The sequence below is a fragment of the uncultured Amphritea sp. genome (assembly GCF_937127095.1).
Lineage (GTDB): Bacteria > Pseudomonadota > Gammaproteobacteria > Pseudomonadales > Balneatricaceae > Amphritea.
In genome coordinates, this window is the sequence record NZ_CAKZLP010000054.1 from 288,356 (window position 1) to 382,146 (window position 93,791).

Below are 93,791 nucleotides of genomic sequence, written 5' to 3' on the forward strand. Positions count from 1 at the left end.
GTGCCTGAGGTATCAATATCAGCATTGAAATATTCAAAATGGATATTGTGCTTGTCATAACCGATGCCTTCAGCAGTCGCAATCACCCAGTCCATAAAACCTGAAGGACCACAGACATAGATATGAGTATCCGCTGCTGCCGGGGCGAACACCCCCTGAGGATCAAAACGCTGATCGTCGCCGGCATCATCAAAGTGCAGCTTAACGCAATCACCGAACTCAGCGGCAAGTTCATCGAGAAAACCGGCACTGCTGCGGGTACGACAACAGTAATGCAGTTCAAACGCTTTACCGGCCGCACGCAGTGTATAGGCCATGGTCAGCATCGGTGTGATACCAATACCGCCCCCCACCAGAATGGTGCGTTCTGCAGACAGATCCAGAGGAAAGTGGTTCCGCGGTGCGCTGATCTGTATCTCAGCACCGGCATAAAAGTTTTTATGGATAGCAACAGAACCGCCCCGTGACGCGGGGTCATTCAAAATCCCCAGTCGATAGACAGTATTGTTACCCGGGTCATTACTGAGGGAATACTGACGCACAATGTCGGGCGTTACATGCACATCAATGTGTGACCCGGCATCAAAGGCAGGCAGGTTGCTCCCATCTTTTGCCAGCAGTTCAAACACCGCCACAGCATCCGCCTGGTCTTCACGCTTACTAATAACAACATCAATCAGCTGTTCGCTCATAATCTCACCCTTAAAAAAATCATACTGTCGGGCCTGCACTCCAGGCCCGACTCAATGCCCAGGTCTTAATGCCCAGCTCTTAATGCCCCGGTTTTAACGCCTTAGCGCATGAAAATCCCGCCGTTTACATCCCAGGCGGCCCCAGTGACAAAAGACGCTTCAGGACTTGCCAGCTTAGTCACCATATCCGCAACAAACTCTGCATTACCAAGGGCTTTAACCGGAATCATCTCGTTTATTATCTGCTCCAGACGCTCGGGTGGAACCAGCGCACGTACTGATGGCAGATCGATTGGACCCGGTGCCACTGAGTTAACAGTGACGCCTGATTCAGCCAGCTGACGGGCAAAGATTTTCGTCATTGTCAGGATGGCACCTTTGCTGGAGGCATAATGAGCCCCGGAAGCCGTACCGCCATTTTGTCCCGCCAATGAGGCCAGATTAACGATCCGTCCATAACCATTGGAAGCAAAATACTGGCCAAATACCTGACAGCCGAAGAAGGTCCCGCGCATATTCACGCTGACGACCTTGTCAAACTCCTCCGCTGTAATCTCCATCACCGGTGTAGTGGGTGTCATCGCCGCATTGTTCACCAGTGCATCGACCTTGCCGAAACGGACAACCGCGGCATCAAGCGCATCAGAAAAGTCGCTTTTATGCAGCACATCCAGTTTCAACGCCATCACACGTTCCTGAGTTGCATCGATCTCAAGGGCCGTTGCGCTTGCCCCACTCTCGTTGGCATCGGTAATCACCACAGCAAAACCTGCGTCAAACAGACTTTTCGCTATCGCTTTACCCAGTCCCTGAGCGGCACCGGTGACCAGAGCGACCTGATTTTTATGAGTTTCCTGAGTCATCTGAGCCCCCTTAAAGGATGTAACCAATGCTGCTCAGATAGGAATCTGAATTCTGTAACCGGATCACTTTTTCTTCGATCAGAAAATCGTTATCTGTCTTCGCCAGCTTATAAGTGACATCGGCGGGATAGCTTTTCAGATTGCCATGACGGCATTCACTCAGATACATGGCGCAGCGAACAGTGACATACGAGTCGCTATCTTCAAGAATACGGAAACGGGATAAACCCCGAACGGTTTTATCAGTTGTCTGGGTTGATACCGCTTCACCACTCAGCAGGCGATTCACCCGCAAACGCCGCATCTCCGCTTTATCGTAAGCATAATTAAGTGTATTGGCGAAGTCGGTCTCCTTGGGATCGACGGGCACCACGTAGACACCGGATTCACTCCATAGCTCTAACCACTCGCTATACTCCTGAAAATCAAGCATATCGGCTTCGATACTAATAAAGGCAGTTACCTGATTCAGCAAACTTAAATCTGTCATTTTTATATCTCCTCTTAATCGGGCAAATCAGGCAGTCATCATCTTTTTCCACTGCTGGTAAGCAGCGCGCATTCCGGTCTCTGAGCACACCGCACCGGAGACATTACCATCCGGACTGGTGGTCAGATGGTTCTGGCCCCGATTAAGCAGAATCCACTCACCACTACCTGCCTGAGAACCTTTCTGTACCCGCTCCCAAGCTTCCGCATCATCCGGCGTTCCAAAGCCCATCGGTCCCTGGAAATGTTCATGCAACCGCAGACGCATCTGATTAAATGCCGCAGGTGCACCATCGCCCCCAAGTGCCACATGGTGAATCTCAGTCTCATTTACAGAAACCGGCGCCAGTACGCGGAAAAACGCCATTGAGCAGGCAACGTTCGGGAACAGGTTGAGGTTGAAACCGGAGCCGCCAACAGCACGCACCATACGCCGAACCTCCAGATCAGAGTGGCCCTCAGCGGTCAGTTCATCTGCCAACGGCTGAAAACGTTCTGGAATCGGCGCTTCAAGATCATGTTCTAAATCAACCAGCTCCGGAATCATCACCATGACACTGTGACCATTACCCAGATCCTCTACATGACCCTCACCATCGAGGAAGTCAAAAATATCCGCGGTCTGCTCATCAACAGAGGAGACAAAAGATTTATGCACAATCGGGAAGTGATAAGCATCAGTGGTGTTTTCCAGCTGAATTTTCCAGTTACCCGGAAAACGGAAACGATGATCACCGAGTACTTTAAGAGGGAAACCGCCTGACTGTTTAACAAACAGATCGATCCACTTTTTCGCCCCACCGAGGAACTCTTCCAATGGCTGGATATCCTCTTTGAAGGTCGCGAAAATCAGTCCCTGATAGGTTTCAAAGCGCAGACTGATCAGCGGCAGTTCTGATTTATTAAATACGCCTTCATACTCTTCCGGCTTGGGTATTGCCCGCAGTTCACCATCAAGAGAGTATCCCCAACCATGGTAAGGACACATGAAGCTTTTAGTTTTGCCTTTTTTACCTTCACAAACAGTCGCTGCACGGTGACGACAGCGATTCAGCAATACATGAATATTTCGCTTGCGGTCGCGACTGACAATCACTGAATGACGTCCTATCATCGCGGTTTTGTATGAACCCACCTCAGGCACTTCGCTCTCGTGGCCTACCCAAACCCAGGTGTTGTTAAAAATCTTATCCAGCTCTTCTTCAAAGATCTCTGGATTAGAATACAAAGAGGTGTGCACTTTGTCCGGCTTGACCATACTCTCGTAATCAGCCGCTATATTTTTTACATCGATCATATTGCTCATGGGATTCCCCAACTGTTGTTCTTTTATTAACTGCATTATTCAGTGTGTGGGCCGGTTACTCAGGCACTGGCAGATCAGCAGGCTGATCCCAGGGAGTCTTTACCGGCCGGTTAAATAAACTTTCGGTTTGAAAATGACTGATACGCCACTCATCCTGCTCACAGCGAAAGCTGACTGTCAGGCGCGCACTGCTCAGCTGAGACCGGCCACTGCTAAAAGTCGAGGTTTGCAGTAAAACCCAGCTTCCAGAAGCCTCCTCCCCGTGCACATCAATCAACTCACTGGTGAGGAAATGCACATTGGTATCAAAATGCGCAGGCGGCAGCGTATATTTGGTAAACATCGCCCGAATAGCATCAGCGCCCTGATGACTGCCAAAGGTTTTGCCATAGCGGCTGCCACGCCCCTCCCAGATTGCATCGTTGGTGAAGAGCTGCATCAGCTCATTCAGCTCGAAGCCAGCATCAAGCAGATCACAAAGGTACATATAGCGATTCATACAACGACGGATCGCGTGTTCATCCTCAAATCGTTTCAGGCGCTTTGACAACGATGCAACGGTTTCCCGGGTAGCCATCAGTTAATCTCCCGAAACCGGATCAGGACGGCACTACAAGTTCACGGCCGATACGAGCCTCGACCTTGCAGTATTTCCACAGTTTGTAAGTGCCGTCACCCACCGGTGTTGAACGGAAAAAATTACAGGCTTCAATAATAGTTTCGAGGTCAGGCACATCCGCCATGATATACGCGGTCCACGGAGCACTGGTCGATGGACCCACCTGAATCCGGTCATCATCCATGATGCCCAACACGTTGACCCCGGGCAGTTCTGCAATCCCCTTCATCATTGCACTGAATGCCTGCCAGACATCACCCATTTCATTCTGCGGTGCATCCATAAAGTTCTGATTAACGCCGATACAGAAAAGAACCCGGTGCATTGTATTTTCGCTCATATCGCTCTCTCTCTCTTTTGTATGTTCTGGTAATAAAAAGTCTTAGGTTCGGATCACAGATAGCCGGGCAAAGGTTTATGATCAAATAACATCGCCCCTGCATTTTTGTAGGTAATAGCCCCCATAAAGGCATGCTGTGTACACATCATGGAATCACGCGTAATGCGCGACAGAGGATGATCGTTATAGGCTCCGGTCATGCCCGACACCTGATAAGCGATACGGATCGCTTCAGCACATTCATGGGTCAAATTAGTTGATGCTAACCGGATCATGCTAATTTGATCCGGGGAAGGAGCCCCGCCATCCAGAATCGCCTGCCAGGCATCAGCGGTTGCTTCATAGAAGAAGGCACGGGAAGAACGTAACTTGGCTTCCGCTTTTGCTATCTCAATCTGAACATACTCACGCTCACCCAGGTTTGGCGCACCGGTTACAGATTTACGCCCGGCAGCCATACCGACAACCACATCAATGGCTTCACGCGCCAACCCTAATGTCGTCACCGACAACACCTGAGCGGCGAATGCTAATGAAGGATATCGGAAGAATGGATCGTCCAGATTCGATTTCCCACCCCGGGTAAAAGTCCACTCTTCCGGTACAACTACATTATCAACAACCAGATCATGAGAGCCGGTTCCGACCATGCCAACCACATTCCAGGACGGTTCAATGGTCAGTTTCTCTTTGGGCATCACGGCCATACGGGGTAGCGACTCACCATCATCAGGTGCAATACCCACACCACACACAGATGCTCCCATGCAGCCACTACCAAACTGCCAGCGACCCTTCACCAGAAAACCACCTTCGACCCGCTTTGCCGGTTGTGGAGGGAAAATACCACCGGCAAAGACGACGTCCGCAGTTTCAGCCCAGACCTTTTCAATGGTTTCCAGCGGCAAGCAGGCCAGATAAGCCGGATTCATACCAAAGCTGGCAACCCATCCAGCAGAACCATCGGCTGCGGAAATTGCTTCAACCATCTGCAGAAATTCAGCAGGTGACTTTTCATCTCCACCGAAACGCTTAGGCACTAAAGCCCGGTACACACCGATTGATTTGAAGCGTTCAATAATATCCTGAGATATATATTTCTGATCTTCGAACTCCTGGCGACGGCTGCGGATATCGGCCAACAGAGAATCAAATTCCGCAGCGCCCCCCCAGGTCTCTTTATTGATGACGTTGGAAGTCATTGTTCAATACTCCACGCTATTTTTTTTTGAGTAGGGATGTACTCACTCAGAAACCGAGCAAGTTCACATAAAACTTCGTCTTCGCCCTTCCGCCCTACCAATTGAAGTCCGACAGGACGATGGTTCTGAGTCTCAAGAGGCAGGGAGAGAGCCGGATGGCCAGACAGATTAAAAGGACGTACCAGAGCAGAGATGCTCAGATCGATTTTGCCCGCGAGAGCATCTGTCAGGCTCATCGGAAACGAGGGAAGTGTTGGTAAGACGAGCGCACTGACCTGCTGCAGCGCCTCATCTACCTGATGGGTAAACTGTTTACGGACAATTTCAGCGTCTCTCAACTGATCGTCAGTGGTATTCGCCGCGTTGACTAAGCGCTGTGCAACATCCTCACCGACTTTACCGGTTTCAAGCAGATGACCGCAGGCTCGCCAGGTTTCCGCATTAATCACCACCATTCCGGCAGTAAACGCATCTGCGAAAAAGGGTAAGGTGATCCGCTCTATCTCAATACCTGAGCGTTCTAAAAGACGGGTAACGGTTTCAGATATAAGAGAGTCTGCCTGGACATCAACCAGTCCCAGACGGATATTTTTCAGCGCATCGGGCATGGTAAAAGTGGAATCAATGGCCTGCATTCCCGTGATCAGCATATCAGCGGAAGCAGCAAAAACACCCACAGAGTCAAGGGTTGTCTCAGCGGGGAGAACACCCCGGCGACTGACACGGCCAAAGGTTGGCTTCAGGCCGTAAACACCACAGCAGGCTGCGGGAACCCTAATTGAACCACCAGTGTCCGTCCCAATAGCGAAATCAGCCTGACCCGCAGCAACTGCGACAGCCGATCCACTGGAAGAACCACCGGGAATCAGATCCGGATAGTAAAAGTTAACCGGTGTTCCAGCCCAGTGATTTACCCCAGTCATGCCATAGGCCAGTTCATGCAGATTGGTTTTACCCACTAACTGACAACCGGCATTTAAAACAGCGTTAACAACGTCCGCATTCTCTTGCGCTGGCAGAGCACCTTCAAGCGCCTGACATCCGGCGATAGTCGGTAAGCCCTGCACATCAACAGTATCTTTCACTGCCACAAGGTAACCATCGCCACCCTGGGAAATACGCTGAGAGAAAATAGACATATCCAAGTTACTCACATAATTCTTGTTTCAAATCACAATCGATGACCCTGGCGAGTCACGATTATTGATACAGATCAAGAATTATACAATTCACTTGAAGTGTCAACTAATTTTAGTTGAAATTTCACCTATATTTTTATCAAAGAAAACCTTTTATAAAATAAAATAAATATATTAACCCATATAAATCATAAACTTATGATTAAAGCGAACAATAGCCGCTTATAAAAAAATATTCTATGACGGCAAAAAAATATGATGAATTAATTCTAGAAGATGCCGCTATAAACTATTCAGCAGCCAGATTGATGAAATATCGTCGGAGTAACTCGGTAGATTTTTTGATCTGAGGCTCAGTAAAGCCCTGAAAAGCTTTGGCAAAAACCTTTTTCTCTGTGGTTTTTAACACAGATTTAACCTGGGTGTATCCCTCCTCAGTGAGAGAAACAACCGCAACACGACCATCCGTTTCGGAAGCATTGACTTCAACCAGGCCCGCATCCCGCATCCGATAAACAATTTTTGTGATGGTTGGCAGCTTACCTATCGCGTGCTCAGCAATATCAGAAATGCTTAATGGGCCATAGACCCTTAGCATCATAGCAACACGCCAGCGAGCTATATCCATTCCCAAAGGCTTCAGTGTTTTCTCCATCTCCTTAGCATAGATAGCGTTAACACGGGCAACCCAGTAAAAAGGAAACTCATTAATATCAAAAAACTGGCTGGATGGGCTGTATTTTTCCAGTTTTGATGAGTGAAATACCATAGCAATCTCCATACATCTTACTTATTGGCTGCGAGCATTCCATGCCCTTGCAATAATTTGGCGCAACCATAACAAATAAACCACAGGCAGACGAGTATAGTAAACTCAATAGAACGATTAATTGAAATGTAAACCTTCAGATGTCACTGTGAAAGCCAGATAATTGACCGGATATCTCATATTCAGGCAATAAAAAACCCGGCCAGAGGCCGGGTAAAAGGGCATACAAAATGAACAATCAGCGCTGATCGAAATCCACTACCACGTTATCGGAGATCGGATGTGCCTGGCAACTGAGGATATAACCGGATTCAATCTCATGTTTCTCAAGACCATGAGAGATATCCATGTCGACCTCCCCTTCCACCAGCTTACATTTACAGGTAGAACAGACGCCGGCCTTGCAGGAGTATGGAAGATCCAGTCCATTGTGCATTCCGGCATCAAGGATATTCTCGCCCACCGCAGCCAGATCAAACGTCACTGCCCGGCCATCGGCGCGGACGGTCACTTTGGACATCTTTTCTTCACCAAACTGTTCTTTACGTTTGGCGGCTTTTTCCAGCATCTCTTTGGAGTCGGCTGAGGAGTTAGCAAACAGCTCGTAATGGATCTGTTCATCGGTCAGACCTTCCAGACGGAAGCCCCGCGAGATCTCAGACATCATCGACTCAGGACCACAGATAAAGGCATCATCAACCGTTTTAATGTTGATGAGTCCGGCTTTCTGCAACGCATAACCTTTGGCATTATCGATCCGGCCATTCAGCAGGTCAGCGCCCTGATCCTCATAGTCCATAATATTGATCCACTGAAAGCGGTTCATATAGCGGTTCTTAATGAAGTTCAGCTCATCTTTGAACATGACCGAGTTACTGCGGCGGTTACCGTAGATCAGTGTGACTTTTGAGCCGGGCTCAGTATCCAGCGCAGATTTAATAACGGAGATCATCGGCGTAATGCCCGATCCCACAGCAATACACATATAGTCTTTGCTGTTTTCAGGGTTCAGTTCGGTATAGAAACTACCCTGCGGCGGCATCACTTCGAGTGACATTCCCGGCTTGAAGGTATCGTTGGCAAAATTCGAGAACTTACCGTTCTTAACCCGTTTAATACCCACTCGCATATGGCCATCATTGACGCCGGAGCAGATCGAATAGGAACGTCGAACCTCTTCGCCGTCAATCGTCGCACGCAGAGTCAGAAACTGCCCCTGTATGAATTTGAACTTATCGGTCAGTTCAGCCGGTACTGCAAAGCTTACGCAGATCGCGGTGTCCGTTTCCGGCTGTACATCGGCGATTTTCAGCGTGTAGAAATTGGTGTCTGACATGCTTCACCTATTTTTTATATGTTTTTATAAGTTGTTCATCAGAGCTGATTCGGGATCAGATCTTTTTGAAATAATCGAACGGCTCACCGCAATCATCACACTGAAACAGCGCTTTACAGGCGGTCGAACCAAACTCACTGATTCTGCGGGTATTGCGTGAACTACAATGGGGACAGGCCGCATGAGCCTCCGGGGTCAGGCCGTCTTCATCCAGCCCGGCATCCTCCGGCGGCGCAATGCCATAGTCCCGCAGTTTTTTGCGCCCCTCAGCGGACATCCACTCGGAGCTCCAGGCAGGCGAGAGTGACAGCTTGACTCTCGCATCCTGGTAACCATTGTCATTCAGCAGCTGAATCACATCGGTGGTGATATTGTCCATCGCCGGACAGCCCGAGTAGGTTGGCGTTATGGTGACTGTCACCTGCTCGCCGCTATACTGCACGTCACGCAAAATCCCCAGATCCCAGATACTCAAAGCGGGAATCTCCGGATCTTTAATCACATCAAGCAGGTCCCAGAGCGCTTTAACATCAGCAACATTACGCTGTTGCAGACGCTGGTACTGCTCTTCTGGCATCAGTGAGATCTCGTTCATAGCCCGTTACCACTTACAACCAGGGTGAGAGCGATGCACAATCTGCATCTCCGTCAACATATGACCAAGGTTCTCGGTGTGATAACCGGTACGACCGCCGCGAACAGCCCAGCTTTCCTCAGGAACTTCCAGGGTTGCTTGCATCAGAATATCGGTTACCATCTGTAGCCAGCGATCACGCAGCCCGGCAACATCAACACCGATACCGGCATCCGCCAGCAACTGTTCGGTCTCATCCATATCGAACATTTCATGGGTATAGCCCCACAGCTGATCTACTGCTTTCTGGGCACGCTGATGGCTCTCTTCGGTGCCATCACCCAGACGCAGTACCCAGTCGCGGCTACGGCGCAGGTGGTATTTCGTCTCTTTGATCGCCTTAGCGGCAATCGCAGACAGAGTTTCATCTTTGGATTGCAGCAGTTCTGGCAGCATCAACGTGTAATAGACATCGGCGAACAGCTGACGCACCTGCGAATAGGCAAAGTCACCTTTAGGCAGCTCCATCAACAGCAGGTTACGATATTCACGGTCGTTGCGCATGTAGGCAAAATCGTCTTCGTCACGGCCATCATCCGCCAGCTCAGCCGCGTAGGTATAAAACATCCGCGCCCGACCGATGTAATCCAGAGAGACGTTACCGTAAGCGATATCCTCTTCCAGAAATGGCCCATAACTGACCCATTCGGAGATCCGGTGGCCCAGTACTACGGAATCATCACCCAGCCGGGTCGTGTATTCCAGAGTTGCTTGTTTAATCTGATCACTCATACTCGATTCTCCCCGATCACATGTTGTTAACTGGGTCAGGCAGAACGTAATAGGTCGCATGACGGTATGGTTTGTCATCACTCGGATCGTAGAAGCAATCCGCATCATCTTCCTGAGACGCGCAGATATCGCTGGATTTAACCACCCAGATGCTCACGCCTTCGCTACGACGGGTGTAACAATCGCGGGCATATTCCAGCGCCTGCTCATGATCTTCGGCATGCAGGCTGCCAACATGTTTATGGTCAAGGCCACGCTTGGAACGTACAAACACTTCAAACAGTTCCAGTTTTTCAGTAATGGTTGTCATCTCATCTACCCCTTATGCCGCATGCTGTGCTTTTTTCGCACGTTTCTTTTCGTTATAGGCTGTAATTGCGTCCCGAACCCATTCACCCTCATCGTGAGCGGCGATATGGTGTTCTACACGCTGGCGGTTGCAGTGACCGTTGCCATTGATAACACTCCAGAACTCATCCCAGTTCAGATCGCTGCTATCGTAGTGGCCACGCTCTTCATTCCACTTTATATTCTTGTCAGGATGTTCAAGACCCAGTACTTCGATCTGCTGAACGGTCTGATCAACAAACTTCTGCCGCAGGTCATCATTGGTTTCACGCTTGATCTTCCACTCCATCGACTTTTGCGAGTGAGCAGATTCTGAATCGTGGGGACCAAACATCATCAGTGCGGGCCAGTAAAAACGATCCAGGGCATCCTGAGCCATCGCTTTTTGCCCTTCTGAGCCTTTAGCCAGTGCCAGCATCGCTTCATAACCCTGACGCTGATGGAACGACTCCTCTTTACAGATACGAATCATGCCGCGGGAATAGGGGCCATAGGAGGTACGTTGCAGAGACACCTGGTTAACAATCGCCGCACCATCCACCAGCCAGCCAATCGCGCCAACATCTGCCCAGGTAAGCGTCGGATAGTTGAAGATAGAGGAGTACTTAGCCGCTCCGCTCTGCAACTGCTCAATCATCTCTGAACGGGAGATTCCCAGCGTTTCGCAGGCGCTGTATAGATACAGGCCGTGACCCGCTTCATCCTGAATTTTGGATAGCAGAATGGCCTTACGACGCAGAGAGGGCGCTCGGGTTAACCAGTTACCCTCAGGCTGCATCCCAATCACTTCGGAATGAGCATGCTGAGAGATCTGCCGAATCAGGTTTTTACGGTACGCATCTGGCATCCAGTCTTTCGGCTCAATTTTCTCTTCCGCCGAAATCTTGCGCATGAAGTTTTGTTCTTGAGGTGTTGTCATTATTCTCGTCTCCACTTCGTTTAAGAGCACTCAACAAAGCTCTTTCGCGATGGCTTTTACGTTGGCGATCCCGGCAACAGGCCGCCCGCTTTATTGGATTTTCGGGCGGTTATCAAATACCCGCTTCGCCTTTCCTTCAGAACGGGGAATAGTCCCCGGCGGCAGAATTTCAATCTGGGTAGAAATTCCCACTACCGCCTTAATATGATGCGCCAGCTCTTTAGCAGTCTGATCCTGACGGGCACTGGCCGCTTCGCTATTGAGTTCTACCTTCACCAGCACGGTGTCGAGGTTACCCTGCTTATCCACCACGATCTCATAGTGCGGCGCCAACGCAGCGATCTTCAGAATCTGCTCTTCGATCTGGGTCGGGAAGACGTTCACCCCGCGGATAATCATCATGTCATCAGAGCGGCCAGTGATCTTATCGATACGCCGCATCGGACGGGCAGTGCCCGGCAGCAATCGGGTCAGATCGCGGGTACGGTAACGGATAATCGGTAAGGCTTCTTTAGTCAGCGAGGTAAATACCAGCTCACCATACTGGCCATCGGGCAGCACTTCACCGGTATTCGGGTCGATAATTTCAGGATAGAAATGGTCTTCCCAGATCGTCGGGCCATCTTTGGTTTCGATACACTCCATCGCCACACCCGGCCCCATTACTTCGGACAAGCCGTAGATGTCGACAGCATCAATCCCCAGACGGTTTTCGATGTTTTTACGCATTTCATCGGTCCAGGGCTCAGCACCAAAGATGCCACAGCGCAGTGCCATCTTGTGAGGATCTAACCCCTGACGCTCTATCTCATCGATAATATTGAGCATGTAAGACGGTGTAACCATGATAATGTCAGGATCGAAGTCGTTCATCAGCTGAACCTGCTTCTCCGTCTGGCCGCCGGACATCGGAATCACCGTACAACCGAGACGCTCAGCGCCGTAGTGGGCACCCATACCGCCGGTAAATAAACCGTAACCGTAAGAGATATGCACCTTATCGCCTGCATGGCCGCCAGCGGCACGGATAGAACGCGCCACCACATCCGCCCAGACATTGATATCATTCTGGGTGTAACCCACGACGGTTGGCTTACCCGTGGTACCAGAAGACGCATGCACCCGCACCACGTCGGTCATCGGCACCGCAAAGGAGTTAAACGGATAGGCATCTCGCAGATACGCTTTGGTGGTAAACGGAAAACGCTGCAGATCATCCAGCTGCTTCAACTCGAAGGGATGAACATCATGCTGGTCGCATAGTTTTTTATACGCCGGAACATTATTGTAGGCGTGTGCAATACTCCACTGCATACGCACTAGCTGCAGAGCTCGCAGCTCATCAATGCTGGCGGTTTCAATGGGATCAAGCGCCCGACGGGGATGCTTATCATATTTCATAACTTTGCTCGTCCTGTCTTTTTATATTGCAGTACTCAGAACATTTAAAAATCAACCCGCCAGGCATTCGGTCCTGCGCAGGGCTGATCAACGTGTCACACAGAATTACACGCGTTCAATGATCATCGCGATACCCTGCCCTACACCTATACACATAGTACAGAGCGCATAGCGACCACCAGTGCGATGTAACTGATACATCGCAGTCATCACCAAACGGGCACCACTGGCACCCAGAGGATGCCCCAACGATATAGCGCCACCATTCGGATTGACATGGGCTGCATCATCGGCCAGTCCCAGATCACGCATGACCGCCAGCCCCTGAGACGCAAACGCCTCATTAAGTTCGATAACATCCATCTGATCCAGCGTCAGTCCAGTATTAGCCAGCACTTTTTTGGTTGCTGGCGATGGGCCAAAGCCCATAATACGCGGCGCCAGACCCGCCGTTGCCATACCGACAATCCGGGCTTTCGGCGTCAAGCCATATTTATCCGCCGCCGATTTAGACGCGATCAGCAGCGCACAGGCACCATCATTCACTCCGGATGCGTTACCGGCGGTGACTGAACCACCTTCACGAAACGGTGCTTTCAGTTTAGACAGATCTGCCAAAGTTGTTGACGCCCGGGGATGTTCATCGGTATCAACCACCAATGGTTCACCTTTACGCTGTGGAATCACCACCGGTACGATCTCTTGCTCAAACAGGCCACTGGCCATTGCTGCGGCGGTTTTCTGCTGACTGCGCAAAGCAAACAGATCCTGATCTTCGCGGGAAATATTAAACTCTTCGGCGACGTTTTCAGCCGTTTCCGGCATGCTATCCACGCCATACTCAGCCTTCATCTTTTTATTGATAAAGCGCCAGCCAATGGTGGTGTCATAGAGGCCGTTGGGGGTGCGACTGAACGCTGACTCCGCTTTACCCATAACAAAGGGCGCACGGGACATCGATTCACAGCCACCGGCGATCATCAGCTCAGTTTCACCGGCTTTAATAGCGCGTGCCGCCACACCGATGGCGTCCATACCGGAACCACACAAACGGTTGATCGTCGTGCCAGGGACTTCCGTCGGCATCCCCGCCAGCAATGCTGACATACGCGCGACGTTGCGGTTATCTTCACCGGCCTGGTTGGCATTGCCGTAGATAATGTCATCTACCTGAGTCCAGTCCACCTGTGGATTGCGATCCATCAGCGCCTTAATAGGCACCGCACCCAGATCGTCAGCCCGCACAGCAGAAAGTCCGCCACCATAACGACCAAAAGGCGTACGGATAGCGTCGCAGATATAGGCATCTGTCATGTTATGTCCTCATTTTTATTTTCTGGATTCGCTAACCTTTGCAGCCTGCAGATTGAAAAGTCCTGCAACAGTAAAGCCAGCTATTCCCGTCTCGATTTAATATTACACAATTATAAACAGTTGACAACTTTTATGTATCACTTTTATCCGATCTACCATCCAAATACCCTGATTACTATCACCATTGTAAGTTTAATAGCGTTTATTAATGAAACCTAATTACTACAAGATAAGCCTTAATTTGTATCAATGATATTCAGAGTATAGATCGCTGACGTCATAAATAGCAGCACTTACTACGATTGCGAAATCGACACTGATAAACCGCACGCAGGCAAAAAGATCTGAAAACAGCGCTAACCGTACTAAACTGTTAACCAGGCGATGTAGGGGGTAAGTCTATGAACATAATCACCAGCCAACAGTTGTTAGAACATTATCCATTAAGCTCATTTACCAATGCATCGGTATTTGGCGCATTACCTGAATCTGCGATCCACTGGTTGCTGAAAAATGGGGTTATCCGCGAGTTCAAAGCGGGTGAGGAACTGTTCAGCCAGGGCCAGCCGGGCAACAGTTTTCATGTCATTCTGGCGGGTTCAGTCGATTACTATAAATATCATGAGGGTCGCTATGCTTATATCCGCCAGTACAAAGCCGGAGAACAGATCGGTTTTGTCAGTATGATTGCACTGCATGACCGGGTGGGACTAGCCCCGGCGTGTGAAGCAGGCACCTCACTGGAGATAAACTCAGAGGTGTATCACGACTTTCACTTGCGTCACCCGCTTGAGTTCGGCATTCTGATGATGAACCTTGCCCGGGAGATGGCCCGGACACTGAGAAACACTAACAATATTCTGGTGAAAAAATCGCTGATAAGTGAAACAGATCACTGATGTCGCGTGCCACCATAGATGGCATGATCATGGCCACTCAGATAGGCCCAAAAGCGATCACCATAAGAAAAGTGCCACCACTCCTGCAGATAGTTAACAAAGCCTGCCCGGCTCATTACATCCCCCAGCAGTACACGGTTTGCCATAGCGGCAGCACTAATAGATGAAGCCTGCGTCAGGCAGAGATCCGGAGCAGTTTCCGTCCAGCGGTAGATATCCATGCCAAAATCGAGCATCGTGCCACTCTCGTCAACCAGAAACAGATCCACCGCAGCCCCGGTATTATGAGGAGGAATATTAAGAGTGCCGTCCGGATAGGCGACTGCGGAGACCATCCGCGTTGTTTCATCGAATAGCTCGGCTTTGGAGATCTCAGGCAGTCGCTTACGCACCCGTTTCATCTCATTAACGAATAATATTTTCTGCACATTGAGACTGCGATATCCTTCATACAGGCGCAGATAAATACCAACAGGCAGTAGAGACTGGGCATGCAACAGACGGGTATAGATGCCCGCACGGACAAAGGTGTAGTCATCCCCGGTTTCAGGGCATTCCGGTGGTGGTCCATATTGCAGGCCACCCAGCAGGCGTATATTGACAAGTGGTTCACCGCACTCCTGAACAGGCACTGCTAGCACTTGAGAAGAGGATGGTGCCAGTTGATGCATCAGGCTCTCCGGTCAGATCACTCAATCACAGAGACTCATTGTAAAAACGCTAACGGCTGAGACTCACTCAACAAAGTATATCGGATCAAACGGAGAAATGTGCAGCCTGAAAGGCTGCACATGAAGAAAGTAGCAGGGGCTGTTTAACCGACAGCAATCGGCGTTATGTTGACGGCATGAATGCCGACATCCTTCGGTGATGCTTCAAACCTTACAGACTGACCTGTTTTCAGACTTTTATAACCTTCGGTAATAATGGCTGAATAGTGCACAAACAGATCCTCTTCGAAGTCAGGAGAGACTATAAAACCAAACCCCTTCGCATTGTTAAACCACTTAACTGTTCCCGTATGCATTCAGCGCTCCTTATTTAATCAGTAACTGCTTGTCGTCAGTGCTCTTCAACGTGAGCTCTGCAATGTCCATATTGATCTGACTACTCTGCGACTATTTTCAGAAATATGAGCAAACGGGTATATAAGAAAAACTCCTATAATTGGCTAACAATGCATATAAAGGCGTCGCAGATCAAAAAAAAGCAGGCGAGTGCCTGCTTTAGTTGAGTATGCATCCGGTTAAGCCCGGTCCATATCTCCAAAGATGTCGCGTTTCAAACGTTGCCGTTCAAGACGGTCTTCGATATCTCTGCGACGACTGTGTGACTTACGACCCAGCTCTTCAGGCAGATCGTCATCTGCCTCGTCCCCAAAATCGTCAGAGTCAAAATCTACTGCTCGGATCGGGCGCGCGCGACGCTTGCTGCCTTTATAACTATCGAATTCTTCATCCCAGTCATCCTGGTCATCTGAATAGTTATTGACACGATTCCTGTTACTCATAATGCTTCTCTTTAATACCTCAAGGGCTTTTATGTGTTACGCACATCTATTGCGTTTCACCTGACCGAACGCCTGAAACCCGACAAGCAGATACAGGGCGTCTGACCATAAAAATATTTGATCAGTTCTTTAACATACTGTTTAAAGTACAATTGGATTATTATCACAGTTTCAAAGCCTGTAAAATGATCCTTTTTTATTATTTCGATAAAAATTACTAATCGAACTTGCTAGTCGAACTTACTAGTCGAACTTGCTAGTCTGACTTACAAACCGAGCATTTGTTTTACATTATGGAAATCGGACTACTACGCACTTTTATTGAAGTCACCCGCACCCGTCATTTTGGTAAGGCGGCTCAGAACCTCTACCTGACGCAGTCCGCAGTGAGCTTTCGGATCAGGCATCTGGAAGAGCTGGTTGGCGTACCGCTGTTTACCCGTCAGCGTAATAACATCCTGCTGACTATGGCCGGTGAACGGCTGATACCGCATGCAGAAAACATCATTAAAAACTGGCAAATGGCACTGCAGGACGTCGCTATTTCGGTAGAACAGGATCTGCAACTGGTATTAGGCGGGATAACAAACCTGTGGGGCACCTTTCTGCAATCCACGCTGCCTAAGCTGGCTGAAAGCTTCCCTAATATGGCGATCCGAACAGAGATTAATAATCATCTGGAACTGACCCGGTCACTGCTCTCAGGCACACTGGACCTTGCAATCTTACTGGACCCGCCGAGCCTCAAAGAATTGAATCAGCAACAGATTGGCCAGATAGAGCTGGTACTGGTCAGCAGCCATCCCAACCTGACATCAGATCAGGTTCAGGAGCATGATTTTATCTTTGTTGACTGGGGAATGGCGTTCAATCTGAGAATAAACAAACTCTTCAAAAAACCACTCACACCCATTCTGCATACCGAACAGAGTCAGATCGCCCTGGAGTTTGTACTCAGCCATGGCGGCTCAGCGTTCCTGCCACTGGTGTTAGCCGGTCCCTATCTGGAATCAGAGAAGCTCCACCGAGTTAGCAATATCAAACCGGTAAAACGTTCAGTGTACGCGGTATATGTAAAAGAATCAGAGCGTTATCCACAGCTACAACCCATTATCGAAAAGTTGTGTCAATATGAGCTCAAGCCGGAGATGACACTCTGACAAGGAGTGCCAAGTCAGGCCGACACAATGTTTCGAGAGATATCAGCAGTCATCGGGCAGCGGCTTAGCTATCCACCAGGATAGATAACGCCTCTTTAATTTCGGGCTGCATTACCTGAGCATTATCCTGCAATTCGGTCACGGTAACGGCAAACTGGGTGCGGATAACATCGTTTTGATCGACAAGCCAAGCAAGTGCTGCCTGACTACATTGTTGAGGGGTCCAGGTGTGTTTCAGTGGAACCCCAGACCCTTGAAGAAAAGCAAAAAAATCATTCTGATCCTTCAAAACAGAAATCATATGCGCCTGCTCCTACAACACTTTCAGTTGCTTTATTATTATACTGCCCCCTCTGGAAGAAACGATCTGAGGGACAAAAACCAGCGTATAGCTGGCCCTTAGTTATACCTTAGTTGTATACCATCATTCCTCATTGATCAACATTTTAAATACAAAAATCTGACGATAGCGTCAGATAATCCGTATCATGCACCAACAGTGATCACATAGCGGCTATCTGACCACTGAAAAAGCCACCTCCTGCCATACGCCCTGCTCATCAACCAGCCGTAACCGATGCGGACCTTCAGCTAATGAGACTGCCAGTTCATGGAATGTTCGGGTGCTGCCCAGATAGTGCTTATCCAGATGCCAGTACAGTCGGGATGAATCCTTTTTGGCGCTGGCACGCAGAACCACTTCACCCTGCTGACCATTCAAATATTTCGGCAAACTGATCACCTGACCCGGCCCCGGGTAGGTAACTTCAAAATTGCCATTTAGCGCTCGCCGATCCGGTGAACAGGCAGAATCAAAATCCGGTACCGGCGTATAGCCCGGATGAGAGATACGATAATAGGCTGCCTGAGAAGGGGGTAACTGAAAAAAGGTTTTACTGATAACACTGCCGCTTTCATCGCAACCCCGGCTAGTACGCAACCCTGAGGCTTTATCCACAGCCACCTGAAAATGATGCGGACTTACCTTTTCAAACTGCGTCCCCACCGGCATCGACACGGTTTCTCTGGGGCAATCAAATTTAGGCAGAAAGCCATTCTCCTGACACACCTGTATCGACTTCAAAGCCGCATCCGGTGTCTCCGGCCAGCCTGATGCGGAAATAATATTGAGCGTATCAAACAGCACCGGCGCCGCAGCACTCGTGCCGGTCAACAGCGGACGCCCCTCACCATTGGCGTTGCCGGTCCACACACCCACGGTCACATCCCGGTTGGTGCCGATAGCCCAACCATCCCGTAAGCCGTAACTGGTTCCGGTTTTCCAGGCCACCTTCGCTGAACCGGAAAACAGCCGATGCATTTTGTGCAGACCCGGCCGGGTCACGTCTGACAGTGCATCCAGCGTCAGCCAGGCAGCGCCCTGGCTGATCGGCGAGCTCTTCTCCGACTCCAGCAAGTGACTCGCGCCGTAACTCAAAGGCTGTTGAACAACAGGAGCCGCACTCTGTGCCTGACGGCTTAGATTGGCATACGCCGCGGTCAGATCGACCAGACTCACCTCGGCGCCTCCCAGAATCAGCGAGAGTCCATAGGCTTCTGGCGTGCGGAACAGGTGACTGAAGCCAAACCGCTTTAATTGATCATAAAAAGCCTGATAGCTGTACTGATCCAGCATCCGCACCGAGGGGATATTCAACGAAGCGGTCAGTGCCATGCGAGCCGAAACAGCGCCCCGGTAAGACTCATCATAGTTAGTCGGCTGATAGCTGCCATAGGCGGTGGGAATATCGGGAATCAGCATCACCGGAGTGATATCGCCACTATCCAGCATCGAAGCGTATAGAAAGGGTTTCAGGGTGCTGCCCGACGAGCGCGGCTGACTGGCAATATCCACGTAGGGCGCAAATTCTGGCCGGTTGCTAAAGGGAATATTGCCGAAATAGGCTTTCACCTGCAACGTAGCATTATCCACCACAATCAGCGCCAGATTGTTAATCCCAAGTGCCCCGAGTCGCTGACTGTGCTGTTGCAGTATAAACTCAATTTTTTGGCTCAGGTGACGATCGATTCCAGTATGAAACACCGCCTGATCGGGCGACTCCTGACTCAGTCGGTCAAGCAGACGTTGCGACTGTGCGGGCCAGGGTTTTGGCTTATCAGGGATTGGCTCGAGAAGCGACAGGCGATAGTCCTGCTCACTCAGCACGCCGTTCTGCCATAACTTATGCAGCAGAAAATCACGCTTATGGCGCAGTTGTTCCCGGCTACGGGAGAGGTGCATCGCCGACGGGCTGTTGGGCAGCACCGCTAACAATGCAGATTCCGCCCAGCTCAATTCGCTTAAGCGGCGACCAAAATAGCGCCAGGCGGCCGCCTCAATGCCCACCGTATTACCGCCCATCGGCGCATTCGCGGCATACAAAGCGAGAATTTCAGGCTTCGACAGCTGAGTTTCCAAACGCAGGGCCAGATGCAACTCCTGTAACTTCTGCCACCAGGTTCGGGCGCGGTTACCCTCGATCATACGTGCCAGCTGCATCGTGATTGTGCTGCCACCACTGACAACGTGCCCGGCCTTCAGATTAAGATAAAACGCCCGCAGAATCGCCAGAGGATCGACCCCCGGGTGCGACATGAAGCGTTTATCTTCATACTGGATCAGCGAGGTGGTATAGGCTTCAGGCAGCGACGATACCGGCTGGAACCGCCACTGCTGATCCCCGGCTATCCGGGCACTCAGCAGTTGACCCTGCTGATCCAGCAACAACCGGGAAAGCGGCTTATTGAACAGCGGCTCAGGCAGCGGCCAGAACAGGGATATCCCGGTTACAATGGCCAGCACAGCAACGATTATGACCCTGCGTTTATTTATCAGCCTCAGCACCGGACATAACCTCAACACTCTGACCTTTTACCTGCGCTTTCAGATTATCGTTGTACATCGCATAAGCAGACGCCGCCGGAAGATAGAAATGACCGACAAACGAAGCATTCATCGGTATTGATAGCGTCTTCGCTTCGCCCGCTTTAAGCCCCATATAGGCACTCACACGATCATCGCGGATATCCACATAATCAAACTGACAAGCCGCCTCAGAACAAGCCTCACGCTCGTTATCGATCTGCCAGCCACTGGCGGCTCTGAAGTTCAGCGCGATATTACTGATCTCATGCTTAGTCGTGTTACTCAGCCGAATCTGAGCTGTGAGATTAGCGCCCTGCGCTAAACGATCAATAGCAACCGTTTCGCCTTCGCTGTTTTCATAACTCACCTCAAGGGCCAGTCCCTGAGCATATTCAAGCTCAGAACCCGGCTCGGTTACACCGCTCTGTGTCAGGGTAACCCAGACCGGCGGCGACCCTGCGTTGCTGATGTTAACCGTCCGGCCGTTGTCTGGCCCGCTCAGCAGCGCAATCTCACTCACCTGCTGGCTAACCCTGAGGCTTTGCTTAGCACCATCCTGTTCGATGACCGCGTCAGAACGCTTAGAAGAGCTGTTAGTATGCTGAGCCTGTTGATAACGGGCCAGCGCCACCAGCGCATAGGCGGTGGACTGGGTGCTGTACCAGCGGTCCTCTGCCAGCTGCCCGGCAATCTCTTCCGCCAGTTCGGTGGCGCTCACCGGATCGGCGAGTTTGGCATAGAGCATCAGAAACAGGGATTTATCCCGCAGCACCGAGCCAAAGCTGGCAGAATTAGTATCATACTGATCAACCGCGGTCAGCCCACCGGAGATCAGTGACCGGGCAACATCATCCTGACCGGCATACAGATAAGCCAGCGACAGCAATGCCACACTGGCGCTGTCATCCACCTGCAACGCTTTCAGCCGGTACATCGCCGACCAGTTAGGCTTGCCATACAGGCTCAGGGTAAACAGCCGATAAGCCTGGGCTTTAATCTTTTCCCCATCCGTAGTGTCGACGGCAAAGCTAGACTGCAGATACTGATACGACAGCCATTGTTGCATCAGACTTTCAGGCACCTCATAACCGGCCTGCCGCGCCAGCAACAGAAAGTGACCAGCGTAATTGGTGCCCCAGGCGTTGCTCTGCCCCTGACCGGGCCAGTATGCGAAACCACCATCCAGCGTCTGGAATGACTGCAGCCGGTTGATCCCCGCTGAGATATTCTGCTGAATCTGTGATTGCTTTTCCTTGTCCATCTGACTCAGTTGATCCAGATAGAGTTGCGGAAATACTGCAGAGGTGGTCTGCTCAATACAGCCGTGGGGATAACGCACCAGGTAATCCATACGCGATTTCAGGCTGACGGGTTTAAACAGGCTCAGCGCGACTGAGGCACTGTTGCTCCCGGCAATACCGAACGGTTGCAGCGTAAGATCCAGTGAAGACTCACCGTCGACAAGATAGGACGTGGTGCGGGTGGTCCGGTCATTCGGCGCATTGATATCCAGATGAACCGTCTGACTACTCTGAGCATTTGCAGATGCCAGTTCGAAAGTAAACGCCGCTTTACCGGTGACATGACCGGTTTGGATTGCAAAGCGGGCAATGGCAGAAGAATACGGTGGCAGCGTCAGTTGCTGTGTCTGTTCCGCCACCTGCACCCGGGTCTCATCCGCCTGCATACTGATCTGCACCGTGGAGGGCTCTGCCGTGTTATTAAACAGCTCAACCGGCACACTGGCCTGCTCGTTAGTTCGCATCACTCTCGGCAGGGTTGGAAAAACCGAGATATCATCCCGCACCACCACTTCGTGTTCCGTTTTACCGTAAGCGGCTGCCTGTTCGGCAACCACCATCACCCGCACCGCGCCCAGGTACATCGGCAGGGTGACATGGTGACTACGCTGCTCACCGGCGGCTAACTCGAAACTGCCGATAAACTGCACCAATGGCGGGAAACGGCGGTTTTTCTTACTTTTGTCATCATCGGTCTGAGCATCACTACCCCCAACCGGCAACAAACCATGCAGCTCACCGCTGTAAGCACCCGCGACATCTTTATAAAGATCCCAGGTTTTCACCTGCAGCGCCTGACGCTGATAAAAGTAATCAAACGGATCCGGTGCTTTGTAGTTGGTCAGCCCCAGCAAGCCTTCATCCACCAGCGCCAGGGTATAGGTCATTGGACGACCATCAGATTCAGATACCTGAATATCAAAACTGGCACGGGAGCTGACCTGATCAACCGTTGAAATCAGCGGATGAAGATGTTTCTGCGGATCTTCAACCTGTAGGGGAATAATACCCATCAGGCGCATCGGCCGGTCATTTTCACGGCTGGCGTGGGGCTGCAGATAGGTCACGCTGACATAGATGTTCGGTGCCATCTCAGTGGTAATCGCAATCTCAATCTGTTGCTGCAGCATCTTTTTCTGCGCACCCCGTGCCACCCAGAACTGTTTCAACACCCGGGTAGCGGACTCTACAGTAACGAGCGCCCGGCCATCTTTCAGCTCTGGCAGCGTCACGGTTGCGGTTTCGCCCACCTGATATTTTTTCTTATCACTAAACAGCGTCAGACGGTCAACATTATCGCCTTGTGATTCCTGCTGTCGCCCTGCCCAGCCAGGCCAGTCAATGTAGACCACTTTGCCAGTACAGTGAGTATCTTTACCGGCGATACAGGCGCGCACCAGATAACGCCCCCATTCAGGATAATTGACCCGCAACGGCCACTCCGCCATGCCATTTTCATCGGTAACCGCCTCACCGCTGGCAACAATTTTGCTGTGCTGTGCATCGGTATAGCGCGCCAGAGACTCATTGCTCTTCTCGTACCACCATTTCCACTCAAGCTTATAGACACTGATCTCAAGATCAGTATTACTTACCGGCTGACCGGCTTTATCCAGCACCACCAGACGGGTTTTATGATCCTCATCGGTGAGCAACATCCCCCGGGCGGCATCACCTTTCGGCAGTTGCAAACCGAGATAGCGGTCATAATAATCAAACGGTCGGGAGAAACTATTGCTGCTAAACTGACCACTTTCTTCAAACACCCGGTTGGTAAAGAGCGCTTTAAGCATGCCCGGCGGCGGAGTTTTACTGTCAATCAGCAGATCAAACTTGGTATCGCCCTGTTCATCAAGCGGCCCTTCAAACAGCGTTATTTTGCTGCCACGGTAATCCCGGGCCGGATCATCAAAGGTATAGTCAGGGAACTTACCGGCAAACTGGGTTTTCACCGGCACCAGGGAGACCGCTACATCGGCCTTTAAACCACTGGCAGGTGCGCCGTGCAGCCATTGCGAGTGCAAACCGACTGTTTGTTCAACCGCGTTTTGCAAACGGGCATCTTCGGCCAGGTCTAACTCGACCTTGAGCCGGTTCGGCACCACCGTTTCAATCCGCAACGGATGGTGAAAATCCTGCCCGCCAACCCGCACCACCGCTTCCCAGTTACCGGTCGGCGCATTCAGAGGGGTGGACAAGGTAAAGGTATACAGATTTCCCACTGGGTGACTGCTGTAGATCGATTCAATCAGCTGGCCGGAAGGATTAAACAGCTCGGCAACAACCGGGTGCTCAGCGGGCAGCTCATTCAGCTTATCCTGCAGAATAAAGGTCAGATAGATATTATCACCGGGCCGCCAGATATCCCGTTCACCATAGATAAAACCGTCGATATTACTTTGCAGATGGGTGCCGCCAATATCAAACTGACTGGTGGTGAGTGCGCTAACCTCATTCAGCTTAAGATAACCGATCTGATCGCCCGCCGCAGCCTGAAGATAAAACGCTTTACCGCTGAGTTTTACATCAGCAAATCCCCGCTTGTCGGTGTTAGCCCGACCCACTGACTGTCCCTGAAAGTTAAATATTTCAACCTCAGTATTAGCGATGGGTTCAGAGGTTTTCAGGTTAGTGATAATGACATGCGCAATATCCGCATCGGGTGCCTGTTTTACCACGATGCCGATATTAGAACGCAACAGATTTTTCGCCGCGCGGGTATCGGCAGTGTATTTATAATAACGATCACTACAGGCGCTCAGGTTATTAGAACCGCCGGCAGACTGGTTGTAATAGTTCCACGAACTATCGCCATCCATATGCTGCAGCTGATCAGCATTAGCAGGTAGTTTTCGCTCCGGCAACGCCACTGCATTCTCAACATCACTGCAGGGCAGCAGCGAATCTCCCCGGTCAAGTGACAGCGTAAGGCGGATCAGGCTGCCGGTTTTTTTATTCATTAACTCGGTGATATCCAGACGATAGTCCTGCCAGCTTCGCAGACCGCCATCATCCAGAGGGATCGACTTTTGCCAGATAAAGCGCCCGACTTTCTCCAGTGACTGGCTATCCTGCAGGCGGTTTTCCTGCAGGAACTGACCGACATTATCAGCAAACACCTCAAACGCAGTGACGGTGACCGATTTGGCACTAACCGCCTGAAACGGCAGTTCAATACGCGCGCCATCGGGAAGAATCATGCCCTGGCCGGTAAAACGGACAGCAGGCTTCATCGGCGCAATACTAAAGGATTTATGCTGACTGGCTGCAAGGCCCACACCACAACTATCCTGCAGCTCTTTATGCACCGTCAGCTGCACACTTTCAGCATTGGAGTTGTTCAGTCCAAGCCGTAGTTTATTTGCATCAACCTGATAGCGGGTAAAACGGTACTGACTGGAAACCAGATGTTTCAGCGCCTGATCTTTATTGAGGTTGCGGTTGAACACCAGTTCAAGCACCCCACCGGCATCGTCAACAATGCCACCAGAGATTAACTGAAGAGGGCTGTTATCATCGCCCGTAGAGCTGGGCACTATGAATACCTGTTGTCTCCGGGCCCCGCTGTCAGAAGCACGACTGCTCCAGCTGACCGTCAGCTCCTGGCCGCAGCTGTCTGGGCGGGCGATATTACTAATCACAAGCTCGGGTAAAGCCGGTTTACCAGACTCCCCCGCTGCACTTTCCGGCATTAATACCGCGACCACAGCGGCACTATCCGAAACGCTGATCAGTTGCTCAATCTCAGTACTCTTGAGCCCCGCTGCGCCACTAATCTGGGCATGAATCGAAACGGTATTGGCGGTGTCATCCCGGACAACGGGATGCCCCTGATTAAGGTCTGTCCATTGTAAACTTAATGGATTATCGACAGCCTCTGACACTGGAGCTGTCGATGTAGTATTCTCGATGCTGGCGGCACTTGCAGCGTTATTCTCGTCTTTTTCAGCTGTTGAATCAGCAGCCACAGCGTCCATAGCGGCAGCAGCATCTGCCACAGAGCTTCCGTTATCTGAGCTTCCGTTATCTGAGCTTTCTTCAACTGAGATTTCCTCATCTGAGTTTCCCTTATCAGAATTGGCCGCCTCAGCAGAGCTGTTCTCAGACACTGCTTTCTCTGCTGCAGCGGTCTCAGGCGACGTTATAGCATCAGAAGCCGTTGTCGCAGGAGTTGAATCATCACTACAGCCGGATAGATTCAGCAATAACAGTAGAACAACAAAAGTCCGAAGCAGTAAACCAGAAAGCGCTGAAGCCCTTAACATATATAAATCCCTTTATAGAATGGACGTCGAAAGAGTGAATTGTGCGGTAGAAAGACAATTATACCAATGCTTTATGTCAGGGTTATATAACATCAGGTTCTGTCTCCATTAAAGCGGGAGTGTATCTGCAATCGACAGAGTTCGCACGCTTACTAACATTAACCATGCGATCCTTAATCATCCCTGAAGAGGAACGTTAGAAGCGGGACCTGCCGCAGAGGATCTATAGTCAGCCTGATCATTCAATATCAATGGCCAGATGAAACTTACGGAACTCGACTCGGTTGCGGCCGTTCGTTTTTGCGCTATACAGGGCCTGATCAACACACTCTAACAGGTATTTACTGCTGATATCAGGCGTAGGGACTCCTCCCGTCACACCAAAACTGGCGGTAAACTTTACAACATCAGACTCATGTACGAACTCGATATTTTCGATCGCCTGGCGAATGTTTTCAGATATCTTCAGGGCACTTTCAGGGTCAGTGCTGGGTAAAACGGCAATGAATTCTTCTCCGCCAAAGCGCGCTACAGTATCTTCAGACCTCGATACCAGCTCACTTACAGATTTTGCTGCATACTTCAGGCATTCGTCACCGACCAGATGACCATAGGTATCGTTGAGTTTTTTGAAATAGTCTAAATCGAACATAATTAAAGAGAGGAAGCGCTTATGGCGTATAGCCCCACTAAGCGCAATCTCCAGGGCTTCGTCAAAGTGACGCCGGTTTGCCAGCCCCGTCAGTCCATCAGTATTACTGAGCGTCGCCAACGCTTTATTTGCAGCTTCCAGCTCTGCCATAGTTAACTGGAGCTCAACTGTACGCTCTTCAACCAGGCTGGCCAACTCCGTATTGGCTCGATGCTCTGCGGTCATTGCTTTGAGGTTAGCAACCGCTTCACGCTCCTGAGCACTCAACATCTCTTCGGAATAATGCAGCGCCATCTCCTGGGCTGTGATGCGCTCTCTTCGTTCCCGGTTAATACGCTCTGCTAACGCTATAGATAGCATTAAAACCTCAAATACAAAACTTATACTCTGAAAGTCTAAAACCTGTGACACGTTTGAAATCACACCGGTCAGACTCAGCATCAAGACGAAGGTTGAAACCAGCAGTGGAAACCATGCGACAGTCATATACTTAGCTGAGAGATTGCCGCGATACCATAAATAGAGTGACATAGAGAGGCCCATGACCGGACTCAACAAACCTGCCAAATCGTATACCTGCTGCCCAATCGAGAGTCCCGGCAGCAGAATCACAATGATGAGCCCCAGCCAGGTGACAATGGCAAGATTACTGAACCATAAGCAGATCCCACCATATTTCTTAATATCCAAAAAGACTCTGATGAATACAACGGCAGCAAGAAAAGATACGGAGGGGAAAATCTTAAAGGCATCACTGTTTATCCAGGAATGCCCAAACCAGATATACGCTGGGCCAATACCTGTCATGACCAGCGTATAGAGGATTATGGATGCAACGTAGAGGCAGTAAACAGCGTAGATAATATCTCTGACAAACACGTAGAGGAACAGGTTATAGACTAACAACCCCAGAATAATGCCATAGAAAAGTCCGATTTTGATATTTCGCTCAAACTTATAATCGTCATACTCTTCAGCGGTGAGCAGACTAGCTGGCAACAAAAATTTATGCTCAGACTGCACCCGTAGATAAACATCAACACCGGCGTTTTCCGGCAGTTGCAGAGGAAAGAAAAACGGCACTCTATCGATACCCGACCGGGTATCCCAGTTAACGATGCTGTCAGACTGTATCCATTCGCCACTGTCTGAATTGCGCAGATGAAGCTCAATATGGTTAATCAATGCCCAATCAACCCTGAGCACCCACTCCTGCAGACCGCTCTCAGGTTGTAGATGAAACCTGACCCAGACAAACTTATCGGTTTCACCCAGGTAAAGCGGCCCCTTGCTTACAGCAGTCCACTGATCAGATCGATTATCTGCCAGTTGAGAAGGTCGCTGTGGTGTAACATCTTCGATCAGATATTCGAGGTTCTCTATCGTGCCTGATTGTAGTGTGACATTTGGCAGCTCATCAGAAACGGCTGGCGCAGAGATCGTCCGCCCCTCAACCAGAGCAGACAAGCTGAACACCAGGACAACAAAAGTAAATAATTGTACAAAGCGCCATGGCGTTTTTCTTATCATCGAGCTTGTCTCATCACTCAATATTTATTCTCAGCTAGCTTTGCCCATTTAATATGAACTTGAATTCAATCAACACCTTAAGATAAATACTTTTTAGTAACACAATGCAACTTATAAGTACTCACGATAAGTATTGAATCACGCTTACAAGAGGGAGGAATAAGGCGGTTCTCAATAGCGCAGTGGTAGTTACTGCCGTGCTTCTCCCCGGCAGTGGTGACCACCGGAGAGAGGTAGCTTAATGAAGTGTAGATCAAAGATTAGAAAAGAGACGGCCGCTGAATCGTTGAGGTTATTTCTTACGACTCTTAGCCGCAGGTTTCGCCGCTCCGGCTTTATTGCGGATAATCTTCGTCTGACCGACTTTATTGGTACGTGGACGATGAATCTTTTTACCCAGCTGTTTACGCAGGTTATCGCGGCTGCCAACCTCGTAGCCCGGCATAAAGATACGCTGAATACGAGCGCCGACCAGACGTTCGATGTCATCCAGAGCCCGTTCCTCTTCCCGGCTGACGAATGAGATCGCCTTGCCTTTGGCACCGGCACGACCGGTTCGGCCGATACGGTGAACATAGTCTTCAGCCAGATAGGGCAGGTTGTAGTTCACCACCAGCTCCAACCCCTGAATATCCAGGCCCCGGGCCGCCACCTCTGTCGCCACCAATACCTGAATCTTGCCTGCTTTAAAATCAGCAATAGCGCGACGGCGTGATCCCTGAGATTTATCTCCATGGCAGATCGCCGCAGAGATACCATCAATTTTCAGATCGACCATCAGGGAGTCAGCCTGGGCTTTGGTGCTGGTAAATACCAACACCTGAAACCACTGATGTTTGTTGATCAGCTCGGCAAACAGATCCGCTTTGCGCTTCTCCTCCACCGGATAGACCACATGCTCGACCGTATCCGCGGTGGAGTTCAGTTTTGCCACCCGTACTGTTTCGTAAGGGGTCATCAGTTTCTTCGCCACTTCGTTAACCGTCGGCGATATCGTTGCTGAAAACATCAGCGTCTGACGTTTTTTAGACGCCTGCTGCAGCAGTGTGCTGACATCGGCAATAAAGCCCATATCCAGCATCCGGTCCGCTTCGTCCAGCACCACAAACTCAGCTTTTGCCAGGCTGACGTTGCACTGCACGACATGCTCGAGTAAACGCCCCGGGGTCGAGATCAGAATATCAACACCGGCTTTCAGCTTTTTCTGCTGACCATCCATGTTCACGCCGCCATATAGCGCGAGAACCTTTAATGGCAGAAACTGAGCATAACGTTTGATGGTTTCAGCCAGTTGTTCTGCCAGTTCACGGGTAGGCGTCAGGATCAAAGCCCGCGGGCAACCGGACGCAGTCGGCTGCGGCCGATCATGCATCTGTTGCAGGATAGGCAGTGCGAATGCAGCGGTTTTACCGGTGCCGGTCTGCGCATTCGCCAATACATTTTTACCCCGGCGGGCGGGCACAATCGCCTGCTCCTGCACCGGAGTCATCTGGCTATAGCCACAGGCATCCAGGGCCTGCTGAATCTCAGGTGCCAGATCTAATGCTGAAAACTTCATGATAAATCCTCTGTGCCTTGCTCTTGCTAAGCCAATTTAACGGGCGCATATGATAAAGGAATTTCAACCATTAAGTGAAACTCATTACAGATCATTTGCATTATGACGCTGTCAGATCTTCACCGTCTCCATAATTGCCTGCAAACCGGGCTTATTGGCAAAGATCTCGGCCTCGGTTAAACCCACCATCTCATAAGGCAGCACCAGCCACTGATCGGTGGTATGGGTATAGAAGTCAGGGACCCTTTGAGTCTGGTTGTTGGCCGGTTTAAACCAGGGCACCGCGACCTTCACATCCAGCGGCATATTACGCTTGGCCCGCTGGGACAGTTGAGTCAGAACCGCATCGATACTCTTGCCGGAACCAAATACATCATCAACGATCAGTAGTTTGTCATCTCGATTCAGGTTTTCCAGCAGATAGCGCAAACCATGGGCTTTGATACTCCCCTCTCCGTCAATCATCGACTGATAACCGGGCAGTCCGCGATAGGATGTGCGGATAGAGATATGGTCGGTTTTCACCCCAAGGTATTGCAGGCACTCCTGCACATAGATACCAACGGTGCTGCCGCCGCGCCAGATGCCGACGATAAAGTCGGGGCGATAACCGCTTTCAAAGATCTGTGCACCTAAGCGGAACGAGTCACAGATTAGTGATTCTTCAGAAATATAATGTTTTTCCATCATGCTCACCTTCCCACAGGGGAATCGTCACTATCATTGGCGGATCAGTCCGCGTCAGGAATCAGATGACCGATAATATTAAACAGCTCCGGACGGTGTCGTTTTATCTCGTCGACGGTCAGACCTTCAAGCGAATGTGGATACTTCAGCCAGGCCTCTGTTTCATGCAGATAATATTCAGGGTCTACCCCGGTTTTATTCCGTGTCGGCTTAAAGTAAGGCACTGCGATACGAATATCTTTAGGCGTGTTGAGGCGGCACTTCAGTTCAAGCTCTTCGATCACCGCCTGAATCGTCAGCCCGGTATCATAGACATCATCGACAATCAGCAGACTGTCGGTCGCCTGAATGTTCTTGATCAGATAATCCATCCCATGAATCCGTACCGATTTAGACCGGCCATCGATGCCATCACTGTAAGATGAGGTGCGGATCGCAATATGGTCGCTCTGGATGTCGTAATAAGCGAGAAATTCCTGCACCGCGACGCCAATGGGGGTGCCTCCCCGCCAGATAGCGATAATATAGGTGGGCCGGAAACCATCATTAATAATTTTTGCCCCTAGGCGGAAAGAGTCTTCCAGCAATGTCTGGGCATCGAGATATGTTTTTTCCATCGTTTCATGCTCTGTCGATAACGCCTGCCATCATAACAACCGGGCGACCATTTCTGTATCTGAATTTGAACATAGCGGTCGATTTCAGGGACACTATTCAGCGACAGCCCCTGGATTATCACAACACATTACCCAATGAACGCCTGGTAACAGACTTCGGAGGAAGGCAGGACAGCGCCCAGACACTCAGCACAAAGGGTGCGGTTAGCGGCAAAACCTCAAATAGTTGCAGCAACCGGGTCAGTAATACCGCCAGCAGCACGCCGCAGACAATGGTCAGCGGTCGAACATTACCGCGACAGTGCAATGCGAGGATCACCAACACGGCATTATAACTGTACATTCCCGACGCTATCTGCAGCATAGGAAAATCCAGCAGCATCGATATCACCAGACTCAGAATCACGGCAAACACCACGGCCAGCGCAGCCACTCTGGAGGCGATCAGCAAACCGGCCAGCAACAGCGCTCCACTGACACTACTGTTAAGAAATAGCACCTGTCCGATAGCCAATAAAGCAGACCAGAACAAATGTGTCTCAATACCTGACCCACCTGCGGTAGCCGCAACCTCAGCGATGCCGGAATCAGACAGATGCAGTGGACTGAAAAGCAGCCAAAACAACCAGGCCGACAGAATAAAGGGCGAGGTATAGGTGGGATACTTCAGTCTGTTTAAACAGTGCCCGATGATCGTTGCAATCAGCGTAGCGATTACCGTCACCATTAGCATCGTCAGCATGCACACCGTCGACCCGCTGACCGGCCATAAACAGCTCACAGCCAAACCAACCAGAGCACCATTAAAACCATACAGTCCCTGCCCCAACTGATCATACCGACCATTCGACCGACCGGGCAGCATCAGGGTACAAAACTGACTGACACCGCACCCAAGGATGGCCGCGACCGCCATCATCGGCGAGTAGATAACCACCGCAAGGATAAATAGCCCACCGGTCAGACGGTTATTCTGCAGCATAATCTGGCTGAAACTGGTTAACACACCACGCAGGAACGGGCCACGCCACAGCAGGCCCGGCCAGAACAAAGCATCATTGAAAAGCATAGGCAGACTCTTAAAAAAAGTACGCGGCTAAAGCGTTGAACATAAAAGCTCAGAAAAAACGATGAACGAAAAATGAGAGGGGCGCTATACCATCGGTAACGATCTGCCGGATACCGAAGGGGGGAGGCAGCAGCAGATCATTATGCAGAAAGATGGTTAAGCGCCAGGAATACACTCAATATTGAGCGATACCTTAAAACCGGTCAGAAATGCCATTTCAGCAGCAGTGCCGGGTTACGCTCGTCGACACCATCGATACCAAACTTATTGGTCCAGTAGGCGTACTCCACACCCACATATACCGGTGCTTTGGTGCCGATCAGTTTGCCAGCGTTCCATTTCAGCTGAGAGGTAAAGTTCATCTCTGAGGCTTTGTCCGACTCAGACGTGGTCCAGTCGATAAACCCGTCATAGAGAAACTCAGCGTCACTCAAGGCAAATGGCAGCCCCCAGGTGAGTGTCAACTGAGTATCATTGGATGACTTATCATTATTGGCGCGGTACAGGTTGGCGTTAAAGTACTGAAACCCTGGCACATCCAGGCTGACACCGACACCGGCAAGAAAGTTATCAAACCCCTCCCCGCTCTCCCAGGTTCCCGCCAACAGTACATCTTTCACCGGGCCAAAAGAGAGCTCACTACCGGTCAGACTGGACAGGCTCAAGCGGGGGGACAGCTCCATATAGTTTTCACTGCTACCGTTAGCCGATTGCAGCCGGTCGAGGAAGAAGAAGTTATCTCCCCAGCTGTGACCACTGGCGTGCTCAACTGTCACCACCTGACGGTCAGGATCACCCACCTCATAATCACTACCATTCAGATAACTCAGACTAAACGAGCTCCAAAGCATCTCGGCAGAGGCCATAGGAGAGATAGTTGAGATAATGGCACCAGCAAGTAGACAGGCAGAAGTTTGTACTGTTTTCATCTTAGGTTTCCTTATTGTTATATTTTTCAGTTTTTCAGACGTGCTTTTTTAAAGCGTTTCTTTTCAGATGCTTTTTTTAAACGTGGTTTTTTAAACATACGTGTCCCTGCCGGCCATTTTTGGCCAGCATGAAGGGTAACGTTACACAGGGTAGTAAAGGGTTATGTCCGCTACAGATGATGCAGCGGACAGGGGCAGACCGGGTCGCTGATCAGCTGGCAGCCAGCTTTCTCGCCAGTGCTTTCTGTCGCTGGATCAATTGCGCGATATCGTAATCGACAATGGCCCCATCAATAACGCGCCACCGACCGGCAACCATGACTCTGTCGGCCTGATGAGCACCGCAGAGCACCAGCGCAGCCAGTGGGTCTCCGGCTCCGGCAAAGCGCAGCTCATCCAGTTTGAACAGCGCGATATCCGCCTGTTGTCCCACTTTAAGTGATCCCAGGTCATCCCGACCCAGACAGCGGGCAGAACCCTCGGTTGCCCACGAGAGCACCTTCTGGTGAGTAATTTCAGCGGCATCATATTTAAGCCGACCGAGCAGGAATGCCTGACGCACCTCCTGAATCATATTGGAGCCATCATTAGACGCGGAACCATCCACCCCCAGACCGACCGGACTGCCCGCACGTTCAAGATCCAGTGTCGGACACAAGCCCGACGCCAGCAGCATATTGGACGATGGGCAGTGGCAGATACCGGTGCCCGCAGCGCCCAGACGACGTATCTCATCATCATTAAAGTGAATGCCGTGAGCCAGCCAGACCCGATCACTCAGCCAGCCGACTTTTTCCAGATAATCCAGCGGCCGCAGACCAAACATTTTGATACAAAACGCGGTTTCATCATGGGTTTCCGCCAGATGGGTATGCAGACGCACATCATACTTCTGCGCCAGTTCAGCACTGGCCCGCATCAGGCTTTCACTCACCGAAAACGGCGAACAGGGTGCCAGGGCAACCCGGCTCATCGCGCCCGCTTCGGGCTGATGGTATCTGCTGATCAGACGCTCGCTGTCATCCAGAATGGTATCTTCATCCTGCACGGTAGACTGAGGCGGCAGACCGCCATCGTCCTCCCCGAGACTCATTGAGCCACGGGTCAGATGCACCCTGACACCCAGTTTTTCAGCCTGCGCCATCTGAATATCGATGGCGTTTTCCAGCCCCTGAGGAAACAGGTAGTGATGATCACTGGCGGTGGTACACCCGGACAGCAGTAGCTCAGCCAACGCCACCTGCGTGGACACCTCGATCATCTCCTCACCCAGCTTAGCCCACACGGGATAGAGACTTTTCAGCCAGCTGAACAGGGATTTATTCAGCGCCTGTGGAAACGCCCGGGTGAGGGTCTGATAAAAGTGATGATGGCTGTTGATCAGTCCCGGCAGCAGCACATGTTCACGGGCATCAAACACCTCATCAACTGGCTGACCCGGGGCTGCACCACTGGCCAGCACTTCAACAATCGTCTGACCCTCTATCACCACGCCACCGGCACACGCACTATCCAGTGTTGCCAGAGGGTTTTTAATCCAGATACGCCGGGAACTATTCAACGTCTTCACTCCGTTAGCCAACTCATTCATTAATACGACGGGCAGTCACTACCCATTTACATTTGCACAGAGAGAGGGGTTTTGTCCCTGCGGTGTCTTAGTGTCAACAACGCTCTCTTCAGTGCACTCTGGGGCACTTTCATCAATCCTCTCTGCATCCGTGTCTTTAGCCTCTTCCCCATCCATATTCATCGGCAGGATAAAGTTAAGAATAATGGCAGAAAGCGCACCTATGGTCAGTGGCGAACCGATAATATTTTTCAGGGTGCCCGGCATTGCAGACAGCACCTCGGGTACTGATGCCACACCCAGCCCCAGACCGATAGAGATCGCGGTAATCAGCATGTTACGGCGATTCAGTCCCGCCTGAGCAATAATTTTAACCCCCGCCATCGCCACAGTACCAAACATAATCAGGGTCGCACCACCGAGTACCGGTTTTGGCATCTGTTGCAAGACACCACCCACTACCGGAAACAATCCCAACAATACCAGAATTCCGGCGATATACAGGGCCACATGACGGCTGGCAACACCGGTCAGCTGAATCACTCCGTTATTCTGACTGAAGGTGGTCATCGGCAGACTATTCAGGGTTGATGCGATCGCCGAGTTACAGCCATCCGCCAGCACACCCGCTTTAATCCGCTTAACATACACAGGCCCTGAAACCGGCTGGTTTGAAACCATACTGTTAGCGGTCAGGTCACCGGTGGTTTCCAGCGCAGTAATCAGATAGATAATGGCGATAGGCAGAAATGCGGCAAAATCAAAACTAAAACCATATTTAAACGGCACCGGAATGGCAATCAGAGACAGATCACTCAAGCCACTAAAATCCACTTTTCCCATCGACCAGGCAGCAATAAAACCAAACGTCAGCCCGATGATCACGGCACTCAGGCGCAGCATCTGAATCTGAAAGCGGTTAAATACGACTATCGTAATCAGTACGATACCCGCCAGCGCCAGATTGACCGGCGCGCCCATATCCGGGGCACCAAAACCACCGGCAATATCGGTCATTGAGACTTTAATCAGAGACAGACCGATCAGGGTGATAATCGTACCGGTAACGACCGGGGTAATAATCCGTTTCAACTTATCAATAAAACGACTGAGGAATATTTCCACGAAGGCGCCGAAAAAACAGACACCAAAGATCGTTGACAGGATCTCTTCCGGGCCGCCGCCCTTACCTTTAACAATAAAGCCCGCCGCCAGAATCGAACTGAGGAAGGCAAAACTGGTGCCCTGCACACAGAGCAGACCCGAGCCTACCGGGCCGATTCGCCGCGCCTGAATAAAGGTGCCGATACCGGAGACAATCAACGCCATACTCACCAGATATGGGATCTCACTGCCCAGCCCCAGCACACCACCGACAATCAGAGTCGGGGTAATAATACCGATAAAACTTGCCAGTACATGCTGTAAAGCCGCAAAGGTTGAAACCGTCACCCCCGGCTTGTCATCAAGCCCGAAGACCAGCTGAATGGTTGAATTCTGTTTTGCCATAGTGACACACCCTACTTATTTTTATTGGTTGTCCGGCCTTGCTAAATGGCCAGTTTCTCACAAGCAGTCAGTCAGACTCATTGACTAACGAGTCCTAAAAGTAATCCAGACGGCATAAATTGTCCACAAATAACACCATATCTTGTATCCACATTATGAAATACAGATTAGATCCAGTCCCCCATCCAGCGGTATTACAAACGCCATAGAGCCTCACTTACCGCCACTATTAACTGATAACCCGGAACAGTTACTGTGGGAATCTTAAGGCGACAACGTTTCTTAACAATGGCGATACGGCCACCACTGACAGAGACTTTTATAAAGAAACACAAAACAAAATATGTATACAATAAATACCAAATAAAGGTATACAAAACAAAAAGAGCCTCACATCCAGATAATCGCTTCAACAAGAGTGGATAAAACAGAATATTTTCTGGCAAAAAAATAGTTTTACAGATAAAAATAGTAACTAAAAGGGTCGTTTTTCCAAGGATACGCCCGATCATAAGTTGACTTGAAGGTCAGGTTTTAATTTAATGGTTAAAAATCGAACTAAACTCCAGTACACAATTACATAAAAAAGGAGGTCCACCTTGATCAGGTTCTTACTCAATAAGGAACTGCGGGTCGAGCAACAGCTTGACCCCAACATGACGGTTCTTAACTACCTGCGCTCCAATCTAGGCAAGACGGGCACCAAAGAGGGTTGTGCATCCGGTGACTGCGGCGCATGCACCGTGGTACTGGGTGAACTGGATGGCGATCGTATCCGTTACCGCAGTATCAACTCCTGCCTGACCTTTGTTGCCGCCCTGAACGGCAAACAACTGATAACGGTAGAAGACCTTAAACAGGGAGACGCCCTGCACCCGGCTCAACAGGCAATGGTGGATTGCCATGGCAGCCAGTGTGGTTTCTGTACGCCGGGTATCGTGATGTCGATGTTCGCGCTGGGGAAGAATGTTACCCACCCGGATAAGGAAGAGATCAATGAAGCGCTGGCGGGTAACCTTTGCCGCTGCACTGGTTATCGGCCGATCATTGAAGCTGCCGAAAAGATGTATGACGATGTCACCCCGGACAGCTTCACAGCAGAACAGGATGTGACGATTACCAGACTGCGTGAAATACAACCACAGCAGCAGGCCGAACTCAGTGATGGCACCAGACGTTCCTTTAACCCAACCTCGGTTGCAGAGCTATCCAGTCTGTTAGAACAATACCCCGCTGCCCGCCTGCTGGCCGGTGGCACCGATCTGGCGCTGGAAGTCACGCAGTTTCACCGGGCCATAGAGACACTGATCTATATCGGTGATATCCCTGAGCTGAAACAGATCAGCGTGACTGACCAGCAGATCGAACTAGGCGCCAGCGCTTCACTGAGCAGCTGCTACCACACCCTGAATAACGACTACCCCGATTTTGGTGCCCTGCTGCACCGTTTTGCCTCACTGCAGATCCGCAATCAGGGAACTCTGGGTGGCAATATCGGCAACGCCTCCCCAATCGGCGATTCGCCCCCCGTGCTGATCGCACTGGATGCACAACTGGTGCTGCGCAAAGGCAATCAGAGCCGCACCATCGATTTGCAGGACTACTTTATCGACTACAAAGTCACTGATCAGCAACCGGGCGAGTTTATCGAGAAGGTGATTGTGCCCCGGTCGGCCAACAGCGGTGAGTTCCGCAGCTATAAGATTTCCAAACGGATCGACGACGATATCTCCGCCGTGCTCGGTTGTTTTAATCTGAAAATCAGCGACGGCGTGGTCGAGTCAGCCCGCATCGCCTTTGGCGGTATGGCAGCGATTCCCAAACGCGCCAGCCTCTGTGAACAGGCACTCGTGGGCGCCCCCTGGACGATGGCAACCATTGAGCTGGCCAAAGCAGCACTGCAACAGGATTTCAACCCGATCTCAGATTTCCGCGCCTCAAAGGAATATCGCCTGCTGGTCGCAAGCAACATGCTGACCCGCTATTTCATTGAGATTGAAACCCCAGACGTCGAAACACGGGTAACTGCATATGTCTAATCATAAGAAAAAAGCCAGCTATGAAGCGATGCTGGAACTGGTCAAACAGGATTTGAAAACCGGTGTTGGCCGCAGTGTTAAGCACGAGAGTGCCGCTAAACAGGTCAGTGGTGAAGCGATCTACATCGATGACCGGCTGGAGTTTCCTAACCAGTTGCACGTCTATGCACGGATGGCTGACAAAGCCCATGCCCGGATCACCCGTATCGACACCAGCCCCTGTTACGACTTTCCCGGCGTTGCCATTGCGATCACCGCTGAGGATATCCCAGGTATTAAGGATATCGGTGCATTGAAGCCCGGCGATCCGCTGCTGGTTGAAGACCTGGTTGAATATTTCGGTCAGCCGGTGCTGGCCGTCGCAGCTAATGATCATGAAACCGCCCGTATGGCGGCGATGGCAGCCATCGTGGAATATGAAGAGCTGGAACCGGTGCTCTCGGTCGAACAGGCCTTTAACAGCAACCATTTTGTCAGTGATCCGCACACCCACAAACGGGGTGACTCAGTGGCGGCGCTGGCAGCGGCAAAGCACAGAATTTCCGGCAGTGTGCATATCGGTGGTCAGGAACATTTCTATCTGGAAACTCAGATCGCGTCCGTAATGCCCACCGAAGATGGCGGCATGATTGTTTATTCATCCACCCAGAACCCCACCGAAGTGCAAAAACTGGTGGCCGAAGTACTGGATATCCCGTTTAACAAAGTGCAACTGGATATGCGCCGTATGGGCGGTGGTTTTGGCGGTAAAGAGACACAGGCCGCAGGCCCGGCCTGTATCGCAGCGGTGGTTGCCAAACTGACCGGGCGTCCGGCCAAAATGCGCCTGCCACGGATGGAAGATATGATGATGACCGGCAAACGGCATCCATTCTTCAATCAGTACGAGGTCGGCTATGACGAGAACGGCAGAATAACCGGCTGTGAGATGAAGCTGGCGGGCAACTGCGGCAACTCCCCTGACCTGTCAGACTCCATCGTTGACCGGGCGATGTTCCACAGTGATAACGGTTACTACCTGGGTGATGCCACCATCACCGGCTATCGCTGTAAAACCAACACCGCCTCGAATACCGCCTATCGTGGATTTGGCGGTCCTCAGGGGCTGATCATGCCAGAGATCATTCTCGATGAGATCGCCCGTAATCTGGGCAAAGATCCACTGGAGGTGCGTAAACACAACCTCTATGGCGAAGCGGGACGCGACACCACCCACTACTTCCAGAAAGTAGAAGATAACGTGCTGCCGGAGATGCTCGAAGATCTTGAACAGAGTAGTGATTATCAGCAGCGTCGCAACGAGATCAAAGCCTACAACGCCAGCAGCCCTATCCTGAAAAAAGGTCTGGCACTGACCCCGGTCAAATTTGGTATATCCTTCACCGCCACCTTCCTTAACCAGGCGGGTGCTCTGATCCATATCTACACCGACGGTAGTATCCACCTCAATCACGGTGGCACCGAGATGGGCCAGGGTCTGAATACCAAGGTGGCGCAGATTGTAGCGGAAGAGTTTCAGGTGGATTTTGATACCATCCAGATCACCTCAACCAACACAGAAAAAGTACCCAACACCTCACCAACAGCGGCCTCCTCCGGCGCAGATCTGAACGGTAAGGCGGCCCAGAACGCTGCCCGCACCATCAAACAGCGGCTGGTTGAGTTTGCCGTCAGTCACTTTAAAGTGACCGAAGAGGATGTTGAGTTCCGTAACAACCATGTGCTGATCCGCGATCAGCTGATGCCCTTTGCTGACTTCATTCAGCTGGCCTATTTCAATCAGGTGTCGCTCTCCAGCACCGGATTCTACCGCACACCGAAGATCTTCTATGATCGGGAAAAAGCCAGCGGCCGCCCCTTCTACTACTTTGCCTATGGTGCTGCCTGCAGCGAGGTGGTGATCGATACTCTGACCGGCGAATATAAGATCCTGCGGGTCGACATTCTCCACGATGTCGGTGCCTCACTGAATCCGGCTATCGATATCGGTCAGGTAGAGGGCGCATTCGTGCAGGGCGCCGGCTGGCTAACCACAGAAGAGCTGGTGTGGAATGATAAGGGACGACTGATGACCTCCGGCCCGGCCGGTTACAAAATCCCTGCCGTCACCGACATGCCAATTGACTTCCGCGTCCGTCTGGTGGAAAACCGCAAAAACAGAGAGGACACCGTGTTCCACTCCAAAGCGGTGGGTGAGCCACCGTTCATGCTGGGGATCTCGGTGTTCTGCGCCATCAAAGACGCTATCGCCAGCATCGGCGACTATCGTAGCAGTCCGGCGCTGGATGCTCCGGCAACACCGGAGCGGGTACTCTGGGCGGTTCGTGAACAGCAGATCGCCGGGGCAAAATGACCCTTTCGCTAACGCACATTGCAGGAGCATTGTTATGAACACTGCATGGATCAGAGCGCTAAGCCGGATTGAAGCCGATGCCACCCCGGCGGTTATCATCACCGTGGTGGAGGAGCGCGGTTCTACACCGCGCAACGCCGGCGCCAAGATGGTGGTCAGCCAGGAACAACAGTTTGACACCATCGGCGGTGGTCATCTCGAGTATAAAGCGATCAAAATAGCCCGGCAGTTGCTTGCAGAGCAGCAGACTCAGCCACGGCTGGAACGTTTCTCTCTCGGTGCCAGCCTGGGGCAGTGTTGCGGCGGTGCCACAACGCTGCTGTTTGAACCGATGCACACCGACACCGTCAGAATCACCCTGTTCGGTGCCGGTCATGTTGGCCGGGCGCTGATCCCGATACTCGCCAGCCTGCCCTGCAAGATTCGCTGGATCGATAGCCGCGAAGATGAGTTCCCCGAACTCATCCCGGAAGGGGTGGAAAAGGTGGTCAACGAGTTCCCGGTGGATGAGGTGGATAAACAGCCTGCGGGCAGTTACTTTATCGTCATGACCCACAACCACCAGCTGGATCAGGAACTCAGCGAAGCGATACTGAAGCGCAACGACTTCAAATACTTCGGTCTGATCGGCTCACTCACCAAACGCAACAAGTTTATCCACCGGCTGCAAGCGAAAGGCTTCAGCAGCGAACAGATCGAACGGATGACCTGTCCGATGGGCATTGCAGCAGTAAAGGGCAAACTGCCTGCCGAGATCGCCGTATCGGTCGCAGGGGAAGTGATCGCGCACTATAACGCTGACGTTAATGCCGAACGCAAGACCACATCGACCAGCGCCACAGCAACCTCTGTGGTTGATCGTCTGGCGATCTGATCCGGTGGTTAGCGGCCGCTAAATGATAAATAAAGTACAACTGAGAACCCGCATGACAAAGAACACTGTAACCGCTTACCGTGCAGCCATTCTGGACAGCCTCGGCGATCCCGCAGAGATCGGTATAAACAACAGCATCCGCTATTTTGAAGATGGCCTGATGCTGGTTGAAAACGGTCAGATAAGCGCACTGGGCGAAGCATCAGAGCTGCTGGAACAACTGCCACAGGGTTGTGAAGTGAAACACTACCCGGATTCACTGATCGCGCCGGGTTTTATCGATACCCATATCCACTACCCGCAAACCGGTATGATCGCCTCCTATGGCGAGCAGCTGCTGGACTGGCTGGAAAACTACACCTTTCCGGCTGAACAACAGTTTGCCGATCGCCAGCATGCCGACGAGGTTGCGGACATATTCCTCACCGAACTGCTGCGCAACGGCACCACCACCGCACTGGTGTTCGGCACCGTTCATCCCGAATCGGTAGATGCCTTCTTCAGCCAGGCAGAACAGCGCAATCTGCGGATGATTGCCGGTAAGGTGATGATGGATCGCAACGCCCCCGAAGCCCTGACCGACACGCCCCGCAGCAGCTATGACGAGAGTAAGGCCCTGATCGAACGCTGGCATGGTAAAGGCCGCTTGCACTATGCAGTCACGCCACGCTTTGCCCCGACCAGTTCACCGGAACAGCTGGATCTGGCCGGTCAGTTACTCAAAGAGTACGACGGCCTCTACATGCACACCCACCTGTCAGAAAACAAGAATGAGATCGCCTGGGTTAAAGAGTTGTTCCCGCAGCAAACGGGTTACCTCGATGTTTATGATTACCATCAGCTACTGGGTGAACGTTCGGTGTTTGCCCACGGCGTGCACCTCTGTGATGAAGAGTGCGCCCGTCTGAGTGAAACCGGTTCTGCGATAGCGTTCTGCCCCACCTCTAACCTGTTCCTCGGCAGCGGCCTGTTTAACCTGCCCCAGGCAGAGCAATACAAGGTCAAAGTGGGACTGGGCACCGATGTCGGCGCGGGCACCAGTTTCTCGATGCTGCAAACCCTCAATGAAGCCTACAAGGTGATGCAGTTACAGGGTGTCAAACTTCACCCCTATAAATCGTTCTACCTCGCGACACTGGGGGGCGCACGGGCACTGCATCTGGATCATCAGATCGGCAATCTGGAACCGGGCTCTGAAGCTGACTTTGTGGTGCTGGATTACCACGCCACACCGCTGTTGAGTTATCGTATGGCACAGACCAAATCGATTGAAGAACGGCTGTTTGTGATGCTGACCCTGGGGGATGACCGGATGGTGAAACACACCTTCGCCATGGGCCAGCAGGTGTATAGCCGCAGGTAAATCCTGCTGTAAATAATGGTAGGTCAGCTTTTAACTCTGTGCTCTCTGTGTTCTCTGTGGTTAAGTCATCTTTCATTTATTACCACAGAGGGCACAGAGATTTAGATATAAACCATTATCTCGAATTCCGAACATTCGAAAAGATCGCCTTCAGGTCATCGGTGGCAATCTCATCATCCAGACTCAGTTTCTCTTCGATATGGTCAAGGTGATGCATCATCAGACTTACCGCTTTGGTTTTATCTTTTGCCGCAATCGCATCAATCAGTTCAAAATGTTCATCATAGGAACAGTGCGATTTAGCGCCACTCTCATACTGCGCAATAATCAGCGAGCAAAGCGATACCAAACTGCGTTGAAAGCTCAGCAGCGGCGGATTTTTAGCGATCTCCGCCAGCAACAGATGGAATTCACCGGAAAGACGAATACCCGCACCCCGGTCACCGCGATCAAAGCAGGCCTGCTCGTCACGCACCATCTGCCTCAGCTGCTCTACCTGCTTCTTCTGTGCATTCTCACACACCAGCTCAGTCACCGCCTTTTCGACCACCCTGCGGGCGAACACGATCTGGCGTGCCTCTTCGATGGTCGGGCAAGCCACCACTGCGCCACGGTTTGGCCTTAGAACCACAACCTGCTCATACCCCAGACGTGACAATGCACGCCGGATAATGGTACGGCTGACACCAAAGATCTCACCCAATGATTCCTCATTCAGCTTGGTTCCCGGAGAGAGGCGCTGCTCGAGTATCGCGTCAAAAATATGTGCGTATACGATATCATCCTGGGTCTTTTTACCGTCCCGCTTGGTATCACCTTTTTTAATCTCAGATATCTGACTCATAAAGCCTCATTAACTCCGGGTCACCGGCCAAAAACTGATGGTAAAACTACCATAACTTTTTGATTAAAAACATAATTCAATAATACACAAAAGCTCGAATTTTGTACACATAACCAATCTCAGCAAGAACTGTCAAACCACGCCTGACAACGACCGGATTAAACCTGAATGATCCTGCAAAACCGGCAGCTCAGACACTCAGAGAAAACAGCCCTGATCAACACGATTCAGGTTGTGCAAAGTGCCAGATAGATCATGCTATTTCATATACTAAAACCCGCAAAATCAAAAAACCTGACTTTTGGGTTGACTTTTTTGTATACAATTATAGTATAAATAACACACAATATTTGTTCAGGACGCGTTATATTTCCAGGGAATGAAACACAACAACCCGGCAGCCAGGCAACCGAACGGCAGCCTCAAGAAAAATAAAATGGGTAACACCCGAATCAGGAGTTAGAGTTGTGGAAAACATACAACTAGATAAAGCCACGATGGATTCCCCATCGGCCCCCGACAATCAAACCTTTCTAGACCGCTTTTTCAAACTCAGCAAACATAAAACAACTGTCAGGACAGAGATGATCGCAGGTCTAACCACCTTTGTGACCATGTCCTATATTATGTTTCTTAACCCGATCATCATGTCAAAAACAGGTATGCCATTTGATGGTCTGTTTCTCGCCACCTGTATCGGTGCCGCCATCGCCACTATCTTTATGGGTCTCTATGCTAACTGGCCCATCGGTCTGGCACCGGGTATGGGCCTGAACGCCTTCTTTACCTTCACCGTAGTATTGGAGATGAACTACAGCTGGCAGATTGCTCTGGGGGCAGTCTTTCTCTCCGGCATACTGTTTGTGCTGATGAGTGTCACCCGTTTACGTGAATGGATGCTTGAGAGCATTCCGCTAAGCCTGCGTCTGGCGATGACCGCCGGAGTGGGACTGTTCCTCGGTTTTATTGGTCTGCGCTTTACCGGCCTGATCGTCCCCAATCCTGATAACGTAGTTGCTCTGGCAGATCTGACGCACTTCGGCTTTGGTCCATTCGGCCCGGAAGCCCCCGCACTGGGACTGCTGAGCTTCCTGCTGATTAGCTTCCTCAGCTATCGCCGGGTGTTTGGTGCGGTCATCATCGGTATCGCCATCACCACCGCTATCGCCTTCCTGATGACGGCTCTGCTGCCCCATGAGTTTTTCACGGTGACATCTGACAGGGCACCGGCCTCAGGCTTTATGGCTTGGCCTGAAAATGGCCTGATCGCTGTGCCAAACTTTGGCGATCTGGCACCGGTGTTTATGCAACTAGATATTATGGGCGCTCTCGATGTCGCGTTGATACCGGTCATTATCACCTTCCTGTTCGTTAATATTTTCGATACGGCAGGCACCCTGATGGGTGTTGCCCAGCGGGCTCATCTGCAGGATGAAAACGGCAAAATTGAAGGTCTGGATAAGTCGCTAAAAGCTGATTCGATCTCCTCTGTTATCGGTACCGCGTTTGGCTGTCCTCCGGTCACCTCCTATGTGGAGTCCGCAGCGGGGGTTGCTGCCGGTGGCCGTACCGGTCTGACCGCCGTAGTGATCGGCATCATGTTCCTGCTGGGTGTGTTCCTGCTGCCACTGGCGCAGATGTTGCCCGGCTTTGCGGTAGATGGTGCGCTGATCTACGTAGCGATGCTGATGATGGGCTCTCTGGCCGCTATCGACTGGGATGATCTGACGGAGTTTGCACCGGCGTTGATGACCACCATTATGATGCCGCTGACCTTCTCGATTGCTAACGGTATCGCCATCGGTTTTGTCACCTACACCTTTTTGAAGGTAACTACCGGCAAGGGGTCCAGCATCTCTAATGGCGTATGGGCACTGACGGCAATCTTCGTTGCAAAATTTATCTTCCTGCCATAATGTTGTCGCATATTCAATCAGCCCTCCCTTCGGGAGGGCGTTTTTGTTTTCGCAATAGCACTTATAGATAGCGCTTATAAAAAGAGCTTATAAAAAGCATTTGAGAAAGAGATGACCTTAGAAACCTGGCTACTGTTCTGTTCTGCCGCCCTGCTGGTAATTCTGATCCCCGGCCCCCTGTCGCTGTTAATGATCGCCAACAGCCTGAATTTTGGCATCCGTCGCAGCTATCCCGCATTTCTCGGGGGCGTCAGCGCATCGCTGATTCTGCTGATCACCTCAGCAACCGGTCTGGGAGCGCTGCTGCTGGCCTCTGAACAACTATTTACGCTGCTCCGCTATCTCGGTGCCGCCTACCTGATCTGGCTGGGTTACCGCGCCTGGCGGGATGCAGACCAGAGCCACAAAAGCAGTCAAACCGCCGTCAACAACGGCCGTGGCATGATGTTCCGCAGGGCATTTACCCTGGGCATCAGCAACCCCAAAGACATTCTCTTCTTTGTCGCCTTTCTGCCGCAGTTTATGACCCCGGAAAGCCCGCTGCTGACACAACTGCTGATTATGTCCGTTAGCTGGTGTGTGCTCGATCTGATCAGCAAACTGGGCTATGGTCTGGCTGCCAAAGGGCTGGCACCTATACTGAAAAAACAGCAAAATATCCGCCGTTTCAATCGCTTTTGTGGCGGACTGTTTGTCGGCGCCGGCAGCTTGGTGTTTTTTCGCTAGAGGTTTCGCTAAAAACCATTTTTACCACAGAGAGATATGCATTCCCACGCAGGAGCGTGGGAACGAGATAAACACAGGCCCTCTGTGGTTAGCTCATATAACTACGGTTATCTCTATTTAACCTTGTGAATGAGCGTTTTAGGATAAACCAGGTCGGAACCGGACAACCCGGAATATCCCACTCAACTACAATGGCTGCTCTTTTGTAATCACAATCGTTGGAGCTGACATGTCCGATTTCATCACAGTAATGCGCGAAACCTGCCCCACGCCCGTCGTTGACGCGACCAAGTGGACACGCATCGGCGGTGAACCGCACACCGTAAATCTTAACGCCTACCTTTCTGCCGATGGCAGCAAAATCATGGGGACCTGGATCTGCACACCAGGAAAATTTGAGGTGAATTACGACAAGTGGGAGTTCTGTCACTTTCTGGAAGGGTACTGCATTATCACCCCCGAAGGAGAAGAGCCCAAGCACCTGAAAGGCGGCGACGTATTCGTTATCGAACCGGGAATGAAAGGCACCTGGGAAGTCGTTGAAACCGTGCGCAAATACTTCGTCTTCGCCTGATTTTTTTAAAGCCAGGGTCGTAGGTTGGGCTGAGTGCAACGAAGCCCAACAACTATCGTGAACAGCTTTCTTCAACTGCTCTTCTCAACAACTTTCCTTAATACCTGCCCGTCAAACCACCAACGACCGATCTCACTGCTGCTCAACCCAAATCAGATCATCAGAATTAAAGCCCCGCGCCTCAGACATGTTGATAAACCGCGCCTTCACCTCCGGCGTTACATTCGGAGTACGTGACAGCAGCCAAAGATAAGCGGTATCAGGCCCGGAAACAAAAGAGTACTGATAGTTATCGCGGTCCAGATCAAACACCACATATGAACCGTAAAAAGGCCCAAAGAAGGACACCTTCAAATAGCCTTCATCGCTGTTATTAACAAAGTAGGCTTTACCCTCAGCTTCCTGCCATTTCTCTTTCTCCGCAGAATAGCCACGATTAAGCACCGCTACGCCACCATCATCGCGCAAGCTGTATTCAGCAGACACCTGCGTCAGCCCTTTTTCGAAGGAATGATCCAGTCGTGCAACTTCATACCACTTGCCTAAATAGCGATCCAACTCAAACTGGCTAACCGGTTCAACTGACTGTGGCATACCTAAACAGCCATGCAGCAATAACGCAGTGATGATAATCAAAACTGTTTTCATAATAGAGGTCTCAGAAGAGATAGACAGGCCTTATGCAACAGGCTCATGTTGGGGTTTATACGCTGAGGTTGTAGTTCAGATCATTCGCTGTCGTTCAGCTAAGGGCTGTCATTATACAAAAGATTGTCGTTCTTCAAATGACGCCTCTGACAACCCTGAGTTTACGGTGACAGATAACCATAGATAACCACAGAGAACTCAGATCCGCTCTTTCAGCAGCTCGTGAATAAAGCGCAATTTCTCTTTCACCCGGGGCATCAACACAAAGGGATAAAGGTCAGGCTGCCCCATACTGCGATTCAGGCAGTTGGCTGAAAAAATCACCGCCAGTGCTTTGGATAGAAACGCATCAAAATCAACCTGCCCATAGGGGTCGATGTCAGCGGTCATTGCTAAGCCCTGATTTTTCTCCGCATAATCGGGGTTAACCGATACTCTCAACGCGGTCGCAGTTTCCATAATATCAGTGAGATGCAGATAGTGAGACCAGGTTTCAGCCCAGTCCTCCCACGGATGAGATGAAGCATACTCAGTGACATAATGCTGACTCCAATCGGGCACAGGGCCGTTGTCATAATGACGCTGCAGCGCCTGGGAATAATCTTGCCGTTCATCGCCAAACTCAGCCCGGTAACGTTCCAGCCAGACGGGGTTATCCCGAATCAGCAGATCCCAGTAATAGTGCCCCACCTCATGACGCAGATGCCCCAACAGGGTTCGATAATGCTCATGCATATCAACCCGGGCCTGCTCACGCTGAACGGAATTAGCCTCATTCATGGTAATGGTGATTTTGCCCCCGTCATGACCGGTCATGGTGTGCGCATCTTTGGGCACAACCTGTGTGGTATTAATAAAGTCAAACGAGATGCCCGAATCCTGGGGGGCCTGCTTACGATCAACCGGTAGCTGATGTTTCAATAAGCTATACACCAGACGATGCTTGGCAAACTGTAGAGAACGCCAGCCATCCAGGTTTTCAATGGTGCCAATATTGGGAATATAACGATTCAGTTCACAGGAGATACACAGCCTGCTGGCAGAATCACTATCAACCAGCCAGTTACAGGCCTGCTGTTGCTTATTTTTGCAGTATTTCCAGGTGAAACCCTGGGGTTTGTTAATCTCAATTAAGTTGCCATTATGCTCAGTGACAGTGATAAAGCGTAATGACTTCGGCTCAAAGGCAACTTCATTTTTGCAGCGTTCACATCTGACGTTCTCAAACAGTATGACGTGCTCACAGTGTCCGCATTGAAAAATCTGCATGGCTTCGCCTTATAATATCGCTACAACACAGGCCGGGTTGCCACCCGGTTCAGGTTGATGGTGTCGCTGTTGTATAGGGGTCACTGCTGATACTTGCTAAACCCGGCTGAGAACCGATAGCAGTGATACCTTAGATGAGATCCGATCAAAAGAATATCAAAACTCATTTTATAACGTTCCAGGCAACTGTGGTTAATCTTTAACGCTCAGGCTGATCACAGCAAGCAGAACAGCTCGAAAGTAAAGTAACGTAAAGAGCATTGAATCTTCGCCCACTAAAACGCTATAAAACAGTGGTTATCCCATCAATGGAGAAAACCATGAACAAATATATTGTTTCTTTTCTTGCCGCCAGTGCGCTGGCATTCTCGGGTACTGCCGCGATGGCTCAGGACAGTGACCGCTGTGAAAGCCAGACAGAAGAGCACCGCACACCAACAGAATCGATAACCGAAATATCAGCTATTGCGGACAGCGACCTCTCCTCTTATACAGGCTCAAAGGGTAATCAGGTCGAAGAATAATTCAGCTTACCCGTTAACGGGCAAGCGTTTACCGGCTGACTGAGAAAGGGCTATCCCCTTCATTCAAATGCGACAGACAGGTCTGAGCCGTTCAGCGGCCCATCAGATGCGGCTGAGCAACTCGGTTTTCTTGGCATTGAACTCATCGTCAGTCAACGCGCCAGCATCGCGCAGCTGAGCTAACTTCCCGAGCAACTCCAGAGTACTGTTAATATCCGAATGCCCTGCAGTGTTATGCACAGCCGGGGTAGACGGTTGAACGTTCACGGGTGGTGCGTGTTGTGGTGCAGGCGCTGGCGCCGGTGCACTGGAGCTATTCTGGGTATTATCAGAGACAAGCGCGGCAAAGTTATTTTGCGGCGCTGGGGCTAAGCCCGGCCCTTTCACCAATGGCAGAGAGTTAACTGCTATGGTGCCAAACTGACTGCTGAACGTCAGCGAGTTATTACCACCCTGTTGCTGACTGACACCGCCGATATTATTGTTGAGGGTGTCATACACCGATACCTGACCATTAACCTCAACCGCCAGGCGATTCGGGAAAACCGCATAACGGGTATTATTTTGTGCGCCGCTGCTAAAGGGCTGACCCAGTTCAACAGGCCACCATTGATTGCTGCCCGGAGTACCCGCAGGAACAACCGGAAACACCTGATTGTTCGCAAGAAAATCAGACAACTCGAAACATAAATTATTCACAGTCGCCTTCAGGCCGTGGTTAAACATATCACCAACCATGGTCATACCGCCGCGCATCCACTGACCAGACCCGCCCAGTTCAGGGCAATTAAACTGCGCCATAGAACCCCGTCCATTGTTAACAGCAACCAGCATGTGCACAACAGCGCCATAGCTCAGGCCGTAACGGGAAGCGATATTGTTTACGAAGGTTTCACCGACGTCAGTTAGGCTTTGCATTAGATAAATATCCTATCAACTAAAATATATTAAGTGGCGGTCGCGCGAAAACAGCGCAGGGTAAAAACCCGTTCGCATACGCGATATTCTGAGGCTAGCAAGACAATGTGAATAGGGTATTAATGCAGAAGAGGCTTCGGGAGCCTTGTCATTCTTACGTCACTATTGTTGTTACTTCTGTTGTTACTTCTGTTGTTACTACTGTTGTTACTACACTACTGCTACTTCAATTCGAAGCGCTAATTTGAGGAGCTGATTTGAGGAGTTATCAGTGAATAACCCTATCGTTTAAAAAGCTTTAAATAGCTATGTCTTAGTCATGATCAGTAGAATCAGAGGGCAGCATACCACATCCGCGACCGAACATAGCCTTTTAATCGCACTGTCCGTGACTTTAATGATAAGCGAACGTCGTCAAAGTTGAGACGAAAAGTCGGCAAAACGTTACGAAATAAGCAGTTATGTTGCAAAAGCCGGTAAGAAGACTGTTTTACCACAGGGTCCTCTTACCCGACCGTTCTACTGCCGTGCTCATCAGGGCACAGCTAACACGGCACAGTTGCACAGATCATCACTTTCAAAAGCAGTCATATCGCCCGCGACCAACCCGGGAACGGGAAACACACGCACGGTTAATGGTTTATTCAGGCGATAAGCCATCGTCCCGGTATCTCTCATCAATGCGGCAATCTTATCCGTTGGAGTATTACCCGGGATAGGCACGGTATCCAGCCCAATGCCGCACACCGCACTGTAGGTTAACAACGCACGGATATCAAAATTGTCCTCGATGCTGCCCTGCGCCAGGCCGGTATCTTCAGTCAAAGCCAGCATCAGGCCGGAAAAACCGACGAGATCAACACCTTCTATGGATTTGAACACCCGGGTTAATAACGCTGACGCCTCAACAGTACCCGCTGCACCGAAATATTCCACACCCATCTGCTCATAAACATCAACCATGCTCGCACAGCTTTTAGACGGTGCGGCGGAGCTGTCAAAGCCAGCAAACGCAAACGGCATGTCGAAATCTGCATGGGTAATGATATTTTGAATACTGCTGATATGGTGCTGTAGTGCACCGTGCATAACCTGATAATACCCTTTAAACCGGTCATTATGGTTTTCAGCGGTCGCTGTCTGGTTATAGGTCTGCAGCACATCAACCAACAGATCAGGCGTTTCAAGTCCGATGACAAACCGGTCACCTGACTCATTACGATGATAACTCGCGGGAAAATAGGGAATCAGCGGAGCGCAGTTAAAATTAACGGTGAAATTGAAATTACCTTCGCCTCGCGGGGTAATACAGCTGATCCGTTCAACCGCCTTTACGGCATGTTGGATCAACTCATTATCCAGAAAGCCATGCTCATCCAGGCCGACATTGACACACACATTGCACAGGTCGCCAAACTCCTGAATTAACTCGGGTAAAAGCCCAATCTCATGTTCGGTTTTAGCCTCCCCTATCGCAAACCGAATACGCATTCCGGACAGGTCTGATGTGTTCAACAGTTCACTCAAAAACGCCAGATCAGCTCTGGCACTCTCAAGGCTGGCGGTATTCAGATATTCACCGAAAGGATTGGTCACAATTCGAATAGACTGAACAGCATAGCCATTATCGATAAACTCTTTTGATAAACGCAGACAAAACCGGGAAGCTTTATCGATCTCTTGTTTCCAGCGGCTTTTGTCACTCGCCAAAGACAAAAAAGTGGTTATCGTTCTAACTTTACAAAGATCTTTATTTTGATAGCTCAACGGTATACCTCAACTAAATAGTCCTGTCTGAGGCATTCATTTTATCATGGAAGTCGCAGCAAAAGATGGCACGTAAATTTTCCTGATACAACCGTTTATCCGCTGCCCTGGTTTACCAAAAGGCTGCGTTATAACAGGAACAGAAAGTACCAGGAGTGCGGCATAAGAATTAAAAAAGTTTCGCTTTTGGTCTCGCCAAATCGCTCACGCTGAACGGTTTATCACGCCGCTGAATGGCGAAAAAGATAATCAGCCACTATATTCATTGGTTGTAACCATTTTTCTTTGGGAAACATTCAGATACCGCGTAGTCAAACACAAGCCAATCGCTGCACATGATCCTTTGAGGTCAATCATGGATAGAGTTGAAAAAGTTTATACACTCACTAAGCGCTTAATTGTCATGACAGCAATTGCCGTGTTGGCGTTTAGTGCGGTGTTTGGTATCAGCTTCTATTTCAGTGAACGATTTATGATGACCTGGGCTGGTTTTCTCTGTGGCATCATCGGTGGATTTGTCAGTATTCAACAGCGCATCAGGAAAGTGTCGGATGAAGAGCTGACACTGCTGACAAAATCCTGGTTTCAAATATTATTAGTGCCTATCTTCGGTGGCGTGTTCGCCTTAGTGCTTTACTGTATCTTCCTATCCGGAATCATCTCCGGACAACTCTTTCCGGAATTTTTCATCCCCAAGCCCGCAAAAGAGGGCCCTGATACCTCATTCATGATCGCCCTGTTTACACAAACCTATCCCAGCACCGGAGAAGACTTTGCCAAGTTCCTTTTCTGGTCTTTCGTTGCCGGTTTTTCTGAAAGATTTGTGCCGCAAATTATCAGTAATGTCACCAAAAGCGTGTCTGATAAGAGTGATAGCTGACCCGGCGATAAATGGCTGCGAGATTAAATTGCTTAGGTCATAAATAGAATCAAAGACAAACCCTATTTATTCATCTTCACACACACATACACCGAATTGGTCGATTCGCCGCCCTGAAAAGGGTTATAAAAAGAGACCACATGGGATTCCACTTGTGCAAAGGCAGTCTTCAGCAGCGCTTCAAACTGCGCTTCCGGGAGGTTTTGCGACCACATGGCAAACACACCACCGGGCTTAAGCTGTTGCGCCATCCGTGCCAGATTTTCAGTGGTATAAAAGCTGGCATTGGCGGAATTAAGATACTCCGTAGGCGAATGGTCGATATCCAGCAGGATGGCATCAAACTGTTTACCAGCACTGTCCGGGTCAAACCCCTGCTCTGGGTCTGTCGCCAGGTCAAAGAAGCTACCCAGCACATAGCGATTGCGTGCGTCCGCATTGAGTATCTTGCCCAGCGGCACCTGCTCCTTGCGATGCCAGCCGATCACAGTCTCAATCGCATCAACCACCAACAGCTCTGAAATACGTTCATCCTTCAGTGCCGCCACAGCGGTATAACCCAATCCCAGTCCACCCACCACAACACTGAGGTTGTCGCCCTTCACTGCCGCTAAACCCAATGTCGATAGCGCCTCTTCAGCCTCAACAAACATACTCGACATCAGAAACTCTTCACCCAGCTTCACCTCATAGATATCCCGGTCCCCAAACGCAGGCATCCGCCGTTTGCGTAATGAAATCTGCCCTAAGGGTGAACTCTGACTATCAATCTCTTCAAATAATAGGGTCATGGCGGATCGGTCCTGATGCCTGATGTGGAATAAGTGAAAGGGGGAACATCATACTTGCTTAGTGCAAGCTTGGAAAATCATCAGGTTTATCACCAAAGTAGTTTTGCCACAGTCTGGTGGCCACGCATGACCGTAGGTTGGGATGAGGTACGAATCCCAACAAAATAGAAAGCCCCCCCCCAAAAAAAACAGCTACTCTTTTTTCAGCAATCGGTACACCCAGGCTGACCGGCCATCCTGCAGCGTTACCTCTACCCTCTCGTAGCGTATACCCAGCCGTTCATAGCGATCCAGGGCTCTGAACTCATCGGCACTCACTATAATCACCTGCCCATTGATGACTGCACCGGCATCCGGCCGTATATCAAGCTTATCCTTACGAAAACCAGGCAGCTCAGCCAATTCAAAATCGCCGCCACGCCCTATCACCAGCCAGCGAACCCAGGGCTTTGTTAAGGTGCCATAGACAAATACCGGATAAGTGACACCCTCCTCTATCACAGGCAGATTATCAGGCGGGTTATACAGAAAGGGGCTGGCAAACGTCAGCCACAGATAGCTAACCGCCACAACGATGAACGTGGATAGGGTCGCGAGGGTAAAGCGAATCTGTTTTCTCATGGAGTCCCTCTGATTGAACCTACTTTTTACAAAATCGAGCGCTTTTACCAAAGAGAACCCCAAGGGTACAGAGGCAAGAAAACCGGAACGGATTCATTTTTATAAGCACAATAAATCTGTCCCGTTTTCTCCTTATATTTAACGGCGTCTGTCCGGTATTTAGATCAAACCGTCCTTGCGGAACATCGTCTTGATACCGCGCACCGCCTGGCGGATACGGTCCTGATTTTCGATCAGGGCAAAGCGCACGAAACCATCACCGTAATCCCCAAACCCCACGCCTGGAGAGACGCATACTTTAGCGTCAGAGAGCAGTTTCTTGGCGAACTCCAGCGATCCCATCGCCTGATAAGGTTCGGGGATTTTAGCCCAGATATACATCGATGCTTTGGGGATATCTACCATCCAGCCCGCCTCATGCAGCCCTTTTGCCAGCGCATTACGCCGCTGCCGATACTGCTCAGCGATATCGAGTACGCACTGCTGATCCCCTTCCAGCGCCGCAATCGCCGCAACCTGCAGCGGTGTAAAAGTGCCGTAATCGTGATAGCTTTTGATTCTCGCCAGCGCATGCACCAGCTCTTTGTTGCCCACCATAAAGCCGATACGCCAGCCCGCCATATTGTAACTCTTGGACAGGGTAAAGAACTCCACCGCGACATCCTTGGCACCCGGCACCTGCATAATCGAGGGGGCTTTCCAGCCATCATAGACAATATCGGCATACGCCAGATCATGCACCACGATGATATTGTGCTCTTTGGCCAGCGCTACCACACGTTCAAAGAAATCCAGTTCGACACACTGCGCGGTGGGATTGGACGGAAAACCGAGAATAATCATCTTCGGCTTCGGAATCGACTCCCGGATAGCCCGTTCCAGCTCAACAAAAAAGTCGACGCCGGGAATCAGCGGAACCGAGCGCACCTGGGCACCGGCAATCACCGCACCGTAGATATGAATCGGGTAACTCGGATTGGGCACCAGTACGGTATCACCATGATCCACCGTCGCCAGCATCAGATGCGCCAGCCCCTCCTTAGAACCAATGGTAACAATCGCCTCCTCTTCCGGGTCGATATCGACCTGATAGCGATCCTGATACCAGCGAGAGATCGCCCGCCGAAGGCGCGGAATGCCGCGAGAGGTGGAGTAACCATGGGTATCATCACGCTGCGCCACAGTACAGAGCTTCTCGACAATATGCGGTGGCGTCGGCCCATCGGGATTGCCCATACTGAAATCGATAATATCCTCGCCACGACGGCGCGCCGCCATCTTCAGCTCAGCGGTGATATTAAAAACGTACGGGGGCAAGCGATCGATACGGGAAAAATGACGTACGGGGGGTGTGCCAGAATTATCGGCCATAGTAACCTCTATTAACGTAAGCGCCCGGAACCGTCCGAGCGACGCCGCCCCTGTGCTCAGGGCCGTAGGGAGATAATAGCGACATATGAGCGGGCTGGCTAGACGGGGGGATTAAATATTTAGTCGCTAGAACGTCGCTTCGCGACTGGCTAGAAAAAGCGTCAGCGTAGCTCGAGGTTTGAACGCCGATACCCGGCTTGCTCGTTGCTCGGAAAGCCTTCTTAACAGCAAGAGTGATGAAACAGATTTCTGTGATAATAAGGTTGGTGAAATCGCTTACTCTCTGGACCTTTTGATTTCATTCATCACAGAAGACTCCAAGGGAACAGCCAAAGCAGTTTCGTGTTTTATAACCCATATAGCTTTATCATCAGGGGACTACGGTCACTCTGGTGCAGAACAGAAATCTGTCTCCTCAGTTTGTAACTATCTCGAATATGACAAACAATCGTGATTGAATTGTTTGTAATGTGCTTTTAAGCTGACACTACTAACGCTAAGGGGTTTCATTAACCTATGACCAGATATGAGATCGATTCGTCTGAAACCCGATACCAGAATGGCTCAAACAGCACCGTATTGGCAAATTCGCTCGGCATCACAAATCCTTCAGAGATGAATGATATTGAAGCAATACTTTTAACCAAGCTCTATGAAAAAATTTTCACCGCTAACACTCCTGAACCTGACAGCTGTTCTTTTGAAGACATTTCAACCTGGCATAGACAATGGCTTGGTAACGTCTATGAGTGGGCAGGAAAAATAAGGAATGTCGATATGGGAAAAGCCGGATTTCAGTTTACTTCAGATTCGCAGATGCATAAACAAACTTGAAACAGATTATTTATCCCAATTCCAACACCTGCCATACATGGATAAAGAAGAGCTGATCGGCTACCTGGCACGCTGCCATATCGAATTTATCTTAATACACCCTTTTCGCGAGGGGAACGGACGCATAAGTCGATTACTTATGGATAGCATGTGCAACAAAGCGGGAATTGGTTTGTTAGATTATAGCCTTTGGGATGAACATAAAGAATTTTATGTAAAATCTATCCAGGCAGGTGTGTCACACGAATACCAGCATATGGAACTGTTAGTGAGGAATATTTTAGACGGCTAGCGACAGTGAGCGATACTTGCTCTTATTGGCTTGCAACTTTTGCTCTATCAAATCCACAGACTCCCTTGTTTCGATAGCGGTAGAGCTAGCCACAGCCCTGTATATCATTTTTTGGGTTACTTTTTTCTTTTCATGTTTCATGGCTGGCTTCCGCGATATCAGCAAACTAATGTCTTGTCATGCTACATCAGCACTGGCCGCTATTCAATCTTACAAATAGCCCATCATTAGGTGTAGTGCCTTTTGACAAGGCACAGCGGGTACTGAGCGTCCCTATTCACAAAATCGTCAGGTTCTGTTTTTTACACCGGGTCTGAATCATATTTTTAGAGAAAGTATATCTGTCTCCATTTTCCTGCGGCAAAGCCGCTGAACTGTCAGGGCTGGCGTATCGCTTTCAATGTAATAGTGCACGCCACCGCCGAGTGCTTTTATCTGGGTAAACGAGCGGTCTCAATCAATCTAAAAATACCCCTTCGACAATGGCGATAAGGCATACGAGAATTTGCCAGGCAGTTATTCAGGACGGCGAGCATAGTGTCTTAAATTTGTGGGGATACCACAGACTCTAACCCCATTAATAACAGAAAGGGGGGAGCGAAAATCAACAACTCTTGGACTCCTTGATCGGAGCGGTATCCATAGCGCCATTTGCAGCTCTCCAGTACTGCATTGATGTGACGCTGCCGCGATCCTGTTTTTTGACTCAGAAGATACATTGTTGCTATCAATGACCAAGTAGCATAATCATACGACTGATTACATGGACGCTGGTTTACTGGCAATGTCCTTAATGTCTGAAGTTTTTCTGACTAGTTTGTATTCGTGCTTTGCCGCATACATATTCTTATCAGCCTGTTCGATTAACTCATCAGCTGAGATATTTTCGCCTGCAGTAACCTGAGCATAGCCGAGACTAATAGAAAGATTTTCATCATGTTTTCTAAGCTGATTAGCGATGCGCACGCCAAAGGTATTTTTCGCCTGAGCTTCAGAGCAGTTGGGGAAAATGATACCGAACTCGTCACCGCCGTAACGAAAAGCATGATCTTCTAATCGCGTAAGATTCTTAATTGCGTCGGCTACAGCGATCAGGATTTGATCTCCTTGTTGATGACCAAGTGTGTCATTGATTAGCTTGAAGTCATTTATATCGATAAATACATGTGTCAGAGGTTCGGAAGATCGCTTTGAGCGACTCAACTCATTCGTAAGTATTTCAGTCAGCGAACGCACATTCAGCAGGCCTGTCAGAGGGTCTTTTACTGCCATTTTATTTAAGTGATTGACAATGACTTCACGTCCTGACTCGTATACATGGGCTGCAGCCCATATTGCTGTCGAACATAGTCCAATATTAATCAATGCAATCCAATGAACCTCTGGTACTGGTTGCCAGTTGCGCCACGCAAGAATACTTAACCCCAACAGTAGAAAGACTGTTGTTATCCACATACCTGTTTTACGGCCCAACAGAAGATAAGAGATTACCGGGAAGATATAAATCCAGGAAAACAGGCCGGAACGAAAACTGGAAACCCAAATGCCAAACAGCACTAAACTAAACAAGGTGCACAGGTAGATGAGCGACCATCTATGCAGGTTAGGCGTATTTTTAACAATTAGTAATAAACCGCACCAGAAAACTGTCACCGTTACCTGAATCAATGCATAGAGCTTAAGGTCGACTGTCCAGTTAAAATAAGCAAAAAAAGCTGCGGAGGGTACAGAAATGCTGAGCAGGACACTCAATACTGATCGACGGTATTGATTTACATCTGACAAGAGCATCATATGTTCCTTAAGGACCTCTTACGGCAAAGCATTATTTCTGCCTTGTAATGTATCTATAGCCTTTAAAGAATCATTTTCTGTTATCTGATCTTTACCAGCCGTAATTGTTTTGCAAAATACCACAGAGGGAAAACACGCCAGCCTGTAACGGGAAAATAAGCATAACGGCTGAATTAAACAAAATATACTGTATATTTGGGTAAGATACTCATTTTAAGGGACTATCCCTGCCTCTTCACTCGCAAGTTGCGAAGCAACGTCTAGCCAGGCGCGTAGCGCCGATTTAGCAAGCGACGAAGTCGCGTTCTGACTACCCCAATATGTAAAAAACGCGCCCTGAGGCGCGTTCGTTTTTACATATTAGGGTAGTTCGGCCCACCGCCGCCCTCCGGCGCCACCCAGGTAATATTCTGGGCTGGATCTTTGATATCACAGGTTTTACAGTGCACGCAGTTCTGGCTGTTGATCTGGAAGACTTTCTCTCCCGCATCGTTTTCCAGGACTTCGTATACGCCTGCTGGACAGTAGCGCTGCGCCGGTTCGTTGAACGTCGGCAAGTTCTGTAGCAGCGGGATGCTGCTGTCTTTCAGTTTCAGGTGACAGGGCTGGTTTTCCTCATGGTTGGTGTTGGAGATGAACACCGAGGAGGGTTTGTCAAAACTCAGCACACCATCCGGTTTTGGATAACTGATGGCAGCACATTCTGACGCTGGTTTCAGTTGTGCATAATCGGGATGGTTGTCATGCAGGGTAAACGGCAGGCTGAAGATGTTCTGATCAATAAAGTTCAGTGCGCCACCGATCATGGTGCCGTATTTGTGCAGCGCCGGACCGAAGTTGCGGCTGCTGTACAGCTCGTCATAAACCCAGGAATTTTTGAAGTTTTCGCCGTAAACGGTCAGATCATTACCGCCTTCATCACCAGCAGTCAGTGCGGCAAAGATCGTTTCGGCGGCCACCATACCGGACTTCATCGCGGTGTGTGTGCCTTTGATCTTGGCGAAGTTCAGCGTACCGGCATCGCACCCTAACAGCAGTGCGCCGGGCATGGTCATCTTCGGCAGGGCGTTAAAGCCACCTTTGGTGATCGCACGGGCACCGTAGGAAACCCGTTTGCCGCCTTGCAGATATTGGGAGATCAGCGGGTGATGTTTCATCCGCTGGAATTCGTCAAATGGGCTCAGATGCGGATTATCGTAGTTAAGATCGGTAATCAAACCGACGACAACCTGATTATCTTCGGCGTGATAGAGGAAGAAACCACCGCTGGCACCGGCTTCACTCAGCGGCCAGCCTGCACCGTGCAGCACCAGACCGGGCTGATGCTGATCGGCGGGCACGTCCCACAACTCTTTAATACCGATGCCGTAGTGCTGGGCATCGGCCTCTTTATCCAGTTCAAATTTAGCGATCAGCTCTTTGCCCAGATGGCCGCGGCAACCTTCGGTAAAGATGGTGTATTTCGCCAGCAGGTCCATACCCGGCATATAGCTGTCTTTCTGCTCGCCCTTCTCATCCAGACCCATATCACCGGTGCCGATACCGGCAACCCGGCCATCCTCACCGTAGATAATGTGCGAGGCGGGGAACCCAGGAAAAACCTCAACACCCAGCTGCTCGGCCTGTTCGCCTAACCAGCGGCACAGGTTGCCCACACTGGCGATATAGTTGCCATGGTTGTGCATGGTTTTGGGCACAAAGCCGTTGGGGATTTTGGTGGCTTTCTCGCCGTTTTTCAGCAGGTAGATCTGATCTTCGGTGACTTCGGTTTTCAGTGGCGCGCCCTGTTCTTTCCACTCAGGGAACAGCTCATCCAGGGCGCGGGGTTCAACCACCGCACCGGAGAGAATATGTCCGCCCACTTCGGCACCTTTTTCAACCACGCAGACCATCAGTTCGTGACCTGCGTCATTCGCCTGTTGCATCAAACGACATGCAGTGGACAGTCCGGCCGGGCCAGCACCGACAATCACTACATCGAATTCCATCGACTCTCTTTGCATTGTTTTTATCCTCGTCGTTTTGCGCTACTAAAACAGTTCTTCATCCAGCGCCATAATGCTTTCGCTGCCGGCGATTACTGATGCCAGGCAGGATTGTGTGCGCGGTAGCATATGTTCACAGAAGAACCGTGCAGTTGCCAGCTTAGAGTGTAAAAACTCAGTGTCGCTGTCACCTGCATCCAGTTTTGCCTGCGCCTGCACGGCGCTCTTCGCCATCAGCCAGCCACCACAGAGGAAGCCAAACAGCATCATAAAGTTAACGCTGGCACTACCCGGGGCACTCTTATCCGCTGCACTATCCAGCAACCACTGACGCGCTGCAATACCATTATCGAGTGATGTGCGGCACTGTTGTGCCGCCAGTGTAAACTGACCACCCAGCGATTCAAAGCGGCTGATATCAGCAGCCATCTCATCCAACAGAGACTGCAGGAATTCACCGTTATTCACCAGTGTTTTCCGGCCCACCAGATCCAGCGCCTGAATACCGGTGGTGCCCTCATAGATGGTCAGAATGCGGGCATCACGGTAGAACTGCGCTGCGCCAGTCTCTTCGATAAAGCCCATGCCGCCGTGGATCTGCACCCCCAGATAAGTCAGTTCCTGAGCGAATTCAGTCACCCAGCCTTTCACTATCGGCGTCAACAGATCAATGCGGTCCTGATTACCACGATCGGCTTCAGCGGCAGCCACTAAACAAAGTGCCCGCATCGCTTCCGTTCCGGATTTCATTGTCATCAGCATGCGACGCACATCGGGAAAACGGACAATCGGGAAACGACTACCATCTTTGTTAGTACCCTGCAGACGGTCTTTAGCGTACTGCAGTGCATGCTGGTAAGCCGCTTCAGATACTGCCAGACCTTGCAGGCCAACGCCCTGACGCGCATGGTTCATCATGGTAAACATGTAAGCCAGACCTTTGTTCGGCTCACCCACCAGATAACCCACTGCGCCACCGTTATCGCCAAAACTCATGACGCAGGTCGGGCTGCCGTGGATACCCAGCTTGTGCTCCAGAGACACCGCCGCAACATCGTTACGTTCAGCCGGATTGCCATTTTCATCCAGCAGGAATTTAGGCACGATAAACAGCGAGATACCCTTCACACCTGCCGGGGCATCCGGCAGACGGGCCAGCACCAGATGGACGATGTTATCCGTCATCTGATGGTCGCCCCAGGTGATAAAGATCTTCTGACCGGTAATCAGGTAGTGATCGCCATTCGGCACCGCTTTGGTTTTCACCGCGGCCAGATCGGTACCGGCATCGGATTCGGTCAGGTTCATGGTTCCGGTCCACTCACCGCTGACCATCTTCTCCAGATAGTTCTTTTTTAACTCATCGGTACCGTGATGACTGATCGACTCAATCGCACCCTGACTCAGCAGAGGACACAGCGCAAACGACAGGTTTGCGGTTTGCCACACTTCGTTAACAGCAGTTCCCAGAACATTGGGCAGATTCTGACCACCGAACTCTTCAGCGGCGGTCAGTGTGGCCCAGCCACCTTCCATATATTCCTGATAGGCTGCCGCAAAACCTGCAGTCTCCTGCACACCATTTTCACCCAGAACTGGATGGTTAAGATCACCTGTACGGTTTAAGGGTGCCAGTACACCTGAGCCCAGCTTGCCCGCTTCGGTGAGAATCACCGAGGCCAGTTCACTGTTGATATCCTCTAAACCGGCATCAGCACATAGCTGATCAAACTGAACCAGTTCATTCAGGACAAATTCTGCATCTTTGAGGGGGTGCTTATAATCGCTCATGATCACTACCTATATACGTTTCGTTTAGATCTGGCCGGACAGTTCCGGAACGGCATCAAACAGATCGGCTACCAGACCGTAATCAGCGACGGAAAAGATCGGTGCTTCTTCATCTTTGTTGATAGCGACAATCACTTTCGAATCTTTCATACCCGCCAGATGCTGAATCGCACCGGAGATGCCAACAGCAATATAGAGATCCGGCGCAACCACCTTACCGGTCTGACCCACCTGCATATCATTGGGCACGAAGCCCGCATCAACCGCTGCACGGGATGCGCCGACTGCCGCGCCGAGTTTATCCGCCAGGCTGTAGAGCATTTCGAAATTGTCGCCGTTACCCATACCCCGACCACCGGACACAATGATCGATGCTGCGGTCAGTTCAGGGCGGTCAGACTTCGCCAGTTCCTCTTTAACAAACCGGGAGTTACCGCTGTTGCACACTTCAGTAATCGTTTCGATCGTGGCGCTGCCACCTTCGGCTGCAACCGCATCAAATGCAGTACCACGGATGGTCAGCAGTTTGACCGCATCTTCAGTTTTCACGGTAGCGATGGCGTTACCGGCATAAATTGGACGCTGGAAGGTATCGGCTGACTCAACGCCGATAACATCAGAGAGCTGGTTAACATCCAGCAGCGCGGCAACCCGTGGCAGATAGTTCTTACCGTTGGTGGTGGACGGCGCCAGAATGTGGCTGTGACCACTAACCAGAGCAACGATCAGTTTGGCGATATTCTCAGCCAGCTGATGTTCATACGCGGCATTATCGGCCAGCAGCACTTTAGTTACAGAGGGGATCGCCGCAGCAGCATCCGCCACCGCCTGACAGTTATAACCCGCCACCAGCAGTTCAATATCGCCGCCGATCTGTTCCGCCGCAGCCAGAGTGTTCAGTGTTGCAGGCTTCAGTGCCTGGTTATCGTGTTCCGCTATTACCAGAATTGTCATCTGCCTGCTCCTCAAACTACTTTCGCTTCGTTTTTCAACTTATCCACCAGCTCACTGACAGATGCTACCTTGATACCCGCCTGACGTTCTGCAGGCGGATTAACCGCAACCAGTGTCACTTTGTTGCTCAGTTCAACACCCAGATCGGCCGGGGTTTTCACATCCAGCGGCTTGCGCTTGGCTTTCATGATGTTTGGCAGTGAAGCGTAACGGGGTTCATTCAGACGCAGGTCAGTGGTGATCACCGCGGGCAGATCCAGTTCCAGAGTCTGCAAACCACCATCCACTTCACGGGTAACCTGAACCTTGCCCCCTTCAACCTTCACCTCTGAGGCAAAGGTGGCCTGCGGATAATCCAGCAGCGCCGCCAGCATCTGGCCGGTCTGGTTATTGTCTGAATCGATAGACTGTTTGCCCATAATGACCAGCTGTGGCTGTTCAGCCTGTACGACGGCTTTCAGCAGCTTAGCGGCAGACAGAGCATCGGGGGCAGATTCGGTTTCAATCTGAATGCCCCGGTCGGCACCCAGCGCGAGTGCTGTACGGATCTGTTCCTGGCAGACTTTATCACCAATAGACACAGCGATCACTTCGCTGGCAACTCCTGCCTCTTTCAAACGAACCGCTTCTTCTACCGCGATTTCGCAGAACGGGTTCATCGCCATTTTAACGTTGGCCAGATCAACATCGCTGTTATCTGACTTAACACGCACTTTGACGTTGTAGTCGATTACACGTTTTACCGGGACAAGTATTTTCATAGCACTCACTTTGTGTATTGAGGTTTTTTATTGCGATCTAGTTTGCCTTTACGGGCCTGTAACAACAATAACGAAAAAAGCCTTATAATTGATATTTTCGGACACATAACCCCATTCAATTTCGGACAAGTCTGTTAATATCGGATAAACGAAACCATTATAGGACAGCCATGACAATGGCGCTGGAATATTCAGATGAGCTATAGCCACCACTCTGTTTCGATCCATTTTGCCAATGCCATGCTCAGAGGCGCTCGCCTTAAAGGCCTTAATGAGCAACAGCTGATGCAGGAGTCGGGTCTTAACCGCGAACTGTTAAGCAACCAGGAGGTTCGTATCACGCCGATGCAGCTGAGCCGACTGGTGCAGTCAATTCAGCGGCACGGCGACGATGATTATCTCTGTCTTGGCAGCCAGCCTTCCCGCTACGGCGTATTTGCACTGATGGCCAAACTGGTGATCCACAGTACCAGCCTCAGAGAGGTATATAAGCATGCCGTTCACTTTTATAATCTGGTTGTCCCCGCCTCTCAACTAAATTTCCGTGAGGAGGGAGACAGTGCAATATTTACGCTGACGCTCACCGAACCCGATAAAGACCCGGAGTTCGCGCTGCTGGATTTCCTGCTATTACTCTGGCATCGCTTCCCCAGCTGGATGATCGGCCAGCGAATCCCCCTTAAATATGTCACGTTTTGTCACGCTAAACCGGCTCACTTTGAGGAGTATCGGTTGATGTTTCCCTGCCCCGCCCTGTTTGACCAAACCGAAAACAGCTTCGCCTTCGATCGCTCGATTCTGACATCTCCGGTCGTGCAAACGCAGCAGAATCTCAGTAGCTATCTGAGCCGCGCACCGCTGGACTGGTTTAAACGCCAATCCTACTATCCGGTATACACCCGCAAAGTAATGGACTATCTGGAGCAATCCGAATCGATGGCTGACACCAGTATGGAGGAGATTGCCAGACAGATTCATACCACCACCCGCACCCTGCGACGTAAACTGGATGAAGAGGGCACCAGTTTCCAGGAACTGAAAGACAGCGTGCGCCGGGATGAAGCAATCCACCTGCTCAGCCAGCCTAACTTGCCAATCTCGCGCATCGCACGCCTGCTGGGATTCGCTGAATCTGCTGCGTTCACCCGGGCCTTCAAACACTGGACGGGCACCTCACCCAGTACTTATCGCAAATCAAAGAGCTAACAAACAAAATGACAGACGAGCCGCCCACCTTGTCCGATTTAATCAAAAGACTGGCTGCTCGCGCTATGGCAAAAATCCACTAATGCCAGCAAAATAAGGGTCCCTGAGTTACTTGATTACTCATTGGCTCGTGCCCTTAGAGCCAAAACTTTTAGCCGGTCCTGCTCAGCAGAGACCGGTTTTTTTATTCCCTCTGTTGACATCTGTATCACGCGCATCGGTGCAAGAAAAAAAAGCGGCCCCTTTCAGGGCCACAAAACATCCAATGAATTCTGCATAGCAGGGCATCACATCAGATGGTGCAAAATCATTAAAGCAACCAACACTGGCGAACATCTGACGCGCAACAGGCAATCCCTTCAGGCGATCAGCAGAGAGGCTTTGCGCGATATAGAATCGCTACATTCCTCTAAACAAAAGGGATTGAGACTGCCGGACTGTAATAATGAAATCCTCACGGTGTGCATACCATTACCAATTTCACGAATCACCAGCGTCCGGTAATGCTGACCATTACCCGGCTGCGACTGCGATAACCTGAACTCCAGCAGCTCTGCCAACAGATTACCCAACTGACACTGACTGTCTTTTTCATCACGTCCAATGAAAATAAGATCAGGCGACTCAAGCTGGACAATCTCGATAAACAGCTCCGCCAGCTCCATCGCTCCCGGACTTCTATCACAGGCACGAAACAGGGTGTAATCAACACCCTGCCGAATCAGACTTGCCGATTGTGCCTTACTTAATGGCTGTCCGATTGAGACAACTATTACTTTGCTGGCCCGATCATTCTGTTTTAGCAGCAGTGCTTCACGGATACTCTCTAAAGCCTGCTCTCCTGGTTGACGGAAGAGATCATCGGTATCAGGTGTCAGTATTACGGCAATCTTCATTATTATTTTTCCGTCTGACGTTCGGGTATGGAGCAGAGAGTCCCCTCTGCTCCATTTCAGGCTGGCTGAAATAAATTCTTATGTAAGTGCTTACTTCAGATCCTTGGCCTGCTGTCGCAGAATAAACTTCTGGATCTTGCCGGTTGAGGTCTTCGGCAGATCACCCACAACCACACGTTTTGGTGTTTTGAAGTGCGCCATATTGGCCCGACAGAAATCGATAATCTCCTGCTCGGTAACCGTTTCACCCTCAGTGGTGGTGATAAAGGCACAGGGTGTTTCACCCCACTTCTCATCGGGCCGGGCAACCACCGCTGCATCCTGGATTTTCGGATGGCGATAAAGCACATCTTCCACCTCGATACTGGAGATATTTTCACCACCGGAGATAATCACATCTTTGGACCGGTCTTTAATTTCGATATAACCATCGGCATGCCACACCGCCAGATCACCGGAGTGGAACCAGCCACCGCTGAAGGCATCATCCGTCGTGGATGGGTTTTTCAGGTAACCTTTCATCACCAGGTTACCCTGCATGAAGATCTCACCGATAGTCTGACCATCTTGCGGTACCGGCTCCAGAGTATCTGGATGCGCGACCATCAGGCCGTCCAGCATCGGCGCACGCACCCCCTGACGGGATTTCAGACGGGATTTTTTCTCCTCATCAAACTCATCCCACTCTTCATGCCAGGCGCACACAACAGAAGGACCATAGGTTTCGGTCAAGCCATACACATGGGTCACTCTGAAATCCAGTGCTTCCATCCCCTGAATAACTGAAGCGGGTGGCGCTGCGCCTGCGGTCATAACTTTAACCTGATGCTCAATCCCCTCTTTCATTGCAGCCGGAGCGGAGTTGAGCATATTCAGTACGATAGGCGCACCACAGAAATGATTCACTTTCTGCTCTTTTATCTGTTCAAAGATCATGTCGGCCCGCACATGACGCAGACTCACACTGGTACCCGCTGCTGCTGCAATAGACCAGGGGAAACACCAGCCGTTGCAATGGAACATGGGCAACGTCCACAGATAAACCGGATGCTGGCCCATATCCCAGGAAACAATGTTACTTACCGCATTCAGATAAGCGCCGCGATGGTGATATACCACCCCTTTTGGATCACCGGTGGTGCCGGATGTATAGTTCAGGGTAATCGCATCCCACTCATCAGCAGGCCTTACGCCAGGGAATGCAGCATCGCCTTCAGACAGAAACGCATCGTAGGTCAGATCACCGATCAGCTCGCCTTCGGCATAGGTCGGATCATCGATATCAATAACCAGGATCTTTTTGCCGATCATCTTCAGCGCTTTACGCACGACGGCAGAAAACTCACGTTCAGTAATCAGCACTTTGGATTCTGCATGCTGCAGTACAAAAGCGATCGCTTCAGAATCAAGACGGGTGTTGATAGAGTTTAAGACGGCGCCGCTCATCGGTACGCCAAAGTGAGCCTCAAAATGCTCTGGCAGATTGGGCGCAATGATGGATACCGTATCACCACTACCTATGCCCCGCTGTACCAGCGCACTGGCCAGCTGACAGCAACGCTGATAGGTTTCAGCCCAGGTTCTGCGTAGCGAACCATGCACAGTAGCAATACGGTTTGGATAGACCTTAGCACTGCGCTCAAGAAAACTCAGCGGCGTCAGTGCCATAAAGTTCGCCTGGTTCTGATCGAGAGACTGGTTATAGACGTTGTGATGTTCAGACATTGTAATTTCCTGTACTTATTGTCGGCCGCCCGCTGAGCAGCAGAATCCTGTGTAGACCTGAAATAGTGTTTAAATGAACCACCCTGAACCCTATCGTTCAGGTTGTGAGTGCTGGCAACCCTGTTTCAAGCCGATACCCTTGATATACACCCGGGATGTGGCGCAGAAATTAAGAAGCATTAACCAGCAGCAAAGGACAGTCGCCGATTGATATCGGCCAACTTCAGCATTGAAATGACTAAGTGGATATTGAGAAGGCATCTTTACTCTCTCCCGGCCATTGTCGTTGGCCAGCGTTTTTATTGTTATAGGTCACAGTATTGAGTCTGTGTTTAGTGGACAGTAAAGCTCATAATCATTGCCGCAATTTGTCTGAAATATAACCAAATGTAACAACCCCTATGGCGGGCTGACATTTGTTATAGAATCGGACGACAATAAAAAATGTACACCACAAGACGACCGCACTATGCTGTTCAGATCAAAACTGATGCAACGCTTCTTTCTTACCCTGCTGCTTATCATCTCGATGATATTTGTCACGGTGTACTTTTACTCAGTCCCGGTGATCAAGAAAAAGGTCTTCGAGATTGAACGAAACTCCAGTGCTATCGCCCTCAACAGCGTATTCTCCCTCGCCAATAAGATGTACGCCGATACGGAGAAATATCGCAGTCAGGCTCTGGAATCCCATAAAAAACGTTTGCGCACCGTGGTGGACCTGGCCGACTCCTTCTTCGTAACCGCTGTCGCTGAAGCGCGCCGCAACGGTTTCAGCGAAAACCAGGCACGGCAGGCGGCATTCGATCAGCTGAAAGGTTTTAAATACGGCGATAATGACTATATCTGGATCGCTGATCATAACGGCATTCTGCTATCCCACCCCGACCCGCGCTATCAGGGCAAAGATACCGCGACGTTTCGCATGAACGATGGCGACTCAGAGGTTCGCGCTATCATCGACCTGGCATTAAACCAGGGCGAGGGGTTCTATCAGTATAAATGGAATCGACTCGACTCTGAGAGGCCGCTGGATAAGGTCTCATTTGTTAAAAACTTCCCGCAAAGAGGGTTTGTCATCGGCTCGGGGGTTTACCTGGATGACCTGGATGCCGATGTTGAGCGAATTCGTAGTGAAGCCCTGACAGAGCTGCGCGAGGGTATTAATGAGATCAAGATCGCCTCGACCGGCTATCTGTTTGTGTTTGATGCCAGAACTAACATGCTGATCCACCCCAATGCCAATATTGCAGGGAAAAATTTTCTTGAACTGACCAACCCGGTCACCGGCAACTCCATCGCTGAAGATCTGATGCAGGTGGCAGATACCGGCAAAGAGCTTTATTACAAATGGGACCGGCCAGATGACCCGGGGAACTACAGTTACGAAAAGCTATCACTGGTTCGCCATCTGCCCGGCTTTGACTGGTATATCTGCTCTTCAGTCTATGTCGACGAGTTGCGCAGCAGCTCTGAACTCCTGACTGAGCGAATCATCACCATCGCCGTGATCGCTCTGATTGTCGCACTGCTGCTGATGCTACTGTTCAGTCAATGGATAACCCAGCCGATCAAACGTCTGGCCGACACCGCCGTGAGAGTCTCAGAGGGTGAGTTGTCGGCCAAAAGCGGTATCCGCCGTGACGACGAGGTGGGGCTGCTGGCGCATACCTTTGATACGATGGTGGAGCGATTACGTGATTCCATACAAAACCTCGATATCAAGGTGGAACAGCGAACCCACGCCTTAGCTGAAAAAAACCAGCAGCTGATCATCGCTTCCGAGTCGATGGCCAGCGCCAAAGAGGCCCTGGCGCAGTCAGAACAACGACAGCGGCAGATACTCGACGCCCTCCCCGCACAGATCGCCTATATTAACCCGCAACTGAAGATCCTCTTTGTTAATCAGGTGTTTGCCCGGATATTTCAGCAGGATAAGGCTGGCATGATTTATCAGCCGCTAGCGGCGGTCATCGGCGATGAGCTCTGTGCCCTGATTAACTGGCAACTTGAGTCAGCACTACAGGGCCAGCAAACCGCGGGGGAATATACTGAGCAGCATCAGCACCGGGAGATGATCTGCAAACGCATTCTGATCCCTTGCTTCGATCCGGACGGTGAGGTCAATGGCGTCTTGATTCTGACCTTTGACATCACCACCGAAAAAGATGCCGAACGCCAGTTGAATGAGGCACAGCGAATGAACGCCGTGGGACAGATGGCCGGCGGTCTGGCCCACGATTTTAATAACCTGCTAACCATAATCCTCGGCAACCTACACTCAGTGGGTGACCGCTATGCTGACGATGAGCAACTGCAGCGTTTCCTGGAGCCAGCAACCCGGGCAACCCGTCGTGGTGCCGACATCACCAGTCGGTTGCTATCGTTTTCCCGCAGACAACCCCTCTCTCCAACACTGATCGATATTGACAAGCTACTGCGGGACACCATAGAACTGCTGTCCAGCTCGCTCCCGGATAACATTACGATCGATGTGCACAACAAACACTCTGAGTTATGGCCGTTCGCTGACCCTGGCCGACTGGAGGACGCATTGGTAAACCTCGCGTTCAACGCCCGCGATGCGATGCCAGAAGGCGGTGAACTGAGCTTTCTGAGCCAAACCATTGAGGTCAGGGCACGGCTAGTCATGGACGAACTGGTTCAGCCCGGTCACTATTGTGAAATCTGTGTCACCGATAGCGGCACCGGCTTCACCGATCAGGCCCTGACACAGTGCTTTGAACCATTCTTTACCAGTAAAAGTAATGGCGCAGGCTCAGGCCTGGGACTGAGTATGGTGTACGGCTTTGTGAAGCAGTCAAAAGGCTATATCAGTATTCAGAATGCATCCGGCAGGGGCGCGACAATCACCCTCCTACTGCCAGCGAAAAACCCTGAAGAGATCTCTCCGATACATCAGATGAGTGATCAGCAAGCCTCTCTGGAGCAACAGGGAAAACTGGTTTGCCTGGTGGAAGATAATCCCGACGTGCGCTCGGTGGTGCGACAACAGCTCATTGATCTGGGCTTTGATGTGATCGACACCCACAGCGCAGAGGAAGCCAAACGTCTGATCCCATTACTGCCTGAACTGTATGGGCTGGTTTCAGATGTTATGCTGCCTGGCAACATCAACGGCATTGAACTGGCAAACTGGCTTTACCAGCGAAATAACCGTTGCAGGATCATACTGATCAGTGGATATTCCTATCAACAAAATGGGGAAAAACCAATCAGCCAGGCCTTTCCTCTGTTAAGCAAGCCCTTTGATATTGCACAACTAAAAAAGGCATTTCATGATTGCGACAAGAGATAAGCCGGGAAGTAACACACCATGGAGCAGACACTTTTCTCTTTGCGGAGGCGGCAGTGAATAATAAAACGATCTATGTAATTGATGACGAGAAGGATATCTGTCAACTGGTAAGCCAGGAACTGGAACAGTTCGGCTACACTGTGCGCACTTTTACCACCGGAGCGCAGGCATGTCATGCGCTGCGCACCCGGCCTCCAGCGCTCTGCATTGTTGACCTTGGCTTGCCGGATATGGATGGCATGGAGCTGGTTAAACAGCTGTGTGATACCCACAACGTCGGTATTATGATTCTTTCCGGACGCAACAGCGTACCCGATAAAGTACTGGGTCTGGAGCTGGGAGCGGATGATTATATCGTCAAACCCTTTATCCCCCGCGAACTGGTGGCACGTGTCAACAGTCTGATTCGCCGCATGAAAAACAGCGGGCCTGACCCAAAATCAGAGACGCGCACCGCACAGTTTGCCGGCCTGAACTATGACCCTAAAACCCTCACCATGATCAACGCTGATGGCAAGCACACCGAGCTAAGTTCCGCAGAGCATGAACTTCTGATTAAACTGCTAAAAGCACCTAAAACAATCCTCTCAAGGGACCAACTGATGGGTGAAAGCACCGGCCCATTTGATCGCAGTATCGATGTACGGATGTCCCGGGTGCGCAAAAAAATTGAAAACGACCCGAAAAACCCTGAGATCATCAAAACCATCTACGGTGTAGGCTATATCCTTACCACCGATGTCAGCTGGAACAGTTAAACGCTGGTCTCAGAGTAAGGCTGATGCCCGACCATAAAAAACCCGGCGAATGCCGGGTTTTGAGTCTTACTGGGGGTTCTTTTCTAAATAAAAGCTCTTTTCTTGCAGGTTATATCTGCCGACCCGTTTACACAGTCTCAGACTTAGCCTTAGCTTTGGCCTCAGCCTTCGCCGCCTCACCCTGCGCTTCATCTTCACCATCGGCAAAAATAACTTCGTCAGCAGGGTTATGTTTACCCAGCAGTTTCGGCCGCTCGATCAGGAAGTACAACACCAGACCAATCACCACCGCATACACCGTTGACTTAGGATCAGGCATCGCCAGCGTCACGGCAACAATACCCGCCACACCCCGTTCAACCGAGTTTTTCAGTTGTTCCATACCCACCATGATGCAGATATACGCGGTCAGCACCAATGTCAGGGAAAGCGCGATGGGCAGCACAGGCTTAAACAGTGTCACCAGCGGCAGCACAAACAGCGCCACAAGACCGGTAATCCAGAAAGTACCACCACCACTATAGATAGAGTCCATCGACTTACGACCCATCGCATAGCGCTCTGCTACCGTCGCATGGGCAGCCGTCCAGAGGGGGCCAGCCAGTCCGGGCCAGGGCGCAAAAAATGCGTGTATACCATTACGAATAGCGGTGACAAGGTGCACACGGTCGACACTATCCTCAATACTTTCATCGGCACGCAGATGATCTACCCGCTTCACCAGCGTAAAGCCGACAATAATGTCACCAAAGGCGATTACGTAGGCGATAATAGCGGTCGGAATTGCCAGCAGAAACACATCCCAGCCCGGGAAGCCAACAGAAAAAATCAGATACTGCCACATCAGGCCAAAGTCGGGATTAGTGATACCCCACTGGATATCCGGCATAGGATATTCGCCGACAATCCAACCCACGATCATCGCCAGAATCATGCCCGGCACCATACCGAAGTTAGCGATTTTCTTCGCCAGCGGGCTGGCATCGACGACGTTTTTGAATGACAGAGAAAACAGCACATAGGCAGAGATCAGTGAACCGATAATCAAAGAGACAGGCGTTGCATCGATCCGCCCGCCCACTTTCAGTTCGCCCATCATCGCCGCAATACCCGCACCGATAATAATGCCGGATTTCAACGAGTTCGGAATAACATCAACCAGTTTTGATCCCAATCGGGTCACCCCGAGGAACAGGAATATCAACGTCACTTCAACCTGCAAAGCAAACAACGCCTTAATCGCTTCAGGCCCGGGTTCAAAGCCTTTCAGATAGAGTAGCACCACCGGTATTGCCGGGGTTATCCAGCCAGGCACCAAAGGTACACCCAGCAACGCTGGCAGGGTATAACACACACCCGCCACAAAGGTGAACGCCAAAGCAGCCTCATAAGGCATGCCCAGGTATCTTTCCAGCAGAGGAATCATCGCCAGGCCGACCACAAACATGATCAGCCCCTGAATCATCTCAGGAGTTTCCCAACGGTAGTGAATAAAAGGTAGTCTGATTTTGAAGGGACCAGCGGGCCAGTATGGCTGCTCTGCACCGAACTCTCGGGTCTTTAAAGACATTATTATTATTCCTGTCATTATTATTTTCGCGCTGTCTTCAGACAGAAGCGAACTTAGCCGCATGCGCCTTCCTGTTCTCTCATCCAGGTAAGACTTACAAACTTGCGCAGCCGGCATTTAACAACAGGAGTTTTGCTGCAATCTTTCTCAGAAATAACGAAATGTATCAACAGACCTGCAATTCATACTTTTCAGACACCGGCCTATCGAGCATACCTCAGAGGAATAGAGAAAAATCATAGCCAGAGAGCCACGGCAAAACAGTCAGATATAACCACTTGTCATATCGCCTGTTTATGCAACACATCGATATTAGCCAGCAAGACATTGAGCAAAAAAGTGGTGTAAACCATAGAGACCAAAACAAATCGCACTATAGTAGTGCGTTATTATGCAATGCTAGATACTTTACCTCTGCATTTCTTTACAGCAGATCATTCAGCCTAAACTTAAACCAAAAACCACTAATATAATGCTATAGCTGACTATAAAGCTTCCAGAAAGCTCAACCCAGAGCATCAATGATTAGAATAATTCACCCTTCAGATGAAAAAGGATACTTTGTCACCGTAACCAATACTGGATAATCTTCGCGCGTGAATAGAAATCGCACTACCTGGATGCAGAAAAATAATATCTGCATCAAAAAAGCACTAATACAGTGCAAAAATTGAGAATATAATCATGTTAACTACCTTTTATTACATCGACCTTTACAACAAACAGCAACTGAGTCAGCCAGAATCTGAGCGCGAATACTTCATGCGTATGGCCCGTGAAATGAAACAGGCTCGTATTATCAAAAAGCGCCAGGCAAGAAAAGAGAAGATCAAAGCTATTTTTACACTGGCACTGAAGCTGTTCAAGTCTAAGCCTGTTGCAAGTAATCACTCCGCTTACGGGCATTAAAACGATGCCGGTTATTATGCAGCAAAGCCTGACCACTCAAACGAGTCAGGCCTCGCTGCATACACTCTTGCACTGCAACTGATCCGGTCGGAACTGTATAGCTTTATTCGTTACCCCGTCTCCTGTTCTCCTTCCCCCCCCTTTCTCGACCCGCTTTTACGATCTTTCTGTGTTAAATGCATACTCCCTATAAGCCTCTCTCTGTAAAATAATTTTCCAGCGCACCAGCCTGACTTAATCGTTGATACCTGCAGATGCTTAGCGAAGACTCCTCAATTTGGGCAGCTCTTTCTTTTGAGTAAACTCATCTTACTTGCTGTTAAGCCAGACATTCTGTACATACTGAAAGCAGAGCAATATCGTTTCATTTTTTAATACCCTCTAATAATAAGTCACGACGTATAGCAATCACCTGAGATTTGGTTTTCACGGCATGATTGTTTTCACTTAAACTTAGGGCGCCTTTGCGCTCTGCACAATTGTGATGGGTCTCTGCAACATGGATATACTCTGGATACTGTTTGGTGCCATGCTGGTATTTGTTATGCAAGCCGGTTTTCTGTGTCTGGAAAGCGGGCTGGTACGCAGTAAAAACAGCATAAATGTCGCCGCCAAAAACATTACTGACTTTATCGTTTCAAGCGCACTGTTCTGGAGTGTTGGCTTTGCCATTATGTTTGGCAGTAGCTACGCAGGCATCATCGGCACCAGTGACTTTTTCTTCGGGGCCAATGCCTCACCATTACATATCAGTGTGTTTCTGTTCCAGATGATGTTCTGTGGCACCGCAGCCACACTGGTTTCCGGTGCTGTAGCTGAGCGTATGAGTTACCTCGGTTATATTATGACCACCATCACCATCAGCCTGTTCATCTATCCCATTGTCGGACACTGGGTATGGGGGGGCGTTGTGTCAGGCACACCCAGCGGCTGGCTGGAGCTGGCAGGCTTTGTCGACTTTGCCGGCTCCAGTGTTGTGCATTCGGTAGGCGGATGGGTGGCTCTAGCCGCTATTCTTGTTATCGGGCCACGTATTGGCCGCTTTGACTATGGCAACAGACACATACCCGGAAGCAACATCCCAATGGCGATGCTGGGTGCATTGCTTATCTGGTTTGGCTGGTTTGGCTTTAATGGTGGCAGCACTCTGGCCTGGTCCGACGCGGTTCCTGGAATTCTATTGAATACTTGTCTCGCCGCATTCTGGGGAGGCATCTCGGCCATCATCATCAAATATCTAACCTCTGGCTATATTGATATTTCGCAAATTATTAATGGTGTGCTCGGGGGCCTGGTGGCCATCACGGCTAACTGTCATGTTGTATCTCCGGCAGCAGCCGCCCTTATTGGAGGCATCTCCGGGGTGATCGTTGTGTTCGGTAGCCAGTTGCTTGAATATAGAAAAATAGATGATGCAATCGGGGTTATCCCGGTGCATCTGTTTGCCGGGATATGGGGGACGCTGGCGGTCGCGTTGTTCGCTGATCCTGAGATTCTCGGCACAGGCCTGCCCCCTCTGCAACAGTTAAAAGTACAGCTGATCGGGATAGGGACGATCGGCCTGTATAGTTTTACCACCGCCTATATCATTTTCCGCCTGGTAAACAGGGTTTACCCGTTGAGAGTCTCAGCCGAGGATGAACTGAGCGGCCTGAATGTTTCCGAACACCGGGTAACAACTGAAGTGTTTGATCTGCTAACAGCGATGAACCAGCAACAGATCCGCTCTGATTACTCCTCACCGGTGCCTGTTGAACCCTTCACTGAAGTAGGCCAGATAGCACAGGAATACAACCGGGTTATTGACAAGGTTCAGCAGGAGATCCAGGAACGCGACCGGGCATTTGCAGCCTTTAAACAGAGTGAATACCGCAACGGCGCTATTCTTGAAGCAGCGATGGACTGCATTATCACGATCAATCAACAGGGCGAGATACTGACGTTCAACCCGGCGGCAGAGCAGTGTTTCGGTATCACCGCTCATACCATTCTTAACAAAGATTTTTTCCGGCTGTTTATGCGTGATGATCTGTGCAAGGTGGCGATGGAAAGTCTTTCACAGGGATTTTTCAGCGGCGAAGGCTTAGTACTGAAAAGACAAAATATCTCAGAGCTGACCCGTTATGATAAAGAGCCGTTTCCGGCGGAGATTGTTGTCACCCAGACAACCGATCTGAGCAACTCCAATAAACAATACACCCTGCACGTGCGCGATATTACCAAGCACGTCAAACTGCAAAACCGCTTGAAACTACTGGCGTACAACGACCCCCTGACCGGGTTGTATAACCGTACCTATCTGATGCGCACCCTTGAACAGTTGATTACCCGCGACCAAACCGTTCCGGGCACTGTCGCATTAATGTTTCTTGACCTTGACCAGTTTAAAAAGGTCAACGATACCTTAGGTCACAACGCAGGCGACGTTTTGCTACGTGAAGTGGCCAAACGACTCAAACAGATAACCCGCGACTCGGATCTTGTTGCCCGCTGGGGGGGAGATGAGTTTGTGATTGTACTGTCGGGCAAGATCAACCAACAACTGGCTTGCAAGAAAGCGACTGAGATCCTTGAAATTATGCGGGCACCGGTACTGTTTGGCGATCATCGTTTAAACGTATTAACCAGTATTGGCATCGCTCTGTCGAGCAATGCCGATGTCAGCGCTGAACGGATGTTGCAGCATGCCGATCTGGCCATGTATCAATCGAAGAAAAATGGCCGAAACACTTATACTTTATTCGTACCACAAATGGAGCTGGAAGCTCAGCAGCAGTCCAGAATAGAGAACGAGCTGCCCGGGGCGATGGCTAACAACCAGCTGTTTCTGCAATACCAGCCAAAGGTCTCCTGCGACACCAATCAGGTGGTTGGCTTTGAGGCGCTGTTGCGCTGGCAGCATCCGGAGCATGGTTTTGTTCCACCCGCCGAATTTATCCCGGTGATTGAAAACAGTAACCTGATCATCGAAGTTGGCGAATGGGTGCTGGCAGAGGTCACCCGCCAGCTTGACGCCTGGCGTCGTGAAGGACTGCCGTTATTGCCAGTTGCGGTAAATATATCCGGCTATCACCTGCACTCGCCCTCTCTGGTACCTTGTATCGAAAGGTGTCTGGGTAAACATAAGATTGACCCCGCGCTGATAGAGATTGAGATTACCGAAGGCGCGCTAACCGGTAACAGCGAGGAAAGTATTGCCGCGATGACCGCCCTTAAGGCGATCAACATTAAGCTGGCGATAGATGATTTTGGCACCGGCTATTCATCCCTGAGCTATCTGAAGAAGTTCCCGGTCGATGTGCTTAAAATTGACCGGGCATTTGTCAGAGAGTGCTATTCCAATAAAGATGATGCAGCGATCTGCAGAGCGATCATCAGTCTTGCTAAGAGCCTGGAGCTGGAGATAGTCGCAGAAGGCGTGGAAAACCAGGAACAACTGGCTTTTCTGGCCGAACAGGGTTGCAATCTGTATCAGGGCTTCTATTTCAGCAAAGCGATCGATGCGAATAAAGTATCTGAACTATCATTGACGGATGAAGCCATAACGATGGAATGACTCCCTTCGGGAGCCTTCCATCAGCTTGGGCAAACTAAGTCCTGATGCGATAGCCTGTACGGAAGATCCACCAGACCAGCGTCAGACAGATCAGCAGAAACACCATCGTCATCCCCAAACTGACCGCCACATTGACATCGGCAACACCATAGAACGCCCAGCGGAAACCACTGATCAGATAGACCACCGGATTAAACAGTGTCAGGGTTTGCCAGGGTTCCGGCAACATACTGATCGAATAAAATGCACCGCCGAGAAACGTTAGTGGCGTCACTACCATCAACGGGATGACCTGGAGTTTCTGAAAATCGTCAGCCCAGATACCGATAATAAAGCCAAACAGGCTAAAGGTAACGGCGGTCAGCACCAGGAACGCCAGCATCCAGATCGGGTGCTGAATATGATAATCGACAAACAGCTGGGCAGTCAGCAATATCAGCAGCCCCAGAGTGACCGACTTAGTCGCGGCTGCCCCCACATAACCAATGACGATCTCCATCGCCGACACCGGCGCCGATAACACTTCATAGATAGTGCCGGAAAACTTGGGGAAGAAGATGCCGAACGAGGCGTTAGAAATACTCTCACTCAGCAGCGACAACATCACCAGGCCGGGAATGATAAAAGCGCCATAACTGATCCCTTCGATATTACCCATGCGTGAGCCAATCGCGGTGCCAAAAACGATAAAGTAAAGCGAGGTTGAGAGCACCGGTGAAGCGATACTCTGCATCAGGGTACGGAAGGTACGTGCCATCTCAAATTTATAGATCGCGCGAATTGCATACAGATTCATCTTACTGCTCCTGCTCGTGTACCAGACTGACAAAGATCTCCTCAAGGGAGCTTTCACTGGAGTTCAGGTCACGTATTTCCAATCCCTGCTCGGTAAGCTTACGTAACAGACGGGCAATACTGTCGCCCTCCTGACGGCTGTCATAGCGGTAAGAAACCGTATCACCATCGGCTTCCAGTTGCAGATTAAACTCCGCCAGCGCTTCAGGGATCTCACTGATCGGCTGTTGCAGGCGGATACTCAGCAACTTGCTACCCAGCTTATCCATCAATGCCTGCTTCTCCTCCACCAGCAAAATCTTACCTTTACGGATAACACCGATGCGGTCAGCCATCTCCTCAGCTTCTTCGATGTAATGGGTGGTCAGAATAATGGTGACGCCCTGCTCCCGCAGCTCTCGTACCATCTGCCACATATCTTTACGCAACTCGACATCAACGCCAGCGGTAGGCTCATCCAGAAACAGAATATCCGGCTCATGGGAAAGCGCCTTGGCAATCATCACCCGGCGTTTCATACCCCCGGACAGCTCGCGCATCTGCGCATCTTTCTTGTCCCACAGGGAGAGCTGACGCAGCAGTTTTTCAATATATTCAGGGTTGGCGGGTTTACCAAACAAGCCGCGACTGAAATTCACCGCCGACCAGACATTTTCAAACGCATCACTACAAAGTTCCTGGGGCACCAGACCAATTTTACTGCGCGCTGCACGATAATCCCTGACAATATCGAAACCATCGGCCAGCACCGTGCCTTGAGAGGGACTACTGATGCCACAGATAATACTGATCAGCGTGGTCTTTCCTGCTCCGTTCGGCCCCAGCAGGGCAAAGATCTCACCCCGATGAATTTCCAGATCGACATTCTGCAGTGCCGTAAAACCGGATTGATAGGTTTTCGTCAGGCCCCTGACGCTAATAATTGATGGCATGGTGCTCCCTCTGAACAGATAAGAGCCACATAGTAACCGCTGAATCATGAAGACTGTAGTAGCTAACGGCCCGATTGCAAAAACAAACCTATTCCAAATGCAGCCAACACCGCACCGGCACCTCGTTCAATCAGATGAATTCGCTGTCCAAGCATCTTTCGGACCCGCTGCAGACCGATAGCCCGGGCGAGTAACAGATCCCAACATAGCACCGTCGCAAACATCCACAAGCCGCAGAATATTTGTTGCGCCAGTGTGGCATCCGGCCCGAGAATAACGGTCATTAAACTCATATAAAACAGTGCATTTTTGGGATTCAATAAGGCCGAATTAAGCCCTGAAATCAACTGACGTCGAACGGTGGGTGCATGGCCTGCTGGATCTCCGGTAACAAAATCACCTGCCTGACTGCGTAACAGTTGAAGGCCCATCCACAGCAGATAGATCGCCCCCAACGTTTCGATAATGCTGAATAGTTGCGGGCTGTCGCGAATGCCGCTCCAGCCCAATACCGCGATAGCGATATACACACCATTACCCAGCGCTACGCCAAGGCAGATAAAACGGCTACCGGCCAGACCATGGCGTACGGCACTCGCACTGATGAGAAAAAAATCCTGGCCCGGGCTTAACAGCGCGACGAAGTGTGCCAGAATCAACGCGGGAAAAGCAGCAGGAATAAGATAATCAAGGGACATAGAGCCTCCGTCACAGATAGATACAAGAAACGGAGTTTGGCAGAGCACACTAACGAATGATTGTGCGAAATTGATCAGCTCTGCTGATACTGCCCCGGGGTGGAAGCGGTGTAGTTAACAAAGGTGCGGTGAAACTGACTCTGATCGAAAAAACCCAGTTGCCCAGCCACATCAACAATCGGCACACCTTCGCGCAGCAACAGCTTGGCCTGTTCTATACGGGCATTATTCACCAACGCCTTCGGCGTAATACCGTAATGGCGGCGGAACATCCTGATCACCGCCTCCGGTGTGCAGTCGCTGATTGCGGCAAGTTCTGCCAGCGCCGGAGGGTTTTGCAGATCGGCCAGCAAACGCTGCTTCAGCTCAACACAGCGATGATCTCTGTCACTGCCGTCTTCTGCAGGGCTGCAGTAAGGCAGCAACAGGTGCGTGGCCAGTCGCTCCAGCGTTATCGGGATCGCTCCGCCATCCTGATGCTGTAACTGTTCGACCAGGGTCAGAAAGGTATCAATCGCCTGCTGATCCCGGATCAGAGTCTGCTCGCAATAGAAATGAGTCACGTCAGATCCATAGAAGGATGATAGCCACTGCAGACACCAACTGGCCTCAATATAGAGCATATAGTAGCCACGACTACCATTTACCAGGGGGTTACAGGCGTGAACCCTGTCGGGTTCGATGATCACCAGTTCCCCTGCAACGATTTTCTGTTCGTCGCCATTACAGCTGAAGCAGGTCTCCCCGGAGTGCAGCAGGCCGATTGAAAACTGTCGATGACTATGGGATTTATACCCCTGTCGACTGTCCCATGTAGAACGCAGCTCCATCTGCGGCATCCCTGGCAAACGTATAAACTGCTGTTCGATATCCCTGACCTTCATCCTCTACGCTTGTCCTGTCACTGTATCAGACTCAGCAAACTCAGCATCAGACTGATACTGAAAAACGCCAGCACCGTGGTCGCCATCAGCACCCCGGAACAGTAGGCCTGTTTACCATATTGACCACCCACAATGGGGTAGATACTCGCCATCGGCGACGCCGAAAAGATCACCACCGCCTGTTTCAGCATCAGATCCATATCGGGCACCACGAAAATTACCAGACACAACGCAATCAACGGCTGAATCAGCAGTTTAAAACCAGCAATCATGAAGATATCTTTGAACGATGCGCTAAACGCTGCACCGGCTAAAGATCCACCAATAATGATCAGCGCCACCGGTGCGGCCGCGCCTGCCAACAGATCCATTCCGCGGCTGATAAACCCAGGCGCCTGAAATCCAACCAGCGACGCTAATACTCCGGAAAAAACCGCAATAATAATCGGATTCCTCACCAGCCGACCCGCGACCGTGATGACGATCTTTTTCAACCCGACCCCGGTGTCACCGTGGGTTTCCATCAACGCGAAGGCGATAGGAAACAGAATAATATTCTCCACCATCAGCGACATCGCAAACGCCTGGGTCGGCGCATCTTCAATAAAATACTGCAACAAAACTGGCAGGCCGATAAAAGCACTGTTAGGGCAGGCACTGCCAAAACCTTTAAGGCTGGAAAAGCTGGTGCTATTGTTGAGAATCAGACGACTAATACAAAAAACAGAGACAAACGAAACGAGGCAGCTGAAGCTATACACCATCAGGTATTGAGGGTCGATCAGCACCTCCATATCCAGTTGCGATATTTTCTGGAACATCAGCACCGGCAGCGCCAGATAAAGTACAAAACGGCTCATCCCCGGCAGCGCTTCCCGGGGAATAATACCAACCCGGGTGGCCACAAAGCCGACCAGAATCAACAGGAAAATAGGCGCGGTAATACCGATTATCGTTAGCATAGCGATTGTGATACCGAATCAGAGAGTAGAAAGAGGAACAGTAACCCAGAGCGTTTAAGGCCGTTAACATACTGCGACACCGGGTCTGGTGCAAGTACCGCAATCGCTGAGAAGTCAACAACAACACCAGATTCACACTAAAAACTACCCAGTACTATTCCCCTTAAAAAAACCTTTTGCGTGCACATAGTGCACCAAGGGATCGGTTTTAATTGCTCACACACAGGTTCCATCACTACACTGATCCCACTCTGAAAGCACGCATATTTGATCTCAATTGCATTAGTTATCGGCAACTCAGTAACGACCAAAAAAGCGACGTCTCAGAATTAAGATAATAAACAGCCTTTTCAAAAACGACTTAACCGTCGAAGAAAAGAGTAAAAAATAAAAACAGACGCCTACAGCGGAAAGCAAAGTGCATTGTCTTCCCCTGACCGGCCAGGAGTTTCCCATGAGTGTAATGTTAAAGTGCCTATCGCACACCCCCCTGAGAGACTATAACGATCCTGACGCAAGTATTGTCAAAGAGGTTGATGAGGTTATTGCTAAGGCCCGTGCCGAGGTTGAAGCATTCGATCCTGAGCTGATTGTCCTGTTTGCACCGGACCACTATAACGGTCTGTTTTACGATCTGATGCCACCCTACGTTATTGCCACTGCCGCTGAATCTGTTGGCGATTACAGCAGTCTGTCAGGCAGCCTGAGCGTTGATGCTGATGCGGCGATGGCGCTGGTGAAATTTCTCTTCGCAAACGATATCGATATGACCCTGTCACATCGTTTGCAGGTTGATCACGGCTGCACACAAACGCTGGCAGAGATGACCGGCAGCCTGACCCGTTACCCGGTTGTGCCGATTATCATTAACTCGGTGGCTCCACCGTTCTGCCCTTACTCCCGTATCCGTAAACTCGGCGAGCTGGTAGGCCAGTTTATCGCCACTCTGAACAAGCGGGTGCTGATTCTGGGCACAGGTGGTCTATCCCATGAGCCCCCTGTTCCACTGCTGGCAGATGCGCCTGAGGAGGTTGCTGAGTTTCTGATTGCTGGTCGCAATCCAACCCCTGAATTCCGTGCAGCCCGTGAGGCACGCACTATCGCAGCAGGCAAGATCTATGGCACAGCCGAGTGCGCGCAAGCGCCTTTGAACGAGGACTGGGATCAGACCTTTATCCAGACACTGATTGAGGGCCGGGTTGCCGAGATCGATGCACTCTCCATTGAGGAGATCTCGAAACAAGCCGGGCGTTCAGCTCACGAAGTACGCACCTGGGTTGCCGCCTTTGCGGCAATCGGTGCAACCGGACCCGTTACCGCAAGACAAGATTATTACCGCGCAATTAACCAATGGATTGCCGGTTATGGCGTCGTCAGTGCTGAATCAGCCTGATCAGATAGCCACTGCAGCCAGAACATAATAAATAGAATTTCAGGAGAGACCCCAATGAACACTATGACTATCCAGATTCCGACCGAAGACGAGATCGTAGCCCGCGCAACCCAGATGATTCCATGGCTGAGAGAGAAAGCCGATGCGGTCGAAAAAGCCCGTATGGTGCCTGAAGACACTATCCAGGCGTTTCAGGATGCAGGCTTCTTCCGCATCCTGCAGCCAAAGCGCTGGGGTGGATATGAGATGAATCCTAACGTGCTCAACCGGGTTCTGATTGAGCTGGCACGCGGTTGTCCGTCAAGCGCCTGGAATGTAATGGTACTGGGTGTTCACCCGTTCGAGGTGGGACTGTTGGACAGTGCGGTCGGTGATGAACTCTGGAGTGAGGATAACACTCGTCTGGTGTCCTCTTCCTATGCCCCCTTCGGTACCGTAAAAGTGGTCGAAGGTGGCTACATTCTCAACGGCGAATGGCTGACATCCAGCGGCTGCGACCATGCCGCAGGTGGCGCTTTCCTCGGGGGCCGCGTGGCCGGGGCTGATGGCTCGATGGAGTTTCGCTCATTCTGGGTGCAGCGTTCAGATTTTGAAATCGAAGATGACTGGTATGTTGTTGGCCTGGCAGGCACCGGTAGTAAAAAACTTCTGATCAATGAAGTGTTTGTCCCTACTTATCGCAGCCACGTCATCGGCGACTATTGTGAAGAGACCCATGGTCATGTGAACAACCTGTATAAAATGCCGTTCTTCGGCGTATTTTACTCAGCGGTGTCATCCGTCATCATCGGTATGGCGAAAGGGATGGCCGATCTCTACATCGAACATATGGTGCCACGCCAGAACCTTAATCAGGCAGTCGGTGCTGCGGTAAACGACCCCTTTATCAAAGGTAAACTAGGGGAAGCCCAGGCCAAGATTACCGGGTCTGAAGCGCGGGTGCTGATGAACAATGAGGAAGCCTGGAAATATGCATCAAAGGGTGAGCTGGTGCCCACCGATGTCCGTGTACGTACCTTCGCCACTAACCAGTTTACCGGTGGAGACTGTTTTGATGCAGCACATATGATCTTCAAGAAAACCTCAACCCGTGGCGTCTGGTTATCCAGCCCGATGCAGCGTCAGTTGCGGGATATTCTGGTGGGTGCCAACCACATCACCCAGAATCAGGACAATATCGGCGAGCTGCTGGGCGGACAGATGCTGGGAAGTCCTTTACCTCAACCCAATCCATTCGGCGTTAAAGCCCAATAAACAATAAAAAGCGACAGCTGAGGCAAGGGCGTTTCCCTTGCCCGGTATAACAAATTGAAAGGGTGCTGAAATGAATAAAGAGATAAACCAGGTTCTCGACTGGACCCCTAATGCAAAACTGGCGGCAATGCCCACCATTAGCTCGGATGACCATCGCTACGGCATGCGTCATTTTGCCGTCGGTGTCACTATCATCAGTGCAGCAGATGGCGAACAAAAAGCGGGGCTGACAGCAACCGCGGTTTGCTCAGTGACTGCCGACCCACCCCGTCTGGTCGTGTTTGTGAATAAAGATGTAGCGGCCAGTGACGTTATTCTTAACAGTGGTGCTCTGTGTGTGAATATCCTCGCCAGTGAGCAGGAGGAGATCGCCAAAGTCTTTGCTGGTATGAACAAAGAGGTACATGGCGAAGCCCGGTTTGAATATGGTCAGTGGCGTGAACTGGTCACCGGAGCCCCAAGTCTGGATGGTACACTGGCTAACTTCGATTGCCGCGTGATCAAAGTTTTTGATGAAAGCACTCACAACGCATTTCTCTGTGAAGTGATGGCCACCTGCGAGCGGGATGACGGCGAAGCGCTGATCTATCTGAATGGTGCTTTCCGCAGCGTGCCGCAATAAACAGATAAACAATGAGATAACAACGCCCTGGTTAACAGGGCTTTGTCCGTTCGAGCCAACCGAATAAGAAGGCCTTTTTTATGAGTCATATCGAAATCAGCGAAGCATCAAGTAGCAAATTTATTGATATTGTTGCCGAAGGTAACCCTTACAAGATCCACTATAACGAGCTCGGCGAGGGAGATCAGGTTGTTATCATGCTTCACGGTTCAGGACCCGGCGCCACAAGTTGGGCCAACTTTAACCGTAATATTGAGCCCTTCGTCAATGCAGGTTACCGCATCATTCTGCTTGACTGCCCGGGCTGGGGGAAAAGCGATCCGGTTGTCTGCACAAGTTCCCGCTCGGACCTCAATGCCGCCTGCATTAAAGGCGTGATGGATGGCCTGGACATCAACACCGCGCATCTTATTGGCAACTCTATGGGCGGGCACAGTGTGGTTGCCTTTGCCCTCAGCTGGCCCGAACGGGTCGAGAAACTGATTCTGATGGGCGGCGGCACCGGAGGCCCAAGCCAGTTTGTACCGATGCCCACCGAGGGGATCAAACTGATTCAGGCACTCTATCGCAACCCGGACATAGAAACCCTGAAGAAGATGATGTCTGTATTTGTCTATGATTCCAGTCATCTGACCGAAGAGATGTTCCAGCTGCGCCTGGACAATATGCTGTCTCGCAAAGACCATCTGGAAAACTTCGTTAAAAGTCTCGAAGCAAATCCAAAACAGTTCCCGGATTTTGGCCCACGGCTGAGTGAAATTCAGGCACACACACTGGTCGTATGGGGACGCGACGACCGGTTTGTACCGATGGATATTGGCCTGAAACTGATCCGCGGCATCCCTAATGCGCAGCTGCATGTGTTTAATAACTGTGGCCACTGGGCACAATGGGAACATGCCGACACATTTAACCGAATGGTGTTAGATTTTCTTAAACACTAAATAGTATCGGGCTATTAGATGAATAACTAATAGCCCGATTAATATTTTAAGATAATAGATTAACTACAACTGTTCCTCTATTTTATGAATAACGTCATTCATTTTCTTTAAATATTTTTTTGCCGCTTTTTCAGTGGACATCGCTTTCGCGATATAAACCAGATTCAGACAACCCACTACCTCATCTTGACGCATAATTGGCCGGGCTATCGCTGCAATATTACCCTCTTCGCCCCAGTCCTGATTATTAGCACCATAGCCCTGCTCACGGGTCTGGCGAATCACCCGACGAACATAGTCTTCATCATTTGCATGACTCCCCTGCCTGTCATTCTGCTGACGCAGCCGGGCAAGTATTTCATTACGTTCCTCTTCCGGACAGTAGGCTATATAAGCTCTTCCGATTGCCGTCATCAACAACGGCAACCGTCTGCCAACCATATCCCGATGAAACGACAACTTACTGAAACGGTGTGTTGTTTCGCGTATAACCATCGCATCACCATCCAGGGTACAGAGATCCGTAGGCCATATAACCTCTTGTAATAACTGACCTAATAGAGGGGCTGCAAGCTGAGAGATCCATTGTGCATCCTGAAATCCCTCACTCAGCTGTCTGACCTTGATGGTGAGCTGATAGCTATCATCCGAAGGACTTCTACGTACATACCCCTCTCCGGCTAAGGTCTCCAGTATTCGCCGGACAGTGGTTCTATGAATCCCACTCCACTCAGCCAGATCACGAATTTTCGCGCCGCCATGAGCACGATTAAGCAAATACAGCAGATCAAGCCCCCGGGTAAGACCACGAACGTTTTTGTACAGCCCCGGTTCTTCAGCGTTCATATTTTTCAGTATTTCCCTGATGACACTAAGTGTCTGATCACATAAAAATCGTGCACATAGTGCACATGCCGTTAGTTTTTAATTGTAGCCTGCCCGTTGGTTTTTTTATACTGACAGGATAATTATAAGTAATAAAAATAATAATATTTATTTAATGGGTGCTTCAAAAATGGATCTACTTCTTGCCGCTTATATTATCTTTTCAGCCTTAGTTATTTTTATTATTTCAACAGAATTACTGATTAAAAAACAGATTTCATCACCGTCGTCAGAGCGCGATAAAACCATCTCTCCTGAAAAATTCAGTCCGACTCTGACAGATGAAAACCACATTTTTTACCCCCCTACTGAATATCATTCAGTCACACGAATTTAAGCAGGATGACGCTGATGTCGATTGATCTGGATCTAATAGCGAAAAACTTACGCCAAGCTGAACTTGATGGTGAAGCGATAGCCCCTATCCGGGAGATAATTGGTGAAGATAATGCAGACGCCGCCTATCAAATTCAGAAAATAAATACCGATGAAGCGTGTCGCGCCGGACGCAGAGTTGTGGGCCGGAAAATAGGCCTGACCAATGTCAAAGTGCAGCAACAACTAGGGGTAGATCAGCCTGACTTTGGCACTCTGTTTGCCGATATGTGCTACGGAGACAATGAAACAATTCCTCTCTCTTCAGTGATGCAACCCAAAGTTGAGGCAGAGCTGGCGCTAATACTGAGCAAAGATCTGCCGGAGAAGGATACGACCTTTGCTGACCTGATCGGTGCGACCGGCTGGGTGATGCCTGCTATTGAAGTCGTTGGTAGCCGCATCAGTAACTGGAATATCCGCTTTGTCGATACCGTTGCAGACAACGCTTCCAGCGGCGCTTTTGTCCTCGGCGATGCAACCCGCTGGCAAGGCGGCATCGATCTGGCACAGATCAGCATGACCATGACTCGTAACGGTACAGAGGTTTCGTCAGGCAGCGGTATTGAATGCCTGGGACACCCGTTCAATGCCGCCGTCTGGCTGGCGCGCACTCTGAGCAAGCTCGGCCAGCCACTTAAAGCGGGCGACATTGTGCTTACGGGTGCACTGGGGCCGATGGTTGCGGTTGAGCCTGGCGATCAGTTTGAAGTACAGATTAGCGATATTGGCCGCGTCAGCACTCAATTTAGCAAGGCTATTTAGCCGAAATCAGCTCACCCGCTTGCTGAGATCCAAACAACTGTCTGTTCCAAAACTATCTGTTCGAAGGAAGTACCCTATGAAAAAACTAAAAGCAGTCATAATCGGGCCGGGCAACATCGGTACCGATTTGCTGATAAAGATGCAACGGTCCGAGTGGATCGAACCGGTATGGATGGTGGGTATCGACCCCGAATCCGATGGCCTGAAACGGGCCCGGGAGATGGGCATTAAAACCACCGCCGAAGGCGTTGATGGTCTGCTGCCGCACGTGATCGAAGATGATATCCGTATCGCTTTTGATGCCACCTCTGCGTATGTCCATGCCGAGAACAGCCGCAAGCTGAACGAACTGGGCGTGATCATGATCGACCTCACGCCTGCGGCGATCGGCCCGTTCTGTGTGCCGCCGGTGAACCTGCGGGCCCATGCACAAAACCTGGAGATGAACGTCAATATGGTCACCTGCGGTGGTCAGGCAACTATTCCGATGGTGGCGGCGGTCTCTCAGGTGCAGCCAGTTGAGTATGGCGAGATTATCGCCACGGTGTCCTCAAAATCTGCCGGTCCCGGCACCCGTAAGAATATCGATGAATTTACCCGCACCACCGCCGGTGCGGTCGAGAAAGTCGGCGGCGCGAAAAAAGGTAAAGCGATCATCATTATCAACCCAGCCGAGCCACCGCTGATGATGCGCGATACCGTGCACTGCCTGACGGAGGGCGAACCGGATCAGGCCGCGATTACTGCCTCCGTTCATGCAATGGTGAAAGAGGTGCAGAAATATGTGCCCGGTTATCACCTGGTTAACGGCCCGGTGTTTGATGGCAACCGGGTCTCGATGTTTATGGAAGTGGAAGGTCTGGGTGATTATCTGCCGAAGTATGCCGGCAACCTGGACATCATGACCGCAGCGGGGCTGCGCACTGCCGAGATGTTTGCGGAAGAAACCGCTAACGGCACCATTACCCTGCCAGCACGCGGCTAAGTGGAGGAGAGAACGATGAATCTGAAAGGTAAAAAAGTAATCCTCCATGACATGAGTCTGCGGGATGGTATGCACGCTAAACGTCACCAGATCTCTCTGGAGCAGATGGTTAACGTGGCGACGGCACTGGATGATGCCGGTATGCCGCTGATCGAAGTCACCCACGGTGATGGTCTGGGGGGCACCTCGGTGAACTATGGTTTCCCGGCTCACAGCGATGAAGAGTATCTCGGCGCGGTGATTCCGAAACTGAAAAACGCCAAGGTGTCCGCACTGCTGTTGCCGGGGATCGGTACGGTTGATCACCTGCGCATGGCGAAAGATCTGGGCGTGAACACCATCCGGGTCGCCAGTCACTGTACCGAAGCCGATGTCACTGAACAGCATATCGGCCTGGCTGCGAAGCTGGAGATGGATACCGTGGGCTTTCTGATGATGGCGCACATGGCCAGCCCGGAAAAGATTCTCGAGCAGGCACGACTGATGGTCTCCTATGGTGCTAACTGCATCTACTGCACCGATTCCGCCGGTTACATGCTGCCGGATGAAGTGACCGAAAAAATTGGTCTGTTAAGAGCAGAACTGGATTCCTCTATCGAAGTGGGCTTCCACGGTCACCACAACATGGGCATGGCAGTGGCTAACTCGCTGGCGGCAATCGATGCCGGTGCCGGGCGTATCGATGGCTCGGTGGCAGGCCTGGGTGCCGGTGCCGGTAACACCCCACTGGAGGTGCTGGTGGCTACCCTGGTGCGGATGGAAGCGGATCACGGTATCGATCTGTACAAGATTATGGATGTCGCCGAAGACCTGATCGTACCGATGATGGATCAGCCGATCCGGGTCGACCGTGATGCGCTGACACTGGGCTTTGCCGGTGTGTACTCCTCGTTCCTGCTGTTTGCTAAACGGGCGGAAGCGAAGTACGGCATTCAGGCACGAGACCTGTTAGTCGAGCTGGGCCGTCGCGGCACCGTCGGCGGACAGGAAGATATGATAGAAGACCTGGCACTGACTATGTTTAAAGAAAAGCAGACAAAAGAGAAGGGGTTAATTTGAACCGCTTTTAACTGGCATTGAAAATCGCCCAGCTTGCCAGATATCTCGTAAGCTGGGCAACGCTATCAGACTCAATATTGGAAACTCACCGATGCTAACAATAAAAAAATATACCGGCTGACACGCTCCTGTTCGCAAAATTTAACACGCCTCTCAATAACGGACATGCCCAACTCCTTTGTCCATGGCTATGATAAACAAGGTTAAGAACGATGGCTTTTACAACCTGGATCACATCCCACTACGACGAACAGGGTCCGATAAAATGGCTGGCCTTTGCCCTCGAGATGATCGCAGCATTAACCCTTTTTTTCCTGATGATGCTGACCTGCGCTGATGTTTTCGGCCGCTATTTTTTAGATAACTCAATCGATGGAACCACTGAGCTTACCGAGATCGGTCTCGCCATTCTGATTTTTGCAGAGATGCCGGTGATTACCTGGCGCGGAGGACATGTGGTTGTTGATATTCTCGACCGGGCATTAGGCAATACACTGGTCAAAATACTGGGCTTACTTTCGGCCTTACTGATGTCGTCATCGCTCTACTATATAGCCGGACAGATAAACTTTCTCGCCGAGCGTTCCTTAACACGCGGTGAAGTGACTGAGTTTCTCCAGTTACCGACCGGTCTGATCGTCGAATATATCGCCTTTATGAGTTGGATTACCGCCGCTACGATGATCACGTATGGCGTTTATCGACTGCTGTTTCTCTCTCGTGACTAGTTTAAAACAGGTACTGATATCATGACTGTTGCCCTGATTGGCTTTACCATTCTTCTTATTCTGATTGTGATCGCACGGATTCCAATCGCCTTCTCAATGGGAATCGTCGGGTTCTTCGGCTTTGCCTATATGCAAGGTCTGAATTTCGAAACCTTTGCGGATTTCAACTGGAACAGCCCGCTGTCAATGGCCGCCAAACGGGTTATAAATACCGCGCAGGAATACAGTTTATCCGTTATTCCCCTGTTTATTCTGATGGGAAACCTGGTTACCAAATCGGGGTTATCCCATCAGTTATACCGGGCTTCGAACGCATTTCTCGGCCATATGCAGGGAGGTCTGTCGATGGCCACGGTAGTGGCTTGTGGCGGTTTCTCTGCAATCTGTGGGTCCAGCCTGGCCACCTCGGCAACCATGGCTAAAGTGGCTATGCCGCCGATGCGCAAATATGGATATGCCGACTCTCTGGCAGCCGCCTCTATTGCGGCAGGCGGCACACTGGGTATTCTGATACCCCCCAGTGTCATACTGGTAATTTATGGCCTGCTCACTGAAACCAGTATTCGTGAGTTGTTTGCAGCAGGCTTTATCCCCGGATTTATCGGCATTCTACTCTATCTCGGCGCGGTGCGATTCGCGGTCTGGCGTAAACCGGAAGACGGCCCCTGTGGCGAGCGACTCAGCTGGCCGGAACGTATTCAGGCACTGCACGGTGTCTGGGGTGTTCTGATTCTCTTCAGCGTGGTCATGGGTGGTATCTATATGGGGATCTTCACTCCGACTGAAGCGGCAGGTATCGGTGCCGGAGGCGCATTTATTATTGCACTGTACCGACGCTCGCTGACCCTGGCTAATCTGTTTGATATCCTCACGGATACTGCTCGCACTTCAGCCATGCTGTTCGGCGTTCTGATTGGTGCACTGATCTTTTCAAACTTTATCAACCGGGCGGGATTACCGGCTGATCTGTTAACACTGGTACAAAGCGTCGATGTTTCCCCGATGACCGTGATATTTCTGATTCTCGGCATCTATATTGTGCTTGGAATGGTATTCGAAAGTTTATCGATGATGCTGCTGACCGTACCAATCTTCTTTCCACTGGTGCAGAGCCTGGGATTTGACCTCGTTTGGTTTGGCATCGTGGTGGTGGTTGTCACCGAGATTAGCCTGATCACCCCACCGGTGGGCATGAATGTATTCGTTCTAAGTGCAGTATTGAGGGATGTAAAAGCCAGCACCATCTTTAAAGGCGTAACGCCGTTCTGGTGTGCCGATATCATCCGGCTTATATTGATCACACTCATTGCACCAATATCACTGTTTCTTCCTGAACTGCTCTATCGCTGAGTCAAAAAACAGACAGAAAACTATGTTACCCCTGGTTTAAAAAAGTCCGGCATGTTGCAGATGAGATCGACGCAGATCTCAGCGTCATGGGTTGCCGGACTCAACGCTTTTGGCCAGTTCGTTCTAAGCTTCAGCACTAATAGCACCATCCACTATTCAAAATAACCTGTATAGATAGCCGCCTGATAAAGAGCCTGTTACAAAGAGGCTTTTAATAAAAAAGACACTGATAAAAAGCACTCTCAAGCACGAATATTTAATTATTTATCACAAATCTAAATACAGGCTTAGCATAACACCCTCAGCCTTTTTCATTATCCATCTTTGCAGTATATGTACATAGATTTGCAGTATTCAAGTATTAGATTTCTATCTATATGAGATCATAAGACCTCACCTATATAATAATAATGAGGCTTCACTTAGATGAAAAAACTTAATAAGCTAAGTATTGCAATACTTGCCGCAACCGCATCCACTTTTGTTAGCGCAGTTGAGCTGGGCGAGTTTAAAGGCACTACTTTCAGCGTCGGCGGATACCTGAAAGCAGAGGCGATCTGGGGTATGCCAGATTCGGGTGATAACACTGTAGAAGGTTCTGCACGTCAATCCCGCTTTAACCTGAAAGCCACTAAAGAAGTTGACGGCCACAAGCTGGGTGGTTTTATTGAAGGCGATTTCTGGGGGTCTGCTGGTTCTGCATACGCCTGGCGTCTGCGCCACGCTTATATCAGCATCGACAAGCTGACTGTAGGCCAGACCTGGAGCGGTAACTTTTTCGCTACAGCGCCTTTCGATGTTCCAATGATCAACTTCTTCGGCCCTGGTTGGGGGTCTATCGCGGGTAACGGCGGTACTGTTCGTCCTGATATTGTAGCTCACTACCGTACGAACGGATTCACAATCTCTGCTGCAGAGCCGCTTTACTCAAATGCCGCGATGCCAGATATGGTTGTAGCCTATGCTCAACGTTTCGAGTCTGGCAGCGGCTACAGCGCAGCAATCACAGCGCGTGAAGTTGAACAGCTAACCCGCATTTTTCATGAATATATTCTGACAGCGGATGCCCTTCAGTATTCCCCGGCGAGTGCCGTAATTTCTCAAATT

General features: G+C 50.5%; 79 protein-coding genes and 1 pseudogene (1 of these 80 cut by a window edge). 28 read left to right on the forward strand and 52 right to left on the reverse strand.

Translation table 11 applies throughout. The features are described from left to right. From Q0499_RS12995 to pcaF, 16 genes are all read right to left on the reverse strand, one after another. Positions 1-692 carry the 5' portion of a PDR/VanB family oxidoreductase gene (locus Q0499_RS12995; protein WP_299200054.1) on the reverse strand. Its footprint begins 265 nt before the window's first position, so 692 of the gene's 957 nt are visible here — the first part of the coding sequence; the start codon lies at positions 690-692; the stop codon falls past the left edge of the window. Positions 693-793: 101 nt separating this feature from the next. Continuing rightward, positions 794-1,555 carry an SDR family NAD(P)-dependent oxidoreductase gene (locus tag Q0499_RS13000; RefSeq protein WP_299200057.1) on the reverse strand — a complete coding sequence of 254 codons (762 nt, stop codon included), beginning with the start codon at positions 1,553-1,555 and terminating at the stop codon, positions 794-796. A gap of 10 nt (positions 1,556-1,565) precedes the next feature. Beyond that, positions 1,566-2,045 (reverse strand): aromatic-ring-hydroxylating dioxygenase subunit beta, encoded by a 480-nt coding sequence (locus tag Q0499_RS13005; RefSeq protein WP_299200059.1) that lies wholly within the window; start codon positions 2,043-2,045, stop codon positions 1,566-1,568. A gap of 27 nt (positions 2,046-2,072) precedes the next feature. Continuing rightward, positions 2,073-3,350 (reverse strand): aromatic ring-hydroxylating dioxygenase subunit alpha, encoded by a 1,278-nt coding sequence (locus Q0499_RS13010; protein WP_299200061.1) that lies wholly within the window; start codon positions 3,348-3,350, stop codon positions 2,073-2,075. Between the two features lie 55 nt (positions 3,351-3,405). After that, a complete protein-coding gene (locus Q0499_RS13015; RefSeq protein WP_299200063.1) occupies positions 3,406-3,927 on the reverse strand; it encodes a nuclear transport factor 2 family protein in 522 nt (173 codons plus the stop codon). A gap of 22 nt (positions 3,928-3,949) precedes the next feature. Beyond that, positions 3,950-4,309: an IacB protein gene (locus Q0499_RS13020; protein WP_299200065.1), complete on the reverse strand. Its 360-nt coding sequence runs from the start codon at positions 4,307-4,309 to the stop codon at positions 3,950-3,952. 53 nt (positions 4,310-4,362) lie between these two features. Next, complete coding sequence (locus Q0499_RS13025) at positions 4,363-5,511, reverse strand: acyl-CoA dehydrogenase family protein (protein ID WP_299200067.1); 1,149 nt, start codon at positions 5,509-5,511, stop codon at positions 4,363-4,365. Continuing rightward, on the reverse strand, positions 5,508-6,650 hold the full coding sequence (locus Q0499_RS13030; protein ID WP_299200070.1) for an amidase: 1,143 nt from the start codon (positions 6,648-6,650) through the stop codon (positions 5,508-5,510). Before Q0499_RS13030 ends, Q0499_RS13025 begins: the two co-directional genes overlap by 4 nt. A gap of 289 nt (positions 6,651-6,939) precedes the next feature. After that, positions 6,940-7,419 carry a MarR family transcriptional regulator gene (locus tag Q0499_RS13035; protein WP_299200072.1) on the reverse strand — a complete coding sequence of 160 codons (480 nt, stop codon included), beginning with the start codon at positions 7,417-7,419 and terminating at the stop codon, positions 6,940-6,942. 238 nt (positions 7,420-7,657) lie between these two features. Continuing rightward, the gene (gene paaE / locus Q0499_RS13040; RefSeq protein WP_299200074.1) at positions 7,658-8,755 is read right to left on the reverse strand and encodes a 1,2-phenylacetyl-CoA epoxidase subunit PaaE; all 1,098 of its coding nucleotides are present in this window, start codon (positions 8,753-8,755) and stop codon (positions 7,658-7,660) included. Positions 8,756-8,810: 55 nt separating this feature from the next. Further along, positions 8,811-9,350 carry a 1,2-phenylacetyl-CoA epoxidase subunit PaaD gene (gene paaD, locus Q0499_RS13045; protein ID WP_299200075.1) on the reverse strand — a complete coding sequence of 180 codons (540 nt, stop codon included), beginning with the start codon at positions 9,348-9,350 and terminating at the stop codon, positions 8,811-8,813. A 6-nt stretch (positions 9,351-9,356) separates the two neighbouring features. Next, a complete protein-coding gene (gene paaC / locus Q0499_RS13050; protein ID WP_299200076.1) occupies positions 9,357-10,121 on the reverse strand; it encodes a 1,2-phenylacetyl-CoA epoxidase subunit PaaC in 765 nt (254 codons plus the stop codon). Between the two features lie 16 nt (positions 10,122-10,137). Beyond that, a complete protein-coding gene (paaB, locus tag Q0499_RS13055) occupies positions 10,138-10,431 on the reverse strand; it encodes a 1,2-phenylacetyl-CoA epoxidase subunit PaaB (RefSeq protein ID WP_296055134.1) in 294 nt (97 codons plus the stop codon). A gap of 12 nt (positions 10,432-10,443) precedes the next feature. Then, positions 10,444-11,388: a 1,2-phenylacetyl-CoA epoxidase subunit PaaA gene (paaA, locus tag Q0499_RS13060; RefSeq protein ID WP_299200079.1), complete on the reverse strand. Its 945-nt coding sequence runs from the start codon at positions 11,386-11,388 to the stop codon at positions 10,444-10,446. 90 nt (positions 11,389-11,478) lie between these two features. Next, a complete protein-coding gene (paaK, locus tag Q0499_RS13065; protein WP_299200081.1) occupies positions 11,479-12,789 on the reverse strand; it encodes a phenylacetate--CoA ligase PaaK in 1,311 nt (436 codons plus the stop codon). Positions 12,790-12,894: 105 nt separating this feature from the next. Further along, positions 12,895-14,103, reverse strand: coding sequence for a 3-oxoadipyl-CoA thiolase (pcaF, locus tag Q0499_RS13070; RefSeq protein ID WP_299200083.1), 1,209 nt, complete (start codon positions 14,101-14,103; stop codon positions 12,895-12,897). A 401-nt stretch (positions 14,104-14,504) separates the two neighbouring features. Between pcaF and Q0499_RS13075 the strand changes: the two genes are divergently transcribed. Further along, the gene (locus tag Q0499_RS13075; RefSeq protein WP_299200085.1) at positions 14,505-15,002 is read left to right on the forward strand and encodes a cyclic nucleotide-binding domain-containing protein; all 498 of its coding nucleotides are present in this window, start codon (positions 14,505-14,507) and stop codon (positions 15,000-15,002) included. On the opposite strand, the gene Q0499_RS13080 is transcribed toward Q0499_RS13075, so the two are convergent. From Q0499_RS13080 to Q0499_RS13090, 3 genes are all read right to left on the reverse strand, one after another. Further along, positions 14,996-15,673: a M15 family metallopeptidase gene (locus Q0499_RS13080; RefSeq protein WP_299200087.1), complete on the reverse strand. Its 678-nt coding sequence runs from the start codon at positions 15,671-15,673 to the stop codon at positions 14,996-14,998. The two genes, Q0499_RS13075 and Q0499_RS13080, sit on opposite strands and share 7 nt — an antisense overlap. Before the next feature lie 143 nt (positions 15,674-15,816). Continuing rightward, positions 15,817-16,029 (reverse strand): cold shock domain-containing protein, encoded by a 213-nt coding sequence (locus Q0499_RS13085; RefSeq protein ID WP_299200090.1) that lies wholly within the window; start codon positions 16,027-16,029, stop codon positions 15,817-15,819. A gap of 219 nt (positions 16,030-16,248) precedes the next feature. Continuing rightward, positions 16,249-16,512, reverse strand: coding sequence for a hypothetical protein (locus Q0499_RS13090; protein ID WP_299200092.1), 264 nt, complete (start codon positions 16,510-16,512; stop codon positions 16,249-16,251). Positions 16,513-16,805: 293 nt separating this feature from the next. On the opposite strand from Q0499_RS13090, the gene Q0499_RS13095 reads away from it, so the two are divergent. Continuing rightward, entirely contained in the window at positions 16,806-17,672 is an 867-nt protein-coding gene (locus Q0499_RS13095; RefSeq protein ID WP_299200095.1) for a LysR substrate-binding domain-containing protein, read from the forward strand. 64 nt (positions 17,673-17,736) lie between these two features. Here Q0499_RS13095 and Q0499_RS13100 read toward each other — a convergent pair whose 3' ends face one another. The 11 genes from Q0499_RS13100 to Q0499_RS13150 all read right to left on the reverse strand — a co-directional run bounded on the left by Q0499_RS13100 (position 17,737) and on the right by Q0499_RS13150 (position 36,225). Next, positions 17,737-17,973: a hypothetical protein gene (locus Q0499_RS13100; RefSeq protein WP_299200097.1), complete on the reverse strand. Its 237-nt coding sequence runs from the start codon at positions 17,971-17,973 to the stop codon at positions 17,737-17,739. 213 nt (positions 17,974-18,186) lie between these two features. Then, positions 18,187-20,517: a penicillin-binding protein 1C gene (gene pbpC, locus Q0499_RS13105; RefSeq protein ID WP_299200099.1), complete on the reverse strand. Its 2,331-nt coding sequence runs from the start codon at positions 20,515-20,517 to the stop codon at positions 18,187-18,189. Then, positions 20,498-26,104: an MG2 domain-containing protein gene (locus tag Q0499_RS13110; RefSeq protein ID WP_299200101.1), complete on the reverse strand. Its 5,607-nt coding sequence runs from the start codon at positions 26,102-26,104 to the stop codon at positions 20,498-20,500. Before Q0499_RS13110 ends, pbpC begins: the two co-directional genes overlap by 20 nt. 238 nt (positions 26,105-26,342) lie before the next feature. Then, the gene (locus Q0499_RS13115; protein WP_299200103.1) at positions 26,343-28,223 is read right to left on the reverse strand and encodes a diguanylate cyclase; all 1,881 of its coding nucleotides are present in this window, start codon (positions 28,221-28,223) and stop codon (positions 26,343-26,345) included. A 355-nt stretch (positions 28,224-28,578) separates the two neighbouring features. Next, positions 28,579-29,844, reverse strand: coding sequence for a DEAD/DEAH box helicase (locus Q0499_RS13120; RefSeq protein WP_299200106.1), 1,266 nt, complete (start codon positions 29,842-29,844; stop codon positions 28,579-28,581). 111 nt (positions 29,845-29,955) lie between these two features. Then, complete coding sequence (locus tag Q0499_RS13125; protein ID WP_299200109.1) at positions 29,956-30,531, reverse strand: phosphoribosyltransferase family protein; 576 nt, start codon at positions 30,529-30,531, stop codon at positions 29,956-29,958. Positions 30,532-30,575: 44 nt separating this feature from the next. Continuing rightward, the gene (locus Q0499_RS13130) at positions 30,576-31,148 is read right to left on the reverse strand and encodes a phosphoribosyltransferase family protein (RefSeq protein ID WP_299200111.1); all 573 of its coding nucleotides are present in this window, start codon (positions 31,146-31,148) and stop codon (positions 30,576-30,578) included. A gap of 118 nt (positions 31,149-31,266) precedes the next feature. Next, positions 31,267-32,217, reverse strand: a complete 951-nt coding sequence (locus tag Q0499_RS13135) for an urea transporter (RefSeq protein WP_299200113.1) — start codon at positions 32,215-32,217, stop codon at positions 31,267-31,269. 203 nt (positions 32,218-32,420) lie between these two features. Continuing rightward, the gene (locus Q0499_RS13140; protein WP_299200115.1) at positions 32,421-33,146 is read right to left on the reverse strand and encodes a DUF5020 family protein; all 726 of its coding nucleotides are present in this window, start codon (positions 33,144-33,146) and stop codon (positions 32,421-32,423) included. A 211-nt stretch (positions 33,147-33,357) separates the two neighbouring features. Next, positions 33,358-34,707: an 8-oxoguanine deaminase gene (locus Q0499_RS13145; protein WP_299200117.1), complete on the reverse strand. Its 1,350-nt coding sequence runs from the start codon at positions 34,705-34,707 to the stop codon at positions 33,358-33,360. Positions 34,708-34,755: 48 nt separating this feature from the next. Then, complete coding sequence (locus Q0499_RS13150) at positions 34,756-36,225, reverse strand: nucleobase:cation symporter-2 family protein (RefSeq protein ID WP_299200121.1); 1,470 nt, start codon at positions 36,223-36,225, stop codon at positions 34,756-34,758. Positions 36,226-36,824: 599 nt separating this feature from the next. Between Q0499_RS13150 and xdhA the strand changes: the two genes are divergently transcribed. From xdhA to guaD, 4 genes are read left to right on the forward strand one after another with little or no spacing between them, the layout of a single operon-like run. After that, on the forward strand, positions 36,825-38,264 hold the full coding sequence (gene xdhA, locus Q0499_RS13155; protein ID WP_299200123.1) for a xanthine dehydrogenase small subunit: 1,440 nt from the start codon (positions 36,825-36,827) through the stop codon (positions 38,262-38,264). Continuing rightward, complete coding sequence (xdhB, locus tag Q0499_RS13160) at positions 38,257-40,617, forward strand: xanthine dehydrogenase molybdopterin binding subunit (RefSeq protein ID WP_299200125.1); 2,361 nt, start codon at positions 38,257-38,259, stop codon at positions 40,615-40,617. The genes xdhA and xdhB overlap by 8 nt, the downstream gene beginning before the upstream one ends. Positions 40,618-40,651: 34 nt before the next feature. Beyond that, positions 40,652-41,491: a xanthine dehydrogenase accessory protein XdhC gene (gene xdhC, locus Q0499_RS13165; RefSeq protein WP_299200127.1), complete on the forward strand. Its 840-nt coding sequence runs from the start codon at positions 40,652-40,654 to the stop codon at positions 41,489-41,491. 52 nt (positions 41,492-41,543) lie between these two features. Next, on the forward strand, positions 41,544-42,854 hold the full coding sequence (guaD, locus tag Q0499_RS13170; protein ID WP_299200129.1) for a guanine deaminase: 1,311 nt from the start codon (positions 41,544-41,546) through the stop codon (positions 42,852-42,854). A 115-nt stretch (positions 42,855-42,969) separates the two neighbouring features. Here guaD and Q0499_RS13175 read toward each other — a convergent pair whose 3' ends face one another. Then, the gene (locus Q0499_RS13175) at positions 42,970-43,698 is read right to left on the reverse strand and encodes a GntR family transcriptional regulator (RefSeq protein WP_299200131.1); all 729 of its coding nucleotides are present in this window, start codon (positions 43,696-43,698) and stop codon (positions 42,970-42,972) included. A gap of 467 nt (positions 43,699-44,165) precedes the next feature. Here Q0499_RS13175 and Q0499_RS13180 point away from each other — a divergent pair, with 467 nt between their 5' ends. From Q0499_RS13180 to Q0499_RS13190, 3 genes are all read left to right on the forward strand, one after another. Continuing rightward, the gene (locus tag Q0499_RS13180) at positions 44,166-45,614 is read left to right on the forward strand and encodes an NCS2 family permease (protein ID WP_299200133.1); all 1,449 of its coding nucleotides are present in this window, start codon (positions 44,166-44,168) and stop codon (positions 45,612-45,614) included. 111 nt (positions 45,615-45,725) lie between these two features. Continuing rightward, positions 45,726-46,340, forward strand: coding sequence for a LysE family translocator (locus Q0499_RS13185; RefSeq protein WP_299200136.1), 615 nt, complete (start codon positions 45,726-45,728; stop codon positions 46,338-46,340). Positions 46,341-46,569: 229 nt separating this feature from the next. Further along, a complete protein-coding gene (locus Q0499_RS13190) occupies positions 46,570-46,914 on the forward strand; it encodes a cupin domain-containing protein (RefSeq protein WP_299200138.1) in 345 nt (114 codons plus the stop codon). A 132-nt stretch (positions 46,915-47,046) separates the two neighbouring features. Here the strand turns inward: Q0499_RS13190 and Q0499_RS13195 are convergent, their stop codons facing one another. Next, a complete protein-coding gene (locus Q0499_RS13195; RefSeq protein ID WP_299200140.1) occupies positions 47,047-47,562 on the reverse strand; it encodes a lipocalin family protein in 516 nt (171 codons plus the stop codon). A gap of 198 nt (positions 47,563-47,760) precedes the next feature. After that, the gene (locus Q0499_RS13200) at positions 47,761-48,831 is read right to left on the reverse strand and encodes a putative zinc-binding metallopeptidase (RefSeq protein WP_299200142.1); all 1,071 of its coding nucleotides are present in this window, start codon (positions 48,829-48,831) and stop codon (positions 47,761-47,763) included. A gap of 320 nt (positions 48,832-49,151) precedes the next feature. Between Q0499_RS13200 and Q0499_RS13205 the strand changes: the two genes are divergently transcribed. Beyond that, entirely contained in the window at positions 49,152-49,355 is a 204-nt protein-coding gene (locus Q0499_RS13205) for a hypothetical protein (RefSeq protein ID WP_299200144.1), read from the forward strand. 102 nt (positions 49,356-49,457) lie between these two features. Here Q0499_RS13205 and Q0499_RS13210 read toward each other — a convergent pair whose 3' ends face one another. Next, complete coding sequence (locus tag Q0499_RS13210; protein ID WP_299200146.1) at positions 49,458-50,273, reverse strand: SHOCT domain-containing protein; 816 nt, start codon at positions 50,271-50,273, stop codon at positions 49,458-49,460. 534 nt (positions 50,274-50,807) lie between these two features. Then, the gene (locus tag Q0499_RS13215; protein ID WP_299200148.1) at positions 50,808-52,040 is read right to left on the reverse strand and encodes a DUF711 family protein; all 1,233 of its coding nucleotides are present in this window, start codon (positions 52,038-52,040) and stop codon (positions 50,808-50,810) included. Between the two features lie 355 nt (positions 52,041-52,395). Between Q0499_RS13215 and Q0499_RS13220 the strand changes: the two genes are divergently transcribed. Continuing rightward, complete coding sequence (locus Q0499_RS13220; protein ID WP_299200151.1) at positions 52,396-52,920, forward strand: hypothetical protein; 525 nt, start codon at positions 52,396-52,398, stop codon at positions 52,918-52,920. 62 nt (positions 52,921-52,982) lie between these two features. On the opposite strand, the gene Q0499_RS13225 is transcribed toward Q0499_RS13220, so the two are convergent. From Q0499_RS13225 to alaC, 3 genes are all read right to left on the reverse strand, one after another. Next, positions 52,983-53,711, reverse strand: a complete 729-nt coding sequence (locus tag Q0499_RS13225) for a spermidine synthase (protein ID WP_299200153.1) — start codon at positions 53,709-53,711, stop codon at positions 52,983-52,985. A 192-nt stretch (positions 53,712-53,903) separates the two neighbouring features. Beyond that, positions 53,904-54,332 carry a gamma-glutamylcyclotransferase family protein gene (locus Q0499_RS13230; protein WP_299200155.1) on the reverse strand — a complete coding sequence of 143 codons (429 nt, stop codon included), beginning with the start codon at positions 54,330-54,332 and terminating at the stop codon, positions 53,904-53,906. 159 nt (positions 54,333-54,491) lie between these two features. Next, entirely contained in the window at positions 54,492-55,703 is a 1,212-nt protein-coding gene (gene alaC / locus Q0499_RS13235; protein WP_299200157.1) for an alanine transaminase, read from the reverse strand. Positions 55,704-56,219: 516 nt separating this feature from the next. Here alaC and Q0499_RS13240 point away from each other — a divergent pair. Together Q0499_RS13240 and Q0499_RS23690 are read left to right on the forward strand one after the other, a co-directional pair. Beyond that, positions 56,220-56,537 (forward strand): hypothetical protein, encoded by a 318-nt coding sequence (locus Q0499_RS13240; RefSeq protein WP_299200159.1) that lies wholly within the window; start codon positions 56,220-56,222, stop codon positions 56,535-56,537. A gap of 37 nt (positions 56,538-56,574) precedes the next feature. Continuing rightward, positions 56,575-56,829, forward strand: a complete 255-nt coding sequence (locus Q0499_RS23690; protein ID WP_363317799.1) for a Fic family protein — start codon at positions 56,575-56,577, stop codon at positions 56,827-56,829. A 759-nt stretch (positions 56,830-57,588) separates the two neighbouring features. On the opposite strand, the gene Q0499_RS13245 is transcribed toward Q0499_RS23690, so the two are convergent. From Q0499_RS13245 to Q0499_RS13265, 5 genes are all read right to left on the reverse strand, one after another. Next, entirely contained in the window at positions 57,589-58,620 is a 1,032-nt protein-coding gene (locus Q0499_RS13245; protein WP_299200161.1) for a GGDEF domain-containing protein, read from the reverse strand. Between the two features lie 356 nt (positions 58,621-58,976). After that, a complete protein-coding gene (locus tag Q0499_RS13250; protein WP_299200162.1) occupies positions 58,977-60,626 on the reverse strand; it encodes an electron transfer flavoprotein-ubiquinone oxidoreductase in 1,650 nt (549 codons plus the stop codon). Between the two features lie 27 nt (positions 60,627-60,653). Beyond that, entirely contained in the window at positions 60,654-62,399 is a 1,746-nt protein-coding gene (locus Q0499_RS13255; protein WP_299200163.1) for an acyl-CoA dehydrogenase, read from the reverse strand. A 24-nt stretch (positions 62,400-62,423) separates the two neighbouring features. Continuing rightward, on the reverse strand, positions 62,424-63,353 hold the full coding sequence (locus tag Q0499_RS13260) for an FAD-binding protein (RefSeq protein WP_299200165.1): 930 nt from the start codon (positions 63,351-63,353) through the stop codon (positions 62,424-62,426). Between the two features lie 11 nt (positions 63,354-63,364). Further along, a complete protein-coding gene (locus tag Q0499_RS13265; RefSeq protein ID WP_299200166.1) occupies positions 63,365-64,114 on the reverse strand; it encodes an electron transfer flavoprotein subunit beta/FixA family protein in 750 nt (249 codons plus the stop codon). A 195-nt stretch (positions 64,115-64,309) separates the two neighbouring features. Between Q0499_RS13265 and Q0499_RS13270 the strand changes: the two genes are divergently transcribed. After that, positions 64,310-65,320 carry an AraC family transcriptional regulator ligand-binding domain-containing protein gene (locus Q0499_RS13270; protein WP_299200167.1) on the forward strand — a complete coding sequence of 337 codons (1,011 nt, stop codon included), beginning with the start codon at positions 64,310-64,312 and terminating at the stop codon, positions 65,318-65,320. 359 nt (positions 65,321-65,679) lie between these two features. On the opposite strand, the gene Q0499_RS13275 is transcribed toward Q0499_RS13270, so the two are convergent. Then, a complete protein-coding gene (locus tag Q0499_RS13275) occupies positions 65,680-66,216 on the reverse strand; it encodes a hypothetical protein (protein WP_299200168.1) in 537 nt (178 codons plus the stop codon). A gap of 90 nt (positions 66,217-66,306) precedes the next feature. Continuing rightward, positions 66,307-67,941: an acyl-CoA synthetase gene (locus Q0499_RS13280; RefSeq protein ID WP_299200169.1), complete on the reverse strand. Its 1,635-nt coding sequence runs from the start codon at positions 67,939-67,941 to the stop codon at positions 66,307-66,309. A 469-nt stretch (positions 67,942-68,410) separates the two neighbouring features. On the opposite strand from Q0499_RS13280, the gene Q0499_RS13285 reads away from it, so the two are divergent. Together Q0499_RS13285 and Q0499_RS13290 are read left to right on the forward strand one after the other, a co-directional pair. Then, positions 68,411-71,260, forward strand: coding sequence for a cache domain-containing protein (locus Q0499_RS13285; RefSeq protein WP_299200170.1), 2,850 nt, complete (start codon positions 68,411-68,413; stop codon positions 71,258-71,260). A gap of 53 nt (positions 71,261-71,313) precedes the next feature. Then, complete coding sequence (locus Q0499_RS13290; RefSeq protein ID WP_299200171.1) at positions 71,314-72,018, forward strand: response regulator transcription factor; 705 nt, start codon at positions 71,314-71,316, stop codon at positions 72,016-72,018. Between the two features lie 127 nt (positions 72,019-72,145). On the opposite strand, the gene Q0499_RS13295 is transcribed toward Q0499_RS13290, so the two are convergent. Continuing rightward, the gene (locus Q0499_RS13295; RefSeq protein WP_299200172.1) at positions 72,146-73,588 is read right to left on the reverse strand and encodes a xanthine/uracil/vitamin C permease; all 1,443 of its coding nucleotides are present in this window, start codon (positions 73,586-73,588) and stop codon (positions 72,146-72,148) included. Positions 73,589-74,272: 684 nt separating this feature from the next. Here Q0499_RS13295 and Q0499_RS13300 point away from each other — a divergent pair. Both Q0499_RS13300 and amt read left to right on the forward strand, forming a co-directional pair. After that, positions 74,273-74,497, forward strand: a complete 225-nt coding sequence (locus tag Q0499_RS13300; protein WP_299200173.1) for a hypothetical protein — start codon at positions 74,273-74,275, stop codon at positions 74,495-74,497. Between the two features lie 499 nt (positions 74,498-74,996). Then, complete coding sequence (amt, locus tag Q0499_RS13305) at positions 74,997-78,053, forward strand: ammonium transporter (RefSeq protein WP_299200175.1); 3,057 nt, start codon at positions 74,997-74,999, stop codon at positions 78,051-78,053. Positions 78,054-78,087: 34 nt separating this feature from the next. Here the strand turns inward: amt and Q0499_RS13310 are convergent, their stop codons facing one another. From Q0499_RS13310 to Q0499_RS13330, 5 genes are all read right to left on the reverse strand, one after another. Continuing rightward, positions 78,088-78,849, reverse strand: a complete 762-nt coding sequence (locus Q0499_RS13310) for an ABC transporter permease (protein ID WP_299200176.1) — start codon at positions 78,847-78,849, stop codon at positions 78,088-78,090. A 1-nt stretch (position 78,850) separates the two neighbouring features. Then, entirely contained in the window at positions 78,851-79,780 is a 930-nt protein-coding gene (locus Q0499_RS13315; RefSeq protein ID WP_299200177.1) for an ABC transporter ATP-binding protein, read from the reverse strand. 62 nt (positions 79,781-79,842) lie between these two features. Next, positions 79,843-80,478, reverse strand: coding sequence for a LysE family transporter (locus Q0499_RS13320; RefSeq protein WP_299200178.1), 636 nt, complete (start codon positions 80,476-80,478; stop codon positions 79,843-79,845). A gap of 74 nt (positions 80,479-80,552) precedes the next feature. Beyond that, on the reverse strand, positions 80,553-81,362 hold the full coding sequence (locus Q0499_RS13325; RefSeq protein ID WP_299200179.1) for an AraC family transcriptional regulator: 810 nt from the start codon (positions 81,360-81,362) through the stop codon (positions 80,553-80,555). A gap of 17 nt (positions 81,363-81,379) precedes the next feature. Continuing rightward, positions 81,380-82,324 (reverse strand): AEC family transporter, encoded by a 945-nt coding sequence (locus tag Q0499_RS13330; protein WP_299200180.1) that lies wholly within the window; start codon positions 82,322-82,324, stop codon positions 81,380-81,382. Between the two features lie 454 nt (positions 82,325-82,778). Here Q0499_RS13330 and Q0499_RS13335 point away from each other — a divergent pair, with 454 nt between their 5' ends. From Q0499_RS13335 to Q0499_RS13350, 4 genes are all read left to right on the forward strand, one after another. After that, the gene (locus Q0499_RS13335) at positions 82,779-83,717 is read left to right on the forward strand and encodes a 3-carboxyethylcatechol 2,3-dioxygenase (RefSeq protein ID WP_299200181.1); all 939 of its coding nucleotides are present in this window, start codon (positions 82,779-82,781) and stop codon (positions 83,715-83,717) included. A gap of 54 nt (positions 83,718-83,771) precedes the next feature. Further along, positions 83,772-84,971: an acyl-CoA dehydrogenase family protein gene (locus tag Q0499_RS13340; protein WP_299200183.1), complete on the forward strand. Its 1,200-nt coding sequence runs from the start codon at positions 83,772-83,774 to the stop codon at positions 84,969-84,971. Between the two features lie 70 nt (positions 84,972-85,041). Further along, positions 85,042-85,593, forward strand: coding sequence for a flavin reductase family protein (locus Q0499_RS13345; protein WP_299200184.1), 552 nt, complete (start codon positions 85,042-85,044; stop codon positions 85,591-85,593). An 80-nt stretch (positions 85,594-85,673) separates the two neighbouring features. Beyond that, positions 85,674-86,537 (forward strand): alpha/beta fold hydrolase, encoded by an 864-nt coding sequence (locus Q0499_RS13350; RefSeq protein ID WP_299200185.1) that lies wholly within the window; start codon positions 85,674-85,676, stop codon positions 86,535-86,537. A gap of 63 nt (positions 86,538-86,600) precedes the next feature. Here Q0499_RS13350 and Q0499_RS13355 read toward each other — a convergent pair whose 3' ends face one another. Then, complete coding sequence (locus Q0499_RS13355; RefSeq protein WP_299200186.1) at positions 86,601-87,383, reverse strand: DNA-binding transcriptional regulator; 783 nt, start codon at positions 87,381-87,383, stop codon at positions 86,601-86,603. A 390-nt stretch (positions 87,384-87,773) separates the two neighbouring features. Between Q0499_RS13355 and mhpD the strand changes: the two genes are divergently transcribed. From mhpD to Q0499_RS13385, 6 genes and pseudogenes are all read left to right on the forward strand, one after another. Beyond that, positions 87,774-88,562, forward strand: coding sequence for a 2-keto-4-pentenoate hydratase (gene mhpD / locus Q0499_RS13360; RefSeq protein WP_299200188.1), 789 nt, complete (start codon positions 87,774-87,776; stop codon positions 88,560-88,562). A 76-nt stretch (positions 88,563-88,638) separates the two neighbouring features. Then, the gene (locus Q0499_RS13365; protein ID WP_299200190.1) at positions 88,639-89,547 is read left to right on the forward strand and encodes an acetaldehyde dehydrogenase (acetylating); all 909 of its coding nucleotides are present in this window, start codon (positions 88,639-88,641) and stop codon (positions 89,545-89,547) included. Positions 89,548-89,562: 15 nt separating this feature from the next. Beyond that, the gene (dmpG, locus tag Q0499_RS13370) at positions 89,563-90,606 is read left to right on the forward strand and encodes a 4-hydroxy-2-oxovalerate aldolase (protein WP_299200192.1); all 1,044 of its coding nucleotides are present in this window, start codon (positions 89,563-89,565) and stop codon (positions 90,604-90,606) included. 212 nt (positions 90,607-90,818) lie between these two features. After that, positions 90,819-91,334, forward strand: a complete 516-nt coding sequence (locus Q0499_RS13375; protein WP_299200195.1) for a TRAP transporter small permease — start codon at positions 90,819-90,821, stop codon at positions 91,332-91,334. Between the two features lie 21 nt (positions 91,335-91,355). After that, on the forward strand, positions 91,356-92,684 hold the full coding sequence (locus Q0499_RS13380) for a TRAP transporter large permease (RefSeq protein WP_299200197.1): 1,329 nt from the start codon (positions 91,356-91,358) through the stop codon (positions 92,682-92,684). A 426-nt stretch (positions 92,685-93,110) separates the two neighbouring features. Next, positions 93,111-93,791: pseudogene (locus Q0499_RS13385) on the forward strand (hypothetical protein); the annotation flags it as partial.

Coding starts and splice junctions, on each gene's coding strand:
- Q0499_RS13240 (WP_299200159.1), top strand. CDS start 56,220: ATGACCAGATATGAGATCGATTCGTCTGAAACCCGATACCAGAATGGC.
- Q0499_RS13205 (WP_299200144.1), top strand. CDS start 49,152: ATGAACAAATATATTGTTTCTTTTCTTGCCGCCAGTGCGCTGGCATTC.
- Q0499_RS13300 (WP_299200173.1), top strand. CDS start 74,273: ATGTTAACTACCTTTTATTACATCGACCTTTACAACAAACAGCAACTG.
- Q0499_RS13355 (WP_299200186.1), bottom strand. CDS start 87,383: ATGAACGCTGAAGAACCGGGGCTGTACAAAAACGTTCGTGGTCTTACC.
- Q0499_RS13120 (WP_299200106.1), bottom strand. CDS start 29,844: ATGAAGTTTTCAGCATTAGATCTGGCACCTGAGATTCAGCAGGCCCTG.
- Q0499_RS13310 (WP_299200176.1), bottom strand. CDS start 78,849: ATGAATCTGTATGCAATTCGCGCGATCTATAAATTTGAGATGGCACGT.
- Q0499_RS13295 (WP_299200172.1), bottom strand. CDS start 73,588: ATGTCTTTAAAGACCCGAGAGTTCGGTGCAGAGCAGCCATACTGGCCC.
- Q0499_RS13350 (WP_299200185.1), top strand. CDS start 85,674: ATGAGTCATATCGAAATCAGCGAAGCATCAAGTAGCAAATTTATTGAT.
- guaD (WP_299200129.1), top strand. CDS start 41,544: ATGACAAAGAACACTGTAACCGCTTACCGTGCAGCCATTCTGGACAGC.
- Q0499_RS13015 (WP_299200063.1), bottom strand. CDS start 3,927: ATGGCTACCCGGGAAACCGTTGCATCGTTGTCAAAGCGCCTGAAACGA.
- Q0499_RS13005 (WP_299200059.1), bottom strand. CDS start 2,045: ATGACAGATTTAAGTTTGCTGAATCAGGTAACTGCCTTTATTAGTATC.
- Q0499_RS13265 (WP_299200166.1), bottom strand. CDS start 64,114: ATGAAAATACTTGTCCCGGTAAAACGTGTAATCGACTACAACGTCAAA.
- Q0499_RS13280 (WP_299200169.1), bottom strand. CDS start 67,941: ATGTCTGAACATCACAACGTCTATAACCAGTCTCTCGATCAGAACCAG.
- alaC (WP_299200157.1), bottom strand. CDS start 55,703: ATGGCCGATAATTCTGGCACACCCCCCGTACGTCATTTTTCCCGTATC.
- Q0499_RS13270 (WP_299200167.1), top strand. CDS start 64,310: ATGAGCTATAGCCACCACTCTGTTTCGATCCATTTTGCCAATGCCATG.
- dmpG (WP_299200192.1), top strand. CDS start 89,563: ATGAATCTGAAAGGTAAAAAAGTAATCCTCCATGACATGAGTCTGCGG.
- paaD (WP_299200075.1), bottom strand. CDS start 9,350: ATGAACGAGATCTCACTGATGCCAGAAGAGCAGTACCAGCGTCTGCAA.
- Q0499_RS13250 (WP_299200162.1), bottom strand. CDS start 60,626: ATGCAAAGAGAGTCGATGGAATTCGATGTAGTGATTGTCGGTGCTGGC.
- paaB (WP_296055134.1), bottom strand. CDS start 10,431: ATGACAACCATTACTGAAAAACTGGAACTGTTTGAAGTGTTTGTACGT.
- Q0499_RS13275 (WP_299200168.1), bottom strand. CDS start 66,216: ATGAAGATTGCCGTAATACTGACACCTGATACCGATGATCTCTTCCGT.
- Q0499_RS13335 (WP_299200181.1), top strand. CDS start 82,779: ATGAGTGTAATGTTAAAGTGCCTATCGCACACCCCCCTGAGAGACTAT.
- Q0499_RS13125 (WP_299200109.1), bottom strand. CDS start 30,531: ATGGAAAAACATTATATTTCTGAAGAATCACTAATCTGTGACTCGTTC.
- Q0499_RS13185 (WP_299200136.1), top strand. CDS start 45,726: ATGACCTTAGAAACCTGGCTACTGTTCTGTTCTGCCGCCCTGCTGGTA.
- Q0499_RS13190 (WP_299200138.1), top strand. CDS start 46,570: ATGTCCGATTTCATCACAGTAATGCGCGAAACCTGCCCCACGCCCGTC.
- Q0499_RS13245 (WP_299200161.1), bottom strand. CDS start 58,620: ATGCTCTTGTCAGATGTAAATCAATACCGTCGATCAGTATTGAGTGTC.
- Q0499_RS13365 (WP_299200190.1), top strand. CDS start 88,639: ATGAAAAAACTAAAAGCAGTCATAATCGGGCCGGGCAACATCGGTACC.
- amt (WP_299200175.1), top strand. CDS start 74,997: ATGGATATACTCTGGATACTGTTTGGTGCCATGCTGGTATTTGTTATG.
- Q0499_RS13110 (WP_299200101.1), bottom strand. CDS start 26,104: ATGTTAAGGGCTTCAGCGCTTTCTGGTTTACTGCTTCGGACTTTTGTT.
- Q0499_RS13150 (WP_299200121.1), bottom strand. CDS start 36,225: ATGGCAAAACAGAATTCAACCATTCAGCTGGTCTTCGGGCTTGATGAC.
- Q0499_RS13345 (WP_299200184.1), top strand. CDS start 85,042: ATGAATAAAGAGATAAACCAGGTTCTCGACTGGACCCCTAATGCAAAA.
- Q0499_RS13090 (WP_299200092.1), bottom strand. CDS start 16,512: ATGAGTAACAGGAATCGTGTCAATAACTATTCAGATGACCAGGATGAC.
- xdhC (WP_299200127.1), top strand. CDS start 40,652: ATGAACACTGCATGGATCAGAGCGCTAAGCCGGATTGAAGCCGATGCC.
- Q0499_RS13200 (WP_299200142.1), bottom strand. CDS start 48,831: ATGCAGATTTTTCAATGCGGACACTGTGAGCACGTCATACTGTTTGAG.
- Q0499_RS13135 (WP_299200113.1), bottom strand. CDS start 32,217: ATGCTTTTCAATGATGCTTTGTTCTGGCCGGGCCTGCTGTGGCGTGGC.
- Q0499_RS13100 (WP_299200097.1), bottom strand. CDS start 17,973: ATGATTTCTGTTTTGAAGGATCAGAATGATTTTTTTGCTTTTCTTCAA.
- Q0499_RS13130 (WP_299200111.1), bottom strand. CDS start 31,148: ATGGAAAAAACATATCTCGATGCCCAGACATTGCTGGAAGACTCTTTC.
- Q0499_RS13325 (WP_299200179.1), bottom strand. CDS start 81,362: ATGAAGGTCAGGGATATCGAACAGCAGTTTATACGTTTGCCAGGGATG.
- Q0499_RS13140 (WP_299200115.1), bottom strand. CDS start 33,146: ATGAAAACAGTACAAACTTCTGCCTGTCTACTTGCTGGTGCCATTATC.
- paaC (WP_299200076.1), bottom strand. CDS start 10,121: ATGAGTGATCAGATTAAACAAGCAACTCTGGAATACACGACCCGGCTG.
- Q0499_RS13085 (WP_299200090.1), bottom strand. CDS start 16,029: ATGCATACGGGAACAGTTAAGTGGTTTAACAATGCGAAGGGGTTTGGT.
- Q0499_RS13225 (WP_299200153.1), bottom strand. CDS start 53,711: ATGACCCTATTATTTGAAGAGATTGATAGTCAGAGTTCACCCTTAGGG.
- xdhB (WP_299200125.1), top strand. CDS start 38,257: ATGTCTAATCATAAGAAAAAAGCCAGCTATGAAGCGATGCTGGAACTG.
- Q0499_RS13330 (WP_299200180.1), bottom strand. CDS start 82,324: ATGCTAACGATAATCGGTATTACCGCGCCTATTTTCCTGTTGATTCTG.
- Q0499_RS13095 (WP_299200095.1), top strand. CDS start 16,806: ATGGAAATCGGACTACTACGCACTTTTATTGAAGTCACCCGCACCCGT.
- Q0499_RS13035 (WP_299200072.1), bottom strand. CDS start 7,419: ATGGTATTTCACTCATCAAAACTGGAAAAATACAGCCCATCCAGCCAG.
- Q0499_RS13230 (WP_299200155.1), bottom strand. CDS start 54,332: ATGAGAAAACAGATTCGCTTTACCCTCGCGACCCTATCCACGTTCATC.
- Q0499_RS13340 (WP_299200183.1), top strand. CDS start 83,772: ATGAACACTATGACTATCCAGATTCCGACCGAAGACGAGATCGTAGCC.
- paaK (WP_299200081.1), bottom strand. CDS start 12,789: ATGAAATATGATAAGCATCCCCGTCGGGCGCTTGATCCCATTGAAACC.
- Q0499_RS13195 (WP_299200140.1), bottom strand. CDS start 47,562: ATGAAAACAGTTTTGATTATCATCACTGCGTTATTGCTGCATGGCTGT.
- Q0499_RS13285 (WP_299200170.1), top strand. CDS start 68,411: ATGCTGTTCAGATCAAAACTGATGCAACGCTTCTTTCTTACCCTGCTG.
- Q0499_RS13315 (WP_299200177.1), bottom strand. CDS start 79,780: ATGCCATCAATTATTAGCGTCAGGGGCCTGACGAAAACCTATCAATCC.
- Q0499_RS13320 (WP_299200178.1), bottom strand. CDS start 80,478: ATGTCCCTTGATTATCTTATTCCTGCTGCTTTTCCCGCGTTGATTCTG.
- Q0499_RS13020 (WP_299200065.1), bottom strand. CDS start 4,309: ATGAGCGAAAATACAATGCACCGGGTTCTTTTCTGTATCGGCGTTAAT.
- Q0499_RS13010 (WP_299200061.1), bottom strand. CDS start 3,350: ATGAGCAATATGATCGATGTAAAAAATATAGCGGCTGATTACGAGAGT.
- Q0499_RS13175 (WP_299200131.1), bottom strand. CDS start 43,698: ATGAGTCAGATATCTGAGATTAAAAAAGGTGATACCAAGCGGGACGGT.
- paaE (WP_299200074.1), bottom strand. CDS start 8,755: ATGTCAGACACCAATTTCTACACGCTGAAAATCGCCGATGTACAGCCG.
- Q0499_RS13030 (WP_299200070.1), bottom strand. CDS start 6,650: ATGTCTATTTTCTCTCAGCGTATTTCCCAGGGTGGCGATGGTTACCTT.
- Q0499_RS23690 (WP_363317799.1), top strand. CDS start 56,575: ATGGATAAAGAAGAGCTGATCGGCTACCTGGCACGCTGCCATATCGAA.
- pcaF (WP_299200083.1), bottom strand. CDS start 14,103: ATGACAGATGCCTATATCTGCGACGCTATCCGTACGCCTTTTGGTCGT.
- Q0499_RS13210 (WP_299200146.1), bottom strand. CDS start 50,273: ATGCAAAGCCTAACTGACGTCGGTGAAACCTTCGTAAACAATATCGCT.
- Q0499_RS13025 (WP_299200067.1), bottom strand. CDS start 5,511: ATGACTTCCAACGTCATCAATAAAGAGACCTGGGGGGGCGCTGCGGAA.
- Q0499_RS13075 (WP_299200085.1), top strand. CDS start 14,505: ATGAACATAATCACCAGCCAACAGTTGTTAGAACATTATCCATTAAGC.
- Q0499_RS13380 (WP_299200197.1), top strand. CDS start 91,356: ATGACTGTTGCCCTGATTGGCTTTACCATTCTTCTTATTCTGATTGTG.
- Q0499_RS13255 (WP_299200163.1), bottom strand. CDS start 62,399: ATGAGCGATTATAAGCACCCCCTCAAAGATGCAGAATTTGTCCTGAAT.
- Q0499_RS13375 (WP_299200195.1), top strand. CDS start 90,819: ATGGCTTTTACAACCTGGATCACATCCCACTACGACGAACAGGGTCCG.
- Q0499_RS13260 (WP_299200165.1), bottom strand. CDS start 63,353: ATGACAATTCTGGTAATAGCGGAACACGATAACCAGGCACTGAAGCCT.
- Q0499_RS13000 (WP_299200057.1), bottom strand. CDS start 1,555: ATGACTCAGGAAACTCATAAAAATCAGGTCGCTCTGGTCACCGGTGCC.
- paaA (WP_299200079.1), bottom strand. CDS start 11,388: ATGACAACACCTCAAGAACAAAACTTCATGCGCAAGATTTCGGCGGAA.
- Q0499_RS13080 (WP_299200087.1), bottom strand. CDS start 15,673: ATGCATCAACTGGCACCATCCTCTTCTCAAGTGCTAGCAGTGCCTGTT.
- mhpD (WP_299200188.1), top strand. CDS start 87,774: ATGTCGATTGATCTGGATCTAATAGCGAAAAACTTACGCCAAGCTGAA.
- Q0499_RS13220 (WP_299200151.1), top strand. CDS start 52,396: ATGGATAGAGTTGAAAAAGTTTATACACTCACTAAGCGCTTAATTGTC.